This window comes from Paenibacillus tianjinensis, assembly GCF_017086365.1.
GTDB classification, from domain to species: domain Bacteria; phylum Bacillota; class Bacilli; order Paenibacillales; family Paenibacillaceae; genus Paenibacillus_AQ; species Paenibacillus_AQ tianjinensis.
Genome location: NZ_CP070969.1, coordinates 1,555,129 through 1,670,471, shown reverse-complemented (window position 1 = coordinate 1,670,471; position 115,343 = coordinate 1,555,129). Strand labels below are relative to the sequence as shown.

Annotated in this window: 98 protein-coding genes, 3 pseudogenes, 1 riboswitch and 1 other annotated feature (2 of these 103 only partly in view); of the genes and pseudogenes, 18 read left to right on the top strand and 83 right to left on the bottom strand. The window is 51.4% G+C overall.

Annotation, left to right across the window (positions count from 1 at the left end; translation table 11 throughout):
* The 3 genes from JRJ22_RS07285 to JRJ22_RS07275 form a co-directional block, all read right to left on the bottom strand.
* On the bottom strand, window positions 1–1,853 hold the 5' portion of the coding sequence (locus tag JRJ22_RS07285; protein WP_206103863.1) for a serine hydrolase domain-containing protein. The gene continues 31 nt to the left of window position 1, outside the view; the window shows 1,853 of its 1,884 coding nt (coding positions 1–1,853); its start codon is at window positions 1,851–1,853; its stop codon lies off the left edge, out of view.
* Between the two features lie 142 nt (window positions 1,854–1,995).
* On the bottom strand, window positions 1,996–4,383 hold the full coding sequence (locus JRJ22_RS07280; RefSeq protein WP_206103862.1) for a phosphoketolase family protein: 2,388 nt from the start codon (window positions 4,381–4,383) through the stop codon (window positions 1,996–1,998).
* Between the two features lie 290 nt (window positions 4,384–4,673).
* Entirely contained in the window at window positions 4,674–5,396 is a 723-nt protein-coding gene (locus tag JRJ22_RS07275) for a GntR family transcriptional regulator (RefSeq protein WP_054939593.1), read from the bottom strand.
* Between the two features lie 255 nt (window positions 5,397–5,651).
* Between JRJ22_RS07275 and JRJ22_RS07270 the strand changes: the two genes are divergently transcribed.
* Together JRJ22_RS07270 and JRJ22_RS07265 are read left to right on the top strand one after the other, a co-directional pair.
* Window positions 5,652–6,509 carry a CPBP family intramembrane glutamic endopeptidase gene (locus tag JRJ22_RS07270; RefSeq protein WP_206103861.1) on the top strand — a complete coding sequence of 286 codons (858 nt, stop codon included), beginning with the start codon at window positions 5,652–5,654 and terminating at the stop codon, window positions 6,507–6,509.
* A gap of 83 nt (window positions 6,510–6,592) precedes the next feature.
* The gene (locus JRJ22_RS07265) at window positions 6,593–6,880 is read left to right on the top strand and encodes a hypothetical protein (RefSeq protein ID WP_206103860.1); all 288 of its coding nucleotides are present in this window, start codon (window positions 6,593–6,595) and stop codon (window positions 6,878–6,880) included.
* A gap of 87 nt (window positions 6,881–6,967) precedes the next feature.
* Here the strand turns inward: JRJ22_RS07265 and JRJ22_RS07260 are convergent, their stop codons facing one another.
* From JRJ22_RS07260 to JRJ22_RS07190, 15 genes are all read right to left on the bottom strand, one after another.
* Window positions 6,968–7,882, bottom strand: a complete 915-nt coding sequence (locus tag JRJ22_RS07260; RefSeq protein WP_206103859.1) for a DUF5692 family protein — start codon at window positions 7,880–7,882, stop codon at window positions 6,968–6,970.
* Window positions 7,883–8,175: 293 nt separating this feature from the next.
* Window positions 8,176–9,435: an FAD-dependent oxidoreductase gene (locus JRJ22_RS07255; protein ID WP_206103858.1), complete on the bottom strand. Its 1,260-nt coding sequence runs from the start codon at window positions 9,433–9,435 to the stop codon at window positions 8,176–8,178.
* A gap of 6 nt (window positions 9,436–9,441) precedes the next feature.
* Window positions 9,442–10,311 (bottom strand): hypothetical protein, encoded by an 870-nt coding sequence (locus JRJ22_RS07250; RefSeq protein WP_206103857.1) that lies wholly within the window; start codon window positions 10,309–10,311, stop codon window positions 9,442–9,444.
* The gene (locus JRJ22_RS29680) at window positions 10,275–10,487 is read right to left on the bottom strand and encodes a helix-turn-helix domain-containing protein (protein ID WP_408637871.1); all 213 of its coding nucleotides are present in this window, start codon (window positions 10,485–10,487) and stop codon (window positions 10,275–10,277) included. Before JRJ22_RS29680 ends, JRJ22_RS07250 begins: the two co-directional genes overlap by 37 nt.
* A gap of 170 nt (window positions 10,488–10,657) precedes the next feature.
* Window positions 10,658–11,920: a tyrosine--tRNA ligase gene (tyrS, locus tag JRJ22_RS07240; protein ID WP_206105022.1), complete on the bottom strand. Its 1,263-nt coding sequence runs from the start codon at window positions 11,918–11,920 to the stop codon at window positions 10,658–10,660.
* A gap of 164 nt (window positions 11,921–12,084) precedes the next feature.
* Window positions 12,085–12,310 (bottom strand) — a binding site (T-box leader).
* 69 nt (window positions 12,311–12,379) lie between these two features.
* On the bottom strand, window positions 12,380–14,182 hold the full coding sequence (atzF, locus tag JRJ22_RS07235) for an allophanate hydrolase (protein WP_206103855.1): 1,803 nt from the start codon (window positions 14,180–14,182) through the stop codon (window positions 12,380–12,382).
* 4 nt (window positions 14,183–14,186) lie between these two features.
* Window positions 14,187–15,821 carry a PucR family transcriptional regulator gene (locus JRJ22_RS07230; protein WP_206103854.1) on the bottom strand — a complete coding sequence of 545 codons (1,635 nt, stop codon included), beginning with the start codon at window positions 15,819–15,821 and terminating at the stop codon, window positions 14,187–14,189.
* 15 nt (window positions 15,822–15,836) lie between these two features.
* A complete protein-coding gene (locus JRJ22_RS07225; RefSeq protein WP_090715016.1) occupies window positions 15,837–16,268 on the bottom strand; it encodes a cupin domain-containing protein in 432 nt (143 codons plus the stop codon).
* A 24-nt stretch (window positions 16,269–16,292) separates the two neighbouring features.
* Window positions 16,293–17,363: a cyanuric acid amidohydrolase gene (atzD, locus tag JRJ22_RS07220; protein WP_206105021.1), complete on the bottom strand. Its 1,071-nt coding sequence runs from the start codon at window positions 17,361–17,363 to the stop codon at window positions 16,293–16,295.
* The gene (locus JRJ22_RS07215; RefSeq protein WP_090715013.1) at window positions 17,363–18,115 is read right to left on the bottom strand and encodes an ABC transporter permease; all 753 of its coding nucleotides are present in this window, start codon (window positions 18,113–18,115) and stop codon (window positions 17,363–17,365) included. Before JRJ22_RS07215 ends, atzD begins: the two co-directional genes overlap by 1 nt.
* A complete protein-coding gene (locus JRJ22_RS07210; RefSeq protein WP_206103853.1) occupies window positions 18,112–18,933 on the bottom strand; it encodes an ABC transporter ATP-binding protein in 822 nt (273 codons plus the stop codon). Before JRJ22_RS07210 ends, JRJ22_RS07215 begins: the two co-directional genes overlap by 4 nt.
* 11 nt (window positions 18,934–18,944) lie before the next feature.
* Window positions 18,945–19,949, bottom strand: coding sequence for an ABC transporter substrate-binding protein (locus JRJ22_RS07205; protein ID WP_232381059.1), 1,005 nt, complete (start codon window positions 19,947–19,949; stop codon window positions 18,945–18,947).
* Window positions 19,950–19,989: 40 nt separating this feature from the next.
* Complete coding sequence (gene biuH / locus JRJ22_RS07200; RefSeq protein WP_206103851.1) at window positions 19,990–20,697, bottom strand: biuret amidohydrolase; 708 nt, start codon at window positions 20,695–20,697, stop codon at window positions 19,990–19,992.
* A gap of 281 nt (window positions 20,698–20,978) precedes the next feature.
* Window positions 20,979–21,500, bottom strand: a complete 522-nt coding sequence (locus JRJ22_RS07195) for a MarR family winged helix-turn-helix transcriptional regulator (protein ID WP_206103850.1) — start codon at window positions 21,498–21,500, stop codon at window positions 20,979–20,981.
* Between the two features lie 36 nt (window positions 21,501–21,536).
* Window positions 21,537–21,968, bottom strand: coding sequence for a MarR family winged helix-turn-helix transcriptional regulator (locus JRJ22_RS07190; RefSeq protein ID WP_206103849.1), 432 nt, complete (start codon window positions 21,966–21,968; stop codon window positions 21,537–21,539).
* A gap of 172 nt (window positions 21,969–22,140) precedes the next feature.
* Between JRJ22_RS07190 and JRJ22_RS07185 the strand changes: the two genes are divergently transcribed.
* A complete protein-coding gene (locus JRJ22_RS07185) occupies window positions 22,141–22,596 on the top strand; it encodes a CBS domain-containing protein (protein WP_206103848.1) in 456 nt (151 codons plus the stop codon).
* Between the two features lie 124 nt (window positions 22,597–22,720).
* Here the strand turns inward: JRJ22_RS07185 and JRJ22_RS07180 are convergent, their stop codons facing one another.
* Both JRJ22_RS07180 and JRJ22_RS07175 read right to left on the bottom strand, forming a co-directional pair.
* The gene (locus tag JRJ22_RS07180) at window positions 22,721–27,160 is read right to left on the bottom strand and encodes an S-layer homology domain-containing protein (protein WP_206103847.1); all 4,440 of its coding nucleotides are present in this window, start codon (window positions 27,158–27,160) and stop codon (window positions 22,721–22,723) included.
* Window positions 27,161–27,434: 274 nt separating this feature from the next.
* Entirely contained in the window at window positions 27,435–28,721 is a 1,287-nt protein-coding gene (locus tag JRJ22_RS07175; protein ID WP_206103846.1) for a Gfo/Idh/MocA family protein, read from the bottom strand.
* A gap of 142 nt (window positions 28,722–28,863) precedes the next feature.
* On the opposite strand from JRJ22_RS07175, the gene JRJ22_RS07170 reads away from it, so the two are divergent.
* Window positions 28,864–29,694, top strand: coding sequence for an AraC family transcriptional regulator (locus tag JRJ22_RS07170; RefSeq protein ID WP_206103845.1), 831 nt, complete (start codon window positions 28,864–28,866; stop codon window positions 29,692–29,694).
* Between the two features lie 34 nt (window positions 29,695–29,728).
* Here JRJ22_RS07170 and JRJ22_RS07165 read toward each other — a convergent pair whose 3' ends face one another.
* From JRJ22_RS07165 to JRJ22_RS29175, 3 genes and pseudogenes are all read right to left on the bottom strand, one after another.
* The gene (locus JRJ22_RS07165; RefSeq protein WP_232381166.1) at window positions 29,729–32,158 is read right to left on the bottom strand and encodes a glycosyl hydrolase; all 2,430 of its coding nucleotides are present in this window, start codon (window positions 32,156–32,158) and stop codon (window positions 29,729–29,731) included.
* A pseudogene (locus JRJ22_RS29180) lies at window positions 32,134–32,528 on the bottom strand (sensor histidine kinase); the annotation flags it as partial. The gene JRJ22_RS07165 and the pseudogene JRJ22_RS29180, both read right to left, overlap by 25 nt.
* Window positions 32,478–32,741 (bottom strand): sensor histidine kinase, encoded by a 264-nt coding sequence (locus JRJ22_RS29175; RefSeq protein ID WP_232381165.1) that lies wholly within the window; start codon window positions 32,739–32,741, stop codon window positions 32,478–32,480. The pseudogene JRJ22_RS29180 and the gene JRJ22_RS29175, both read right to left, overlap by 51 nt.
* A 245-nt stretch (window positions 32,742–32,986) precedes the next feature.
* Here JRJ22_RS29175 and JRJ22_RS07155 point away from each other — a divergent pair, with 245 nt between their 5' ends.
* Window positions 32,987–33,961 (top strand): aldo/keto reductase family protein, encoded by a 975-nt coding sequence (locus JRJ22_RS07155; protein WP_206103844.1) that lies wholly within the window; start codon window positions 32,987–32,989, stop codon window positions 33,959–33,961.
* Between the two features lie 216 nt (window positions 33,962–34,177).
* Here the strand turns inward: JRJ22_RS07155 and JRJ22_RS07150 are convergent, their stop codons facing one another.
* Window positions 34,178–36,847: a YhgE/Pip domain-containing protein gene (locus JRJ22_RS07150; protein WP_232381058.1), complete on the bottom strand. Its 2,670-nt coding sequence runs from the start codon at window positions 36,845–36,847 to the stop codon at window positions 34,178–34,180.
* Window positions 36,848–37,059: 212 nt separating this feature from the next.
* On the opposite strand from JRJ22_RS07150, the gene JRJ22_RS07145 reads away from it, so the two are divergent.
* Together JRJ22_RS07145 and JRJ22_RS07140 are read left to right on the top strand one after the other, a co-directional pair.
* Entirely contained in the window at window positions 37,060–37,590 is a 531-nt protein-coding gene (locus tag JRJ22_RS07145; protein ID WP_206103843.1) for a hypothetical protein, read from the top strand.
* A gap of 259 nt (window positions 37,591–37,849) precedes the next feature.
* A complete protein-coding gene (locus JRJ22_RS07140) occupies window positions 37,850–38,704 on the top strand; it encodes an AraC family transcriptional regulator (RefSeq protein ID WP_206103842.1) in 855 nt (284 codons plus the stop codon).
* 91 nt (window positions 38,705–38,795) lie between these two features.
* Here JRJ22_RS07140 and JRJ22_RS07135 read toward each other — a convergent pair whose 3' ends face one another.
* From JRJ22_RS07135 to arfA, 8 genes are all read right to left on the bottom strand, one after another.
* The gene (locus JRJ22_RS07135) at window positions 38,796–39,476 is read right to left on the bottom strand and encodes an SOS response-associated peptidase (protein WP_206103841.1); all 681 of its coding nucleotides are present in this window, start codon (window positions 39,474–39,476) and stop codon (window positions 38,796–38,798) included.
* A gap of 182 nt (window positions 39,477–39,658) precedes the next feature.
* Complete coding sequence (locus JRJ22_RS07130) at window positions 39,659–40,621, bottom strand: glycoside hydrolase family 43 protein (protein ID WP_206103840.1); 963 nt, start codon at window positions 40,619–40,621, stop codon at window positions 39,659–39,661.
* 22 nt (window positions 40,622–40,643) lie between these two features.
* Window positions 40,644–42,119, bottom strand: coding sequence for an alpha-N-arabinofuranosidase (locus JRJ22_RS07125; protein WP_206105018.1), 1,476 nt, complete (start codon window positions 42,117–42,119; stop codon window positions 40,644–40,646).
* Between the two features lie 43 nt (window positions 42,120–42,162).
* The gene (locus JRJ22_RS07120; protein ID WP_206103839.1) at window positions 42,163–43,539 is read right to left on the bottom strand and encodes an arabinan endo-1,5-alpha-L-arabinosidase; all 1,377 of its coding nucleotides are present in this window, start codon (window positions 43,537–43,539) and stop codon (window positions 42,163–42,165) included.
* A complete protein-coding gene (locus JRJ22_RS07115; RefSeq protein ID WP_408637870.1) occupies window positions 43,539–44,375 on the bottom strand; it encodes a carbohydrate ABC transporter permease in 837 nt (278 codons plus the stop codon). Before JRJ22_RS07115 ends, JRJ22_RS07120 begins: the two co-directional genes overlap by 1 nt.
* Before the next feature lie 24 nt (window positions 44,376–44,399).
* Window positions 44,400–45,290 (bottom strand): carbohydrate ABC transporter permease, encoded by an 891-nt coding sequence (locus JRJ22_RS07110; protein ID WP_206103838.1) that lies wholly within the window; start codon window positions 45,288–45,290, stop codon window positions 44,400–44,402.
* Window positions 45,291–45,393: 103 nt separating this feature from the next.
* Window positions 45,394–46,800, bottom strand: coding sequence for an ABC transporter substrate-binding protein (locus tag JRJ22_RS07105; RefSeq protein WP_206103837.1), 1,407 nt, complete (start codon window positions 46,798–46,800; stop codon window positions 45,394–45,396).
* A 96-nt stretch (window positions 46,801–46,896) separates the two neighbouring features.
* Window positions 46,897–48,426, bottom strand: coding sequence for an arabinosylfuranosidase ArfA (gene arfA, locus JRJ22_RS07100; protein ID WP_206105016.1), 1,530 nt, complete (start codon window positions 48,424–48,426; stop codon window positions 46,897–46,899).
* Between the two features lie 346 nt (window positions 48,427–48,772).
* On the opposite strand from arfA, the gene JRJ22_RS07095 reads away from it, so the two are divergent.
* A complete protein-coding gene (locus JRJ22_RS07095; protein ID WP_206103836.1) occupies window positions 48,773–49,729 on the top strand; it encodes an ArsR/SmtB family transcription factor in 957 nt (318 codons plus the stop codon).
* Window positions 49,730–49,733: 4 nt separating this feature from the next.
* Here the strand turns inward: JRJ22_RS07095 and JRJ22_RS29445 are convergent, their stop codons facing one another.
* Window positions 49,734–49,859, bottom strand: a complete 126-nt coding sequence (locus tag JRJ22_RS29445; RefSeq protein ID WP_269751874.1) for a hypothetical protein — start codon at window positions 49,857–49,859, stop codon at window positions 49,734–49,736.
* A gap of 99 nt (window positions 49,860–49,958) precedes the next feature.
* On the opposite strand from JRJ22_RS29445, the gene JRJ22_RS07090 reads away from it, so the two are divergent.
* On the top strand, window positions 49,959–50,117 hold the full coding sequence (locus JRJ22_RS07090) for a hypothetical protein (protein ID WP_054939566.1): 159 nt from the start codon (window positions 49,959–49,961) through the stop codon (window positions 50,115–50,117).
* Window positions 50,118–50,241: 124 nt separating this feature from the next.
* Here the strand turns inward: JRJ22_RS07090 and JRJ22_RS07085 are convergent, their stop codons facing one another.
* From JRJ22_RS07085 to JRJ22_RS07005, 17 genes are all read right to left on the bottom strand, one after another.
* The gene (locus JRJ22_RS07085) at window positions 50,242–51,012 is read right to left on the bottom strand and encodes a class I SAM-dependent DNA methyltransferase (RefSeq protein ID WP_206105015.1); all 771 of its coding nucleotides are present in this window, start codon (window positions 51,010–51,012) and stop codon (window positions 50,242–50,244) included.
* A 15-nt stretch (window positions 51,013–51,027) separates the two neighbouring features.
* On the bottom strand, window positions 51,028–51,942 hold the full coding sequence (locus JRJ22_RS07080; RefSeq protein WP_206103835.1) for a CvfB family protein: 915 nt from the start codon (window positions 51,940–51,942) through the stop codon (window positions 51,028–51,030).
* Window positions 51,939–52,286: a ribosome silencing factor gene (gene rsfS, locus JRJ22_RS07075; protein WP_206103834.1), complete on the bottom strand. Its 348-nt coding sequence runs from the start codon at window positions 52,284–52,286 to the stop codon at window positions 51,939–51,941. Before rsfS ends, JRJ22_RS07080 begins: the two co-directional genes overlap by 4 nt.
* Window positions 52,283–52,861 (bottom strand): bis(5'-nucleosyl)-tetraphosphatase (symmetrical) YqeK, encoded by a 579-nt coding sequence (gene yqeK, locus JRJ22_RS07070; protein WP_206103833.1) that lies wholly within the window; start codon window positions 52,859–52,861, stop codon window positions 52,283–52,285. Before yqeK ends, rsfS begins: the two co-directional genes overlap by 4 nt.
* On the bottom strand, window positions 52,833–53,435 hold the full coding sequence (locus tag JRJ22_RS07065) for a nicotinate-nucleotide adenylyltransferase (RefSeq protein WP_206103832.1): 603 nt from the start codon (window positions 53,433–53,435) through the stop codon (window positions 52,833–52,835). The genes yqeK and JRJ22_RS07065 overlap by 29 nt, the downstream gene beginning before the upstream one ends.
* A 34-nt stretch (window positions 53,436–53,469) precedes the next feature.
* Window positions 53,470–53,763: a ribosome assembly RNA-binding protein YhbY gene (gene yhbY / locus JRJ22_RS07060; RefSeq protein WP_036697934.1), complete on the bottom strand. Its 294-nt coding sequence runs from the start codon at window positions 53,761–53,763 to the stop codon at window positions 53,470–53,472.
* A gap of 46 nt (window positions 53,764–53,809) precedes the next feature.
* Window positions 53,810–54,676, bottom strand: coding sequence for a shikimate dehydrogenase (locus tag JRJ22_RS07055; protein ID WP_206103831.1), 867 nt, complete (start codon window positions 54,674–54,676; stop codon window positions 53,810–53,812).
* A 35-nt stretch (window positions 54,677–54,711) separates the two neighbouring features.
* On the bottom strand, window positions 54,712–55,839 hold the full coding sequence (gene yqeH, locus JRJ22_RS07050) for a ribosome biogenesis GTPase YqeH (RefSeq protein WP_206103830.1): 1,128 nt from the start codon (window positions 55,837–55,839) through the stop codon (window positions 54,712–54,714).
* A complete protein-coding gene (locus JRJ22_RS07045; protein WP_206103829.1) occupies window positions 55,836–56,363 on the bottom strand; it encodes a YqeG family HAD IIIA-type phosphatase in 528 nt (175 codons plus the stop codon). The genes yqeH and JRJ22_RS07045 overlap by 4 nt, the downstream gene beginning before the upstream one ends.
* An 80-nt stretch (window positions 56,364–56,443) precedes the next feature.
* Window positions 56,444–58,672, bottom strand: coding sequence for a DUF4129 domain-containing transglutaminase family protein (locus JRJ22_RS07040; RefSeq protein ID WP_206103828.1), 2,229 nt, complete (start codon window positions 58,670–58,672; stop codon window positions 56,444–56,446).
* On the bottom strand, window positions 58,669–59,919 hold the full coding sequence (locus JRJ22_RS07035; RefSeq protein ID WP_206103827.1) for a DUF58 domain-containing protein: 1,251 nt from the start codon (window positions 59,917–59,919) through the stop codon (window positions 58,669–58,671). Before JRJ22_RS07035 ends, JRJ22_RS07040 begins: the two co-directional genes overlap by 4 nt.
* Before the next feature lie 2 nt (window positions 59,920–59,921).
* Window positions 59,922–60,878 (bottom strand): AAA family ATPase, encoded by a 957-nt coding sequence (locus tag JRJ22_RS07030; RefSeq protein WP_206103826.1) that lies wholly within the window; start codon window positions 60,876–60,878, stop codon window positions 59,922–59,924.
* Between the two features lie 275 nt (window positions 60,879–61,153).
* Entirely contained in the window at window positions 61,154–62,596 is a 1,443-nt protein-coding gene (locus tag JRJ22_RS07025; RefSeq protein WP_206103825.1) for a methyl-accepting chemotaxis protein, read from the bottom strand.
* Window positions 62,597–62,781: 185 nt separating this feature from the next.
* Window positions 62,782–63,132 carry a stage V sporulation protein AE gene (gene spoVAE / locus JRJ22_RS07020; RefSeq protein WP_054939558.1) on the bottom strand — a complete coding sequence of 117 codons (351 nt, stop codon included), beginning with the start codon at window positions 63,130–63,132 and terminating at the stop codon, window positions 62,782–62,784.
* Entirely contained in the window at window positions 63,129–64,163 is a 1,035-nt protein-coding gene (gene spoVAD, locus JRJ22_RS07015; protein ID WP_206103824.1) for a stage V sporulation protein AD, read from the bottom strand. Before spoVAD ends, spoVAE begins: the two co-directional genes overlap by 4 nt.
* 1 nt (window position 64,164) lies before the next feature.
* The gene (gene spoVAC, locus JRJ22_RS07010; RefSeq protein ID WP_370656238.1) at window positions 64,165–64,662 is read right to left on the bottom strand and encodes a stage V sporulation protein AC; all 498 of its coding nucleotides are present in this window, start codon (window positions 64,660–64,662) and stop codon (window positions 64,165–64,167) included.
* Window positions 64,663–64,801: 139 nt separating this feature from the next.
* Window positions 64,802–64,972, bottom strand: coding sequence for a hypothetical protein (locus JRJ22_RS07005; RefSeq protein WP_159067692.1), 171 nt, complete (start codon window positions 64,970–64,972; stop codon window positions 64,802–64,804).
* A gap of 150 nt (window positions 64,973–65,122) precedes the next feature.
* On the opposite strand from JRJ22_RS07005, the gene JRJ22_RS07000 reads away from it, so the two are divergent.
* The gene (locus JRJ22_RS07000) at window positions 65,123–66,196 is read left to right on the top strand and encodes a M42 family metallopeptidase (RefSeq protein ID WP_206103823.1); all 1,074 of its coding nucleotides are present in this window, start codon (window positions 65,123–65,125) and stop codon (window positions 66,194–66,196) included.
* An 82-nt stretch (window positions 66,197–66,278) separates the two neighbouring features.
* Here JRJ22_RS07000 and JRJ22_RS06995 read toward each other — a convergent pair whose 3' ends face one another.
* The 13 genes and pseudogenes from JRJ22_RS06995 to JRJ22_RS06935 all read right to left on the bottom strand — a co-directional run bounded on the left by JRJ22_RS06995 (window position 66,279) and on the right by JRJ22_RS06935 (window position 80,059).
* On the bottom strand, window positions 66,279–67,145 hold the full coding sequence (locus JRJ22_RS06995; RefSeq protein ID WP_179088996.1) for an IS3 family transposase: 867 nt from the start codon (window positions 67,143–67,145) through the stop codon (window positions 66,279–66,281).
* Entirely contained in the window at window positions 67,142–67,444 is a 303-nt protein-coding gene (locus JRJ22_RS06990; protein WP_076139116.1) for a helix-turn-helix domain-containing protein, read from the bottom strand. Before JRJ22_RS06990 ends, JRJ22_RS06995 begins: the two co-directional genes overlap by 4 nt.
* A 53-nt stretch (window positions 67,445–67,497) precedes the next feature.
* Window positions 67,498–68,400 (bottom strand): spore germination protein, encoded by a 903-nt coding sequence (locus JRJ22_RS06985; RefSeq protein ID WP_232381057.1) that lies wholly within the window; start codon window positions 68,398–68,400, stop codon window positions 67,498–67,500.
* 156 nt (window positions 68,401–68,556) lie between these two features.
* Entirely contained in the window at window positions 68,557–69,420 is an 864-nt protein-coding gene (locus tag JRJ22_RS06980) for an aldo/keto reductase (protein WP_206103822.1), read from the bottom strand.
* A 110-nt stretch (window positions 69,421–69,530) separates the two neighbouring features.
* On the bottom strand, window positions 69,531–69,845 hold the full coding sequence (locus JRJ22_RS06975) for a DMT family transporter (RefSeq protein ID WP_206103821.1): 315 nt from the start codon (window positions 69,843–69,845) through the stop codon (window positions 69,531–69,533).
* Window positions 69,846–70,202, bottom strand: a complete 357-nt coding sequence (locus tag JRJ22_RS06970; RefSeq protein ID WP_206103820.1) for a DMT family transporter — start codon at window positions 70,200–70,202, stop codon at window positions 69,846–69,848. It abuts the gene before it with no gap.
* An 89-nt stretch (window positions 70,203–70,291) separates the two neighbouring features.
* Window positions 70,292–70,401: riboswitch (guanidine-I (ykkC/yxkD leader) on the bottom strand.
* An 86-nt stretch (window positions 70,402–70,487) separates the two neighbouring features.
* The gene (locus JRJ22_RS06965) at window positions 70,488–72,500 is read right to left on the bottom strand and encodes a beta-galactosidase (RefSeq protein ID WP_206105012.1); all 2,013 of its coding nucleotides are present in this window, start codon (window positions 72,498–72,500) and stop codon (window positions 70,488–70,490) included.
* 20 nt (window positions 72,501–72,520) lie between these two features.
* Entirely contained in the window at window positions 72,521–73,348 is an 828-nt protein-coding gene (locus JRJ22_RS06960) for a carbohydrate ABC transporter permease (protein WP_206103819.1), read from the bottom strand.
* Window positions 73,345–74,229 (bottom strand): carbohydrate ABC transporter permease, encoded by an 885-nt coding sequence (locus tag JRJ22_RS06955; RefSeq protein ID WP_206103818.1) that lies wholly within the window; start codon window positions 74,227–74,229, stop codon window positions 73,345–73,347. Before JRJ22_RS06955 ends, JRJ22_RS06960 begins: the two co-directional genes overlap by 4 nt.
* A 101-nt stretch (window positions 74,230–74,330) precedes the next feature.
* Window positions 74,331–75,632: pseudogene (locus tag JRJ22_RS06950) on the bottom strand (ABC transporter substrate-binding protein).
* A gap of 79 nt (window positions 75,633–75,711) precedes the next feature.
* Window positions 75,712–76,797, bottom strand: coding sequence for a response regulator transcription factor (locus JRJ22_RS06945; RefSeq protein WP_206103817.1), 1,086 nt, complete (start codon window positions 76,795–76,797; stop codon window positions 75,712–75,714).
* A complete protein-coding gene (locus tag JRJ22_RS06940; RefSeq protein ID WP_206103816.1) occupies window positions 76,790–78,571 on the bottom strand; it encodes a sensor histidine kinase in 1,782 nt (593 codons plus the stop codon). Before JRJ22_RS06940 ends, JRJ22_RS06945 begins: the two co-directional genes overlap by 8 nt.
* 117 nt (window positions 78,572–78,688) lie before the next feature.
* Window positions 78,689–80,059, bottom strand: coding sequence for a glycoside hydrolase family 30 protein (locus JRJ22_RS06935; protein ID WP_206103815.1), 1,371 nt, complete (start codon window positions 80,057–80,059; stop codon window positions 78,689–78,691).
* Between the two features lie 241 nt (window positions 80,060–80,300).
* On the opposite strand from JRJ22_RS06935, the gene JRJ22_RS06930 reads away from it, so the two are divergent.
* A complete protein-coding gene (locus JRJ22_RS06930; protein ID WP_206103814.1) occupies window positions 80,301–81,236 on the top strand; it encodes an MBL fold metallo-hydrolase in 936 nt (311 codons plus the stop codon).
* 403 nt (window positions 81,237–81,639) lie between these two features.
* Here the strand turns inward: JRJ22_RS06930 and JRJ22_RS06925 are convergent, their stop codons facing one another.
* Window positions 81,640–83,910: a glycoside hydrolase family 3 C-terminal domain-containing protein gene (locus JRJ22_RS06925; protein ID WP_206103813.1), complete on the bottom strand. Its 2,271-nt coding sequence runs from the start codon at window positions 83,908–83,910 to the stop codon at window positions 81,640–81,642.
* 117 nt (window positions 83,911–84,027) lie between these two features.
* Here JRJ22_RS06925 and JRJ22_RS06920 point away from each other — a divergent pair, with 117 nt between their 5' ends.
* Window positions 84,028–85,308: a helix-turn-helix domain-containing protein gene (locus JRJ22_RS06920; RefSeq protein WP_206103812.1), complete on the top strand. Its 1,281-nt coding sequence runs from the start codon at window positions 84,028–84,030 to the stop codon at window positions 85,306–85,308.
* A gap of 77 nt (window positions 85,309–85,385) precedes the next feature.
* Window positions 85,386–85,775: a hypothetical protein gene (locus JRJ22_RS06915; protein ID WP_206103811.1), complete on the top strand. Its 390-nt coding sequence runs from the start codon at window positions 85,386–85,388 to the stop codon at window positions 85,773–85,775.
* 118 nt (window positions 85,776–85,893) lie between these two features.
* Here JRJ22_RS06915 and JRJ22_RS06910 read toward each other — a convergent pair whose 3' ends face one another.
* From JRJ22_RS06910 to JRJ22_RS06885, 6 genes are all read right to left on the bottom strand, one after another.
* Complete coding sequence (locus JRJ22_RS06910) at window positions 85,894–86,334, bottom strand: DUF5680 domain-containing protein (RefSeq protein ID WP_232381056.1); 441 nt, start codon at window positions 86,332–86,334, stop codon at window positions 85,894–85,896.
* Between the two features lie 102 nt (window positions 86,335–86,436).
* Entirely contained in the window at window positions 86,437–86,907 is a 471-nt protein-coding gene (locus tag JRJ22_RS06905; protein WP_206103810.1) for a DinB family protein, read from the bottom strand.
* A gap of 130 nt (window positions 86,908–87,037) precedes the next feature.
* On the bottom strand, window positions 87,038–87,466 hold the full coding sequence (locus JRJ22_RS06900) for a hypothetical protein (protein ID WP_206103809.1): 429 nt from the start codon (window positions 87,464–87,466) through the stop codon (window positions 87,038–87,040).
* A gap of 52 nt (window positions 87,467–87,518) precedes the next feature.
* The gene (locus JRJ22_RS06895; RefSeq protein ID WP_206103808.1) at window positions 87,519–87,812 is read right to left on the bottom strand and encodes an immunity 53 family protein; all 294 of its coding nucleotides are present in this window, start codon (window positions 87,810–87,812) and stop codon (window positions 87,519–87,521) included.
* Between the two features lie 283 nt (window positions 87,813–88,095).
* On the bottom strand, window positions 88,096–90,918 hold the full coding sequence (locus tag JRJ22_RS06890) for a glycoside hydrolase family 3 protein (protein WP_206103807.1): 2,823 nt from the start codon (window positions 90,916–90,918) through the stop codon (window positions 88,096–88,098).
* Window positions 90,919–91,034: 116 nt separating this feature from the next.
* Entirely contained in the window at window positions 91,035–91,925 is an 891-nt protein-coding gene (locus JRJ22_RS06885; protein WP_232381055.1) for a helix-turn-helix domain-containing protein, read from the bottom strand.
* Between the two features lie 134 nt (window positions 91,926–92,059).
* Between JRJ22_RS06885 and JRJ22_RS06880 the strand changes: the two genes are divergently transcribed.
* Together JRJ22_RS06880 and JRJ22_RS06875 are read left to right on the top strand one after the other, a co-directional pair.
* Window positions 92,060–93,265, top strand: coding sequence for a sugar efflux transporter (locus tag JRJ22_RS06880; protein ID WP_206103805.1), 1,206 nt, complete (start codon window positions 92,060–92,062; stop codon window positions 93,263–93,265).
* Window positions 93,266–93,295: 30 nt separating this feature from the next.
* Window positions 93,296–93,646, top strand: a complete 351-nt coding sequence (locus tag JRJ22_RS06875; RefSeq protein WP_206103804.1) for a response regulator — start codon at window positions 93,296–93,298, stop codon at window positions 93,644–93,646.
* 29 nt (window positions 93,647–93,675) lie between these two features.
* Here JRJ22_RS06875 and JRJ22_RS06870 read toward each other — a convergent pair whose 3' ends face one another.
* The 11 genes from JRJ22_RS06870 to JRJ22_RS06820 all read right to left on the bottom strand — a co-directional run bounded on the left by JRJ22_RS06870 (window position 93,676) and on the right by JRJ22_RS06820 (window position 111,286).
* Window positions 93,676–95,130, bottom strand: coding sequence for a hypothetical protein (locus JRJ22_RS06870; RefSeq protein WP_206103803.1), 1,455 nt, complete (start codon window positions 95,128–95,130; stop codon window positions 93,676–93,678).
* 157 nt (window positions 95,131–95,287) lie between these two features.
* Entirely contained in the window at window positions 95,288–99,664 is a 4,377-nt protein-coding gene (locus JRJ22_RS06865) for an AAA family ATPase (RefSeq protein WP_206103802.1), read from the bottom strand.
* A gap of 259 nt (window positions 99,665–99,923) precedes the next feature.
* On the bottom strand, window positions 99,924–102,173 hold the full coding sequence (locus JRJ22_RS06860) for an AraC family transcriptional regulator (protein ID WP_206103801.1): 2,250 nt from the start codon (window positions 102,171–102,173) through the stop codon (window positions 99,924–99,926).
* Between the two features lie 62 nt (window positions 102,174–102,235).
* The gene (locus JRJ22_RS06855; protein ID WP_206103800.1) at window positions 102,236–103,414 is read right to left on the bottom strand and encodes an MFS transporter; all 1,179 of its coding nucleotides are present in this window, start codon (window positions 103,412–103,414) and stop codon (window positions 102,236–102,238) included.
* Between the two features lie 14 nt (window positions 103,415–103,428).
* Window positions 103,429–104,415, bottom strand: coding sequence for an ROK family protein (locus JRJ22_RS06850; protein ID WP_206103799.1), 987 nt, complete (start codon window positions 104,413–104,415; stop codon window positions 103,429–103,431).
* A gap of 29 nt (window positions 104,416–104,444) precedes the next feature.
* A complete protein-coding gene (locus JRJ22_RS06845) occupies window positions 104,445–106,133 on the bottom strand; it encodes a DUF8769 domain-containing protein (protein ID WP_232381054.1) in 1,689 nt (562 codons plus the stop codon).
* Window positions 106,134–106,164: 31 nt separating this feature from the next.
* Window positions 106,165–107,037 carry a carbohydrate ABC transporter permease gene (locus JRJ22_RS06840; RefSeq protein ID WP_206103797.1) on the bottom strand — a complete coding sequence of 291 codons (873 nt, stop codon included), beginning with the start codon at window positions 107,035–107,037 and terminating at the stop codon, window positions 106,165–106,167.
* Between the two features lie 39 nt (window positions 107,038–107,076).
* Window positions 107,077–107,985, bottom strand: a complete 909-nt coding sequence (locus tag JRJ22_RS06835; protein ID WP_408637869.1) for an ABC transporter permease — start codon at window positions 107,983–107,985, stop codon at window positions 107,077–107,079.
* Between the two features lie 86 nt (window positions 107,986–108,071).
* Window positions 108,072–109,679, bottom strand: a complete 1,608-nt coding sequence (locus tag JRJ22_RS06830; protein ID WP_206103795.1) for an extracellular solute-binding protein — start codon at window positions 109,677–109,679, stop codon at window positions 108,072–108,074.
* Window positions 109,680–110,097: 418 nt separating this feature from the next.
* Window positions 110,098–110,799 (bottom strand): SDR family oxidoreductase, encoded by a 702-nt coding sequence (locus JRJ22_RS06825; RefSeq protein WP_332461369.1) that lies wholly within the window; start codon window positions 110,797–110,799, stop codon window positions 110,098–110,100.
* A 31-nt stretch (window positions 110,800–110,830) separates the two neighbouring features.
* The gene (locus tag JRJ22_RS06820) at window positions 110,831–111,286 is read right to left on the bottom strand and encodes a VOC family protein (RefSeq protein WP_206103794.1); all 456 of its coding nucleotides are present in this window, start codon (window positions 111,284–111,286) and stop codon (window positions 110,831–110,833) included.
* Window positions 111,287–111,350: 64 nt separating this feature from the next.
* Between JRJ22_RS06820 and JRJ22_RS06815 the strand changes: the two genes are divergently transcribed.
* Window positions 111,351–111,626, top strand: coding sequence for a DUF1720 domain-containing protein (locus JRJ22_RS06815; RefSeq protein WP_206103793.1), 276 nt, complete (start codon window positions 111,351–111,353; stop codon window positions 111,624–111,626).
* 66 nt (window positions 111,627–111,692) lie between these two features.
* Window positions 111,693–112,883: an IS256 family transposase gene (locus JRJ22_RS06810; protein ID WP_206103410.1), complete on the top strand. Its 1,191-nt coding sequence runs from the start codon at window positions 111,693–111,695 to the stop codon at window positions 112,881–112,883.
* Window positions 112,884–113,115: 232 nt separating this feature from the next.
* Here the strand turns inward: JRJ22_RS06810 and JRJ22_RS06805 are convergent, their stop codons facing one another.
* Window positions 113,116–113,796: a hypothetical protein gene (locus tag JRJ22_RS06805; RefSeq protein ID WP_206103792.1), complete on the bottom strand. Its 681-nt coding sequence runs from the start codon at window positions 113,794–113,796 to the stop codon at window positions 113,116–113,118.
* 225 nt (window positions 113,797–114,021) lie between these two features.
* Between JRJ22_RS06805 and JRJ22_RS06800 the strand changes: the two are divergent.
* Window positions 114,022–114,360, top strand: a pseudogene (locus JRJ22_RS06800) (carbohydrate ABC transporter permease); the annotation flags it as partial.
* Window positions 114,361–114,529: 169 nt separating this feature from the next.
* Here the strand turns inward: JRJ22_RS06800 and JRJ22_RS06795 are convergent.
* Window positions 114,530–115,343, bottom strand: partial view of a metallophosphoesterase gene (locus JRJ22_RS06795; RefSeq protein WP_206103791.1) — the 3' portion only. Its footprint extends 17 nt past the window's final position; only the last 814 of its 831 coding nucleotides appear in the window; its start codon lies off the right edge, out of view — the gene reads right to left on this strand; the stop codon is at window positions 114,530–114,532.

The following is a 115,343-nucleotide window of genomic DNA, read 5'->3' as shown; positions in this document are numbered from 1 at the left end:
GCACTGAATAACAGTGCTGAGACACCGGACAGTATGTACATGATCTTGCTTGCTCTTCCCGCTTCTGTACTCCGCAGTTTCATCATAAGCAGCATTATATATCCAGCAGCAAGTACCACATAGACGATGTTCCCGATAAGATGAATGCGGATGGCAGAATAGGTAGTGTAGTTCAGAGTACGGTATCCAAGGATCATGTTATTCACGATAAAAGCAAGTCCGGCAATGTTCATCCATAGATAGTATTTGTTAAAAACGGATGACGGCTTAGCTGCTCTCCTGAATCTGGCGATGATCCATCGGACGAATCCGCTAATCATGGCAAGCATGATCAATAACACTCCGACACCCACAACTATCAGAGATATCCCGGTTCTTTGTGCAGCCAGGCCAGTAAGCGGAAAGGAATCAAAATACGGATTTGAAACCTTCAAGACTGCTCCATGAGCATCCATTACAAAATAGGCGAAGCCCGATTGCCGCACCGGAACATACACATAAGGTTCAATCTGTTTATAGGGCATGTCATTATAATCAATGATATTCCTGCTGATCGAAGCAACAATCTTCGTAGTACTGAGATATCCCAGCATTTTGGTGAACCCGTGAACCACTCTCCGGGCGGACTGATATTCCCCCTCTACCTGCACACTATCCGGAAGGTCCATGCCAGAAGCCTGGGGTTTGTAGGTGCCAAACACCCTATCGGTAAGGCCTGCGCAGTATTCCCATTCATTGTACTGGTTGGTCATCACGACCATTCCGAACCCGGAAGCCGGATCTATCGTAAACTTGCTGGAAAAGCCAAGGGTATTCCCCCCATGCTCCAAAGCAGGGACCGTATGATTCACCTCAAAGAAACCATGGGCAATTCTCGGAATATCCGTTCCGTCATAATTCAGGCTTGGGGACAGCATCTCCCTTAACACCGTATTGCTTTGGAATAACGGAGTATAATCACCTGCGGCCGGCATTAGTGCAGCCAGAAATTTTGCGGCATCACCAGCGGTTCCAGTCGCACTTCCTGCCGGATAAATACCAATATATCCCCTATTCTTCTTGATCAGCTTCAGCTTTGTGGTATAGCCTTGAATCTTGCTTCTCGCGGCATCGACTGCCTCATTATCCCGCTGCGCCGGATGAATAGAGGTATGCTCCATCCCCAGCACGTCGAAAATATGCTCATTCACATAGGTATAGAATGGCTGGCCGCTCTGCAGTTCCACCAGGTAGGCAGCCAGAGCCGCTCCATAATTGGAATAGGCTACTACCTTACCCGGTTCATAGACCTGCCGGGGTTCAAAGAGGGCCAGCGCCTCTCCTAACTCAGGGACATCCTCCTCTGCAAAATAGAACAAATCCGTAATCTGGTCCTCCCAGCCCGCATTATGATGCATCAGGTTCAGCAGCGTAATCGGCTTATCATATTTCAGTTTTTGGAGAAAACCTTCAGGCAGATATTCACGGATATCCTGCTGCAAATCCAGTTTCCCCTGCTCCACCAGTTGCATCACACTGGTCCAGACCAGCAGCTTGGAGCACGATCCCCACTCAAACACAGTGTCTGTATCAGCTGCTGTCTCATGTTCGATGTCCGCGAATCCATAGGCTTGATTGAAAACGGTCCTGCCATCATTAACAACGGCAATAGATACAGCGGCAGTTGTCTGCCGGCGGCCAGCTACATAGGTATCGATAACCGCAGCAAGTGAAGACAGCGGGGTACCGGAAGGAGCCGAATCGGTTCCCTCTTCAGCGGCGCGGGCCGGAACCGCCAGTAACAGCAGCAGAATAACAGCGAGTACACTGACTGATAGCTGTTTGAGCCCTTTATATCGGTTGTATTCTCTCACTTGCAGATTCCCTCCATGAATACGAGTGCTTTCAGATATTTACATATATTTTCCACAAAGTGAACCCAAACCCCTCCATTTGAGCCTGAGGAATTAAAAAAAGCCTGCCCCCATCATTCAGGAGCAGGCATTTGCTTTAGAATTATTTATTCAGGCCTTTCCAGACCCAGTTCTCAACTTCCGGAAGATCAATACCCTCTTCGCGGATAAATTCATAATGCTTCTTAACCATTGCATCCATCTCAGCTGCAATAGCAGTGTACTGATCTGCTTGCGGCAGGCTCAGAACAGCTTCCTTCGTCAGGTCGAAACGGTCCATCTGGTTCAGTACGCGCATATCGAACGGAGTCGTGATATCGCCGTTCTCACGATAGCCGTGTACATGCAGATTATGGTTGTGGCGGTCAAAGAACAGGTCTTTGATAAGCCCTTCATAGCCGTGGAATGCGAAGATTACCGGTTTGTCTTTTGTGAAAAATTGATCAAACTCTTCGTCGGATAAGCCGCGCGGATCCAGCTTCTGGCTTCTCAGCTTGAGCAGATCGACTACGTTGATATAACGGATCTTCAGCTCAGGCAATTTCTCATTCAGGATGGAAATGGCAGCCAAGGCTTCAATCGTCGGTTCTGTACCAGCGGAAGCAAAGACAACATCCGGTTCGCCGCCGTTATCGGTGCTGGCCCAGTCAATGATCTTCAGTCCCTTATCAACCAGCTCCTGCGCTTCTGCCGCACTAAACCACTGCGGACGCGGATGCTTGGAGGAGACGATCAGGTTGATCTTCTGACGGTCGTTCAGTACGGTATCGAATACAGCCAGCAAAGAGTTCGCATCGGCAGGCAGGTATTCACGGATGAATTCAGGCTTTTTGTCAGCCAGGTGGCCTAAGAGACCCGGATCCTGGTGAGTGTAGCCGTTGTGATCCTGCTGGAACACTGTCGAAGTTGCTACAACATTCAATGAAGGGATATCTGCACGCCAGCCCTGATCGGTTGCCTTGCGCAGCCATTTGAAGTGCTGGGTAATCATCGAATCAACAACGCGCAGGAATGCTTCATAGCTTGCGAAGAATCCGTGGCGGCCTGTCAGAACATAACCTTCGAGCAAGCCTTCTGCCTGGTGCTCAGACAGCTGGGAGTCAATAACACGGCCATAGGAAGCCAGGAATTCATCATTAGGCTCAATAACCTGATCCAGCCATTGGCGTTTGGTTACTTCGAAGACTGGTCCCAGACGGTTGGACATCGTTTCATCCGGTCCGAAAATCCGGAAGTTGCGGTTAGGCTCATTGCGCAGCACAACCTCTTTCAGATATTTCCCCAGAACCGCCATGTCCTGTGCTACGACTTTACCTGGAACAGAGTTATCCAGTGCATAGTCGGCAAAGTCCGGCAGGTTCAGGTCTTTAATCAGGTGGCCGGCGTTAGTCACAGGATTCATGCCCATACGTCTGTCGCCTTTTGGAAGGATTTCGGCAAGCTCAGCGTTCAAACGGCCGTTCTCATCGAATAATTCTTCCGGTCTGTAGCTGTGCATCCAGTCCAGCAGGGCCGGTGCGTGCTTCATATTCTTCTGGTCTACCGGAATCGGCACCTGATGGGCACGGAACGAACCTGTGTTAGGAACACCATCCCACTGCGCAGGTCCAGTCCAGCCCTTAGGGGAACGGAAGACGAGCATTGGCCATACCGGACGGGTAAGGTCGTTATTTTCGCGCGCATTTTTCTGGATCGCTGCGATTCTTTCAACGATGGCATCCAGAGCTTTCGCCATTTCTGGGTGCATATGTTCAGGATCTTCGCCTTCAACGAAGAACGGTTCCCAGCCCATGCCTGTGAAGTAGGCAGTAATTTCTTCTTTCGATTGACGGGACAGAATTGTCGGGTTGCTGATCTTGAAGCCGTTCAGGTGCAGAATCGGCAACACTGCGCCATCAGTAACCGGGTTGATGAAGCGGTTGGAGAACCATGAAGCTGCCAGCGGTCCGGTTTCGGCTTCGCCGTCTCCGACAACAACTGCCGAGATCAGGTCCGGATTATCCAGAATAGCGCCAACGCCGTGGGATAAGGAATATCCAAGCTCGCCGCCTTCATGAATGGATCCTGGAGTTTCAGGTGCAGCATGGGAAGCAACGCCGCCCGGGAACGAGAATTGTTTGAACAGTTTCTTCAGACCAGGGATGTCCTGGGTAATTTCCGGATAGATTTCAGTGTAGCTGCCATCCAGATAAGAGTTGGAAACCATAACCTGGCCGCCGTGGCCAGGGCCTTCAACATAGAACATATTCAAGTCATATTTAGTAATTACACGATTCAAATGGGCATAGATGAAGTTCTGGCCGGGAATAGTACCCCAGTGCCCGATCGGTTTAATTTTGACGTCAGCGTCTTTAAGAGGTTCTCTTAACAACGGATTGTCTTTCAAATACAGCTGGCCTACTGAAATATAGTTCGTTGCACGCCAGTAAGCATCCAGCTTCTCAAGATACGTTTTTGATGAGTAATCAACATTCAAGGTCGATAATCCCATTTTCTCCACTCCCTGTTTAATTATGAATACCATACCAATCTCTTTTCTCTACACGTACATCATACCTCTGCAAAAAATAAATACAACCTTTTTGACAAGTGATACGGTCCAATTTTGTGAAATTTTGAACATAGTATGAAAATCGGGCCCATAACACAGGAAAACAGCTTTATTTCTATAATTTTTACCAATATATTACACAAAATAATTTAGATAAACTTTTAAACACTGTATTCATTGCCTCATCAGGACAAAAAAAAATAAGACCGGGAAATTTCCCGGTCTTATTCTTAGTGTACAGATACAAAAGTATTAAACTTGAGATATTTGTAATGGAACCGCATGTGTGAGAATTCAAAGGGGGTGCCGTTATCCAAAAAGAATATCCCTTCCATGATCCCCACCGGTTCATTTACGCTTAAATGCAGCAGCTCCTGGTCATCCTGCTCGGAAGGTTCGGCAAAGATGGACAAAAACGACTTAGTCACGGCCAGATTGCGCGAGTCCTCCAGGTAATTGAAGATCGATCCTTCGATAATCGTCTGATTAAGATCCTGAACGATTTTGATCGGAATATACCCCGTCTCAATCATAAAGGGCTCATCGTCGAACAGGCGCAGACGGACGATTTTGTAGACAAAATCATGGGGCCCGAGGAACAAATCACGCTGCAGCTCCTTGGTGGGTGGAATCACCTCGAAATTCAGCACTTTGACTTTCGGCTTCTTGCCGTGCATCTGAAAATTGTCGGTAACCCCCAAATTCGAGCCTTCGTAATTGAAGATGGATTCGTTCTTTATGTACAGGGGATTGATGAACGTACCTGAACCGCGTTTTTTGAAAATAATACCGACGCTCTCCATTTTGGTCAGCGCACGCTTAATGGAGCTGCGGCTTACCTGATAGGTTTCGCTGAGGCTGCGTTCATCCGGCAATCTCATATCGGCGAATTCTCCCGCGAATATTTTCATTTTTAAATCATCGATAATCTGTTTGTAGACAAATTGTGTCATGAAGTACTCCCTTTCAGGTCTTCTATCACTTCATAAAGCCTAATGTTAACTATATCATAATCATCGCCCAGATTATACAGATTGGCCTTACGTTTCGTAGGGATACCTGATTTTATAATCGCTCAGATCTATGATCTTTGTAATGGAGATTTCTCCTGCCTAGGGATATAGTGATTCCGGGCCTATTGGTAATAAATGTATCATGAAAGAACAAAGAGTATTGGCTCAGTACATAATCAAGGAGGATTACGGCCAATGATGCCACATAAACCAAGGACTTCTACACCTATTTTTGAAGCAAGGCCCGTGCCTGTCCCTTTTATCGCCGGGATGATTATTATTGAAATTATCTATTCGCTATGCGTTAATCTTATTTACTTTGAACACGGCTACTACCGTCCGCTTTCCAATCTTACAAACGGCTGGATCGGCGGAACGTTAAGCGCTAATCTGATCGGCCTTTTCGTGGAGGTGATTATCTTCCTGATTGCCATCGCCAAAGTTACGCCAAGGGAATTGGGTCTCAGGAAAGAGAAACTGCTGCCGGGGTTAACAGGTTTCCTGCTGTTTTGGATCGCGATTCAGATTGTCAATTTGGGCGTCAACCTCTCAACAGGCTACAGCATAACCTTCAACGATCAGATAACGGAGTTTCCGAGTGTAGTACTAGGCGGGTTATTCGGACAGCTTTTTGGCAATGCGCTGCTGGAGGAAATCATATTCCGGGGCTTTTTATTTGTTCAGGTCTTCCTTTTATGCAGCAAAATAAAACGTCACTCGTCCCGCGTGGCTGCGGCTATGTTCATTTCACAGGCCATCTTTGCACTCATGCATATCCCTAACCGGATCTATTCCGGCTATGCCGGGATGGAGTTTGTGTACGACTTTATCCAGCTTGTCATTTTCGGAATCATTTTCTGTCTGCTCTATCTGCTAACCAAAAATTTGTTTTTTGTAGTCGGTATTCACTCCCTGATGAATGAGCAGCTTATGCTATGGTACAACGATTATTCGAATGTCATTATTTTGAGCAGTATCATAACCTTGGTTTGTCTAATGCTCCTGCTAAAAATAAAACAGCGGCGTACACACCGGGCTGCGATCGATATATAGCTCCCATAGTTATAGCTCCTTAGTTGAGCCTGTCCCCGAAAACCTGTATCATAAACCTACCAAGACTGAAGCGGAGGTGCAGGATGACCTATTCCCAGCGTTCAACCCATGCAGCGGCTGCATCTGATTTCACGTATCTGGAATATCAGATTGGCCTTGCCGCAGAGGAATTGAAGGAAGCACAAGAGGTTATGAAGGTTTATGAAGCGGATCTAAGAAGGCTGACAGCTTCTCCGGGATTTGACCCGGGTTCCGCTACTCCGGAAGATCTGCTGCTGCGGGAACAATCGGCGAAGCAGCAAGCTGTGATTGAAGGCATTCAGGCCGCATTAGCCGGACTTGAGGACGAACTCGCGAAGCTGGAAGATTAAGCTGAAGACTGATCTCCAAATAACCAGAAAGAGGTTCCGGCCAAAGGTGGCCCGGAACCTCTTTTTTAATGCAGGAATGTACTTCCCTTAATTCATGTCTGCGATGGCTTTGTAAGCCGCCAGATCTGTGTAGACTTCCACTTTAAGCGGATTCCGTTTATGTTTGAATATTTTATAGCAGTGATAAACAATCACGGCTATGTTGGCAGCCAAAGACAACGCACTTACAACCCATAACGCTGTTTCACTGTGTGAGGACTCTACGGAAAACTTCGACTCTCCGACAAAGGTCGGGAACGACATCGTAAACATCATCCAAATCGCGAGCGTCTGCGCCCGATGCTGTAACCAGGCACCTTTTTTGAAGAAGAACGCCGGGATGGTGCATGAGATCAGCAGTGCAGCGCCTGCATAGAAGGAATGGTCAGAGACCGCATTATAGACATAAGCAAAGTTCCAGAGGTCATACGCGATAATCCAGAACCAGAGCTGATCCGGCCACAGCATATCCCTGCTCTTGTCTTTACTGATCACAATGCCCATCCATCCGGAAATCGTAATAATGTTCAAAATACCTGCGATCCCGTTCATAATGTTCCAGGGACCACCCACCATCATCACTCCGTCCACCATACCGTCCAGACTATATACCTGGAAATCGCGGATAACCGCTTCCAGAATATTCACGGCCAGAATAATGGCCGGAAACATCAATATGTATTTATTACTGCTCCAGCCCTTCACAAACCGGATCGCCATGAAGCCTAAACAGCCTGCCAGCGCAGAGTATACTTTTACCCAATGAAACCACGTTCCCACACTAGAATCTGCATCTGCCGTATTCGGCCAGACCGCTATGGTCAGTACAATTGGAACAACTAAAAACAAAAGCAGTGAAACCCATTTGCTCTTGCGGGCAATTTCATTGACGAACATTAATCCTCCAAGTACTACTAACCACATCAGTGCAGAATACCAGGGAATAGATTCGAATAAAAACATGACTTACTCCTCCTTATATTATGTATTCAATGTGTGACTTAGCTCAAGAATAATCAAAGTGTCAGGTTCCATCAAACTTTACAAAACATTGATAAATCAACGTTTTACAAGTCTCCTTTTATGTTAGGTTTACACTGTCTTTTTGCCCGTGATTCCCCGGGACACTAACGCCGGCCAGCGATTTTAATAGATTCTATATCTTTAGAACTACATGCTGTAAACCTATCCCGAAAGTAAAAAAAACCTTGCCCACAAAGTACTTTGTGAGCAAGGCCTGTATTTAGCCGTATGGTTCAAAAAAATCGGTCGACCAGATATTTGGTATATACGATACAGTTCTCAAGTGTGGGAAAGTTCATAATTTCTCCGGCATAATATATCTGATGTCTCCCCTGCATCCGGTCTAGCTGCTCATAAAAGCCTGCACGGAGCGCAGCAGATTCCACGTGAGGAAAATGCTCCCACCGCTTCATCATATAGAAACGGATGTTGGTTCCGCCGAGATCCCTAAGCTTCGTTTCCACAGCCTCACGCATCTCCTGATCGGTCATCTCTTCATTCTCAACTACATAAATAGTGATCAAATCCGTAGTCCCCATATCTGCCCACCGGTAATACCAGGCCATCATCTGTCCCTTAGACTCCGGGCGCATATTGCCGGGAATATAACCTGAAAGCTCAGGGATACCTTCAACCCTATAAGCGTATACACGAAACCGCTCATAGGTAATCTGCTCCAATAGCCTTTTATCTGCCGCAGATAAAAGAGCGATCTCACTAATATGCTGCAAGGAAGCTGTATAAATAACTTTATCAAAATAAAGCGCAGACTGGCTGGTTTCCACCCGCACCTTGCCGTTGGGTTCACAGTCCATATGGAGCACTTCGCAGGTCAGACGCAGGTCCTCTACCTGGTCTGCCATGCGTCTAATGAGTTCAGTAACCCCTTTGGGCCAGGTGATCATGTGCGTAACTTCAATAAAGGAGAGCAGATTATCAAAGCTTAGAAACTTCAGAACATAGGCCGCAGGTACGTCATAAATACTGCCGAAGCCAAAGGTACTGAAGTAATGCATATAGACCTGCTTAATGACAAATAATTCGTTCTCATCGCACCATAAGGAGAAAGGCTGACACAAATCCTCCGGCAAATGGAGAAGGCCCGGCTCATTTAACCGCTCGTAGCGTTTAGAAATCTCCGGCAACCGTTTGAACTCCTGCGCAAAAGCCTGTACCTGATCCAGCGGAATCTGCGAGGTCTGCCTTCCGTTTGTATTGAAAAACCCCCGCTCCAGTAACGGCCCCTTGTCCATGAGGTCAAATTCCATCATCAGGTTCTTCGTATGGGCATAGGAGGGAAGTCCGAACAGCGCCCCCATTTCATACGTTTTCCCTTTGTACTCAATGGAAAAGCACTTTCCTCCTACACGGTCTGATTTCTCAAGGATGGTAATATGAGTGTAGCCCTTCTTAGCCAAATGATAAGCAGCAGATACCCCGGAAATCCCTGCTCCAATGATGCCTATTTTGTCTTCACGCTTCATGTTGTCCATCTTCCGTTATCTCCTTGTAAACAGCCATAGTGGCAAGGTCTCCTGCTGTCCCGAACATTCAAGCGCTGCATCCGATGGTATTTTACCTTTGTTAGGACCGTCTGTAATCTTTCGGTTGAAGTTATAGTAATTCAAGTACGCTTGTAAGCGGTTTTCCAATATTTCAAAGGAAACTATCGTAGGATCTCCCCAGGCCTGCTGGTAAAATTCCTCCGTCAACACCGCAACGAATTGCTGCAAAGGTTGAAATATCTCTGCATTTCGCGCAGTAACGGCCACATGATTAATATTGTTCTTATGTAAAAAGTCACTGTATTTATGTTTGCCTCTGTCCCAGTTCGTTGTGAATTCGCGGCTTTTGTGTGTCACCAGATTGTCGATCTCAACATGCAGCGTCTTCAATACAGGGATGACCTTTAGTTGCATAAAATCGATGAAGTGTATGGTAGCCTTCCGGTTATAGAGCTTGACCAGTCCTATCCTAGAGTAAACATCATAAATCACATATTGATAGACCTTCCCGATTCGCGGGAACTCCCCCATATAATAAATACTCTGCATGCAGATATAACCGGGGTGGGCATTGTCGGGATCCTTCAGCTTGTAGTCCAGAAATTGTTCCCTTCCCCTGCTCCTTGGAGCTTTAGCAGCTGTGTCGCCCGGCCATTTCTTTTCCTTGATTTCTTTGGCATAGGCTTCCCGCTGTGCCCTCTTGCTAAGTCCGTGCCGCCGCAGCACGTTGTATATCCCCGATTCCCCTACCTTCTCCCCCTCATCCTGCAATTCATAATAGATTCGCTTCGGACCATCCTCAGGAAATTTGGCAATATACTTTAAAATCAGCCTTTCCGTGCGCTTGTCCACTTTGTTTGGCATGACCGGTTTTTTTCTTTCTCCGCAAGCCCATCCATCCCATGCTTCTTGTAGGCATTTTGCCACTTATAATAGATTGTCCGGGAAATCCCGAACGCCTTGCAGGTTTCACTTACATTTTTGCTGGTGGTTCCTTGCATGAGGATATGATATTTTGTTTTAGCATTCAATTCATTCACCCCCCAGTCTTTATTTTATACGTACCCGGCCTTTTGAACAGCTTAATTTCATATAATTAATGATTATTTAGATTGTTTCCTATTCATACGCAAAAAAAAGAGGGAGTCCCGGTAGCCGGTTCACGGCCTTCGGAACTCCCTCCTTGCTGCAGGTATGGTGGATAACAACTTTATGTCAGTTTCACCAGACTGTAGTTTTTCTTGCCTTTGCGGACAATGATGAATTTCCCGCCGATGGCATGATCAGCAGTAATCTCCACCTCAAGCTCATTCACGCGCTCCCCGTTTATGGAGATTGCACCCTTCGTAATGTCCTCACGCGCCTGGCGCTTGGACGGCTCGATGCCCAGATCGACCAGCCATTCCACGATATTCTTCGTTTCGTTAGTGGCGGTAAAAGTAGGCATTTCCTTGAAGCCTTCCTCAATTTCATCGGCGGTCAGAGAGCGGATGTCGCCGCTGAACAGGGCGGCAGTAATACGCTTAGCCTGCTCCAGCAGCTCTTCGCCGTGCACGAACCGGGTCATCTCTTCCGCCAGCGCCTTCTGTGCTTCGCGCTTATGCGGCTCGGATTCAACCTTGGCTGCAAGTGCTTCGATCTCCTCTTTGCTAAGGAAGGTGAAGTACTTGAGGTATTTGATTACGTCCCGGTCATCCGTGTTCGCCCAGAACTGGTAGAACTCATAAGGGGTAGTTTTCTTCGGATCGAGCCACACGGCTCCGCCGGCGGTTTTGCCGAACTTGGTGCCGTCAGCCTTAAGCATCAGCGGGATGGTGAGGCCGAACGCTTTGGCTTCGTTGCCTTCTTTTTTACGGATCAGGTCCAGGCCGCTTGTGATGTTGCCCCATTGGTCGGAGCCGCCGATCTGCAGCTGCACATCCTCATGCTTGTAAAGGTGCAGGTAGTCGATCGACTGCAGAATCTGGTACGAGAACTCGGTGAACGAAATCCCGCTGTCCAGACGGCTGGAGACAACATCCTTGGCCAGCATCGTGTTGATGCTGAAGTTTTTGCCGAAGTCGCGCAGGAACTCAATGACATTAATGTCCTTAGTCCAGTCGTAGTTGTTGACCAGGCGGACCTGATTGGCGTCATCATCGGAGATAAACAGCTTCTTCATCTGCGCAGTCAGCGCATCCACATTCTCCTGCACCTGCTCCAGTGTCTGCAGGGAGCGCTCGCTCTGGCGTCCGCTCGGATCGCCGATCGTTCCCGTTGCCCCGCCGATCAGGATCACCGGACGGTGCCCGGCCAGCTGAAAGCGTCTGAGCACCATAAACGGAATCAGATGCCCGATATGCATACTGTCGCCGGTCGGATCGACGCCGCAGTACAGCGAGACTGCCTTGCTGTTCGTTAATTCGCGCAGCCCTTCCGCATCCGTCTGCTGATTAATGGCGTCGCGCCATTCCAGTTCATCAATAATATTCAACATGTACAGCCCCTTTGTTAGTGATCAGGTATGGTTAGTGAGATACGTTGGAGGATGAGCATCACCCGGGGTACGGCATGGGTTCGCGGACCGAAATATCTGCGTTTGCAGCATACAACCAGCCAGCCCGGTAAACGCAAAAAATCGCCCCTTGTCTATTCAGACACAGGGACGATTGAATTAACCGTGTTACCACCCAAATTGCACGGACAGCCATTATCAGCCGATCCATACCACTTATAAGCGAGTTATCGTTCGCTTGGTTCCGCTTGGCATTACCCAAGATACTCCAGAGTGTATTTCGCAGCCCTCGTGTGTACCGGGTTCCATCACCCCCCGGCTTTCTGTGACAGGGACTAAGCTGCTACTGCGCTCATTCAACGTATACAAACTATAAGATTACAGAAAGTATAGCCAATTCACAATTTATTGTCAATCCGGCCTATAACCGGATTAATATCATGCATAACGCCAGCCTCCGGAGGCCGTTATATTCTCCGCTCCTGTCTCGGCATAGCTTTCACAGATGAACCCCATAACCTCAGAGCCGTCCTCAAGCTCCACTCTCCCCAGCCCAAGCGGCGCTGGAATCAAGGCTGCAAATGCCCCGACCGATTGAACCGGCATCTTCCATAGCTCGAGCTGAATGGACGCTCCGCCGTGAGCTTTTCGAATCAGTCCCGGTTTGGCAGGAACAGTCTGCAGCCTGATCATGTCATAGCATGGCGCCGTTCTCGCCTCGCGCCAGAAATAAGCGCCATGGCCGGTCATCTGCTTCTCGAGCGGATAACCCTGCATGTGCAGGCCGCAGACGGCAATTATCGTATATTGCTGAGCGGCAACCGCTGTTGATGTGTCTGCCTTTGACGCCGCTTCCACCGCTTCTGCTTTCTCAACCGTATCCTTCGATCCTGAATCCCCAAGGTAAAGGCCTGCCGACCCCGCCAGCAAATGCTCGCTGTCCGCGAGTGCGAACAAAGTAATCCCGAAAGGCAAATCCTGCGCCGCTTCACCGGCAGGAACGGCCACCGCAGACAGATCAAGCAAATTGCAATGATTGGTGTAGCGGCCCATATCCGAATTGGCGCCGACCGGATTCAGCTCTACCTGCTCTCTGGTCCAGGTGCCTCCACAGGTAGGCATGACCAGCACCGCGTCCCGCAGCAGCTCCCGGGATTTAGCCTTGTATTCCTGCAGCCGGTGCATGGCCTGGAACAAACTGGAGGCTGTATGCCGTCCCCCTTTTCCCGACGATAAAATCTGTTCTGTTACAGGAAACACGGAGGCGCGGTTATTGTGCACAAATTCGCCCAGACCGGCCCAGCGTTCTGCTACCCAGGGACCATCATACAGAATGGACGCTGCTTCGAAGAACATCGTACAATCCACGTATTCTACCGGAATGCCCAGCTCCTTCAGCGAGTCGCACGCTGCTTGCCAGGCCAGCCGGTAATCCTCCTCATGAGGGCCATAGAAGTCAAGGGGCTCTGCCGGGAACAGCAGTCTGGCAGGAAGACGGTCGGCCTGCCGGGGGATGCTGCGGGACCACGGATCGGAGGCATCCAGGCCGCGCACCTGACGGTCAACCAGCAGTGTATCCTCGAGGCTGTTCGCGAACACCGTGACGCAGTCCAGGCTGGCGCAAGCCGGGACTACTCCCCGGGTGGGCCAGGCTCCCAGGCTTGGCTTGTACCCTACCAGACCGTTCAAGGCTGCAGGCACACGCCCCGAGCCGGCAGTATCCGTGCCAAGCGAGAAAACTGCCTGGCCGCGTGCCACAGCAACCGCCGAGCCGGAGCTGGAGCCGCCGCTGATATATTCCGGTCTGAGCGCGTTATGCACAGCCCCATGCGGACTTCTTGTGCCGACCAGTCCGGTGGCGAATTGATCCAGGTTGCTTTTGCCTACAGGAATCGCCCCGGCACCGATTAACCGCTCCAACACAGAGGAATGTCTGTCCGGCATATAGCTGAATTGCGGACAAGCGGCTGTTGTAGGGAAGCCCAGTACATCTATATTGTCCTTGACAGCAAACGGAATCCCCCAGAGCGGATACTCCTCCCTGTCCAAATGGCTTATAGCCTCCAGATAGGGCTGTATCCGCCCGTAGTCCGGCGGCTCAATCCAAATATTCAGCTCCTGATCCTGCTGTGAACGCCGGATAATTTCACGGATGACCGCCTCCGGCGTGAGCACTCCGCTTCTGTATTGGTCCCGCAGCCATCCGGCAGACAGCTTGAGCGGAAATTCGGCTATATCCATGTCGTCATCTCCTATTCTGCGGGGCCCGCTGCTTGTCATAAGGCCTCATCTCATGCAGTTTGAGAGCCAATTGAAGCTGAAGCATATCGTCCCCGTCATCTGAGTTTAAGTTCAGCAGCTCACAGGCACGTTCAATCCTGTAGGTCACGGTATTGTAATGAGTGAACAATGCAGCTGAGGCTTTTTTTATATTGCGGTTGTGCTTGAAATACAGGTTTAACGTTTGCAACAGGGACACATTATGCTTGCTGTCGTAATCTAGCAGGGGAATCACATATTGATCCCGGTAGTCCCTGATTTCTTCAAGCTCCGGCAAATGGTACAGCAGCCTGAAAACACCCAGCTTTCTATAATCAATATACAGTTCCCGGAAATCGCAAATCTCGCGGATATGATTAATCTTCTTGGCTGACTCATAGCTGTGATGAACCAGATCAGGGCGGTTTACCTTCTCTCCGATGCAGAAGACAAACATATCTTTGGCAAACACTTTATTCAGCTCCGTTAGCAGGCGCTGCAGAGTCTCGGCGAGCGGGCTGTCCCCGTTATCAGCTATCGTAACTGCCAGCTCGCCTTCCATGATCGTCATTTTTACATGCTGTAAATCCGGTCTGGTCCTGATTCTCTTCACCGCCTGCTGCAGCTGCTTCACCTCAGGCTTCATGTCCAGCCAGCCTACCACAGCCGCGGTCATTGCCTGATCAGGCAGCGGACAGCCGCATGCCTCTGCTCTCAGCTTCAGATCCTCGCCGGCAACAATCCTGCCGCTGATCCAATCCTGCAGGAACTGGTCCACGTACTTCAGCTCCACTTCTCTGCGGGCGTTCGCATTGATCATTTCCAGTCCGACCAGAACACCTACCCGGTCTATAGTCAGCTGATCGACCACCGTTAGTTCCTGGTTCCATTCAAGTAAGATCAGCAGGCACTGATTCATCTGCTTGTCATTGACTGCAGAAATATAAGCCCTGATCCGCCGCTCTCCAAGGGTGATGAAACAGATGCCCAGACTCGCCTCATCCCTGAGCTGAATCCAGACCGGTGACTGGCGGTCAAATCCGAGCTCCTCCGCCTGCGGTGAGCAGAACAGATGGTCCATATCATCCAGAAGCACAATCGGATTGTGCAGCATCCCGTCCAGCGAGCGCAGAAAGTCCTCGATGCCGTCACCGTGCAGCAGCTGCTTCGACAGCTTTTGAAACCGGCTCTGGAGCTGGGAGAGCTCTCTGGCTTCCTGAACCAGCACCCGCTCCATGATATCCCTGACTACATCAGAGAAGGATGTGGACGAGGGCAGCTCAAAAATCGGAAAATCAAGCTGGTCGGCAAGCTCAAGCGCCCTGGCCGGAACCTCATCAATAAAACGCTTGGTCTTGATGCCCAGGGCGGAAACGCCCTTCTGGTTCAGCTGCGGAATCATGTCTGAAATCAAATCCGGCTGGTCACGGAAGGGGAACCCGCTCGTAATCAGGAACTCCCCCGGCCGGACCCAATCAATTACATCCGGGACCTCCATCACATTTACGCGATTTATGTAACGGTGCAAACCGCCCGCTCCGGCAAGCACTACTGCCTCCTTGAGGTCGGGAATCAACAGAATGTCGCTGCAGGTCAGACCTGTGATTACATTGTTCGCCATGGAGCTCCGCCGCCTTTACTTTAGCTTTGAGGAATAGATATCTTCAATAATCGTTGTGCCGAAAAAGGAGTTCGGGGCCACCTGCGCTTCTGCCGGCAGAAAAATGCTGATCTGCTCAGAAGGTGAATCTCCCGCATTGGCTACCGAATGGACAACACCGGCCGGCACATGAAAGGTATCTCCGGCCCGGTAGCTGCTCCACTCACCGCCGCTCAGCAGCTTAACCTCGCCAACGGTAATATGAATAATCTCAACCACATCGTGATAATGGGGAACCACCTGCCCGCCGACACCGAGCTTTTCCCATAAAATAGAGCTCATCCGTATCCCCAGCTTATCCGCCTGCGCCGCCGAGACAATCTCCCGGTGATACAGCTCGATATGGTTAGGCATCAGCTCCCATGTCATTTCCTCTGCCGTCAGAACCTCGGTTTCCTGTGTAAGCATATGTCATTCCTCCATAAGATGAATTTATTGATTTCTGCGGAAAATGGCCGCTACCGGCCCTCCGCCTGCCGGTCCCTGATGCTCTCCGCCGCCGGATACATAGATCATCGGATCTCCGCATACATAAGCCAGAACACCGCCGACAACAGCACGCGCATGACGGGTATGGTTAATATCTGAATCATCCAGCATCGTATGACGCCGTTCCCGCACATAGCCCGAAGGGTCAGCCTCCGCCTTGGCCAGCACCTGAATCAGCTCATCTCCGGCATGCCGGTCGATCATCCGCTGCAGCGCTGCTCCGTCAATGGAGTCCTTCATAACATCATGGTCAATGAAATAAGGGCCCTCCGCTGCGGAAGAGTTGCCGAATACAATGATTTCACAGCAGGAAAGCTCACTCCCGGCAGACGTCGAAGCAACCGTGCTGTAAAGCTCCCAGTTCACGCAGATTTGCTCATCCCGCAGCCCCTCCCGGCCGACTTCACCGAGGGCCACAGCAACGCCAAGGGCAGAAGCGCCTCTGGAATACCCCATCGACTTATAGGTATCCTCTGTCACAAGCTCAGCCTTTCTGCCATGGGCCTCATGGATTTGTTCTGCAGTCAGAAGCGGGCATTTAATCTGTACAAAATGTACATCCTCCGCAGACGCAATACCGGCATCACGCACCGCACGGGATACGGCTTCAGCCACTGCATCCACCTGGCTCAGACGCCCGAGCTCCTCCGGCAGGAAATCCCTCGTCCTGGAGACGCCAATCGCGAGTGATTTCAGCCCAAGCCCGGCTTCTCCCGTTTCCGGTAAGCCGCTGCGGCTCATTACAGTGAAATGCGGACTCAGGATGCCTTCCGTGCCTCCTGACATGATATAGGACACAGCCGGCTGGCTGTCAGCGGAATAAGCAGCAAAAAACTGCTTCAAGGCCATCACCGCGTACCCCCGGGTAAAATCGTTGACACAGCCGTTGCCCTCGGTCTTGCCCAGGACGGCAACTACATGTGCCGGATCAATGATTCCTGCCTCGATAGAGGCTTTAAGGCCTGACGTATCATGCGGAGCAGCTGCAGGCACTTTTATCACTGAGCATTTCATCACAGATCATCGCTCCTTGTCCAAAAGATAACTTTCTTCTCCAGCAGTCCGATACACCAGAACAGCAGCAGCCCGCAGGCCGCCGAAGCGATAATCGCCGAGAACATCACCGGAGTATCCATATGATAGGAAGAGACCAGAACAACGTATCCAAGCCCTTTATTCGCACCGACGAATTCGCCGACAATAGCTCCGACAATCGCCAGGGAGGTTGAGATTTTAAGTGCAGAGAAAATATACGGCAGACTTGTCGGCAGGCGCAGCTTCCAGAAAATTTCCCATTTCGTCCCTTTATAAGTAGAAAACAGCTCCCAGGCCTCATATTCAATCGCCTTGAGTCCTTTGACACTGTTCACCAGGATCGGGAAAAAGCAGATTAGCGTGGACGCCACTACCTTGGAGGAATATCCGGTACCGAGCCACACCACCAGCAGAGGAGCCAGAGCCACAAGCGGTGTCGTCTTAAGGGCAATTGCCAGCGGAAAAGCGCCCTTCTCAATCGGTTTGGAATGTACGAAAATAACGGCTGTAACAAATCCCAGAATGTTGGCCAGCATAAATCCGGCCAGGGATTCCATCAGTGTAACAAGCATATGTGAGCCTAACGAAGCTTCAACCGCTGATAAGACCGCTGTGGGAGCCGGCAGCAAATATACAGGAATGGAGAAGAGGCGTACGGCCAGCTCCCAGAGCACCAGGAACCCCAGGCCGAATCCGAGCGGATACAGGCTGTCTTTAAGCTTGGCTGTCATAAATGCTTCACCCTCTTTCTCAGTTCCTTGACCGTATAGTGGAATTCCGGCAGCTCTTCCATCCCCGCCTCCCGCGGCGAGGGCAGCGGAACCGGGATAATATCCGTAACTCCGGCGGGCCGGGGCGACATCATCACCACCCGGTCAGACAGCAGCACCGACTCCTGAATCGAGTGTGTAACCATAACGATGCTGCTAAGGCTGGTTTCGGGGCTCTCCCATAGACGGAGCAGCTCGAAATTCAGCTTCTCGCGGGTTAGTTCATCCAGAGCACCAAAGGGCTCATCCATCAAAAGCACCGCCGGATCAGCTGCCAGCGCTCTGGCGATTGCCGCCCGCTGCTGCATGCCGCCGCTCAGCTGGTGCGGAAAATGATTCATGAAATCCTGAAGACCAACCAGGCGCAGCGCGCTTTCCGCCTTCTCCCGCGCTTCCTGCTTCGTGAACTTTTTCTTGTTGCCGAGCTCGAGCGGAAGTGTGACATTCTGGAGTGACGTAAGCCAAGGCATTAGCACCGGCTTCTGAAAAACCATGCCCAGCGACAAGTCGGAGGAAGCATACGTAACCTTCCCTCCCTTGTCGGGACCGAGCAGCTGAAGCATCAGCCTCAGCATGGTCGATTTTCCGCAGCCGCTTGGCCCCAAGATGGAAATGAATTCATTCCGGTATACATCCAGATTCACCCGGTTAAGCACCTGCACCTCTCCGAAGGACAGGGAGCAGTCTGATAACGAGAGCATCACTTCACGCGCTTTGGATTCCTGTAAGGGACGATGTTCTGCAATGAAGTTCTTCTGTTCCTTAATTACCGCCGGCATAAGACCGCCTCCTATTCCAGGTATTCGTTCGTAAACAGTGATTTCAGATCCTGCTCTTTCTTAACAAAACCAAGCTCAATCAGACTCTTCTGCAGGGTATCCCATGCTTCTTCCTCCGTCGATCCGAGCGGCAGCTGCTCCGGCTCCAGCAGCGGAATGCTGGCTTTCATCATCGCTACCTCATGATCCAGATCCAGCTTGTCTCCATATTTCAAACCAAATTCCGCCGCCTCTTCCGGATTCTCCAGTGCATAATCCCAGCCTTTCATGGAAGCCTGTACGAAGCTCTTGACCATCTCAGGATCTTTATTAATGATAGATTCCGTTGTAAACAGCGTATCCGCATAGAAATTGATGCCGTAGTCATTCGGATCAATAATGTTTACCTCTTTGCCCTGCTCCTGTACAGCCAGCACTTCATTGATCACGTACCCCGGCCATGCCTTCACCTGACCTGTCAGCAGCGGACTGAGATCATATTTGATAGGCATTTCCTCGATATCCGGAGTTTTTATGCCTGCACTTTTCTCCATAGCCCGGAACGTCAGCTCTTCATTGCCGCCCAGCTTAATGCCTACCTTCTGGCCGACAAGATCCTCCATCTTGGAAATACCCGACTCTTTCAGCGCGAACATCACAAAGGGAGTTTTGCGGTAAATGGTTGAAACGGCCTTGACGGGCACTCCCTTTTCCCGGGCAATGATAATCTGGTCTGCCCCAGTTACCCCGAACTCTTCACTGCCGGAGGCCACCATCTGCACCGACGGAAAATCCGATCCGCCCGGCCGTATTTCCACATCCAGTCCGGCATCCTTGTAGTAGCCTTTCTCCACCGCAGTGTAAAAGCCGGCAAACTGGGCCTGATGAATCCATTTCAGCCTCAGTACAACCTTCTTCAGCTCTCCGGATTCCCCTTGGCCGCCGTCCGCTTTGATGGTTTCATCGGAGCCGGAGCCGCAAGCGGTTATTAGCAGCATAAGTGACGATAACAGGACGAGCATTGCTTTTCTGGACATTTTCCACATATTATATTCCCCCGTTATGATGTAATTGTGATTAATAACGTTCAGCGGCAGCGGCCTGATATTGCTCCAGTGCTTTGAGAACCTCTGCGGAATGGCTGACGCTCCCGAATACGCCTCCCTGCATCTTGACCATTTCCAGCGCGGCCTGATGGTTGCGGGGATCTGTAGCTCCCGTGCAATCCTCCAGAATCAGACATTCATACCCCCGGTCGTTCGCTTCCCGCATCGTGGTATGGACGCATACATCTGTTGTGATGCCTGTAAGAATGAGATGAGTGATCCCCCTGTTCCGCAGGATCAGGTCAAGGTCCGTTGCGTAAAAGCTTCCCTTGCCGGGCTTATCGATGATAAATTCCCCGGGTGCGGGTGCAAGCTCCTCAATAATCTGCCAGCCGCGTTCGCCCCGGACAAGAATCCGTCCCGCAGGACCAACAGACCCGATCTCTGCCCCGATCTGTTTGCTGCGCCACCGTTTGTTGGCAGGCAGATCGGATAAATCCGGCTTATGCCCTTCCCTCGTATGAATGACGGTGAAGCCTTCAACACGGCGGATACGCTCAAGCAGCTGCTGAATGGGCTTAATTGCCTTAGCCGTCAGGGAAAGGTCGTAACCCATTTGCTCTACGTACCCTCCCTTGCCGCAGAAATCGGTTTGCATATCAATAATCATGAGCGCTGTCTTCCGGGGATCCATGGCCCCGTCGTAAGGCCACACATAAGGCGATGCTGTGATTTGCATAATATTGTTTCCTCCCTGCACTAGTTACTTTATTTGCGTTAATTTATATAACATCATTTTCTATAACTTTCTTATGAGTTAGATTATATTACAACAAATTTCATATGTCTCCGTTTTTATTACAAGAATCAGCTATATAAATTCGTTATTATTACAAAAGTATCATAATATGTTACTTATAATTACATAAATCTAGTCTTCCAACGCACTTTTGGGCAATCCGGGTATATTCCCACGAAAAAAGCCTTGCAGAGAAATTCTCTACAAGGCTTCATTCATCGTTATCCTATTTCTGCCGCCTGCAGCTCTCCGTCCGACTGCTCGGCCGTGAACCGCTGCCTTACTTCATCCATCACAGTCCGCAGCCGCTCGCAGGTAACAATCAGCTGGTCGACCTCTTCCCGGCCCACCTTGACAACAATCTCGTTCAGGATGCAGGAATACCGTTCCATTTTTTGTTCGAAAACCAGCCGCCCCTGCTCCGTCAGGCTGATATAGATCACCCGCCGGTCTGTTTCGGACATGGCGCGCTCGACATAACCCTTCTCTTCCAGAGAGCTGACAGCCTGTGAAGCGGTGGGTCTGCTGATTTGCAGCAGCTCGCTTAATTTGGACACCATCACCCCCGGGTATTCCGGCGTATCCGGTTCTAACCGTTCCTTCTTCATCATGACATGGATGACGAACATCATTAGAAATTCCCCGTGGGGAATAGAATCAGTCCATTTGGTGCGTGTGGCCAGGCGTTTGATGTTCTCAAATGCGATAAGCAGCTTTTCTTCTTGAAGATCCTGGGGATTCATAAGACACCTCCGGTTATATAAGTCAGACCATTACATTTACATCACCCGGACAATTGCTTCATTCAGTTTCTGCAGCAGCTGACCGAAATGTTCGCGTTCCTCTTCGCTCCAGTCTTCGAGCAGCTGTCCGATTTTGTCCTGGCGGATGTCCGTGTCCTTCCTCAGCATGTCCGAGCCTAAATCAGAGATTTGCAGCGTATAGGCTCTGCCGTCCAAAGGATCTGGAATACGGATCACATACCCTTTCTGCTCAAGTGCCGAAGCCTGCCTGCTGATCGTGGAAATATCCAGGTGAAACTCATCAGCCAGCGCCTTCACCCCGGCGGAGCCGTTCGAGGCAATCTGATGCAGCAGCAGATAGGCAGAGTGGTCCAGGATGCCGTATTTTTTGTAGGTGCTGATCGAAGTCAGCCGGCGGCTGAGAATGGCCATCTCCAGTTCAATCGTTTCTAACGGGCGTTTGTCCATGAGGTGCAGCAACCTTTCTATCCACACTTTTCTATATGAATAACAGCTTAAACTAGTTGTAAGATGCAGCGGTCATTGACTTCGCATATGCAACTTGTATAATACAAGTATATACTTTCATTATACAAGTTATTTTCACAAAAGCTAGTCCATTCTTACTTGGGGGAACCTTATGAAAGCGCATGAATTCATGATCAGACAGGTCTATAAGGTCAAAGAATATGACACCGTGCGGACCTTTATCGAAAAATGCATTGAGCACCGGATCAGCGGCATGCCGGTCATCAACGACCGAAATGAAATTGTTGCTTATTTAAGCGATGGAGACATTATGCGCTATATCGGCAAACATGATGACCTCATTGTCGACTCTTTTTTTCAAGTGAATGTGATCAAAGGCGATGAGGATGAATTCGAGGAACGGACCCGACGGCTGCTGAATCTTAATGTAATGGCCATCGCCAAAAAGAAAGTCATCACGGTGTCCTGGGACGAGGATATCGAACGGATTGCCGCCATACTGGGCAAGAAGCAGATCAAAAAAGTACCCGTTGAACGTAACCGGGTCCTCATGGGCATTATCAGCCGGGGTGACGTCATCCGTCATTCGTTTAAATCGCTGCTATAGTTATTAACAGGGTATAGAAGGGCGGCTCGATTTGCCGCTGTAATGTCATCTCTGCATAAAGAAGCCTGTTTGAAGCCGGGGGCTACCCGGAATTCAAACAGGCTTCTGTTGTTACTGCTCATGCTTAGTCGGCGATAACTTCCTTGCCGCTCTGCACAGTGTATTTATGGTTAAGGCTGGCTTCTTCGATATCGGCAAATGCCCAGTGGGTAACCGGAACATCAGAGAAGCTGGAGCGGGTCACGCCGCTAAGCGGACCTCTGCCGAACAGGCGGTTAATCACCGTAACCGCTTCTGCACGGGTCAGAGACTTGGCCGGAGCAAAGCTGCCGTCCGCGAAGCCTGTCATCAGTCCCGCTGCTTTCACGGCATCGATGGCCCCTGCGGCCCAGTGTTTGTTCACATCAGCAATTGCTGAAACCGCTGCGCTGCTCTCGTCAAAGGACAATTGCTTCAGGCGTGCGCTCAGTACCGCCATCTCCGCACGGGTTACCGCACGTTCCGGATTGAAGCTGCCGTCAGGATCGCCCTTCATCAGAGCGGCTGCGGAAACTTTGGCAATATCAGCTGCTGCCCAGTGCTTCGAAGATACATCTGTAAAGACTACTCCTGATGCTACTGCTTCAGTGCCTAAGTTGCGGGCAAGGAGTGCTGCAAGTTCGGCCCGTGTCAGCGCACGGTCTGGCTTGAAGGTGCCATCCTCATATCCCTTGATATAAGCAGCATGGGAATACACTGTATCTGTTGCTGTTGTTGTATCATTAGGTACTACTACAGGTGAAGCAGGTATAGTAGGTGTAGAAGGACCAGTGACGATGCTTCCAGGGACGTAAGCAATGGTTTCTACAATGCTAAAGCTGCTGAATTTAGAAATGTCAAAGGAGATGCCATAAGGTTCGTTCTTATCGTTGTTTACGACAGTGCCTTTGGACAGCTCGATGGTGCCGTCGCTGTGCACAATATATACAGCAAGACGGCTGGCATTCATTGTGCTGACATTTACACCGTTTTTGGCAAATGGAAGCATCAGTTGTGTATTATAGCCGGTATAATTAGTCTCGATATCCAGCGGCGGGCTGAGCGCCTTCAGGTTCTGGTTATTATAGGACGAAGGAACCTGGTTCTTCGATTCTTCTGCATTGCGGGCAGGCACGATCCGGAAATACAGATCCAGATTGTCTGCCATCATAGACTGCAGAGTAGCTGCATCCAGGGAAATTGTTGAATAATCACTTTGAATATTCAGATTGAAACTATTCACACCGAGTAGTGCAAGCGTTGTTGCCGGAATTTCAACTGCGATTTCATCAGCAGCATCGCCAGGCAACTCATCAATGTAGATCGTTGATGAATTGTTGTGGCCAGATTCAGAAGCAGTGACAATCTCCTGTGCCTTAGCCGAATCAAATACTACCTTATCAATCTTCGAGCTGGTACCATCTGCAGAAGTAACGTTGATTCGTTTGACCGGAACCAGTGCTGTGTTGTCCGACTGATCCTTCACTTTGACATTACGGATATTGCTCGTGTCCTCGACCTTGATTGCCCCGCTGGCTGTTACAACAACCAGGAAGGTACGGGTTTTCGCTTCACCGTCACGGCTGACCGTCGCGCTGAGAACTACAGCTTCATCCTCGGCACCGCGGTGTACAATGGCATTAATGCTGCCGTCCGTTGCGGCAGGAATCTCAACAACCTGCGGCTTACTGGAAGTCCAGCTAACCTGTGTACCGAAGCCTCCGGTAGTTGGCAGGGACAGGGAAGTCAGAACATTCTCCCAAGTTTCACCTGCGGCGTAGCCGATTTGAAGTGCCTTGGAAGCTTCATTCACGACGTCCGCAGACTTAATCGCTACGGTAACACTTAGCGGTGCACTTTCTGTTTTCAGCTTCTCTGTCAGAGTTACAGTCAGTGTATCTCCTTCAGTCAGCGCAAGTCCTGTAAAGGTCAGCGGTCCAGCAGCTTCCCCTGTATTGGTTACACTGGCAAGCAGCTTGCCTTCCTTGCTGTAGATGGAAACAACAGCTCCGGCCGGCACCTGATTTACAGTTAAAGTACCATCTATGGCGCTGATTACAACGTTGCCAGCCTGCGGCTGGGCAGACTGCTCATAGACAGCAGCAACTTCTACCTTCGCGCTTTGAGCTTTGTTCGTTTCCGTGAAGCTGATCTTCACGACCTGCCCCGGCTCCAGACCGTTCACGTCAAAATGGAATTCAGCCGGAGCTCCGGTATCATTGAAGCTTGTGCCCAGCAGCGTAGTGCCATCCTCCGCATAGACGGAAACTGTGACACTGGCTGGGACATTGCTTACTGTAACAACACCAGTTGTAGCATTAGCGGCCAGATTTCCGGCAGCAGGCGCCTGAGTAGGCTCGTAGGCTACAGGAATCTCGGTGAGCGGGCTTTGATCCTTGCCAAGCTCGCGTGTGCCGACCTTTAGAATCTGACCATCGGCTAGTCCGGAAGCTACCACAATTGTCAGTTCAGCCGGGCTTCCGCTCTCATTGACAGCTGTCGCCAGTTCGGTGACGCCATCTTTGGCATATACGGTTACTGTTCCACCTGCCGGTACATTCTTCACGGTGACCGTAGATGAAGTTGCACTGGCGGTCATATCCGCCGCTGCAGGTGCACTTGTTGCTTCATTGTGCGCAGTGGTGTCCGTCAGCGAACTCTCCGACTTTTCTGGCTCAGTCAGGCTGACTTTGATTACATCCCCGGATTTCAGTCCTGCCGGTACCGGCACGGTTACTTCCCCGGTTGTTTCCGCTTCGTTCTTAGCCGTTCCCTGCACGGTCACTCCATCTGCTGCATAGACAGTAACCTCAGCACCGGCTGGTACCTTCTTCACAGTTACAGTATCCGTTGTAGCATTAGCAGTAACATCTGCCGCTGCGGGTGCACTTGTTGCTTCATTGTGCGCAGTGATGTCCGTCAGCGGACTTTCCGACATATCCGGTTCGGTCAGGCTGACTTTGATTACATCCCCGGATTTTAATCCTGCCGGAATCGCAACCGTTACTTCCCCGGATGTTTCTGCTTCATTCTTTGCCGTTCCGAGCACGGTAACGCCATCGGCTGCATAGACAGTAACCTCAGCACCGGCTGGTACCTTCTTCACAGTTACAGTATCCGTTGTAGCATTGGCTGTAACATCTTCTGCCTGCGGCGCTGAGCTGCCTGCCGCTTCTTCGCTGATCCCGCTCAGCAGAACTACCCGGTCCGGTTCGCCATCTACTTTCAGCGTCAGCGCCCCGTTGGAGGTACCTCCTGCCTGCGGCAAGTATTGGACTTCAATAATTCCGCTTGTTCCTGGAGCAAGCTCGGGAGGAAGCGTATTGTCTGTGATTTTAAAATCGCCGTTAATCAATACATCATTGATTTTAAGCGGAGTATCCGAGGTATTGGTTACGGTAACGGATACTTTCTTCTGTGTTGGATAGTTGAAGTACAGATTCGTGTTGGACAGATACAGTTTGTATCCGCTAAGCAGTCCCTGATATACCTTCAAATAAATTTGTCCGCTCTTTTCATACAGGTACAAAATATCACCGTTTGTGGTGTTAATCGCCGCATTGGCAATGCTTGTGGTGGCGACTTCAACAGGTGAAGACAGGGTTGCACCCAGATCCTGGCTGACGCTGAAGAACACGGAGGAGCCGTCGCTGAATCCGGTCACGACATTGCCGTAGCTGTCTGCACTCAGTGAACGTCCCTGTGAGCTCATATTATCTCCGCCCATCAGATCAGTCGCGGTTCCGTCCCCAATATTCATGCGGACCATATTGGAACCAGAACCCGCTACAAACAGATACTGGCCCTGGCTGCCGGCGGATAATGCCCCAACAGAATAGAATACACTTTTGCCCGGAATTACAGGCGTTTCCATGGTTTGTCCATGGTTTTTGCTGACATAATATTTCAGGCTCGGATTATCCTTCTGGACAATCAGATTTCCAGTCTGCGGATCAACGTGCAGATCGGTAAACACATAGGATTCACTAAAATCATAATTATTGAATGTTGTCCCTTCATTGCTGCTGTAATAAAGAATGCTGCCTGAAGGATCCGTTACATAGATATAACTGCCATCTACAGCCATATGCGCAGAACCACCGAAAAGTGCGCCAACTGTGATCGGAGCACTGAAGGTTTTGCCGCCGTCAGTACTTTTAACCAGCACACCCGAGCCTGCATTTACACCTACAACATATACCGTCCCTGATGAGGATACGGCGATTTCCGGCTCATAGCTGCCTGCGGCAGCCAGAACACTGGGCTGGAATGTCTTGCCATTGTCTGAGCTCTTGGCAACACGGATTTCACCATCGCCGTTATATACGGCATAGATTGACCCGTCCGGCGACACAGCCAGATTTCTTGAGGTATTGCCTGGAGCTATCGTCCAGCTAGAATTACTGGTATCGCTGACCAGAACCTCACCGTATGCACTAGAGTCCGACTGTGCGCTGACTACTCCGGCACCAGCGAAAGAGCCCAGACTCAAGCTGACGGTTGTAACAATTGATAAGACCGCCGATAAAAAACGCTTCTTCCTCATGCTGTTATTCCTCCTGATCTATTCATACTAATTACCTATTTCCTGCCTGAAATTTATATTAGCAGGTCGCTCTGAACAATCTCTTAACAATTCTCGACAAATTACTATGTAATAGGTCACATTTCGACAAAAAAATAGATTCAGCTAAATAAAAAACAATAAGAGCCGCCCGATATAGTCATAAAATGACTGCACGGTACGGCTCTTTATATTTAGAGCAGGGATGACTTAGCTTCATTCGCAAATGGAAGCTTTTGTTATAACCGCATCTATTCTAAAGCTTAATCAGTTGCTCTACCTTCACCGGCAGGCCGGTTGCGATCGAACGGTTGGCGGCAATACCGGTCATAATCGACCAGGCACCGTCTATATGGGAAGCTGCCCGGTGGAACCGGTCATCGGCCGGGCGTTCAAAAATATCCCGCAGCATCACCGGATCACCGCCTCCGTGTCCGCCGGCGCCTTCTTCAATCTCCACGTCATACGGCGCAGCAAACTGCGGATATACTGTGATCTGCTTGTCTTTTACCGCACCCTCCTGTTCCTTGCCGCCCCCGGCATTAACATAGGACTGCTCAATGACCTTTACTTCCATACGTCCCTTGGTGCCGTTAAACACAACATTGAAGCCCTCCCAGGGCAGATAAGCATTGAGCGAATAGTTCATAATGGCTTTGTTCTTATATTTGACCATGACGCCCATCGTGTCCTCAATGCTGATATTGTCGCCGAATACACTCTGGTCGCGTAAGTATCCGTCCTCATGCTCGGTGTCCAGATACATCCGCTTCAGCTGTTCATTGTCCTTCAGATGCAGCGCAAAGGGATCATTCTCTGCTGCAGCACTTCCGTGTACACGCTGATAGAATTCAGTAACACCGCGTTTCTCGGCATTCTCCCGGCCGTAAAAGCGCAGATCCCCCATCGCAAACACTGTGTCCGGCTGCGAGCCCAGCCAGAAATTCATCAGGTCGAAGTGATGCGTTGATTTGTGAACCAGCAGCCCTCCGCTGTTGCGCTTGTCGCGGTGCCATCTGCGGAAATAGTCGGCCCCGTGCTGTGTATTCAGCAGCCATTCGAAGTTGACGGAGAGCACCTCGCCGATCGCCCCCTCCATCAGGAGTTCGCGGATTTTGGTGTTGTGCGGCGCGTAGCGGTAATTGAAGGTTACCCGCAGCTTCTTTCCGGTGCGCTCTACAGCATCAAGAATCTCCTTGCACTTCTCTTCGTCTGTAGTCATCGGCTTCTCAGAGATCACGTCGCACCCCAGCTCCATCGCCCGGATAATATAGCGGTGATGTGTACGGTCAATGCTGGTGACGATGACGGTATCCGGCTGCGTCTCAGAGATCATAGTATCAAACTCATGCGCCTTGTAGACCGGAACGGCATGGTAGCCGTATTTCTCTTCCAGCAGCGTATTGGCATAGGCCATTCTTGCCCCGTTGACATCGCAGAAGCCGACAATCTCCGAGGTTTCAAGATAATGGCGTGTAATCTCTCCATAAAAAAATTCAGCGCGGCCGCCTGTACCCACAAATGCATATTTCCGCTTGCCCATTCCAATCACTCCATCGCTTATGGTATTGAATCCGTTTACTAGGTATATTGTATAGTATAAGATACATTCATTTCTAAACGATTATTGTTGAAAATCAGCCATAATATGCATATATTATCCTAATTTGAAGGAGTGAACGAATATGCAGGAGGAGAAGCAGGAATTCCAGTTTTATGTGGAGCAAATCAAAAGAGCCGGCGCCTTCAGCATGGACACCGACCACTTTCACGAAACCTATGAAATTTATTATCTGCTGGCCGGAGAACGAAACTACTATATTAATAATCTGGTCTACTCCCTGCGTAAAGGCGATCTGATCTTCATTAACCGCAATGAGCTGCACCGTACGATGGCTAAAGGTGCTGTCAGGCATGAGCGGATCCTGATCAATTTCCGCCACGAATTTCTGCAGGGGATGCTCGGCGGTATGGAGCTGACCTTCCCCTTCTTCAGCGAACAATGCCTGCTGCTCAGGCCGGATGTCCATGAACAGGGCAGGATCGAGAATATCCTGTTTGCCATGCTGAAAGAGCAGCAGGAGCAGCGTACCCAGCAGCTTCCCTACTTGCAGAGCCTGCTGGTGCAAATGTTAATCGAAATGAACAGAATCCGCGAGAGTGCCCAGGCGGCCATCGCTCCGGCCAATGATGAGAAGCAGCGGAAGGTCTATGACATCATTGAATACCTGCAGTCTAATTATAGCGGGACAGTGACGCTTGAGGGACTGTCAGAGCGGTTTTATCTCAGCATTCCTTATCTCTGCCGTCTGTTTAAACAGACGACCGGCTTCACCATCGTGGAATATTTGAACACGATCCGTGTCCAGGAAGCGCAGCGGCGCCTGCGGGAGGGCAGTGATTCAGTCACGCGGATCGCCGAGGAGACCGGCTTTGACAGCATTGCCCATTTCGGCCGTGTCTTCAAAGGCATTGCCAAACGCTCTCCCCTGCAATACCGCAAGCAGAACCGGTGAGGCGGGGGCTCCGCCGGGAGAGCATTCGAACATTTTATCTTATAAATATCTGCGGGGCAGCCGCCAGCCCAAAACGGACAAAAGCATAACGGTCCTGATATACATGTGTGTCCGGCGCTAGATCCTTGTCGGTCCAGCCCGGTTTGTCCTTGTAGCTGTCCGGCCCCACCTTATACACTTCGCCTTTGATATGGTGATGGGGTCCAAGCAGATTTCGGGAGCTGCCCGTCAGGATCAGCTCTATGTCATTACAGCCAGAGTGAAGATACGGTGCAATATCCGCTTCATACGGCTCCCACAGGAAGGTCCGTACACAGATTCCGTTAATGAGCAGCTTGCTGACGATGGTATCCGGCGGAGCCTGAAATGACCATATCGCCTCAGTGATAGGCTCTGCCGCGATTTCAAGAGACTGGCGCAAACGAATGCTTCCGGCGAAAAACGGGAAACCTTGCCGCGTAAGATCGCCTGAGGTTACCTGCTCGGGGACTTCTGTCAGGGTAAAAGCCCCTGCAGTCCAGACAGCCCGGCGCTCAGCTTCTTCAAAGGCCTCAGCAGATTCAACTCCGAAGGAACCGAGCAGATAAATGCTTTCGAGCTCCTGTTCCAAAGTAAGCTTGTTGCCCTCCGCTTCAAACTGTCTGGCCCGCTCCAGCCTTGCATAAAGCTCAGGTGAAGGGCGAAATTCCGTTTTCAGAATAATTGTATTCCGGCCGGACCCAGCCCTTCCCTGAATGTCAATTTTGCGCATGGAGATATCCCTCCACCAGCCGCAGCTTTCAGGGGATACAGGAACACCGTTCAGGAAGATCTCGAATTCCTCCGGCTGCTCCAGTACCAGATACAGCTCCCGCTGACGCCGCGGATCAAAGGATACCTCGAACTCAAACTCCAGCTCCAGCACTACCGGCCGTCCATAAGCCAGCAGCTGCTCCTGAATAAAAATCACCGGCTGAGGCGCTGACCACTCCCCGCCCTCTATCCGCAGACGGGCGTGGTCCAGGGTTATGCTGTTAAGATCAACAGAGGAGACCTCCCACAGGGGACTAAGCTCCGCAAGGATATATGCCTCCTCCGGTCTAATATCTTCTCTTCTATCCGGCAGCGCCGCCTGATGTTCATTTATAGCTTCTGCCGTTGAAGCTGCCTGCGGATCAAGTTTGAGCATCAAGGAATGCCCGGGGTACAGCGGCAGGCGCAGGACAACGCCCTCCGGGTGTATTTCCTGCGGAACCGGGCCGATCTCTCCGGTTTCCAGATTGATCAGGGATACCACTCCCTGGCGGGACAGTTCAATCTGCAGCTGCGGATAGGCATCCGTCCCTGAGTTCACCACGTAATAGAGAAGTGATCCATCCAGCTCCATAGTCCGCACATTGAGTGTATCCGCAGTAACCCGCACCCTGTCCGTATCCGTGATTTGGATGAAAGGCGCAGAGGCTGCAGATACTGCCTGCACCACTGCCGCGCAGCTCCAATCCGCCAGAATGGCATCAGCCATTATATCCGCTAGCCTGTTGTCCTCCTTCCCGCTTATCAGCACGGGATAGTTCTCGAAAGCGATCAGCGTACCACCTTCGGCAGCGAACTGGCTCAGAAGCTGCACTGTAACTTGATCCAGTGTCAGACAGGGCGGAACAATAACCACACGGTACTTTGCTTCACCGACAATGAAGTTTCCGCCGCTAACCCGCCCATGTCCGGCAATAATACTCTCGCTGCCGTAGTCATGCTCGATCAGGCTCTGGCACAGCCATCTTGTCAGCTGGGTGAAGGATTCATGATAGGGAACAATCGCAGACATGTCCCCGCCGCATTGCAGGGTCCAGGCGGTCCGCACCGGATGGATCAGCAAAACCTCCGCCAGGCTTCCGCCTTCCGAGAGCAGCATAGATAGTCTGGCAAAGTAGTCATTGAAGCCCTTATAATCATCCCACCAAGGCTGCTGATAGAAGAGGGACGGCGGATAATCACGCTTGCGCAGCCCTTGCAGGGAATACCCCTGCAAATGCTGGCACATCAGATTAATGCCGTGTACAAACTGCCATTCACCGATTCTTTTCAGATCGGCCAGGCTGACGTTCCACCCGGAGCAACCAAAGCTCTCGGTGATCGTCCGCTTCTTGCCAAGCTGGCGGGCAACCGAGCTTACCTGCTTCGGCACCAGCGGATCGCTCCCGACGAACCGGCCGAGCCAGTCGCAGCCGGGAATCTGCAAATACTCATAGAAGGCCATCGGATCGCCGACCGAGGTCACCTGATGCATCAGCTCCTGTTCATCAACGACATGCCCGGTCGCAGACCAGCCTTTGCCGGCGCACCAGTCCCCGATCTGCTTGGCATAAGCCTGTGTAAACATGAAGGTCACCGTCTCCCAATAATCGTACCTGGCTTTGCGGCAGCCTTCCGTTTCAAAGAACAAAGCAGGGAGCACCTCTTTTACATCATAGCCTTTACGGGTGATAAACGACGCCTCCAGGTCAAATGACCAGGGAAGACCGCCGGATTGCTCCAGCGAAATCGCACGCGGATCACACCGCCTCTCCTACGGTCGGCAAACCCGTGTTGAATGCTGTTCTCGACAATCGGCTGCAGCAGTATTTTCGGTATGGGAACAGACAACAGCTCCTCCTCTTCAATCCGAACCTCATATTCGAACAGATCCTCGTAGCATTTTTGCTGGATTGCACAGTACTGCTGCACATGCGACAGCTCATCCTCAAGCGTTATCAGATCCTTCCCGCCGCTCAGCCCCAGCTGGAACATTTGCGACAAGGACAGAATCATCTCATTGACATCATCGTTTTCACCCATAACGGATTTGCAGTAAATCGTATTAGCGTGTTATAGAGAAAATGGGGCTCCATCTGCGCGGTCAGCGCCCGGATCTCCGCCTGGCGTTTTCCCTCTTCATTCTTGCGCACATCCTCGATCAGGGTTTTGATCTCCGCCATCATCCGGTTAAACTGAAATCCGACCTGGGCAATCTCATCCTGATATTTACTCTCAAATGAAACGCTGAGCTGGTTCTCCTCCACCCTGCGCATCAGCCTGCTCAGCTTAAACAAGGGTCTGAGGAGAGCAGGGCTGGTGTCAACAGCATAGCTAAACAGAATAACTTTGTTCGGTTTGGACCATGAAATAGACATCAATTGCTTAGCCTTTACTATAAATTAGTAAGTTTCACCATTTGCACACATTCACAGCTTCCCGAAAAACTATGGAGTTGTGATAGTATTAACTTGAATATTTCGAAACACCAATCCTACGAAAAAGAAGGGAATGAAGCTAAATGAAGTATAGAAGACTTGGCAATACGGGGCTGAAGGTCAGCGAGATCGGGCTTGGGAGCTGGCTGACTTACGGAACGGCGGCAGAGCAGCAGGCAGCCGATGCTTGTGTAGCCAAAGCCTTTGAATGCGGTATCAATTTCTTTGACACTGCCAACGCATACAACCGCGGAGAAGGAGAAAAAGCGATCGGAGCCGCACTTCGTCCGTATAAGCGCTCGGATTATGTGCTGAGCACCAAAGTGTTCTTCCCTATGGGGGACGGTGTGAATGACCGCGGCCTGTCACGCAAGCACATCATGGAGCAATGCGAAGCCAGCCTGCGGCGTCTCGGCACCGATTACATCGACATTTATTTCTGCCACCGTTTTGATCATGAGACTCCGCTGGAAGAAACACTGCGTGCACTGGATGACCTTACGGCCCAGGGGAAAATTCTCTACTCCGCTGTCAGCGAGTGGAGCGCAGCGCAGATCGTGAGCGCCAGCGGCATCAGCAGCAGGCTGAATCTGCGTCCGCTTGCAGCAAATCAGCCGATCTATAACATGTTCGAGCGCTACATCGAACATGAAGTGCTTGAAGTGTCCAAGCAGGCCGGACTTGGGCAAGTGGTCTTCTCGCCGCTGGCGCAAGGCATCCTGACCGGCAAATATAAGCCGGGCCAGCAGGCTCCGGCAGGCACCCGCGGTGCCGACGACTCGGTCAACGGCGTTATCCGCAGCTATCTGCGCGACGATGTGCTGGGCGTTGTCGCCCAGCTGGATGAACTCGCCGCCGGTCTCGGCGTGAAGCTGTCGCAGCTGGCCCTGGCCTGGGTTCTCCGCCAGCCCGGTGTCAGCTCGGCGCTGATTGGAGCGAGCAAGCCCGGCCAGGTGGAAGAAAATGCCCGGGCTGTTGAAATCGTGCTCCAGCCGGAAACGCTGGAGACCATCGACAGCATCCTCGCCCAGGTGGCTGACTTTGCCCCGGCGAGATAAACCGCATGGCCGGCGTAAGGAATTCCTCACTTGTGAGGCTGCTGGATAAGCAGGGTTTTCTGCCTGCACATATTGACAATAAAACAGGGAGTCCCGTGTCATTCGGGACTCCCTGTTCTATGTAAGTTCTTTTGCAGCCGGGTTCACACGCCGGCTGGCGTTTCGGCCAAATCAAAGGGATTTTTACCTTTGATTCTTGCGCCCGCTTATTTTCCCTCACGAGATCAGCTTCGACTTCTCGGCCTGCTCCGCGGATTTGCGGATAAACGGTGCCAGCGGCTTCTGCAGGGTAAGCGCCAGCAGCAGGGCCAGCAGACCGAAGAGGAGGAGCAGCAGCGCATCGCGGATTGCCACCTCCGGCACGATTCCGCCCACAGCCTCCCGCAGCAGACTGATGGCATAGGTGAACGGCATGAACGGATTCAGCGCCTGAAAGAAGTGCCCGGTCGTGCTGACCGGGAACGTTCCTCCGGAGCTGGAGAATTGCAGCACCATAAACACAATGGCTATCCCCTTGCCTATGTTGCCGAATACAGACACCAGCGTAAATACGATAGTCACGAACACGATGCTAATCAGCACCGCGAAGAGAACGAACCCTACTTTATCCGCCACATAACATTTCAGGATAAAGATATTCCCAAGCACAGCCACTAGCGCCTGGAGAATGCCTACGGTCAGAAAGGTCAGCAGACGGCCAAAATACAGCTCATACCCCAGGTATTTCTTTCCCCCGGTGTCCACTCCGGTACGCAGCAGCGAGATCAGCAGCGTTCCTCCTACCCAGAGAGAAAGCACAACATAAAAAGGTGTCATTGCCGAGCCGTAATTGGGAATCGGATACAGTTTATTTTCCGTGAGTACAACCGGATTGGCCAAAAAATCACTTTTGCTCTTAATGTCCCCGCCAAGCAGCTGCCCGATTTCCTCCAGATTCACTTCCTCCTTGATCTGACGCAGGGTATCCGCCGCTTTGCGGACCGCTGTCTCCAGCGTGGGGAGATCCTCCCGCACCAGCGTTGCGGCATGCTCGACCCCCTTGCCGGCACGCGGCAGGCCGGTGCTGATCAGATCCGCAGCCGTGCGGAACTTCTCCTCCGCTGCAGGCAGATCCTTGCGGGCAAATTCGGCTGCCTCATGCACCGCAGTGCCTGCGGCAGGAAGCCCGCTTTGGATCCGCGGCAGCACCTCGGTAACGAAGGTATCGAACGTCCCCATGTTGTCCGTGATCCCGGTTGCCGCCGCATGTACCTCTTGGCGGATGGCCGGCAGGTTCTGCTGGAGCCCAGCCAGGCCGTTTTGCCCCGACTGGATGACATTCCCGGCTTCAGCCAGCATCGTGTCCAGCGCGGCAAGGCGCTGCGGAGCCTGCTGCAGCGCAGTGGCGGCCGTGCTGGCAGCCGTGGTCAGCCGCTGCAGCTTGTCCGTCACGGCGGGCAATGTCTCCGCGCTGAAGCGCGTGATCAGCCCGCCCACCATGCTCATGCCCTGCCCGGCGGCAAAGCTGAACTGCGACAGCCCGGCGCTATCCGGCCGGGCGCCGCCTTGCAGCGCGACCGCCAGCCCGCCGGCCTGCGAAGCGGCGGCGGCATACTGCGCGCGGGCTTCACTCAGCGCGCGGAGCTCGCCGGCGCCCACGGTCCCGGGCGCCAGCGTATTCACGGCGCCGAGCAGCGCGGCGGTGTGCGCGAGCGCATCGCTGCCCGCAGCCAGCCGTGCTGAAGCCAGCTCCAGCTGGCTTGCGCGCTGCTGCCCGGCGCCGGCCTGCAGCTGCGCGGCAAGCTGCGCTGCCGCGTCCCCGGTCTGCTGCAGCAGATAGAGATTCTGCTGCACGGCCTCCGGGATGGCCGCAAAAGCCGTGCTGCTGCGCTCCAGGAACTGCTCCAGTTCCTGGCCGAAGTTGCTTGTGGCGGCAGCCAACCGGTCCACCTGCGGCAGTGCCTCCGCCGCCGTCTTTACCACCGAACCGGCTTCCGCCAGTCTTGCGGAAGCCCGGTCCAGCACATCCTCCACCTGGCCGAAATGACTGTCCAGCTCCGTGACAAGCTGGGCGGCGCGCTCCAGCTCCGGCAGCTTGCTCTCCAGGTTCTGCAGGCGGGTGGCGGCTTCACTGATCTGCCCCCAATGGGCGTCGAGCATCTCCGCCGCCGCACCTGCCTCTTCTACAGCCGGCAGCTTATCCTGAAGGGAGGCAATCCGTTCAGCAGATGAAGTGATTTCCGGCCAACGCTGCTCCAGCTTCAACACCAGCTTGCCCGCCTGATCTATCTCCGACAGGCTGGCCTCCAGCTTGAACAAGCCCTGCTCCACCCTGCGAATAACCGGCAGCTCGGACTGAAATTCCTGATCGATCGCGCTCAAGGCGGTTAGCACGGTACTGCTGATCGTCTCCGTGAACTTCTCACTGATCTGCGATGTGACCGCCGATGCCCCTTTATCCGTAATCTTTGGAGCGATTGCGTTTATTTTCTCATTGACGGTATACTCCACTTCCGGCTTGACCAGCTTCCCTTCCAGAATTCCCGCCATCCGCCTCGAAAAGTTAGCAGGGATGACAATGCTGGCATAATAATCCCCGCGCTGGACACCAGCCACGGCTGCTGCGGAATCCGTAAAAGTCCAGCCCAGCGAATGGTTGTTCCGCAGGCTGGCCAGCACCTCTTGCCCGATATTGAGGCTCTTGCCCTGAACCTTAGCCCCTTCATCCAGACTAGATACAGCAATCCGGATGCCGGAGGTATTGCTGTAAGGGTTCCATACCGCAGCGACATTCACCCAATCGTAGACAGAAGGCAGCAGGATAAGGGCAATAATCAGCAGCACTGCTACAGGAACCTTGAATAGATTCCGCCAATCATTCATATAAATCCGCCATAGGTTTGCCACCTGCCAGGCACCTCCGAGGTGTTATTTGGATATTTTAATATGCCCTGGAAGTTTTCTTTTTACAAACCGGCCTATACGCAAAATCTTTTGCAACATTTCCGGCGAAATTACGTTAATAAGGGTACATCCCCCGTTTGAGAAATATAGCGGAGGGTAAAGAAAGAGTATCGGCGAAATTCCGTGTCAAATCATGCCAAGGGGGAAAACGAAAGATGTTTACTAAAAAATCCATGTATTTACTGCCTGTGCTGGTTCTGCTGTTCCTTTCCCTCGTCACTACGGCAAGTACAGCAGGAACGCGTGCAGAAGCGCAGGGCGGAGCAAAGACCGAACACCTTACCGTGTACATTAACGCGCTTCACCCGGATGCTGACGGCAAGCTAACGCTAACAGCCGATCCTATTGAATGGTATGAAGGTGCTGATGCCGACCGTGTCTTTGCCGAGCGGGAGCCGGAAGCCGCTGCAGAAATCGGCGGGGCGCTGGATGATTACTATATCGTGAATGACAGCAATCAGCTGACCACATATCAGGTAGCGGACAACGCCGCAGTAACCATGCAAATCTACGACCATACCGGCAAGATTGAGGATCTCGACATCAGCTGGAACGAAAGCATTAGCTTACAGAAATTTGCTGCAGAGTTCGCCAAAACTGATGTGTTTGACCTTAGCCAGTCGCCTTACCACCTGACAATTGAGAACGGTGAAATCACTTCAATTGTGCAGCAGTACACTCCATAAACATAAATTTTATAAATCAGTGAACAGGGGCTATCCCGTAGTAGTATCATCTACTTACGGGGTAGCCCCTGATTAATTATTGAATGAATCGACGCCCATGGTTGGGACAGAAGCGTTTTTTATTAGTGTATGGGCATACCGCGTAACCCTTCTCTACAAATTCAAAATTAAAGGAGTAAGCGCTTTACTTCAAATACTCTTTCCTTAATAATAGGGGTAACAAGAAGTGTATTAAAGACAGAAAAAAGGGGTTATGCGTATGGTTGCGTTTGAGCTGATGGTAGATAGGCCGGTTGATTTTGATATCACAGGCAAATTCGCCGCCCCTTCATCCGATTGGATTCACTTGAGCCGGATTCTATCGGATTATGAGCTGATTGTTATGACTGAAGATGTACTTTACCTGGCGGGTGACCAAACGCATTTTACCGTCTCCAAGGGAGAGTATCTGCTGCTTCCCCCAAACACTAAGCAATATGGATATAAATCTTCCAACTGCAGTTTTTACTGGCTCCATTTCAAGTCCCCGGACGGAATCAAAATCACCGATGTCACCGGGCACACACAGAACAAGGAAGACAACAAGCTGCTGCTCCCCCAGTACGGAACCCTGAAGAGTCTCGAGAAGATCATAGTCATGATGAAGCAGCTGCAGGATTCGGTCCGCGGCTATAATCAGAAAACACTGAACAATTATATGGCGACAGTCATTCTGTGCGAACTGTACAACCAGGTCTTCCACAATGAACATAACCCGGTCAAAAAAACGAAGCAAGAGCAGCTGTATAACGACATCGTAGACTATATTAAATGGAGCCGGAGCGAGCATATCAAGGTGTCGCAGATCGCCGCTTATTTTGGCTACAACGAAAAATACCTTTCTCACCTCTTCACGACGATTTCGGGCATTTCGTTGAAGCAATATATTCTGCAGCAAAAAATGGAGCTGGCGAAATTCCTTCTCTCCGACACCAATCAGAATGTCAGCGAAGTCTCGCTGCAGCTCGGCTATAAGGACTGCCATAATTTCATGAAATCCTTCAAGAAAATCGTCGGCTTGACGCCAACCGATTTCCGGAATGCCTATGCCAAGCGGCTGCTGTTTTATGAGTAAGGAGCTGACTGCTGTAACAAAAAATGTCCCCGCCCCTATTCAAGGGTAGCAGGGACATTATTAATTTTTACCGCTTCATGATTTGGGCTGTTTAATATAAGCGTTTAACGAGCGGCCGCTTCAGATCCATCTCCCGGATGCATTCATCGGTGTCATGCTCATCATTATCAATCAATGGCGTCACCGCATACGCGTGCATCTCTTCTGTCACATGAGGACGCAGAATCGGATCAAGGGCATCCAGATCATTCGTATTCTCATCGAGCCACCGGGCCATGTTCTCCAGGGACAGAATCGCCGGCATCCGGCTCTCAAATTCCCCAATAAGCGGGTTGGCATCCGTCATGACCAGGGTACAAGTGCGGAGCGGTTCCCCGCGAGTATCCCGCCAAATTTCGTACAGACCGGCCACCCCGAACATACTGCCGTTCTTCATGACCACCCGCACCGGATATTCCTTCTTGCCTTCTTTTTTCCAATAGTAAAACCCGTTGCACGGGATCACACACCGCTGCTTGTCCACCATTTTGCGGTAGCTCGGATTCTGATGCACATTCCTGAGATCCGCATTGATTGCGTCTTTTCCCCAATAGGGAATAAATCCCCAGCGAAATTCATCAAGAATCCGTACCCCGTTCTGCTGTAGCACCACTGGCGTATACTGCGTGGGACTAATATTGTAGCGGTTTTTATAGTAGTACATCACACGATCGATCTGAAAATGCTCCTGAACCTCCGGCAGCTCCGCAGCCATAGAAAAACGTTGACACATGAAGCATCAGCCTCCCTTTTTTTGCCTAGTGTTTGTATGGGGAGGAAAATTATTCATGAATAATATCTCGACATAATTTCATCAACGAAATCAAACTAACTACAACAAAGCGGCAGCCAAGGACTTCCTAGTCCATGACTGCCGCTGTTCCTGTATATATTAGTCCTGTCTTACATTGAAACCTACATCCGGCTGTCCTTCACCGGTACACCGAAATCTGGTGTGCCGTCTTCGTTCCAGCCCAGTACCTGGGCACGGGTGTGGCGGTTTGGATCATACAGCGGATCTCCGGTAATTTCCTTATAATTGCGGGCATGATAGATGAGTACATCTTCGCCTAGCTCATTGACAGTGAAGCTGTTATGTCCGGGGCCGTATTGCCCGGTTGCCACATTCGTCTTGAATACCGGCTCCGGATGTTTGCTCCAGGAGGCGGCATCCAGCAGATCACTGGTCTCATCTGCGGTCAGCAGACCCATGCAGTAGTTGTAATCGGTGGCACTGGCCGAGAAGCTAATGAATATCCGGCCATTTCTTTTCAGGACGGCTGCTCCTTCGTTCACACTGAATCCGATCTTTTCCCATTCATACTCCGGCGTGGCAATCATAGTCTGCCGGCCGGTCAGGGTCCAGGGGTTACTCATTTCAGAAATGTACAGGTTGGAGTTCCCCGGAATCTCCGGATCCTTCTGCGCCCATACATAATAAAGGACACCGTTATGCTGGAAGGTGGTCGCATCCAGGGCAAAAGATTCCCAGGCTGTCTTTACCTGACCCTTCTCGGTCCAGCTGCCTTCCAGAGGGTTCGGCGATTCATTCTCGAGTACGAACATCCGGTGATCGAACAGTCCGTCATTAGTTTCTGTGGTCCGGGCGGCAGCGAAATAGATATACCATTTGCCGGCAATGTAATGGATTTCGGGAGCCCAGATATTCGCACTAAGCGGCCCTGTTTCATATTTACGCCATGCAACAACCGGTACTGCTTCTCTTAGTCCTTCAATCGTCTCCGCTCTGCGAACCTCAATCCGGTCGTATTCCGGTACAGAAGCAGTAAAGTAGTAATAACCATCTGTATGTTTGTATACCCAAGGATCCGCGCGCTGCTCCACAAGCGGATTGCTGTATTCTTTGTTCGTGCTCATATTAGTAGCTCCTTTGGTCTAACTATTCTAGTGTAAGTACAACAACAGACGCTGGTGGAAGGGCACAGCTCAGTACGCCATCTGCCAGCTCCGCATCCTCGTAGGCTGATGGAACTACAGTCTCAGGCGATTCGAACGTATTATGTGCACCTAAGTCTGTGTGGGTCAGGATCTGTCCGGATACCCTGCCGGCTTGAAGCCCATTGATAATAAAGCTAAGGCTGGCATCTGCTTCATGGCTAAGGTTACAGATCGAGACATAAACTTTGCCATGATAGTCTCGGGAGGCAGAAATGCTAAGCTGCGGTATTGTTACCCCGCCGTAAGTGTAGAGCGGGCTTTCGAACGCTACTTCCAGCAGTTCATTATCCTGATGTACCTTGTACATCTCAAATACATGATAGGTAGGTGTTAGTAGCAGTTTGTCGCCTTCCGTCAAAATCAGCGCCTGCAGTACATTGACCATCTGGGCAAGGTTCGCCATGTATACGCGGTCGCTGTGATTGTGGAAAATATTCAAATGAATGCCTGCAACCAGTGCATCTCTTAGTGTGTTCTGCTGGTAGAGGAAGCCCGGATTTGTTCCCGGCTCGCTCAGGAACCAGGTTCCCCACTCATCTATAATCAATCCTACCCGCTTCTCTGGGTCATATTTATCCATAATCTCCGAGTGGCGGGTAATAAGTTCGTCCATATGAAGTGATTTCTGCATCGTTTCGATCCATTCGGCTTCATCGAACCCGAGCGCCAGACGTTTCTCTTCCCAACTGCCTGGAATCGTATAGGAATGCAGACTGAGGCCGTCCAACATTTTGCCCGCTTCCCGCATCACGACTTCCGTCCAATTGTAGTCATCCACATTCGCTCCTCCGGCAATCTTGTAGAGCCGGTTGTCGCCATAGTTTCTGACATAGGTCTGATAACGCCGGTACAAGTCAGCATAATATTCCGGACGCATATTGCCGCCGCAGCCCCAGTTCTCATTACCGACTCCGAAATATTTCAGCGTCCATGGCTTCTCCTGCCCGTTCTCCTGCCGCCAGGCAGCCATCGGGGATTCGCCGTCAAAGGTCATATACTCGACCCACTCCGACATCTCCTGAACCGTGCCGCTGCCAACGTTGCCGCAAATATAAGGCTCGCATTCCAGCAGCTCGCACAGGCGGAAAAATTCATGCGTTCCGAAATGGTTGTTCTCGACTACACCGCCCCAGTGGGTGTTTACCATCCGCTTGCGGCTTTCCCTCCGGCCAATTCCGTCTTTCCAGTGATATTCATCGGCAAAACAGCCGCCCGGCCAGCGAAGCACCGGTATGTTCAGCTTTTTTAGCGCCTCGACAACATCATTACGAATGCCGTCAGTATTAGGGATTGGTGAATCTTCGCCTACCCATAAGCCTTCATAGATGCATCTGCCTAAATGCTCGGCGAAATGCCCGTATATATGCCGGCTGATCTTGCTTTTGCTCACTCCAGCATTCAACTGAGCCTCAGTCATCGTTCTCTTCTCCATCCTTTCTTCACTCCCGGTATATTTAGCTTTAGGAGTTTCTTTTTCCCCAGATTGCGAGGCCCTTGTCATTCAGACCGGTAAATACTAGGGTTGCTCTGTGCTTCTCCCAATCCCATGACGGAAGAAGCTGCACCTTCTCAGTGCGCCCTTCACCTTCAGGGATATCGTTCCAGAGCAGGGTCAAAGATCGTTGTCCGTCAAAATACCATTGCCCTGAACCCTGCTCGCTCCATAGTTCACCGCCTGCCATAAGGCTATGGGTTACCGACCCAATCTGCCCGTCAACGGCAGGGTCATGAATAATCCGTTCCCAAGACCCGGCAATATGATGTGCAGGGATATCCTGCTCCTTCTCGCCTGCATAACGCTCCGGTGAAACTACAGGCCACCCGTCCTCCGTCCATAGGATTTTACGTACATGTAGATAAGGCCAGTACTTATCAGCTCCGCCCCGTGCATGGTGTACCATAAAGTAGGTTCCGTCATCATTTAAGACAGAGTTGTGGCCAGGAGCAATCCATCCCGGATCTTCACCAAAATGGTAACCGCCAAGGATTTTGAGGCCGACCTCATTTTGAGGCATGTAGGAACTATCCTTCATATCACGGCCATGAATATCCACGTAGGGGCCGGTGATCGAGTCGGAACGGGCGACGCGGACATTGTAATCCTCGAAGAGGGAGTCATAGGAGACGAACAGATAATATTTCTTAAACTGTTCATTATAAACAATGTATGGTCCTTCAACTGCCCCGTCTTCAGTAACCTTATCCCGGACGGCCAGCAATTGGCCAAAGCCCCCGGAAATCGGTTTGCCCGATTCCTTATCCAGCTGAATAATATGTATTCCGCCGAAAAAAGAACCATAAACCATCCACATCCGGCCTTCCGCATCATTTACTACATTCGCATCAATCGCATTCAGAGGATCCTCTTCACGGGTCTGGATGACCACCCCTTCATCTGTCCAGGGGCCTTCAATAGAATCTGAGGTCTGCAGCCCAATCAGCGACTGGCGGCTGCCGAAGGAAGAAGCGGAATAATACATCCGGTATTTACCCTGGTACTCCACTACATCAGGTGCCCAAAGATTTTTAGCATTTGCCCAGTCCTGCGCAATCTGCGGGATTCCCGGAAGCGCATAATGCACCCAGTTCCAGTGAATCAGATCCTTAGATTTGCGGACCATCACTCCGGGTACCAGGTCTCCTCCGACTTTTACATCCGTAGAGAAAACATAATATCCTTCAGGGGTCTTCACTATTCCCGGATCATGAGAATTATGAACCCCCCACTCCGCCTCCACCTCAAGAATTGAGGTATCATACAACTTCAATTCCCCTGGAGCTTGCGGGAAAATCAATTGATTTTCTTGTCCTTCAGGATGAACCGGTGGCGTACTCATTAGCCTTTAACCCCCGAAATGGCTACAGATTCGATAATCTGCTTTTGGAAGACGAGGAAGATAATCAGCATTGGCAACAGGGCAATAATAGAGGCTGCCATGATTAGCGGATAATCCGTCTGGATCGCATAGGTTGCATTAAAGTTGGCAATGACCAGCTGCAGGGTCTGTTTCTCCGGTGAATTCAGATAGATTATCGGTGACAGATAGTCATTCCAGATGCCCATGAACCACAGAATCAGCTGTGCGGCTACTGCCGGTTTGATCAGCGGGAAGGTGATAGAGCTATACAGCCGGAAGTAGGAGCTTCCGTCGATTTTTGCGGCCTCGATAATAGCATTTGGTACACTGCTGAGATATTGCCGCAGGAAAAAGATCATAACGATGTTTCCGAACAATCCCGGTACAATCAGCGGAAGCAGGGTATCTACCCAGCCCAGCTTGGAGAACATGAAGAATTGCGGAATCATAACCGCCGGATAAGGAATCATCAAAGAAGACAGCATCAACAGGAAAATTTTATTTTTAGCCGGGAATTTAAGTTTGGCAAAAGCAAATGCTGCCAGAGATGAGGTAAACGTCCCCACTACCGTTACCGAAACGGCAATAATCACGCTGTTCTTGATACCACTAAGCAACGGTCCCGCTTCCCAGATTTCCTTGTATTTGCCGAATTGAAACGGATTCGGAATCCACACAGGCGGCAGGGCGAAGACGTCCTGCTTGTCTTTCAGCGATGTGGACAGCATCCATAACAGCGGTCCAATCATGAATACCGCACCGATTAATAACAAAATGAATATGATTGTATTGGTAATTCTTCTTCTGCTCTTCATATTTATTCGCTCCTCCCTCTCATATCAATCAACATCGAACGATTGCTTCTCGTTCATTCTGAATTGGATAAGAGTCACGACAAATATAAACACGCCTAGAACAACCGCCATTGCGGAAGCATAACCCATCTGGAAGTTGCCGAAAGCCTTTTGCCAGATATAGAACACGACAGAAGCCGAAGCATATTCCGGTCCGCCGGTTGGGGTCATAATGTTCATTTCGGTAAAGATTTGCGATCCTCCAATAATATTAGTAACGATGATAAAGAAGGTAACCGGACGCACCATCGGCCAGGTAATATGCCAGAAAGCCTGGAAGCCGTTTGCGCCGTCGAGTTCAGCAGCTTCATAATAGGATCTCGATACACTCTGCAATGCCGCCAAATACAGCAGCATCGTGTATCCGACACCCTTCCAGACTGCCATAATTATTAGTGCCGGCTTGACGGTGAATTTGTTCGCCATCCAGTTGGGCCCGGTTATGCCGAACAGGTCGAGAAATTGGTTGACGAGCCCGTAGTCACCGTTATAGGCCCAGTTCCACATGATGGATACAGCAGCCAGGGATGAAATAACAGGAACATAATAAATAACCCGGAATGCTGTCGTACCAGGTACACCACGGTTAAGTCCAAGCGCCAGCAAAAGGGCAAGAACGATCCCGATAGGAATTCCCAGCATCATGAAGAGTGTATTGAACAGGGCTTTATGAAACAGCTCGTCGGTCCACAGATCCTTAAAATTACTCAACCCGATAAAACTCATTTGTCCGAGACCATCCCAATCCGTAAATGAACCATAGATGGAATAAATCATCGGATACAAAGTAAAGATCAGCAGACCCAGTAGCGGAGGAAGAATGAACAAAAATCCGTAGATTTTTTCCTTCCGGTAGAGGTTCGACTTAGTTATCATTGTGATCACCTCAAATTCGGATATCAGATAAAAGTGATGCCGGCCAAGGAATGCCTGAAGGCCAACATCACTTTTTCTGGGATAATGCAGGGTTTAAAGAATCTTATTTCTTGGATTTTGCTTCTTGCTCAATCGCTTTATCCAGCAATTTTTGCATTTTAGGCTGTTCGGATTTCACATACTCAGCTGCTGTAACCTTACCATCGATAACAGGTTGAATATCGGTGAAGAACAGGTTGTACCATTCAGCATTATAAGTGTAGTGACCTGGAAGCACTCTGCCGTAATCTTCAACAATCTGCAGGAACTCTTCTTTATTGGCTGGTTTTGTAGTTGTATCAGCTGCCCATTCAGTTGCCATGTCTACAAGGTTAGGAATCTGTACTTTTGCTTTCACAAGAGCGTCCATACCTTCCTTGGAGGCTGTCAGGTAGTTGATCAGTTCAACTGCTTCTTCCGGATTTTTAGTTTTGGCCGATGCGCCGATACCAAGAGAGCCGGTCCATGTAGCCGATTTACCCGTAGATCCTGCTGGGTAAGGAATCAGGTCATAATCGAAAGGCAATTTCTCATAAGTACTCATATCCCAAGGACCTACAGGGAAGAAAGCCATTTCGCCTTTCATCCAGCGTTGGTAGGTATCCAGTGTCTGAGCCTGTTCCGTGGAAGGCGTAATCCCGTATTTGTTCTGCATATCCGCAAAGAATTGCAGTGCTTCAGCAAATTTCGGATCATCAATAGTTACTTTAGTTTTGGTGGAGTCGATCCAGTCAGCTCCATTGCTCCATACAAACGCTTGCAAAGCCCAGTTTACGTTGAAGCCGGCACCGAATTGATCCAATTTGCCGTCTCCATCCTTGTCAATGGTCAGCTGCTTAGCAACCTTAATGAATTCATCCCAAGTGTACGGTTTATCTTTGTCAGGAAGCGGAATGCCTGCTGCTTCAAACATTGTTTTGTTATAACCGAGTGCGAAAGGACCAACGTCTTTTGGCATACCATAAATGTTGCCTTGACCAGCCATATTACCGTCATAGCGGTACAAGTCTACGCCGTATTTCCAAATATTGTCGAGGTTAATGTTGGAGTTACCTTCAATGTAGCTGGTCAGATCCAACAACACACCGCTGTTTACATATGCTTTAAGGTCACCGGATTCAAAATAGAATACATCCGGTACACTGTTGCCTGTGATGGATGCCTTAAGTTTGGTGGCATATTGGTCAGCTGCGGTAACAATGATCTTTACCTTCACATTCGGATGATCAGCTTCGAATTGCTTAACTACGCCTTCATAAGCCTTTTGCTCATCTGTACCGCCTCTGAACATAAATGTAAGATTCTTGGTTTCTTTGGAATCACTGCTTGCTTCTTTTTTTGTAGTGTTTCCAGCATTAGTTGCTGCTGTGTCGTTAGATGATGCATTGTTGTTACCGCCGCATCCTGCAAGTACTACTGAAGCCGCCAGGACTAAAGACATTGATGTTAACCAGCCCTTTTTCTTTAACAATGTAACCCCTCCTAGAAATGTTGTGAACAATTGCCATGCTATATAGAAGAACTAGTAACCGTTTGGTTGCGGTTTTGTTAGTTCAAGCTACCTTGTTTAAGCTTTCTTGCCAAGCCTGATGACATTCCAAGAAGCTTTGGACAGCAAGGTCTCCACAAATCCGTCCTTGCATTCAGTTCCAGATGCCTGCCTTGGCTTCACATGCTGCTCATGGGCAGTATTAACCGCTTTCAGATCCTCGTGATGGAGTTCGATATGCTCAATCAGACGGTACCCTTCAAATCCGCGCACATCGCATTTCAGCTCCAGTGCTTCTTCTAGATGTCGATTAATAGCGAAGATTGTCAGTTCGTTACTTTCTTCATTGTATACGATTGCACTATCCAAGTAAGGGACATCCGTGTAATCCTGGGCATCATATTTAGGAGAATTGACAATCGGTTGAAGCGAAAGGCCTCTTCCATATTTGGAAGCGTGAAGATAAGGATAGAATATCGTCTGTTTCCAGGCCGCTCCGCCTGCTTCCGTCATAATCGGAGCGATGACATTCACCAGCTGGGCCAGACAAGCCATCTTCACCCGGTCTGCATGCCGGAGAAACGTAATCAGCATGCTGCCAATCAGGAGCGCATCCTCAAAATTGTATTGATCCTCAAGCTGCGCCGGACCAATGGTCCAAGGCTCGATCTTGGTATCGGATTCATTGGAGTGGTACCAGACATTCCACTCGTCAAAACTGAGATACATCGTCTTCTTGCTGCGTTTCTTTGCTTTGATATAATCGCAGGTGGCCGTTACGGTGCGGATGAAATGCTCCAGATCCATACTGCGTGCCAGGAAATTGGCGGAATCGCCGTCGCGGTTTCCATAATATTGGTGAAGGGAAACATAATCGGCAACGTCATAGGTATGTTCAAGGGTTACTGCTTCCCATTCCGGGAACGTTGGCATTGCTGAGCTGGAGCTTCCGCAAGAGACAAGCTCGATGTCCGGATCGACCAGACGCATCGCCTTACCCGTCTCGTAAGCCAGCCTTCCATATTCGGCCGCTGTCTTCTGACCGATCTGCCAGGGTCCGTCCATCTCATTACCGAGACACCAGGTTTTAATCTTATGCGGCTGTGCAACACCATGCTGCCGACGTAGATCACTCCAATATGTACCGCCGGGATGATTACAGTATTCCAGCAGATTACGGGCCGCATCAACACCCCGTGTTCCGAGATTCACTGCCATCATTACTTCGGAGCCAACCTCTTTGGCCCATTCCATGAACTCGTTCGTGCCTACCTCATTCGGTTCGACCGTTCTCCAGGCCAGCTCCAGCCTTCTCGGACGCCGTTCCACCGGTCCTACCCCGTCCTCCCAGTTATATCCGGATACAAAATTGCCGCCGGGATAACGTATAATTGGTACATCCAGTTCCTTAACCAATGCCTTCACATCGTCCCGGAAGCCAAGGGAATCCGCAGCAGCATGCCCCGGCTCGTAAATGCCGCCATAAACCGCCCGCCCCAAGTGTTCTATGAAGGAGCCGTAAATACGCTTGTCCACTTCGGCGATAACAAATGACTTATCAGCGATAAGTGTCGCTCTTAGGGTGTCTGACGCCAATAGGACCACCATCCATTTCACATATTTATTAATTAGTTAAAAAACATTTGAATGTATTCGCTTACAGATATAAAATAACATATATAAACCAGGTTGTAAACACAAAAGCATAAATCTATTTATAACTCTTCAAAACAAACCATAAATATAGGCTTTTTCTGAAACAATGTTCGAATTTTTGCAATGATTCATAAAACTATATTCACATAAGTTTAAAATAAAGCATACGATTCAATTAATATTAGCTTAAATTTAATTGTTTATCACAAATAAAGGAAGAAAGCTTTCCTTTTCACCTCAATTAGTTTATAATTTTATAAAATAGTTATTTTATGACGTCTGCGGAAGAAGGTTTGATATGATTTATATCAAAGATTTAATGAGTGGCATTGAAATCTTCAAAGCGCTTAGCTCTGAAATCCGGATTCAGATTCTGGAATTACTAGCCACTAATCAGGCACTTAACCTGAATGAAATTGCCAAAAAGCTGAATCTCAGCAACGGCGCCATCACCATGCACATTAAGAAGCTGGAAGAAAGCGGCCTCATCGAAATCAATACTTCAGTAGGTAAACACGGCATCCAGAAGGTATGTTACTTAAATAAGGATAAACTGATGGTCGATCTGCGCAGCAAGGATGTCGACAACCTTTATGAGGTTGAAATCCAGGTTGGGCATTACAGCAACTATCAGGCCGTTCCAACCTGCGGGCTGGCTACCAAGGACAGCATTATCGGTGACTTCGACGAGCCTCGTTACTTCGCCGATCCCCAGCGGATTGATTCAGAGATTATCTGGATGGCAGAAGGTTTCCTGGAATACCGTATTCCGAACTATCTGAAGGCAAACCAGACCTTCCGTGAGATTCAGTTCTCCATGGAAATCGGTTCCGAAGCACCAGGGTTCAACGACAACTATCCTTCCGACCTGTACTTTTATGTGAACGGGATTGAAATCGGATACTGGACCAGTCCCGGAGACTTCGGTGACCAGCGCGGCACGTTTAATCCTGACTGGTGGCCGCCTCACCTGAATCAGTACGGCATGCTTAAGCTGATCCGGATTAACAATGAAGGCAGCTTCATCGACGGCTGCCGCATTTCTGACATTACACTGGACGATATTAAGCTGGACTACAAAAGCGAGCTGACCTTCCGCATTGCCGTTACCGACAAACCGGTTAACAAACGCGGGTTGACCATTTACGGCAAGCATTTTGGCAACTACAGCCAGGATTTGCTCGCCCGTGTACTCTACAACGTCCACGAGATAGAAGAAGCAGGCAGCCTCCTCACCTCTTCATCTATGGAATAGTTTTCTATACGCCAAAAAGCAAACCTCCGGCAATGGAGGTTTGCTTTTTGGTGTGGTAACTTAACTCCTTCTGAAAGCCGAGGAATAAGGCCATAATCGCCAGGACGGTTTCCGTTTTATTTAAATCCATTTAAACCATATTAGCCCTTCTGCTTCCTGATACATATTTCGGGGCCGGCTAACGAACAATAACTCCTGTCTCCCATACCACCGAGAAGGAGTGTTTCATATGCGTGAAGGTCTGATCCCCACCGTTCTTGGTACCGTAGTTTCCGCTTCCGGCGCAGCTTTTCTTGGAAGCAAATATAAGCTGGCCGCAACCGGCGTGCTTGGCTTTGGTCTGGCGCATATTGTACTGGGCACCATCGACTTGTTTGAGCACCGGTAAAAAGGTTGGAAGATGCCGGCTCTGTACTGCAAGTACAGGCCGGTTCCCTTATAGTCCAATACTCCGTCAGCGGGACAGCAAAAAGGCCCTCACCCGGCAGGCAAGGACCCCTATATACATAAGATTATTTCACAGCTACATAAAAAAGACGCTGGGCACTGTCATCTGCCGGGATCCATTCGAAATCGGCATACGTCTTAACGAGACTGAATCCGGCCTTGTACAGCTCGTCTGTCAGCCACTGCGGATCATAAGCGCGCTGGATATGCGTCTCCTCGAAACGGCGGTAGAGGCCGCTGCCACTCTCTTCACGGGCGAATATAGACAGATGATGCTCAATTTCACGGCGCGGCACATCCAGCTCACAAGTCCAGATATAGGACACGGCAGGCTCATCCAGAACAAAAGGCTGCTCCTCCTCATAACGGAGCAGTGTATTCGGATGATGGACATCAAACAGAAAAGTCCCCCCGTCTTTGAGGCCTGCGTATGTCCGGGCCAGAACCGCTTGAATATCCTGCTCTTCGAGCACATAGTTCAGACAGTCACAGAAAGAGATCACGGCATCTACCGGCTCCGGCAGCTCCCACTCCTTCATGTCCTGTCGGATCCAGCGCACGCTGCCCTCGCGTAAAAACCGCCGTCCCTGCGGATGCTGTTCCATCTTCTGCTGTGCCACGGACAGCATGTCGGAAGATAAATCGATGCCGGTCATGTGATAGCCTGCCGCAGCAAGCGGAATGGTGATACTGCCCGTACCGCAGCCAAGCTCGGCCACGGTCCGGGGTTTGCCGTACTTGCCCCATGCGGTTTCCGCAAAGGTCAGCCAATCCGGATACGGCATGTCCGCCATCAGCTCGTCGTATACATAAGCAAATTTCCCATAGGATGACACAATGGACACCGCTTTCTATTCCTGATTCTGTTCCGGAGCCTTCTCTTTTTCAGCCCCTGCAAGATAGGTCCAGTTCTCCTTCTGTGTGATGAGACCTTCCTTCATCAGCTTACCCATCGCGCGTTTGAACGCGGACTTGCTGATGCCAAAGCGCTGCTTGATAATATCCGGCGGCGTAGCATCCGAATAAGGCATCGCTCCGCCCGGCCGGGACTGCAGAAACTCCAGTAAGGCAGCGGAATCCACATCCCGTCCAATTTCTTTACGCTGGGTCATGGCCAGATTGACACGGCCATCCTCGCGGATATGCGAGACGCGCGCTTCAAACTGTTCGCCAAGCCGCAGCAGACGGCTGCGCTCGGAGGAATGAACCATTCCGATGATCCCGAATCCCAGCACCCCGCCGTCCACGAGGACAAATGTACCCATTTGAAGCGGCTTGTAGACTCTGGCTGTAACGGTTTGCCCCATCCATGAGGACGGCGCCGGCATAGCCAGCGGAGCTAGCTCCTGCTCTCCGGCCAGCTTGGCGCGCAGACGTCCCTGCTTATCATGCTCCATCAGCACAAACACCTTATCGCCGATCTGCGGCCGAAGCTCTACAAGCTCAGGCAGCTCGGCGATCGGCAGCAGCAGCTGGCGGCCGAGTCCCATTTCCAGAAAGCAGCCCAGCCGCGGATGAATATCCGCCACTTCCAGGAGGGCCATCTCACCTAAAGTCAGATAAGGCTTCTTCATAGTGGCGGCAAGACGGTCCTCGGTATCAAAAAAGATAAATACCTCCACTTTGTCGCCTTGCTTAGGCTTGCTGCCTACCAGCTCTGTATAATGCAGCATGACATCCTGGTCACCTGCGCCCAGAAAGTAGCCGTAAGGAGAGACTTCCCGCAATACTTCCAGCGTAACCGTAGTACCCGCAATCAGGCTCATACTGTCTCCACGACCTTGGCGTCAGACCAGAGACGCTCGATGTTGTAATATTCACGCTCATCGCGGTGGAACACGTGCACGACAACATCCCCGAGATCCATCAGAACCCAGCGGGCTGCATCCATGCCTTCAATCCCGCGGATCATACCGCCGGCTTCATGAACCACTTTGCGCACTTCTGTAGCAATCGCCTGTACCTGGGTATCTGAATTACCATGACAGATAATGAAATAATCACTGATCGGTGAAACATTGCGCAAATCCAATGCCACAACATTCATCGCTTTTTTGTCTTCAACGGCTTTCAGGGCCAATTCCAGCAGCTTGCTTGATTGTACACTCATATTTTATCCTCCAGTATTCTTACTAAGTCGTTGCGAGCCAGCATCGTAAGCGGAAATACAATCCGGCGCTTCTGCAGCAGCAGGCTGATAGTGGAATCAAACCCGGCGACAAGCGCTTCTTCTAGGCTTACCTTAGACAGCCTGCGGATCTCGTCCACACCCGGAAAATCCCGTCCGGGCTCGATGTAGTCCGCCAGGCAGACGACCTTCTCCAGCAGGCTCATCCCTTCGCGCCCGGAAGTATGGTAACGGATGGCCCCCAAGATTTCCGGGTCCGTAATTCCGTACTCCTGCTGCGCAACAAATGCCCCTACTTCAGCATGCCATAGCTGCTTGTCATATTGAAGCAGATCGGCAGACAGCCCGTTCTGTTCAATGATCTCCTTCATTCTCTCCACCGGCCAATATTTGGCTACATCATGCAGTATAGCTGCTGTTTCCGCCTGAACGGGATCGGCTCCATATTGCTTGGCCAGCTTGACCGACGTTTCCATTACCCCCAGCGTATGCTGCCAGCGTTTGTCTGGCATCTGGGCAGAGACTGCCTCAATCAGCGCTTCGCGGCTGTAGGCCATACAATCCACTCCTCTGCACATATTCATATACCTGCTCAGGCACCATATAGCGGATTGAGCGGCCGCTTGCCGCACGTGACCTGAGCATCGTGGATGAAATATCCACCAGCGGCATATCAGCGAGCACAACCTTCTCGGCGATGAAGCCGGGCAGTGCCGCCAGATCGAGCGGTGTTCCAGGGCGTCCTACACCGATGAAGGTTAATACGCCCACCAGCTCTTCAATCCCGTGCCATTTCGGCAGGTATTCCACCATATCCGCGCCAACGATGAAATAGAACTCATGCTGGGGATAGACTTCCTTCAGGCTATGTACGGTATCAATGGTATAGGATACTCCGCCCCGGACAATTTCCCAGTCCAGAATGTGGAACGCCTCATGTCCTTCTACCGCGCTCTGTACCATCGCCAGCCGGTCCGCCCCCGAAGCTCCGGCCTCATGTTTATGCGGAGGGATATGCGAGGGCATGAACCAGACCTCGTCCAGTGAATACGTATCCCTTGCGGCTTCAGCCGCCATCATGTGACCTATGTGAAGAGGATCAAAGGTTCCTCCCATAATTCCAACCTTCAAGAGGTGTACCTCCTCTTATTCTCCAAGTAAAAGTCTAACGCGGAAGCTCAATGGTTTTGTTATCGCGTGATTCCTTATAAAGCACGATGGTTTTACCGATCACCTGTACCAGCTCGGAACCGGACTGCTCTGCCAGGGCAGCACCGATCTCCTTCGGATCGTCTGCATTGTTGTTAAGCACACTGATTTTCATCAGCTCGCGCTTTTCAATCGCTTCCTCAATATGGCGGATCAGATGGTCGTTTACGCCGCCTTTGCCGACTTGAAATACTGCATCAAGATGATGCGCCAAAGAGCGGAGATAACGTTTTTGTTTTCCAGTTAACATAAATGAACAAACCCCTTAATTAACAAATATTATTACCCTAAACTTGTCATTCCATTTCGTCTTCACTGCCGCCAAAACATTCTATAATCGTCCGCCGCATAATCTCCGTAGGTGCCGCCTGCCCTGTCCAATACTCAAACGCATAGGCGCCCTGGTATATGAACATTCCAAGACCGCCGTGAATGGTGCAGCCTGCACGCAGGCCCTCCTCCAGCAGCCGGGTACGCAGCGGGTTGTAGATCAGATCGCTGACCACGAGCCTCCCGTGCAGAAGCCCGGGGTCGATGGGCAGCTCGTCAGGGTATGGGAACATGCCGACAGATGTGGTATTGATGACTATGTCCGCTTCCGGAATTATACCGGCAGCCCCATCCATAGCCGTGCCTGTTACTTTGCCTGTAACCTGCCATGCTGCCGCCAGCTCCTGCGCTTTGTCCGCAGAGCGGTTAGCGATAACGATAGAGGCCGGGTTCTCCTTAAGCAAAGCGCTGACAATGCCTCTTGCCGCACCTCCGGCCCCGAGGACCAGGATACGGGTGCCGGACAGCTCCGGCACTGCTTCCGCCTTCAGTGAGCGCACATATCCGATACCGTCGGTATTATATCCGGTCAGCACACCATTATCATTGACAATGGTATTTACCGCGCCTCCGGTAAGTGCGCTCTCATCCAGCTTGTCCAGATACTCCATGACTGCAACTTTATGCGGAATCGTCACGTTGACTCCGCGGAAGCCGAGCGTACGGATCGCCTGCACCGCTTCACCAAGCTGACTGCTGCTAATATGAAGGGGTACATAGGCACCCGGTATACCCAGCGCTTTCAGTGCTGCTGTGTGCATCACAGGTGATTTCGACTGGGCGATCGGATCGCCCATGACGCCAAGCAGCATGTCCATGTTTCTGTCGTTCATAGGCCGATCCTCCAAGCAAATTTGTTAGCTTACAGCTAAATCAACGAAGGGCGGGTCAGCACCTTAACTCCCCGCGGAACATGAACAGCCACTACTGCGCCTTCTGTCCCATTTACCTTGATCCAGCCGAGGCCGGAGATGAACAGATCGGTCTGGCTGCCGCGGCCGATCCGGAATTCATGGCGCTGCCATTGCGGAAGCTTATCCATATCTGCCGCTACCGGTGGTGTTAGCAGCTCGCCGCGGTGGTCCTTATACAGGGAATCCGCGCGCTCGAGCTTCGTACGATGTATCTTAAGGGTCGTGCTGATGTAGCAGGTGAAGGATTGCCGCGGACCCTGAATGAAGTCAAAGCGTCCAAGCCCGCCGAAGAACAGCGTCTGACCTTCATTAAGCTGATAAACTGCAGGCTTAAGCGGATTCTCCGGCATCACTGCGCCAAGATCACGCCGCTCCACCAGCTCGCTGTAACGCCAAGGATATACAATTCCCGGTGTATCAATAATATAGTGGCCGTCATCCAGCGGGATTTTGACCGTATCCAGCGTTGTGCCGGGATAACGTGAAGTCGTCAGCTCCTGCTCCAGATCACTGTAATCGGAGATCAGGCGGTTGATCAGCGTTGACTTGCCCACATTCGTTGCACCAACGACGTAGATGTCCCGTTGTCCGCGCAGCTCGCTAACCGTCTCCAGCAGGCGTTCGAAGCCCTGATTGCGTTTGGCGCTGACAAGTACAATTTCGGCTGTCCGCAGGCCATGCTCCTTACAGCGCTGCTGCATCCAGTTACGCAGCTTGTTCCAGTTCGTCACCTTCGGCAGCAGGTCACATTTGTTCACTGCAAGGATAACCGGATTGTTGCCTACGAACCGCTGCAGGCCGGAAATCAGGCTGCCTTCAAAATCAAACAGATCCACGATATGGATCACAAGCGCATTCTTCTCGCCTATTCCGCTAAGCAGGTGAAGAAATTCATCCTGATCGACGGATACGGAAGAAGCTTCATTATAGTTCTTAATCCGGAAACAGCGCTGGCAGATGACCGGTTCCCGTTCAAAGGCAACCTCCGGGATATAGCCCGGAAGCTCCTTGTTCCCGGTCTGCAGCGTAATCCCGCAGCCGCTGCATTTAGCAGGGCGCTGAGTTTCATTCTGTTGATTCATTGGGGTTTATCCTCCTCGTGCCACAATCCTTGCTTGCGAAGCCGTGTCAGTGCAATTTGCTCAACCCGGCGGTTAATTCTTGTTCCAATCCCTTCGTCCTTAACGGAGATTGGCAATACCAATACAGTGTACAGACCCAGCCGGTTTCCGCCGTATACATCCGTAAGCATCTGATCGCCGACTACGATCGTCTGTTCCGGCGTAAGCCCCATCAGCTTCATCGCCTTAAGGAACGGTGTATTGCTCGGTTTGCGGGCCTGATGAACAAATTCAATATTCAGCGGCGTTGCAAAGCGTGACACCCGGTCCATGTTGTTGTTCGATACAATGATCAGCTTGAAGCCAAGCTCTTTCACCTTCGCGAACCACAGCAGCAGCTCCGGAGTAGCCAGTGGGGCTTTGGCGCCGACCAGCGTATTATCCAGATCCGTAATGATGCCCCGGTATCCCTTCTGGTACAGCTCTTCCAGCCCAATATCAAATACCGTGTTCACCCGGAGTTTCGGAACTAACCTTTCAAACAATACGTTCACCTCGATTTCATACAAAAAACTATAACATACTCTTTGCGCTTCGCAAATGAACCTGCTGAGCCGCTTAGGGTTTATCTGCGTGTTCTAAGGCTTCGCTGAAGCCGCAAAGCTTCAGTATACACGCTGCGCCAGTCTTTGTCTTCTATAACATCCGGGCTGTATTTCGCCTGCTCGAACAACCGGAGCAGTGAAGAGAGGCTGCCCGCGGCTTCCGGAGTCTCACGGCTCCAGCGGCCGACTGCCTCGCGCAGGGTTTCATGCTCTTCTTTCAGCATGCCCTTTCTGCGTAAATACCTTACCCAGCGCTCTGTTTCAACTACAACTTTTTGCACCGGTGACAACGGCTGGCCGTTACGCAGCCGCTGAATCAGGAAGCGCAGGCTCATACGGTGCTGCCAGAGCTGATAACCTGCCCAGAGCAGCAGTATAGCTGCAGCTGCTGAGAAACTCCATACTCCGAGGTGCAAGTTTCCTTCCGAGGAATCCTTGCCGGCTGCCGCTTGCTGCGGCTCGGCCTTTTCCTCTTCCGGCTGCTCGGGCTCCTCAGTGACCGTCTCCTCGCTCTGAGTCAGCAGCGGGACGGTAAAACCGGGTGTCGCTTCCACCGGAATCCAGCCATAGTCTCCGAAATACACCTCCGCCCACGAATGGGCATCGGCATTGGTGATGGTGTAATTATTGTTAACAATGCCCTGCTGCGCCAGATTATCGGGCAGCTCTGCCTGCTCACCCGGGGCATAACCTTTTACCCAGCGGGCCGGGATATCGAGCGAACGGGCCATCGTTACAAGCGCTGTCGAATAATAATCGCAATACCCCTCCATAATCTCAAACAGGAAGCTTTCCACCATATCCCTGCTCTTTTTACGGGAGAGATCCGGTTGATTCGTATACGGGAAATTCACCTGCAAATATTGCTGCAGCAGGGCTACTTTTTCGTAAGGAGTCTGTGCGCTTTGGGTAATGTTCTCAGCCAAATCACTGACCCGTTTAGGAAAATTATCCGGCAGCTGAAGGTATCTCGTAATATCCTGGTTTGTGTAAAGCTGATCATAGGTCTGCTTGCTCAGCTCCTGGACTGAAACAACGGGAATCTCCGAGGTCAGTACATAGGTTTGCGGATAGGCCAGATCTTCAGTGGAACCCCAGAGCATCTCGCTGTCCACACTCCGCCAGAACAGGCCGTTACCAGCCTCTTCACCGTCGACAGAATCCACTTTGGAGATGGAATAAGCGCCAAACAGTACCGGATAATCATTATTGCCGAGCAGCTTAACGGTCTGCTGCAATGTCCGGGTCTCTCCTTTGGAGGCCGTTGCCCGGTCCAATTCCGCTCCTACTGAGGCCTTTTCCAGCGGTCCCCGTTTAAGCCGGTCGTCATCGCTCCAGCCTTTGCCGGAATACACGCTGCGTGACTCTCCGCGCATATAGGTCCGCAAATCGGAGGTTACGGTCATAACCGGTGAATAATCGAAATTAAAGCCTCCGCCTAAATTATTATCATCAAGACTATAACCGGAAGAGGAACTGCCTGCTGCCGCTCCGCCCTCGCCTGCCTCCGAAGATCCTGAGGTTCCTGAACCGGAGGATTTCCCTACGCCATTCCAATCCTGCCAGGCTGTATAGGGATCGGTCAATGTAGGCCGCACATCAGGCATATTAACGCCAGTAACAATAACCAGAGAGAAGATAATGGCAATATTGACCGCTACTTTAAAAGGGTAACGCAGCAGGTAGGTCCAGCCCCGCGGATAATGCAATTGGAAGCTCCGCAAATGCTGGGTGACCAGCCAGCCCATTCCGGAAAACACCGTCCAGGCAACCTCCTGCCAAAGTATAGATGAAGTAAAAGAGTCCAGTGCGGCAAAAGCAACTATATTCGCGGTGAGAAACATCAGAATCCGTGCTTTCGAGGAGACCCACCAGGAGGACAGCAGCAGCAAGGCTCCGGCAGCCAGAGCAAACCATATATACGGGACCATATGAGCTGCGGTATCAGGCAGCCGGTCACGCAGTGCCGGAGCCCAGGGATCAGGGACATAGATTTTGTTGTACAGGATCAGCCGGTATACCACGTACAGCATGGCCAGTGCTTCAAGAACCAGCCGGTAGCCCCATTTAACCGGTAAAAGAATTTCAATAACGGCCACAGCTGCAAGGGTTAGCAGTACAGCCGATGTAGTCGTTTCCAGCCAGAAAGGTTCTGTGAAGGACACCCACTGCAGGGCAATGAGTACCAGCCAGAGGAGGCTGAAGGAATGATGCCAGGATGATTTGATTCCGTTCCACCAGCGGTTCATACTGCAGTATCACCTCCAAGGATTGCAGGAAGCTCCTGCAGGGAGCTGATGCTATACCCCGTCACCCCGCGTGATTTCAGAACATCCAGCCATTCCCCGCTGCCGGCCTTACCGGCTGGATTGCGTACCTGAATATGCGAAGGGGTCATTCCCCGGCTCTCCGCCCAGCGCATCACATCCAGCACCGGCTGGCCGCTTTGCGGGCTGATCAGAACGAAATATGCCCCTTTCGGAAACATGCGGTGGCCTTTTTCCAGCCTTGGCACGAGCGGCCCCCGGCCTTCGGCATTGATATCAATCAGATATTGAATCATTTTCTGCCGCTCCGCCGCGCTTTCGGCAGGACTGAATACCTTGGTCGTCCTGTCCAGGCAGCAGAGCCCGATGCCGATCCGGTCACGGATGCCAAATCCCAGCAGCGAAGCTGTAATGGAAACCGCCAGCTCAAATTGGCTGGAGCTGCCATAAGCCATGTAACTGCCGTCCAGCACCAGGATAGTCTTAGGCACCGATTCATGCTCAAATTCCTTGGACTTCCATTCGCCGGTCTTGGCAGTGGCATTCCAGTGGATGCGTGTTAACCGGTCGCCGTAGATATAATCGCGCACACCGTTAATCTGTGTTGTCTCACGCCGCGAATGGAGCAGTGAGGTTTGCAGCCCGGCCAGCCGTGATCTGCGCTCATACAGATGCCAGCGCGGCACAAATACTGCGCGGGGGAGCACACGGAACTGCCCTTCGGCCTTGAATGTGCCTTTATGCTCTACCAGTCCGAAAATATCCTCAGCAATAATATCCGTGTTCTCGAACGTGTAGCTGCCCCGCTCCAGTGCCGGTGTCTGAAACAGCAGCTCTCCCTGGCCTCTCAGGCTTGGAACCAGACTCTCTTCAAATACCCAGGACTCGCCGTTATGGCGCTTCAGAATTTCTCTTACCACTACATACGGCAACGGCAGAAAGCCCGGAATGGTGATGTTCAGCTTCACACGCAGATAGCCGCCTGCGTAGAGCAGCTCAGGCTTCTCCTGCTCCGAATACAGGCTGCGTGTACCCTTGGCCCTCCGGACTCCGCCAAGGGCGCCGATAACCAAATAAAGAATGAGCACGGAGACCATAATGAACAGCATGAATGAGGTCTTGCCGCCCTGAAACAGCACATAGAGCAGCGTAACAGCCCAAATTGCGAGTATACCGGCGAATTTTCGTGGCTGGATGACAGCGGCCGCCCCAGACAGATAATTCTTCATCTTTATTGCCTCATCGTAACTGGCACACGGATGCTCTGCAGCAGCTTCTGAAGCAGGGATTCCACACTCACATTGTCAAGCCGCGATTCCGGACGGAGAATGATGCGGTGTCCCAGGGCGTATGGGGCCAGGATCTTCACATCATCCGGCAGCACATAATCACGTTCCTGCAGGAAGGCGTAGGCTTTGCACGCCATCATGAATGACAGCGAGGCCCGCGGGCTCGCACCCAGCAGCACCAGCGGATGCTCCCGGGTCTGGCGCACGATGTCCAGCAGATAGTTCAGCACCGGATCACTGACATACACCTCACGAATCTCCTCTTGAATAACAGCGATCTGCTCCATGCCCGTGACCGGTGTGAGCTTGTCCACCGGCTGTCCGTCCTGGTGGCTCAGCAGCAGATTCTTCTCGGTTTCGCTATCCGGATAACCAAGGCTGATCCGCAGCATAAAGCGGTCGAGCTGGGCTTCCGGCAGTGTATATGTGCCTTCGAAATCAATCGGGTTCTGAGTTGCACAGAGCATGAAGGGATGGGGAAGCGGATAGGTCTCGCCGTCCACGGTTACATTCCGTTCCTCCATGACCTCAAGCAGCGCCGACTGCGTCTTGGTCGTAGCCCGGTTAATTTCGTCCGCCAGCAGAATGTTGGTCATGACCGGACCGGGCCGGAAATGGAACATTTCATCCCGGGGATGATAGACAGATACCCCGGTAATATCACTTGGCAGAATATCCGGATTGCATTGAATCCGCCGGTAATCGCCGGACATGGATCGTGACAACGCCCGTATCAGCTGGGTTTTGCCGGTTCCCGGCACATCCTCAATCAGGACATGTCCACCAGCCAAGAGTGCCGTGAGCAGGAGTTCAATTTCAAAAGTTTTGCCGAGTATGCAGGATTCCAGATTAGAGCGCACAGCCTTCATAATTTGCGTTGATTCTTGACGTACGGGCATATATGGTAGACCTCCAATGTCAGAATAAACAGTAATAATTATATTTTACATGATTATGGGACCCAAAGTACATTATTGAAGGAGGTGAAATTGCATATATCCTAACATATAGCCCGTTTTACAAATATGAGTAGCGAAACCGCCTATTTCTTGTAATATATTACAAAAATCAATCCAGCACACTTCCTATATCCGCAGCAAAAAGTCAGTAAACCAAAACACAGGGCAGCGCTCTCCCGGATCTGGAGAAGCACTGCCCTGTTTCAGCCATTCTCTTAATTCGTTTGATTGTGGTCGCTTACCAGTTCATTCAAACCTACAATTAGACCTTCAAGCTGTTTGAAGCTGCCCACCATGTTATCCGTCATCCGGCGCTGTTCTTCCACACCGGCCAGAATTTCTTCAGTAGCTGCGCTGGACTGCTCGGTAACACTGGAGAACTCTGTTATTTCGCTCACCACTTTTTCCGAGAAATGCTTCATGCCCGCTGAGCTTTGCTCCACCTCACCGGCTTGGGCCAGCACCTTTTGAGCGTTGAGCTGAATTGATTGAAATACCTCTTCCGTCCGTTGCACCGACTCCTGTCCGGTCTGCAGAATGCTGCGGCTCTGTTCAAACTGTGCGATCAATGTCTGTGTCTGCTGCTGCAGGCCCGCGATGACTTCACTGATAGAATCCGCTGTCTTGCCGGAACTTTCGGCCAGCTTCCGCACCTCTCCGGCAACTACCGCGAAACCGCGGCCATGTTCACCGGCACGGGCAGCTTCAATGGACGCATTAAGGGCAAGCAGATTGGTCTGTCTGGAGATTTGCATAATTCCTTCAAGCATTTCATTGATATCCAGGCTGCGCCGGCTGAACTCCTGCATCTGTGTGGAGGTAATATCCATCGTTTCAGTAAGCTCTGAGATTTGACCCGCCAGCATTGTGACGTTGCCGCTGCCTTGCTCACTGACCGCAGCAGTCGCTTCCGACAGCTCCTTCATTTCCTGGGAATAGCCGGCAACATCGCGGATATGCTGGTCCGAAACTGCAATCGCTTCCGTGATTTCTCCGATACTGGTTGCCTGATACTCAATACCCTTGGAAACCTCCTGGAATCCGATTGCCACTTCACTTGTTATGGCCCCAGTCATTTCTACCTCTTCTTTGAATCTGGCTGTGAATGCATATAGACCGTCCACCGCAGTTTTCACACGGCTAAGAAGGTACTCCACCTGAGTGCTGGCGGTTTCTACCTGCTCCCGCTGCTGGTCGCTCTTTGACTGCAGCTTCTCATTCAGGTAGGAGACTACCAACAGCACGACGCTGATGATAATGTACAGCCCGAGGCTGGTAAAATAGAGCATCAGTTTGCTGTCAGCCTCTGAGGCCTCAGCTCCGTTTAACAGCTGGACCAGAATATTGACAGCACTCACGGCGGCTGAAACCGCATAATATTTATAGTGAGGATAGAGCAGCAGCAAAGAACAGAGCAGCAGCACCACCAAACCATCCACAGAGCTTAAAGTTAAATAGAAAGCCATCAAAGTTAGGATCACTGTGATAATCCATGGAATTACAAGCACACCTTTTCGTTTCCAGTTGCATAAGCTGAGTGCCACCGCCAGCGGAACAGCGACCGCACTTGTCCCCCACAATTTTGGAACCTGAAAGGCAAGAATGACTCCAACCACAGTTACCACCCAAAAAATAGTAATAATAATTTTGTTTCTCATCCAGAATAATTCAGTTTTACGTTCATTTTGCAACCTCTGCACGTCCCCTGTCATTTTTATATACCCTGAGTTTATATCGTCAATATTCGACAATTTATTTATATCCCAGATAAGGCACAGAGCAAAAAAAAAGACCGCCTTCACGGCGATCTTTGTTCGCAGGCACTTCCTGCTGTTCAAAACCTCTAACCCTTCGGTCTTACGACCAGCGCTGCCAGGAATGAGAAGACAATTGCCGAGGAGATCCCGGCGCTGGTCACATCGAAAATGCCTGTTACCACACCGACCCAGCCATCCCGTTCCAATTCCGTCAATGCACCATGCACCAAGGAGTTCCCGAAGCTCGTAATCGGCACACTGGCTCCGGCTCCGGCAAATTTCACCAGCGGATCATACAGTCCGAACGCGTCGGCTACCGCCCCTGCCACTACGAGTGTACTCATCGTGTGGGCGGGGGTCAGCGCGAGCACATCGAACATCAATTGGCCGATTACACAAATTGCCCCGCCAATGAGAAACGCCCATAAGTAGATCACTGCTCTTCACCTCCGCTCTCAAGAGCTACGGCATGCGCCACGCAGGGAATGCTCTCCCCCTGCTGGTAAGACAGCGGTGAGAGCAGTGCTCCGGTTGCTACGATGAGCACACGCTTCAGCTCTCCTTTTTTCATCCGTTTAAGAATATGTCCATAAGTTACAACGGCTGAACAGCCGCAGCCGCTTCCTCCTGCAATCACATATTTTTGCTTATCCAGGTCGAAAATAAGCAGTCCGCAGTCATTAAACGTCGTTTGTTCCATCGGAATGCCCTCTTTGGCCAGCAACTCTTTGGCAATTGGCAGACCTACGGAAGCAAGGTCACCGGTCACAATTAAATCATAATACCCGGGTGACAGGGCCGTATCACGAAAATGGGCAGTAATCGTATCTGCTGCAGCCGGGGCCATGGCGGTCCCCATATTGAATGGGTCGGTTAGCCCCAAGTCCATAATTTTGCCGATCGTTGCAGATACCACATGAATCCCCTGTGCACTGCCGTCATTGCGGCCGACAACCGCACAGCCTGAACCTGTAACGGTATATTGGGCGGTCGGCGGCTTTTGTGACCCGTATTCGGTCGGATAACGGAATTGCTTCTCCACTGTGCAGTTATGGCTTGAGGTTCCGGCCAGGGCATATTTGCTGCCTCCGGAATCAACAATCATTGAGGCGATGGCTAGACTCTCCATGGAGGTGGAACAGGCCCCGAAGACCCCGAGATAGGGTACGCCCAGCTTTCTGGCCGCAAAGGAGCTGCTGATAATCTGATTCATCAAATCACCGCCGACAAAAAACTCCAGCTTGTCCTGCTCAAGATCGGCATTCATCAGCGCCAGCTTGGAGGCTTTTTCGAACAGGGCACGCTCTGCTTTTTCCCAAGTCTTCTCGCCCATTTCGAGCGAATCATAAATGAAATCAAAATCCGATGCTAGCGGTCCCTCCCCTTCCTCCGGCCCTACGACGGCAGAGGAACCAAGAATGACAGGACGGGTAGTGAACTTCCAGGTCTGGCTGCCTAGCTGCTCCATTTTAGTGCGAACCTCCCCAGCCCATAATGGCGTACACTACACCGACCACAAACGCAGCAACCACACCAAACACAATGACGGAGCCGGCCAGCTTGAACATATTTCCGCCTACCCCGAGCACCAGACCCTCTGCACGGTGTTCCAGCGCCGCGGAGCACATGCTGTTGGCGAAACCTGTAACAGGCACCGCAGTCCCGGCTCCGCACCACTGGGCTAATTTATCATATACGCCAAAGCTGGTCAGAATCACGGAAATAAGTATCAGCACCGCTACCGTGGGGCTTGAGGCTTCGCGGGAGGTCATATCAAAGATAGCCATGAACGCCTCCTGGATCCCTTGTCCCAGCACACAGATCAAACCTCCCGACAGAAAGGCCCGGATGCAGTTTTTGAATACCGGACGGGAAGGCACAAAAGGCTTGGACAATTTCTCATAGTCCTGTGGAGTCATGGTGTCAAGCCGCAGCTTGACACCGGTTTTTTTGGTTTTTGCCGGCAAATAGGGACACCTCCTGGAATGTAGGCGAAGGGAAGATATCAGAGCAACAATCGGGCTGCCGTTTCCCCTCGGATTTTTCTTCTCTTAGAAGTTTTTCCTTATTGTTCGCCATCTGCCGCCAGATTATGTCCTGGAATACTCAGGAAAAAAACAACAGCACCACTATCAGCAGCAGGAATAAAACCAAAATCAGTACCGTTTCGCTCTCCCGCCGGTACCGGCGGGGATACCTTCTCTGCATTCCGCGCGTATGCACTTTGCGGGGGACACCCTGCCCGTAAGGCCCGGAAATGCTTCCTGCAACCCTCATTGTTCTCGCTTCCTTTCCCGGCTCCTGGCTTCAGAGCCACTACCACATATTATTCGCACAGCAGCTGCCCGGTGTTTGCGGGAGGCACCCTAAGATAGACAAGAGAAGTCGGAATGTTCATACTATATGTAGTAAAGGAGCGATAAGCATATGAACCAAGAAACGATGGACTTATTTAAAACACTGACCGAATTCCCCGCAGCTCCGGGCTTCGAGCGTGAACTGCGCGCTTACGTCAAGGATGCTATGTTACCTTATACGGATGAGTTCGTGCAGGACCGGCTGGGAAGCCTTTTCGGCGTACTGCGCGGCGAAGAAAACGGCCCCAAAATTATGGTCGCCGGTCATTTTGACGAAGTAGGCTTCATGGTCACCGGTATTACAGGCAACGGAATGATCCGGTTTCAGCCGCTTGGCGGCTGGCTGGCGTCGGCAGTGGCGTCACAGCGGCTGCAGATCATTACCCCGAAGGGCACGCTGACTGGTGTGGTCGGCAGCACGCCGATCCATCTGCTAAGCCCGGAGGAACGTAACAAAACCGGCGATATCAGCAAAATGTATCTGGATATCGGTGCAGACAGCCGGGAAGAAGCTGAGAGCTTCGGCGTGAAGCCAGGCCAGCAGATCCTGCCGATCTGCCCGTTTACACCACTGGCCAATCCGAAGAAAATTATGGCCAAGGCTTGGGACAACCGCTATGGCGTGGGCCTCGCGATTGAACTGGTCAAGGCGCTGCAGGGTAAAAAGCTGCCGAACACGGTCTATGCCGGTGCTACGGTGCAGGAAGAGGCTGGCCTCCGCGGCGCGCGCACCGCAGCCAACCTGCTGGCACCGGACATTTTCTTCGGCCTGGATGCCAGTGCCGCCGCCGACATGACCGGCGACCGCCAGGCCTTCGGCCAGCTCGGCCAAGGCGCACTGCTGCGGATTTATGATCCGACCATGATTACCCACCGCGGACTGATTGAGTACGTCCAGGATACAGCAGATACCCACCGGATCAAGTACCAGTATTTCGTTTCCCAGGGCGGAACGGATGCCGGCCAGGTACATGTCAGCGGGATCGGCGTTCCGTCTGCGGTAATCGGAATTTGCTCCCGCTACATCCATACCGCTTCGTCTGTGATTCACAGCGATGATTACGAGGCGGCCAAGGAGCTGCTGATCAAGCTCGTTGAAGGACTGGACCGCACCACGCTCCAGACCATCCTAGAGAACAGCTAAGACCACGACCGTTAAAAAACGGGCGGGAATGAAGGCTATTGACCTTGGTCAAGACCCCATTTAGTAGACATTGAAAAAAGACCTAGGCTACAAGCTGATTCCTGTACTCAACAGGAGTCAGCTTGTTTAGTTTTCGTTGTGCTCTATCTTCATTGTAAAAACGTATATACTCCTCAATTCTTCTTTGTGCCTCAGCGATACTTCGTATATCATAAGGGTAGAGTGCTTCGACTTTAAGATGAGAGAAGAAGCTCTCGATGGAGGCATTGTCATAACAATTTCCTCGGCGTGACATGCTGATTTGGGCGCCAACCTGTGGCAGCATGTCGTGGTATGCATGGGACGTGTACTGGCATCCCTGGTCGCTGTGAACGATCAGTCCAGTCACGTCTTTATGTGTTTCAAAGGCCTTTCTAAACGTCTCTAATACAAGTGGATTGTCGTTACATCTGCTAATGTGGTATCCGACGATCTCGTTATTCCACAAATCCTTGATGGCTGATAAGTAAATTTTCTCATCGAATACCCGATATTGTGTAACATCCGTTACCCATTTCTGGTTGGGTTTATCCGCTTTGAAATTTCTTTTCAGTAGATTCTCTGCGACTCTTCCATCCGAAACTGCTGCCTCATAGGTTGTTCTATGGACGTACTTACGGCGTATAATCGCCTTAATACGAAGCTCCTGCATGAGTCGTAAAACCTTCTTGTGATTCACGACAAGGTGATATTGGCGGTATAACTCATCCTGTATCCGACGGTATCCTACCGTCTTGTCCCGTTGCTCGTATATGGCTTTGATCTTACGTTTCAACTCTTGGTCTGGATCCTTTTCCTTGCGCTTCAGATAAGCATAGTAACCGCTTCTGTGGACCCCTAAATATCCACAGAGTTCCTTTACGGTCTGCTTATGCTTCAGTTCGTCGATGACAACATATCTATCCTTCAACCCTCCCGATTCAAGATTTGTAACCACTTTTTTAGAACGTCTACCTCCAACTGTAAACGACGTAGTTCTCGCTCTTGCTCTGTTTCAGACCTGTGCGGATCTCCACGTCTATCCTGAAAAGAGTCTTTTCCCTTTGCCCGATACTTCCTCACCCAGACACTGACACGCTTCCTGTCATTAATATCCAGGTGTTCTGTAATCTTTCTGCAGCACCATCCTTCCTCCATAAACAGTCGAACAGCTTCTACTTTCACAGACTCAGGATAATGCTTAAACTTCTGACCTTTCTTAGCTGGCATAAAAATGCACCCCCTAGAATTACATCGGATTTACCCTGGGGTTTTTCCAATGTCTATTCTAAGGGGTGCACTTCAATTAATACGAAAGGAGTTCCTTCTACCAGTATCGCTACCCGTCCTTCCAGTAAATTCGCACAGGCTACGTCAGGGCGTTCTGTCGACATCAGCTGCGGAAATGGTGAAAAGGGCATATCCTCAATCAGCTCTTCAATATATCCGCTTTCCAAAATGCCGTCGATCCGGATACGTTTCAGCCGGGTGATGACTTCTTCAACCAGATTCTTCTCAGCCAGCCCTTCAATGTAAGCAATGACAACATTCGTTTGGGTATAACCGCCGATTTTCATCGTTTCCATTTTGAGCAGAGGACTCTTTACGATCCGGCGGATCAGGGAAGTATTGATCCGCAGCGTTTCCGTAAAGCCCTCGCGGGGCCCGCGGATGCCTGACTCCGCCGCAGGTTCTTCAATGGAGCGTTTTTCCCACTTGTTCAATCCGAAAGCGAGACCGGTGGCTTCCTGATCCAGGATAAGCACCGGCAGACCATTCGCTAAATAGCTGACACATTCCCCGAAGGTGGTAAAGGGTATTGCTTGAGCTGCTGAAATTTTCCGCTCCGCCAGCTGGCTAATGGCAGTGGCCTCACCGTTGATCTCATGCATGAGAGGGGTGATCACATTTTTTTCGATCCCGGCGGAGTCCGACAGGCCGTCAATATAGATCAGAATTGCTTTTGTCTGGCCTTCGATATAAAAGGAGCGGTAAATGATATCCGAACTTTTGGCATAAATCGCCCGGATCTGATGGATATTTTGCTGCAAATCCTTATCTAGCACCATAGACTGATGATTAGCGGCGTCTTGCGGTTGAGAAGCGTCTTGCACTTGTTGGGCAGCAGATGCTTTACTGTTATACCTAAACGGTCTGCGCAGCTTCATTAGCGATATTCCCTTCATTTATCTCGTCACTTGTAGTATGGTTTCCATTCTATCCTTTTATATGTAAATTCCGGTCCGCAAGAGTAGGCACCTTCCGCCTGCCCCTATTCCCTGGACACACACAAAAGCCGTCCGCAATCAACGGACGGCCTTCCTATGCCTAACAAGCTAAGATCAAATCATATCCAGCGGAACTCTCCAGGCTGGCTGCGGGAATGCCTCATCCAGCATCCACAGCTCATCATCGCTCAGCCTGATCTGAGCTGCCGCCGCATTCTCGGCGACATGCTGGCGGGAAGCCGCCTTGGGAATGGCAATGACATCGCCGTCACGGATGCTCCAGGCTAACATGATCTGCAGCGGGGTTACCCCGTGCTTCAAAGCGATATCTTGAACAGTCTCGTTCTCGGTAAGACCTTTACGCAGGCTGCCCGCCTGTGCTAATGGGGAATAGGCCATTACGGGAATCTTGTGGCTTCTTTCCCAGGCCAGCAGTTCATGCTCAATACCGCGTGAACCCAGATGATAGAGCACCTGATTCACTGCACAGTGCTCCCCGCCGGGAATCCTGAGCAGCTCTTTCATATCCTCCGTATCCAGGTTGGAGACGCCCCAGCGTTTAATTTTGCCGGCAGCTACCAGGGCCTCCATGCCTTCAACGGTTTCTTCCAGGGGGACATTGCCCCGCCAGTGCAGCAGATACAGATCCAGATGATCAGTGCCCAGACGTTTCAGGCTGTCTTCGCAGCTGCGGATAAGCGACCCTTGTCCGGCATTATACGGATACACCTTGGAGACCAGAAACACATCATCACGGATCCCGCGGATAGCTTCGCCGACCAGCTCTTCGGAACGTCCGTCCCCGTACATTTCAGCGGTATCGATCAGGTTCATGCCAAGTTCCACACCCAGGCGCAGGGCTGCGATTTCCTCGGCACGGTTCGCAGCATCCTCGCCCATAAACCAGGTGCCCTGTCCGATTCTCGGGACAGAAGCACCGTCCTGCAGCTTAATCCGGTTGTGAGTGCTATTGTTCATATGAGAAGTCTCCTTAACGAATGGATTGGATTGTATACTTAATATACTTACCATGTTGTCTCGTTCGAAACATCGTACAGGTGTCCAAATCTTTAACATCTTCTATGATCTCAGGCAATCAGTTTCAATCCTATTGCAGCACCGAGAATCATCACAATGCAGAGTATCCGCCGCATCTCCCGGGATTCGCCATAGAATAACATGCCAAGGACTGCTCCGCCGGAAGCGCCGATCCCGGTCCATATGGCATAAGCCGTGCCCATCGGCAGCGTCCGCATGGCCAGCGACAGCAGCACAAAGCTGGCGCCAAATCCGAATATCAGCAGGGAAACGGTCCGCCAGCTGCGGTGCGTTTGCAGCTTCGCCATCATCCCCACCCCGATCATTTCGCTGAGTCCCGCACCAATCAGCATCAGCCAGTCCATTTAGGACACCTCCTTGATCTGTTCTTTCGGCCCGTCACTGGTAGTCAGCTTTAACCCGATAACCCCGGCCAGCAAAAGGATTATCAATACCACCTTCAGCATACGAAATGGCTCCCCGAACCAGAGCATATCCGCCAGCACAGTTCCGGTAGTGCCGAGCCCGACAAATACCGCGTATACCGTACCCGCTGGCAGAGTCCTGCTGGCAGAGATCAGAACATAAAAACTTATGAGAATGGCGAGCACTGTAATCCCCCATTCCCACGGCGCGGATGCGTGCTTCAGCCCGATCACCCATGCGACCTCGAAGCAGGCGGCGCCTGCGATTTGTAGCCATGCCTTACTGCTCTTGCTCATCACTTTCTCCTCCCGCTCCCTTGAATTCTTAATCTCAGCCTCCCGCGCCAATAAAATAAGCCCGGAAGGCCATCGTCATCATTGACGATACCTCCCGGGCTTTTGTCCCTCCGTGTAGACACGGAGCATCTGGCATCCGTGCGTTTTCCCTCGGACCAGACCGGCCATATTCCGCCGCGGAACCCTAGAAAACCAAACCTGATTAAGTTACATCGTATGTTAGCAAATCACAGCGCAGAAAGCAACCCGTAGTTGCTTCCAGCTCCAGCATACAGCCTTGAACTTTCAGCTTCCAGCCTCCAGCACAATCCTTACACCCCAGGCTTCAAGCTCAAGCTGTTCTCCGGACCGAATAACCTTGCCCGACAGCAGTTCCGCGGCAACACCATGTGGGTATACGAAAGTCTGCGGAGTATCGCTGTAATTGAAATAATAGCGGACGGTCTCGTTGTGCGGATTCACACCTGTTTTGACGATCAGCGGAAATGCCAGCTCCTGTTCTGCTCCCCATAATCCGGATTCCTGGAGCACATTCTTTAGAATACTGCTGAGCAGCTCCCTGCTGGTCATGCAGCCGATATAAGTCGCCGTCCCGCTGCCGTAGCGGTTCCGGGTTACAGCGGCATATTGCCCCCAGTGCGGATGATCATAATGCAGCAGGACCTCTGCGTCCTCCGCAGTGATCAGTTCCATCCAGGCTTCGGCGCCACTGTCATCAGCGGCAACGATGATCTCCGGATGCTCACTGCGCAGCCGCACCTCATGCGGAGTGACAAACAGGCTGTAGCGGATCCCACAGGCTTCGCTGATTATGCCCGGCTGCGCTGACGTACGCACCTTAATGGTATCGTCAGCAAAGCCGCTTTTGAAGGAATAGACGGCATGTCCGCCCTGGCGCACATACTCATTCAGCCGCTCCAGCGCCTCATCTGGTGCCGCATACAGTGCCGGAACCACGATCAGACTATAGCGTGAGAGCTCTGTGCACGAAGGCTGAATAAAGTCGCATTCGATATTCATGCGGTACAGGGCGTCATACAGCCAGCGCACCACATCATTGTAGGTTTTTCCATCCGGCAGCTTGAACCATTCCAGCGCTGTCAGTGCTTCATTGCTGACCATAACTGCAACCTTGTTCTCCTTGCGCAGATTCACCAGCGACTCACTTAACCGGGCAAAATCATGGCCGACCGTCTTCGCTTCGTTATAGACCGGATTCGGCTGGAAATCATGGCTCAGCAGCCCTTTCCAATACGTCTCAATGGAGTTGTGAATGGAGTGCCAATGCCAGTAGGCGACCATGTTCGCCCCAGAGGCCAGATGGCTGAACGCCTGCTGCCACAGCTGTCCCGGATAAGGGGTCCAGTTCGGGAAAGCCTGCGCCTGCGTCTCCAGTACCAGATAATTGCTGCGCTTCAGGGACCTCGTCATATCCCCGCCAAAGGAAATCTCCGTTCCGGTCAGCTCATGCTGCGAAGGATGGTAGATATCTACACCGGCAATATCGAACGCTTCAGCGGCGGCAAAATGGTCCACCGACGGCTGCACGCCATACGAATGCCCGCACCATTCAAAATCAAAGTTCTGCGTTACAAATTGCCCCGGCTGCTTGTACTCATTCACCAGTGACACCTGCCAGGCGAGGAACTCCGTCACCAGGCCGCGCTGGAAGCGGGCGAATTCCGCACCCAGGCTGCCGTTGATCGTTCCGACCACCGAGGGGAAGTCCTCCCACGCATTGATCCGGTTGCTCCAGTAATCCAGTCCGAATCTCGCGTTGATTACGTCCAGCGTGCCGAATTTCTCGCGCATATATTTTACGAAGCGCAGCTGCACGTTGTCCCCGGCGGTCCCGTAATACTTCGTCTCGTTGTCCGTCTGGTAGCCAATGACTGCCGGATGCTTGCACACCCGGCTGATCAGCTTGCGGATAATCCGCTCCGAATGGAAGAGATAGGCCGGGCTCGTAATGTCCATGATCTGCCGGGCGCCGTATTTGCCGGGACCGTCTGCCGTTACGGCAAGCACCTCCGGATGCTCCTTCACCAGCCAGGTAGGCACGGCATAGGTCGGTGTTCCGACGATAACGCCGATTCCTGCAGCGTGCATGGCATCCAGTACACGGTCCACGGAGGTGAAGTCGAAGACTCCGTTTTGCGGTTCATGTGTACTCCAGGTGGATTCGGCGATCCGGACCGTGTTGATGCCGGCCGCCTTCATCATGGCAATATCTTCATCTAATCTCTCATAGGGCATATACTCGTCGTAATAAGCGACTCCGTAGCGTAACTGATTCATCACTTTCCAGTCCTCTCCCCTTAGCCTTTGATTGCCCCTTCGGCAATTCCCTGCATAATAAACTTCTGAAAGAATCCATAGATAATAATAACAGGAAGCGCTGTCAATACCAAAGCCGCCAGAATGAGCGACCATTCCTTATTGTACTCCCCGAACAGCGTATTGGTAGATAAGATCAGCGTGTATTTAGTAGAGTCGGTCAGCATCAGGAGCGGCAGCAGGAAGTCATTCCAGATCCACAGGAAGTCGAGAATCGCAATTGTTACCGTAATCGGCAGCAGCAGCGGGAAAATAATCCGGAAGAACGTCTGGAATTCACCGCAGCCGTCAATCCGCGCCGCTTCCTCAAGCTCACGGGGAATGGATTTCACAAAGCCATGATACAGGAAAATCGCCATGTTCACGCCAAGACCGATATAGATCAGAGCCAGACCGTAGGTGCTGCCGCTGACATGCAGGTTTTTGGCCATCCGGGTCAGCGGGATCATGATGGAGTGGAACGGCACCAGCATCGAGGCGATGAACAGCGAGAAGATCGCCGCACTCAGTCTGCCGCTGGTCCGGGACAGCTTGTAGCCGGCCAGAGCTGCACAGAAGATAATGCCTCCAATCCCGATAACCGAGACGATTACGGAGTTGATTGTGCTGCCCAGCAGATTGATCTGCTTAAACGCGTGAGCATAGTTCTCGAAATGCAGCTTCGTCGGCAGCGCCGTGAAGGACGCGAACATTTCCCCTTGTGTTTTGAGCGAATTGATAATTGCCAGATAGATCGGAAAGAAAGAAATGATTGCCCCGATGGTAAGGAACAAGGTAATGAACAGCGATGCACTTTTTCTGAGTCTCATGCCTCCACCTCTTTTCTCTTCATGACGCCGATCTGGATAAAGGTAAAGAGCAGAATAATAATGAACAGGATGACCGATTTGGCGCTGGCATACCCGTAGCGGAAGTTGTTGGAGAACGCCTCTTCATAAATGTTCATCGTGATAACCTGCGTACTGCGTCCCGGACCGCCGCCGGTAAGCCCGTATACCACCTCAAACACCTTGAACGCCCCGTTCAGTGTAAGGAAGAAGCAGATCGTAACCGCATGCGTAATCATCGGCAGCGTCACTTTGCGGAAGGTCTGGAACGGGCTGGCCCCGTCAATGACGGCAGCTTCCTTGAGACTTTGCGGCACCCCTTGCAGGGCGGCCAGATAGATAATCATCATATAGCCGACACCGTTCCACAGCGAAACGATAATAATCGAATAAAAGGAAACCTTGGGGTCCCCGATCCACAGCTGGTCGAGAAAGCTTATGGCGGTTTTTTCGGCGAGCTGCGGCAGTACCTGGGAGAACACGAACGTCCACATAAAAGCACTGATGATCGTACTGATCATATTCGGCATGAAAAAGATCGTCCGGAAGAAGCCTTTGGTTCTTATCTTGGTCTCAATGAATACGGCAAGCACAAGGGCGAAGACATTTTGCAGCACGATCATGAACAGCACATATTTCAACGTGAACAGCAGCGAGTTTACAAAATCGGGATCTTCACGCAGCGCTTCAACGAAATTGCCGAGGCCGATAAACGAATAATCGCGGTTTAGTCCGTTCCAGTCCGTAAAGCTGTAATACATGCCCCCAATGGTAGGAATCAGCAGAAACAATGAGTAAATGATAAATGCGGGTGCGACAAAAGCAAGCAGTGAAACAATGGATTTATATCGGTTAGCCGGCACAGGTTCCGCCCCTCTCCCTCTGTGATGTGCAAAGTAAATCAGGGATGGAGGAAGACAAAGCCCCCGCTCTGTTCTTCCATCCCTGCTCTGTAGATTTCAGCTTATTTATTTACTTTGTTGTAGGATTTCCACGCTTTGTCGAGCGCTTTGAGCACATCATCCTGCGTCATTTGTCCGGCCTAGTATGCCTGAAGCCCTTTGCCCACTTCATCCTTCACAGACTGCGGAATAGCCGGGTCCTGTACCGATTTTCCTTCTTTTACATAAGACGTTGCTTCAGCGATCCAAGGATACATTTCGTAAGTATGCACAGTAGCTACCGGATTGAATTTCATCGCCTGGAACAGGCCGTTCGAGTCCGTGTCATCCAGCACATAGTTCAGGAAATCAAGCGCTACTTCCTTGTTCTTGCTCGTAGGCGATACCGCCAGTGAAGTCGAAGCGCTCAGGTTGATCAGCGTCGCGTCAGCATTATCGTTAATCGGGAGCGGTGCTACGCCAAAGTCCAGATCAGGGTTTGACTTGAGGATCGTTTCGGCGTACCACGGACCCATCAGCCACATTGCGCCCTGTCCTGCTGCAAATGCAGCCGCACCGTCGTCTCCGCCGACCTCAGTGGCCTTCGCTGTACCATTCTCGTTGATCAGATCGAACACATCGAAGATTGCTGATTTCATCTCAGTGAATGAGCCCTCATCCTTGTTCATTTTATCCACAAAGTCCGCATCTTCGGTCTTGACCATTCCCCCGACGGCCAGCGGCAGCACCAGCTGCGGAATCCAGGATTCTTTATAGGAGAGCACAAAAGGTGTCTCATTATTGGCTTTAAGTGTTTCTGTAACTGCTTTAAGCTCTGTCAGCGTCGTCGGCGGTGTCAGCCCGTATTTGGCAAAGATGGTCTTGTTGTAGAGGTAGCCCCAGGACAAGGTCTCCAGCGGGAGTGCTACCACTTTGCCGTCAGTAGTCGTTACGGAAGGCTTCACGCTATCCAGCAGCTTGCTGACAAACGGCTGATCCGACAAATCTTCCAGATATCCTGCTTTATAATAAGACGGAATCTCATTTACGGCATGGATGGCAAAAATATCCGGCGCATCGTTCGAGGCAAGGCGCGTTTTCAGAATCTGCGAAGCGTTGTCTGCCGTCGGCATCTCAAGCTGTACGGTAACGTCGATATTTTTCTCGGCCTTCTCTTTTTTGACGAATTGGGCAATGTAATTATCGTATTGTTCTTTAAAACGCGGCTGCGCGATGAACATCTTCAGAGTGACGCTTTTGGCAACACTGCTGCCTGTGCCAGCATCGTTAGCTGCACCTGTATTATTGGTATTATTGCTGCCGCAGCCGGCAAGCATAGTAGCGGTGAGCATTGTGCAGAGTACACCTTTGGTCATTTTGTTCATGCTGTAAGACCTCCCAATGTCTTTGTTTTGTTTACGCTTTCATTGTATCTATTTTATGAAAGCGTTTAATTGGACGGAATTACCCTTTGGGATTGGACATTTTTAAACCGCCGCCCTGCTTCCTCATTTCACCCGGAGCGATGCCGTAATGCTTCTTGAATACCCGGTAAAAATAGCCCACATCCTCGTATCCGGACAGCTCTGCCACCGTCTTGATCGGAATGCTCTCCTCCGCCAGCCACGCCTTCGCCTTCTCCATGCGCAGATGCAGGATATAATCCGTGACATTGCAGCCATACTCCAGCTTAAAGACCTTGCTTAAATATTCCTTGCTGACAAAAAAGGCTCTCGCCAGTGCTTCCAGCGTCACCGCTTCAGCAAAATGGGCGTCGATGTACTGCCTGACCTCTTCCAGATTCAGCTTGTTCTTGAACTTCCGCTGGCCGATCAGCTGCTCAAGTCCCGCCGTATAAAGTCCCTTGAGAAAAGCAATCATGCTGCTGCCGGACTGCAGCACCTCCTGCGGAAGCTCCGTTACCAGTCCGTCGTCCTCCAGCCCGTTGCCGTGCATCAGCTCCTTCAGCAGCAGCAGCATTTCACCAGCCGCCTGCCGGAGAGCTCCCGGTTTGCCGGCCCCTGCCTGTTCCAATTCCTTGCCGACGGCATCAAGAACAGAGCTCACCCCTTCGCTGTTCAGCTCGTTGAAATGCACCTTTATAAGCTGCTTGTGCTGTGCCAGCGAGAAGGATACACCCAGGTCCAGAGCGTAGCCCCCCGGTATACTGAATGCTTCTTCCAGCTCCTTGACGCATTTGCGCAGCACAGCATTCAATTCCGCCGGGTCGATCGGCTTCAGCAGATAATCCATTGCCCCGTAACGGATTGCGCTTTGCGCATATTTGAAATCGTCATATCCGCTGATCACGATCACTTTGATCTCAGGAAACCGTGCATGCAGCTCATTCATCAGCATTACGCCGTCCGTACCGGGCATGCGCATATCGGTAATAATAATCTGCGGCGTCAGCTCGCTTACAAGCCGCAGCGCCTCCTGACCATCCTCTGCTTCGCCGGCTATTTCCAGCCCAAGGGCCTCCCAGGCTCCGAACGTCCGCACAATATCACGGTTCCAGCTCTCATCATCCACCAGCAGCACTTTATGCATGGTCCATCACCTTCCTCTCTAAGGGAATTGTTACCGTCACTGTTGTTCCTTCTCCGGGACTGCTCTCCACGCGGATTCCGTACAGCTCGCCGTAATGCATATGAATCCGCGAAGCCACGTTGCTGAGCCCGATCCGCTCACCGTGCGTCCACAGCCCGCCGCTTCGCAGCTGCAGCCTTCCCTGCAGATCCGATAGCTTGTCCGGCGGCATGCCTATCCCGTTATCACGGATCATAATAACCGTGTTCTGTCCCTCACGCTTTACCAGGACCTCCAGCTTCCAGGGTCCAGTCTTCTGTTCCAGGCCGTGGAAAAAAGCATTCTCCACAATCGGCTGCAGGCTCAGCTTCGGGATCAGGCTGCCGGCTGTGTCCTCATTCACGGTGATGCTGTAGTCAAGCCGGGCGGCAAAACGCTGCTGCTGAATCTGCATATAATTATTCAGATGGTTCAGCTCTGCCTGCAGCGGGGCCAGGTCTTCAGGCTCGCGAATGATGTAGCGGAACATATCGCTGAGCGATCTCAGCACACCATAGCTCTCCGCCGGGCTGTTCTTGAACAGCATGCTGCCGATCATCTGCAACGTATTCTGCAGAAAATGCGGGTTGATCTGCGCCTGAAGCGCTTTGAGCTCGGCACTCTTTTTCTCCAGACTGATCACATACTCCGTGCGGATATGCTCGCGGATGCGGTGCGACATCTGGTACAGCTTCGTCTCCAGGAAGCCTATCTCATCCATGCGGCTGCTGAATTTCATCTCCCGCTCCTTCATCATACCGAAGCCCTGGATCGACCGGGTCAGACTGACAATCGGCGTTGCTACCCGCCAGGCCAGCAGCACCGCAAGCAGAATAGCTAAGGCGACGGAGACCGCCCCGACAATTAGCCCGAAATTCATCGTCGCCAGCGCACTTTCATTGATCGAGCTGTTCGGAATCACGGTGACCAGCTTAAGGCCAACCGGATCTATCGTATTGTAGAACACATATCCATGGTCACTGCGGAAATATCCCTGAGTCTCCTGCGTGCCGGCTACCCGGCTCACCGTATCCTTGGACGGGCTGTCTCCCCAGGGCTGATACAGCACCTCACCGTCCGCACCGGCAATGAATACCGTATGGTCGCTGCCGCGACCCAGCAGATTCAGGGTCTGATCGAGTACCCCCCAGCGGATGCCTAGCGAGATGCCGCCAAGCTTTTCCTGATTCTCAAACCGGTTAATGCTCCGCACGAGCTGGAACTTGCTGTCATCGCGGCTGTCCGAAGTAATCATGAAATCCTTATCCTGGTCAAACAGAAGCTTGTATGGGGCCGGGATAGCGCCGGGTGATTCGATATCACTTTGCGAGGCATTGATTGTGAACAGCTTGTCATACTCTTTCAAGTACAGCTCCACCCCGATCACATGGTTGCCTGCGGAGTAGAACAGATTGGTCAGAGTGTCTATAATATTTTTCTGCGCGGCAAATTGGCTGGACAGGGATGGCTCCTCGGCGTTTGCAAGATAATCGCTCAGGTGCGGGCTGATCAGCACGGTATAAATCAGATTGTTAAGCTGGGCGAACTGGTCCCCGAGATAGATTCCGGTCCATTTCATATTGGAGAGATTCGTGCTGATGACCTCAGCCTCCATCGACCTGCGGCTGTTCTCTGCGGCCAGGCCGGTGATGGTAACGATCGGTACTACTGCAAGAATAATCATCGTCAGCATCAGCTTATTGCGGATACTTCGCCGGAAAGGCTCTATCAGTTTCATCATCCATTTCGTGAACATCGCTCTAGCTAACCTCCCGGTTTCAGTATTCATAGTCTGCCCATCGCAGAATGGATTCATATTAGCAAAAAACTAACGCCCCGGATAGCGGACGTTAGTTCAGAAATGTTGTGCCTTCTATGGGCCGAGCACGATCGTATGGAAGGATTCCGGCTCCAGCTCAAAAGCATACTCTACAGAGCCGCTGTCCAAGTGCAGCATACGTTTTTCCTTGTAGGGATTGGCCAGTACCAGCGTTACCCCGCCGTCCGGTGTGCGGAAGGCCACCGAATGTCCGCTCCAGGGTCCCTTAAGCCCCACCCGCACCGAACCCGGCGCAGCGAAGCGGAAGAAATGCTGCATCACATAATATTCCGGATTGATGATGGCAGTGTTTTGCCCGGGCTCAATGGTCAGCATCGAGTTTTGCTCCCAGCCCCAGGTGCTCCGTCCCTTCGGGGCAAGCGCCATGTTCCAGTAGATATAGGCATTCACGCCGTTCGTAAAATAATGCTGGTACAGACCAAATACATATTTTGCATAAAACCAAGTATTCTCCCCGTCCCCGCATTCATTTTCGGTCTGCATGTACCGCAGCTCGGGATAGCTCTGGGCGGTCCGCTGGATCGCATGCTTGCCTGCCCACTGATAACCGACCCCCTTAACATACTTGTAAGCCTCAGGATCACCGAGCACAACACCGGCAAAAGCGTCATGGTCGCTGGACTTATGCTTTAGCCATTCATCCCAGGGCTCCGGCACATTGATGGTGCCCAGCCAGATTTCTGTGTCCAATCCATGGTCTGCAAAGGCAGGGCCCAGATAGTCACGGATGAACTCGCGCAGCTGCTCTCCGGTCCAGACACAGGAAGGAAACTTCTGGTCGGCCACCACTTCATTCTGCACATGCACCTGATGAATGGTGATCCCTTCTTCCTTATAAGCCTGCACGAACTTGACGAAGTACAGCGCATAAGCCGCAAGATTCTCTGGTTCCCAGCGCAGCGTACCGTAGTTGTAGGCCTTAGGGGATTTCATCCAGGTTGGCGGACTCCAGGGCGAAGCGAACAGCTTCAGCTCCGGGTTCAGCGCCAGCGCTTCACGGATATAGGGGATCAGAAACTTCCGGTCACGCTCTATGGAGAAATGCTCCATCGCATAATCGCCGTCGGTCTCATTATGGCTGTACCATTCCAGCGCATAATCACTGGCGCCGATCGGCAGCCGGCAGATGCTGAAGCGCTGCTCTCCCTCCGGGTGGAACAGCGCGTGCATCACCCTGGCCCGTTCCTCCTCCGGCAAAGTCAGCAGCGCTTCGTACCCCAGCTCATTGAAACAGCCGCCGAAGCCTTCCAGTATCTGATGCTGGTCGGCGGTGATTGAAAGATTGGGCTTATTGGCCTTGGCAGGGCCATCGGACTTATCAGATCCGTTCGGCCCAGGAGCTTCCTGCTCCACCCATGCTGCCTGTTCTGTACTTGCGAACCATCGAAGCTGTGTATTTGTCATCTGTTTATTTTCACTCCTTACGGTAATAGGGTTCACAGTTCTTCTCATGCAGCAGATATAGCCTGCACCGGAATGTTTGCGCTTACATTATATCTCTAATGTGCTGGAGATGGATTGGACAATCCGGCAGCCGGGGATTGGATTATTTTAATCTTGCCGGATGAAACGAACGGCGTTATGCTCACGTACAAAGACAATTGGAAATATTATGAATTCATTACTTATGAAAAGAGGTCAAATTATGTTTCATTCCCGGCATTTCAGCATTCACCCGTTGGCTGAAGGTATTTATGCACTGATAGCCACGGAACAGGGCGGGGCCATGAGCAATGCAGGCATCATGGATATGGGCGGATTTACGCTGATCTTCGATACTTTTAACACTCCCCAGGCTGGCAAAGACCTGCGCGAAGCGGCGCTGCACCTCTTTGACCAGCCTATCGGTTATGTCATCAACAGCCACTGGCATGGGGACCATGTCCGCGGCAATCAGTTTTTCACCGGCGAAACGATTGTATCTTCCAGCAGAGCCCGGGAGCTGATGCAGGAAACACAGCCCCAGTGGCTGACCCGGATGACGCCGCTGCTGCCGAAACTGGAAGCGGACATTGCCGAAGCCGCCGCCAAGCTATCTTCTGAGCCTGAGCAGGAGAAGCGGCTGCGGCTGGCTAGTGAACATAACTACCTCCTGGAAATCCGGGAATCGATAGAGACACTCGCCGTCACCTATCCGGAGCTTACCTATGAACATCAGCTGACCCTCCATGGCTCCAAAAGAAGTGTCCGGCTGCTGTCCCTTGGGCGGGCACACACGGAATGCGATTCGATTCTCTACTCCCCTGCTGATTCCCTCGTCTTCGCCGGAGATGTTATCGCCATCCGGAATCATCCGCTGTTCACAGACGGAGATCCGCACAGCTGGCTGAACGCGCTGGACGCGCTGGAGAAGTTAGGAGCTAAGCAGATTGTACCAGGACATGGTCCCGTAGGCGATGCTGGCAGCATCAAATATATGCAGGAATACATAAGGGATTTGTTGGCTGTCAGTCAACAATATAGAGGGCTGGAGCCGAAGCCGGACGCCGCGGGCATTCCGGTGCCGGAAGCTTACCGGGACTGGAACGCCACTGGCGTATATTACCGCAATCTGGAGTTTCTGCTGAACAGGTCATTCTAAAGACAGCCAAGACAGCCCTCTGGGCACCATGGAGAGAAAAAACTACAGAGCAGCGTTTCTCCGGTTATCAGAGAAATGCTGCTCTGTGTGTTGTGGGCACTGCTGCTTGCGATCAGCAGTGCCTGCGGGTGAAGCATGATATATGTCCCGAGAAGCTTAGTATAGGATCGAGCTCAACTATATGCCGATATAGATTTTAGAATTGGTTGAAAACGATGATTTAGCCCGAAACGAGGAAATCTAATGTATGAAATACAATAGAAGGCTATTCACCTCAGGATATTGAACCTTTCTATTGCAGTAAATACAATGACTCCAACCGCCGCTGACTCATCAGACATGGAGTTGTCGTCAGCTGCAACATTCAGCCTATATCGAACCTCCTGTTACTGAAGGCCAAAACTCATTCCTGCCCGGCCAGTGCGTTCAATTCCCGCAGATCCTCTGCCAGGTTCTCCTCGGTATATCTGCCTTGGCCGAAGCCGATCAGTGCCCGCAGCGGCATATATTTCATCATAGCGAGGAACATTTCCGGATTATCCTCCATAGCGCTTTCGAGGCCGAAGATGCTGCTGTAGTGCTTCGCCTTGTCTGCGGTCAGCGGATTGGCCAGCAGGTCGCCTACCGTCGTATTCCGGTGGAAATTCGCGGCAAGGCGTACTGTCGATTTCACTTCCAGCGGAGCGGTAAGACGGATATCGCGCGAAGACGCACCCACTAGAATGTTAAACACTCCGCTCTCCACATGCCAATCGCCCAGCTGCACGTTGTAGTAGGCGAACGAGCGCTTGTTCAGCGTAAAGGAAACCTCGCGTGCCTCACCCGGCTGTAGTTCGATTTTTGCAAAACCCTTCAGCTCCCGGAGCGGACGGATGACGCTGCTCTCCACATCGCTGACATAGAGCTGCACCGTATCTTTGCCGGGTCTGCTGCCGGTGTTCTTAACGTTAACCGTAACCTGTACAGTATCTGTATCTTCGATGCTGCTCTTATCCAGCAGCAAATCACTGTACTCGAATTCAGTGTAGCTCAGCCCGAAGCCGAACGGGAACAGCGGCTCAATTTCTTTCTTATCGTAATAACGGTAGCCGACAAACAGCCCTTCCTTGTATTCCACCTTATCTCCTTCACCGGGGAAGTTCAGGAACGAGGGATTGTCGCTCAGTTTCTGCGGGAAGGTCTCCGCCAGCTTGCCGCTCGGGCTTACTGCACCGAAGAGCAGATCGGCAACCGCGCCGCCAAAAGCCTGTCCGCCCAGATAGCCTTCCAGCACCGCTTTGGTCTGCGGAAGCCACGGCATTTCCACTGGTGAACCATTGCTCAGCACAACGATAACATTACTCTGCACTTCCGCTACCGCCTCGATCAAGGCCTTATGGCTGGCCGGAAGCGACAGATGGGTGCGGTCATAGCCTTCGGATTCGTAACGGTCAGGTAAGCCAAGGAACAGCACGGCCGTATCCGCCTTTGCCGCTGTGTCCCGGGCTTCCTGCAGCATACGCTCATTGATCTCATCGCTGGCCAGCTCGTATCCCTGCGCATACAAGAAGCTAACAGCATCTCCGCCAACGGCTTGCATCTCCGCAAAAGCATCATCCAGCTTCGTCGGATTCACATGCGAGCTGCCGCCGCCCTGATAACGCGGCTTCTTGGCGAATTCACCGATAATGGCGATGGTACCGGACTTGGCAAGCGGCAGCATACCGTCCGCATTCTTCAGCAGCACCATGCTCTCCCGTGCCACCTCACGCGCCAGCGCATGATGTTCTTCAGCATCAAAGGCGGCATCCTTCCGGCGGCCTTCCACGCTTTTGAGAATAAAGCCCAGCAGCCGTTCCACAGCCTTATCCAAAGTCTCCATGGACAGCTCACCGCTGTTTACCGCATTTACAATCTTGGCATCGCCGATCCCGCCGCTTGACGGCATTTCCAGCTCCAGCCCGGCCTGCAGCGCCTTCACCCGCTCATTCACCGCACCCCAGTCAGATACGACAAACCCTTCAAAACCCCATTCATCGCGAAGCACCTTGGTCAGCAGAGTTTCACTCTCTGAGGCGTACTCACCGTTGACCTGATTGTAAGAACACATTACACTCCAAGGCTGACTCTGTTTCACAGTCCCTTCAAAGCTTGCCAGATAAATTTCACGCAGGGTCCGCTCATCGATGACTGCATCAACAGACATTCTGCGGTGCTCCTGGTTATTGGCGGCAAAATGTTTGAGCGAAGTGCCTACGCCCTGGCTCTGCACACCTGCCACATGGCTTGCCGCCATCTCCGAGGCCAAAAACGGGTCTTCCGAAAAATATTCAAAGTTCCGCCCGTTCAGCGGCGAACGCTTAATATTGTTACCCGGGCCCAGCAGCACAGCAACATTCTCCGCCTGACATTCCGCGCCCAGTGCTTGCCCTACCCGGCCGATCAGCTCACGGTCCCAGGAGGAAGCAAGTCCTGCCGCTGAAGGAAAACAGGTAGCCGGTACGCTGTCGTGCAGCCCCAGATGATCCGCGCTGCTCTGCTGCTTGCGCAGGCCATGCGGTCCGTCGGTTACCATGAGTGACGGAATGCCGAGCCGCTCAATTCCTTTCGTATGCCAAAAATCCAATCCGGAGCATAGTCCTGCTTTTTCTTCGAGTGTCATTTGTGAAATGAGGTGTTGAATGTTCGTTGTCATTAAGGGCCCTCCCTAAGATAGCGTTTTCTTTTTCTCATTCTAACTTACTTCCCTCTGCATTTATGGCATTCTGTTTTGATTTTTGGTATTTTAATTGGATAAGAAAGAGGGGTTGGTATGCTAAACGACTTGAAAGAAGCCGAGGGTATTCCTTATATCTGCGGGCTGTTGTATGAGGCTTACCGGATACAGGTAACCTGGCTGGACGCAGAAGACACTATCCGCCTGACACTGCCTGCACTTGTAGAAGGACGTCCGGCCAATCCGGGCAGCAGGGGCCTGCTGGAGGAAATCATGGATGTTGTCCGCAGCAGCAGTATTCCCCAAGGCGCTGAGGCCCACAGTCCGCTTCCGCTTGTACACACCACCGGTTTTTTGGAGAATTGCATCGTGCTCCGCCTCCCTGCAGAGGGAGCACAATCCGCCGGAACGATCATGCTCGGCCCTTCCTTGTCCGCTCCCATCACGGAGGAGATGGCCGCAAGCCTGCTCCGCGACTATAATCTTCCGCATAGCCAACAGGAGAGCTGGATTCGGTACTACCGTAGCTTGCCTGTACTGAACCGGATGAGATGGTATCATGCTGCGCTGCTGCTGTACACGCTTATCACCGGGCAGGCGCTGTCGGTTACGGACCTGCTGCTGGATTCGCCCAATCCGGAGCCGGCTGCGCATCCCGGTGACGGACCGGATCTGGACCTATCTTACCGGCGCGAGAACGTGTGGCTGCACCATGACCCGATGCTGGAGCGGGAGATGTTCCGCCATATTGCCACCGGGGATAAAGCCGGACTGCTGCGGGCCCAGGCTGCTTTTCCCGAAGAGAGCTTCGGTCTGTTGTCCAAGAAAAGCCAGCTGCGCAGCAAAAAAAATCTGGCCGTCTCCTCCATTACCCTGGCGACACGCGCAGCGATTGAGGGCGGCCTGTTCTGGGAAATCGCCTATACCCTAAGCGACTTCCATATCCAGCACATCGAGGAGCTGAATGATATTCCGGCTGTGGACCGGGCACTGAACGCCGCCCTGTGTGATTTCGCCGACCATGTGCGCGACAACCGCATATCTAAGCTGTCCCGCACCTCAGCCCTATGCCAGAACTATATTTTTAACCATTTGTATGAAGAGCTTCCCTTAAGCAAGCTAGCTGAGATTGCCGGATTGAATGCTAGTTATCTTTCTCAATTGTTCAAAAAAGAAACCGGACTAGCCATAAGCGACTATATCCAGCGGGAGCGGATTGAGGAAGCCAAACGCCTGATGGAGCTGCCAGGCCTCACCCTGTCAGAGATCGCTACACGGCTGCATTTTAACGATCAGAGTTATTTCACCAAGGTGTTTAAGAAATATACGGGGAAGACGCCAAGGCAGTACAGGCTGGAAAAGGGGAATCTTCTTTAGGGACACGCAACTTGAAAATTATGGTATGATTAATATGAGATTTCCTCACACTATTTCCTAAAAGGAGCGATACCTACTTGGGCATAGGCATTATTTTTATTGGCGTGGTTGCGTATATCATTGTGCATGCTATTGTACGTGATAATGGAAGAGGCCGCAGAAGAAATCGGTACGGAGGCAAAAGCGATTCTGCTGACAATTTTTTTTATACAGGTGCGAACCCCAATTTCTTCACCGGTGACAGCAATCGTAATGATGATACCGGCAAAAACAGCGGACATCACGGACATCACAGCCATAACCACGGCGGGAGCAGCTGGAGCGGCGGACATGATCACGGGCATGGCGGGCACGGAGGCTGGGACAGCGGCGGCGGAGATTCCGGCGGCGGTGGCGGAGATTCCGGCGGCGGTGGCGGAGATTCTGGTGGTGGCGGAGATTCCGGCGGAGGCGGCGGCGGGGATTAACACGGGCAGTAACCTCTCAAGGCTAAGTACTGGAAGCATCATTTAACTTCTGCACTATAACACACCCGCCAGGCCGCATTCTATGCAGCTTGGCGGGTTTACTATTTTGGACATGAATTTATTCCTTAATCCAGCCGCCATGAAACATACATTCATACACCTTCATGCCGCCCGCCCGGATTTCTTCAACACCGTTGAACCAGCCAAAATCCCCGTTCACAGTGCAGGTATAGGTGAAATGTCCATCACTATACTGCTCAGGCCCGCGAAAAGGCCGATCAGCCGGCACATGCAGCAAAGCCTCCTTCAGGAAGTCACCACTGAAACCTTCAGCGGTAACACGGCCTGCATAATTCATGGCCCACAGCGGCTTATCCTTCTCCCATATTGCTTCTGCTCCGGTAAACTTTTCTGACCCAAGATAAGTATCGATGTACTGAAGATTCCCGCGTGTAAACTCCAGATCATGGGATGACGGGCGGGACGGGGACAGCTCCGGACCCTCTCCTGCATAAGTTGCTTTCTTAGCCTCCAGCAAAAAATCAATCAATTCCATCATACCTACCATCTCCCCGGAATTATTAGTCACCCTTCCATTGTAGAACATACGTTCCTGGATAAATATGACTTTTGTCCCTAATGGTCTTCTTCAGGTTTCCCCTTAATCCCAAACCTTAGGCCGCTTTAATTCTGCAGATCTTAAATAATCTAAAAGTTGACCTGAATGTACAGCCTCATGGTATGCAATTCTCAAAAGCATATCACCTAATGTACGAATGTACCCGACATCGCTCCGATCAATCTGAATTCGTGATAAATCATCCTCTCCGTAAGATTTTATCTTATCTATAAAAGCATTCCTGTATGTTCTTGAAAAATCGAGTTCATCTTTGAGCGTTGTAAACGTTCGTTTCTCGTACGGTGAATCATATGTAATCAGACTTCCTTCATTTAACAGGCAAAGATGGTAATAATGTTCGCTATCCAATACATGTCGGATCATCTCTTTGATGCTCAAGGCATCTGGATCTGGTCTCCAGTTCATATAATGTTCAGGTATGCTTTCCCATACTATAATGCTTCTACGTCGGACCTCTTCTAGATTCAAGACTATGCAATCTATTGCGTTCATACAGTACTCCTTCTAGTAGTATTATTATATATATTTCAGTATATCAGAACATTAGTTCGTAATAAACCTTTCTCATCCTATCATTAAACTATTCTTCTTATATATCTTAAAAATTCATGATTACTGGAGGTTAATTCACCTTTAGAAGAAGTATTGCTTCATGCTTATAACTCTCGAGATCATTTTCTTCATTCACCCACGCAACTTCCTCCGGTCTTGGCTGATAAAAACGAGCAACCGCTTCCTTACCATCAAGTTCACAAGTAACTACAATATTGGATTTTTTTCCTAGGAAGTTACGTCGGAGTGTCTTTTCCCATACCTCAATTAATCCTAATGCTATAGAGAGGTTCTCCAAGTGTAAATGGTTTATCGATGTTTCGCACTCAGTACGGTCTGAGTAAGTTTTTTTATCGAAACGACTTGGTAAATCTCTTGCAAAACAGCTAATTAAAATACAGCCATCCCATTCCACAAAATGGGTGTATTCATGGTTATCACTAACCCCTGAAGGTTTGTTTTTAGGCAATAGCATAGACATCGCTTCATTAATTTTCATGGATACCTCCAAGGTAATTGAATAAACGAATGTATTAAACGAATGTTTTCTGTTAGCTTAACTCCTCCACCCAGTCTTTGAAGATGCATATGATTTCTTCTAAGTTTGTAGGACCCCCAAACCCTTCAAACAATCCATCTTTCACACTACAATGAATCCAATCGTCCTCGGTTCTTTCCAATATCAGAGATTCAAATTGTTTGTTTTCAAAATCCGTTTCAAACAAATTAATTAACACTGACCAACCGGGATTATCAAGTGTACTAATTATCAATCCATAACTGTGCTCCCAATTCCCATCACATTGTGATAAATACCAACTTTCTAACCACTTTAATAAATTCAAATAAATCATGCTCCTTCAGATTAACTTTACTTTTCTATAACCAGTAATTCTATCCTTGATTAAAACTATCCACCAGTTACTCTAATGAAGCAACGTCAGTCTAACACTCTATTTTCGTCAGTCTGCAACTTTATCTTCTTTTGACATTAGTTCTCCTTCGTCACTTTTCCTTATTTTCCTTAAAATTGTATATTCTTAAGTTTAACTTTAAACCATTAAAAAAGCCCCGTCATTTCTGATAACCAGAAATGACGGGGCTTAACATGTACCATTCAGCCAGAATTTACAGTGTAAACTGGAAGCGGCTGAGCAATACCTCGCCTGCAAAGAGCAGGAATATATCGGTGGTTCCGGCATCGACTCCGGCTATTGCCGACAGCTGCTGCCATTCCTGCAGCCCTCCGCCTGCCAGAACCTCCAGGGTTGCTGCAAGCTTACCCGCCGGACTGCCGGTTCTGACCTCAATACTGCCGCCGTTCACGGACGAGACAAGCGCCTCGAAGGCTGCCGCTCCTTCAGCAAACTGCACATTATTGAAAGCGATCCAGGCTGCATCCTGAACCGGATGAACAGAAGCACCGCCTGCCTTGCACTCATCCAGATAGACTCCTTCATAATCGTCGTAGTTCTCTGCTTTGGTTGTAGTATAAAGATTACGGGCCGGTACTGTATCGCCGTGCACTCTAATCTTGGCGGACAGCTGAATGTCAGCGGAGGAACGGCCGACCAGGATATTGTATTCTCCGTCTTCCACACAGTATTGTTCACGGGTTACATCCCAGAATACCAGTTCAGCTACCGGCAGGGAGAACGAAACGGTCTGCGATTCGCCGGCTCCCAGGCGGATCTTCTCAAAGCCTTTCAGCTGCTTCAGCGGGCGTCTGATCCGGGTGGACAAGGACTGAACGTAGAGCTGAACGACTTCATCACCGTCCACGCTTCCGCTGTTTTCTAGCTCCACACTCAAGCTGATTCTATCGTTCTGCTGCAGCTCTTCAGCCGCAAGCGTCAGCTGCTTATAAGCAACCTGCGCGTAGCTTAGGCCATGGCCGAACGGGTACAGCGGTTCTCCGTCAAAGTACATATATGTTCTTTTGCCCTTGATAATATCGTAGTCCATCAGTGGAGAAAGCTGGTCCACCGAACGGTACCAGGTCATATTCAGCTTGCCGGACGGGCTGTAGCCGCCGAACAGCACCTCGGCCACCGCGTTGCCCAGCTCTTGACCGCTATGGGAAGTATAGAGCACCGCCGGGATATGCTCATCGATCCAAGTCGAAGTAATCGGGTAGCTGCCGACAATGACGACAACCGTGTTCGGATTAGCCCCATAGACAGCCTTTACCAGATTCTCCTGCTCTTCCGGCAGCACGATATCCGGTCTGTCGATCTCTTCCTTTCCGTTCAGCAGCGGATGGTTTCCGACGAATACGACGGCGACCTCAGCAGCCTTCGCCGCTTCAACCGCAGCTTCTACACCATTCACAACGATGTTTTTGCGGAACGTGTGCGCCTTAGCATCGACCTCCGGCTCACTGGCACGGAGCGTACCGTCTTCGGACACCGAAATCGGCTTATCATTCCAGGTGCGTAAGCTTACTGTTCCGTCTTCTCCCGGCACAAGGTTCAGCGATTCCTTCACATACCAGCCATAAATTTCATCAGCAGAGGCAGTGAGCGTACCTTCATCATTCAGGGTTACATATTGCCCGCAGCTTGTCGCTTCAAGCGTATGGGCGGCCCAGCCCCAGGCCGTATGGCGGAACAATTCTCCGCGCTCCGGCACGTCATACAGCACGGCCAGTCTGCCGTCTTCTCCTGTCATTCCAATAGCCTGGCCGCTGGCTGCCGAGGTCAGAATAATCCGGTCATCACCGCTTTCAAATGTCACCTGCTTGCCGGCCAGCTTCTTGGTTACACCCTGCAGCGGTGTGACCCCGTAAGCCAATGTGCCGGAATACCAGTCTCTGAAGGCTTCATCGCCGAGCGGCCCGATTACAGCTACTTTGGACAGCTCCTGCGGGTTCAGCGGAAGTGCAGCCTTCTCATTCTTGAGCAGCACGATGGATTGCTTAGCCGCTTCAAGCGACAGCTCGCTATGTTCTTTGCTGAGAATAACAGAGTCATCGATGGATGCATAAGGATTGCCTTCCTCGGGATCAAACTCACCGAGACGGAAACGTACACGGAAAGTATTGAATAGCGCGCGGTCCAGATCCTCTTCCGCCAGCAGTCCTTCAGCCAGCGCCTCATGAATCACCTTGATCGTCTCAGCCGTCTCTTCGGTCACGCTGTCGATCCCGTTTTTGATAGACTCTGCCATGGACTGGGCAAAGGACTCGTAATACTTATGATCTTTGACAATCCCGAACAAATCGCCGGCATCACTTACAATAAATCCGTCCATCTCCCATTCGCCCTTCACCACATCCATAACCGCCGGATGCAGGATCACCGGCACACCGTTGACCGAATTGTAGGCGGTCATCATCGATTGGGCGCCGCCTTCCTTGAAAGCAGGCTTAAAGGCTTCCAGATAATATTCACGCATATTGCGCGGATCAATGCTGGAAGAGTCCACACCGCGGTTAATTTCGTTGTTGTTGCCAAGGAAATGCTTCAGCGTTGCTACCGCTTTCAAGTATACCGGATGATCACCTTGAATTCCCTGCACCAGCGAGGTGCTGAGCCGACCGGTCAGTTCCGGGTCTTCTCCGTAAGCTTCTTCTGTACGGCCCCAGCGCGGATCGCGTTCCATATCCACTGTCGGTGCCCAGAGGGTCAGTCCGTTAACCGTCGGATTCTTTTTATAGAAGGCTCTGGCTTCGTCGCCGATGGCGGAACCGATTTGCTTCATCAGCTCCGGGTTCCAGGTACAGGCGAGACCGCTCGGCTGCGGGAATGAGGTTGCTTTGCCCAGCCAGGAGATGCCGTGCGCTCCTTCCGTACCATGCTTATAGGCGCCTACGCCCAAACGCTCAATGGCCGCTTGATACTGCGGCATCAGGTTTACTTTCTCATCCAAAGTCAATCTCGACAGCAGATCCTGCACACGCTCATTTAGCGGCAAGTCTGTCTGCTGAAAAGGATATGTAGCGGTTTCCATTCATAGTCACTCCTTCGGTCTATATGATAACGGTTTCATCCTATTTCATCATAAAAGATAACCGCTTTCAGAAACACCAGAACAATTGACATAAAAATCAGTGCAAAATTAGAGATTTATTCTTCTGTTTTGAGGAACTTCAGGGCATCGAGGGACAGGCCGGTCAGCTTAATTTCTTTTCCGCTCGTAATGACATAGTCACCTTCCGGTTCGCTCTCCAGCAGACGGCTGCGGATTTCTTTGGGTGTTATTCCGTATCTCGCCTTGAATACCTTGTGAAAATACGAATACGTCCCAAATCCGCAATTGCCGGCAATACTCTCCAGGCTTAAATCCGTATAGCGGATGCGCTCCAGGGCGTTAGACAGACGGATTTCCTGAGTGTATTGGATAATGGTATATCCGGTCTTCTCTTTGAACAGATGAACCGCCCGCGAGACGCTCAGCCCGGCGAAATTCGCGACATCCTCAACCCGCAGCGGCTGCAGCGCATTCTCGTTAATATACCGCTTCATCCGCATGATCAGCTCATTGGAGCGCCCTGGGGTGTCCTGCCGTGAAACGGCTTCAACCGGCAGGCGGTCAAGCGATAAGCAGAGTGCGCAGAGCAGATGGCGGATCAGCTCGGGATTCTGCTGCACAATCCGGTGCTGCTCAAGGCCGAGCTGCTGCCACAGTGACAGCATCCCGGCATCCAGATGAATCCGCTGCTGTGTCTGCCGCGGCTGGGCAGCCCACCAGGACTCGATCCATGAGCCTTCACAGAGCAGGTAATAATCGCCGCTTTCAATCTTCCCGTCAATCTCCTCAACAGACAGATAATACGGATCTCCGGGACGGTAAATGAGCAAATCTCCCGGCTCAATCAGGCTCATTTTCCCGTCAACGAGCGCCCGGCAGCTCCCCACCACCTGTAGCCGAAATAGATAAAACGGCGGCGGTCTAAAGGTCGATTTGAACGGAAGTGTATGAAAGGAATACGCGCAGGCATGCAGTCTCAAGTCCACAATTGTCACCTTCCCAGCCAAATAGTAGAGGTTTGTAATCAGATAAAACATTCACTAATCTTAAGTAAATAACTATACTATAACCAAATCAAAGAGAATACCGCAAAGAATTCCGAAGGAGATTATTTACGTCAATGTCTATTCGCATCCGCCAGCTTTTCAGCATTCCAGGCTATACCACGTTTATGATTTGCATGATCCTGCAGGGAATGGGCATTTCCATCAGCTCTCCGTTTCTGGCTGTCTACTTCACCACTAAGTTAGGGGTATCTGCCGGTGTTTTTGGCATTTTCACCGCCGTCACACTGATCAGCGGCGTCTGGGTCAGCTCACTCATTGCCGGGCGTTCTGACACCGGTATGAACCGGAAGACTCTCATGGTTTCGGCCATGTTTTTTAACGCTCTGGCTTTTTCCGGGTATTTATTTATCCATGAATTTTATCTGCTGCTGATCTACATGACTATTTTCACAGCAGCTGGTGCATCCGCCATGCCGCAATTGTTCGCCAGTGCGCGTGAAGCGGTCAATGCCAGCCGCAGCACCGATCATGCTTTTGCCAATTCTACGCTCCGTTCCATGTTCTCCCTGGGCTTCATCACCGGCCCGCTGATCGGCGCGGTTCTGCTCAGCCGTTTCGGATTTCAGGGGATCTTCACCGGAACCACTCTGATTTTTGTCATCAACGCAGCACTGATGATTCTCTTCGTGAAACGGCCGGTACCGGCAGCTGCAGGCTCTGTACGTGCCAAGCCCAAGCTGCAGCTTAAGCTGCATCAGAATCCGCGGGTGCTTATTCCGTTTCTTGTGCTGACACTGCTCTATTCCGGGCATTGGCTGAACAACCTGAATATTTCGCTGTTTATTATTAACACTTTAGGCGGCAGTACAGAGAATGTAGCTTCGGTATCCAGTATATGCGCACTGCTGGAGATCCCCTTCATGCTTGTACTCGGCGTTCTGTCTGCCAAATATTCCAATCGTCTGCTAATGATCTGGGGAATTGTTCTCGGTGGAGCCTATTATGTACTGGTGCTGTCTTCAACTGAGCTGTGGCAGATTATCGCCGGGCAGGTGCTGCTGGCTTTCTTCGTAGCTGTAATTTCGGCGATCGGAATCAGCTATATTCAGGATCTGCTGCCGGATCTCCCCGGCTATGCCTCCACCCTCTATACCAACGCTACAACGCTCGGCAGACTCTTCGGAAGCCTCGCGGGCGGAGCAGCCGCGCAGTGGGTCGGCTACCGTCATGCGTACTGGGCTTGTCTGCTGCTGGTGGTCATCTCCATTGGCCTCTTGGCACTTCCCCAGCGTTTGCCGCAGCGGCAAGCCACGGATTGAAGGTCAATCCAGACTAGGAGGAATCTTATTATGAAAATCATACTTATCGACGATAAAGCGCATGTGCGCAATTCCCTGAAGCCGGTGCTGAAGAAGCTGTCTTTTAAGAATGAAGACATTCTGGAGGCCAATTGTGATCAGGGGGCGATCCAGCTGATCGCAGCGCATGAACCGGATATTATTGTGACCGACGCCAAGCTGCTGCTGCTCAGCGAGTCCCTGATCCCGGAGGAAACCTACCCTCACAGCAGGATCATTGTTACCAGCAGCCATGCCTTTGTGCTGGATGCGTTTTGCCGGGGCGGGATGGATTCTCTCCTGAAGCCCATTGATACAGCTGAACTTGAGAATGTCCTGCTGCGGGTGGCTGCCGTCGTTTAACTGAAGCTTGTCTTAGGGCAATAACCAGGTTATGCCCCTCTTCTTAACTGGTTAATTTTATCAACCAAATCACTCTTCAACAGATTAGGATCATTCAGCCAAAAATTAGCCACCTGAACAATTAACGGCTTTGCCGTCCCAAAAGAGTTGCTCTCTCTTAATATAGTAGGCGGGATAAAAGTGCTAAGCCATTTAACCAGTTCAGTGTATTCACGCACATCAAAGTCTCCTATAACAGAACGAAACTCATCCTGAAGATATCTTCTCGCCTGCACCTCGTCATCGAAAAGACTCATCGGAGGCACCGGTCCCGCCGGCTGGGGTTGCGGCGGCGTTTGCCGCTGTCGCTGCTGTCGGGATTGCTGGGATGGCGGTGGAGGCGTTTGCTGCTGTCTGTTCGCAGTCCGTGGACCCTGATTCACAACATTCTGGACGGTATCATGATCCGCTGCCCAGCGTTCCCTTTCCCTTAAAATGACATCCACCCGCCGCTGTGCACTTTCCGATATGCTTTGGATGCGCACCTTTACTGCCTCGGGAGCAACACTGACTGCATAGGCACCGCTTTTCTGTACTGCTTTCGTACCCGCATATGTAAAAATAAAAGAAATCGCTATATTGACGAGATTGATGGAGTCCAGAATTTCCAGGAGAGTGTTCTTCATGCTTGCTCTATAAATGCCGGTGAGATACATAACAGAACTGAAGATAAATAACAGGGGAATAAACACCCACAGCACTTTAGGATACTGGGAGATATTGTTGATTACAGTTTGTGTATCTGCCCAATCCCTGATGGCATTTTTCATTTGGATTAACAGGCTATGAAGGTTCTGCCCCTCTCCTGCACCAGCAGCCTCATTACTATCCTCTTCCTTTCTCCCAAACAACTTCTCTCCAAGAGGCACTTCTTTCAATTTCTCCTTCAGAAAACCGTAGATAATTGAAAAATAAAGTGTATTCAGCAGCAGTAACAGCAGCCACATCACGGCTACTACAAAAACACCTCTAATTAAATCTGTAACCGTGAAGTGGCCGCCCTGGTTCGCAATGACTTCAAAAACGATTCTGATAAAACTGATTTTCTCCTTTATATATCCAATGAAGCCCTCTGATCCGCCTATCAGTGTATTGACATCTGCATCATCGCTGATAACGAAGCTGTCACAAATCTTTTCATAGCCAAAAGTCAACAAGAAGATCGCACCGATATAAGTAATCAGATTGATCAACACCGTAAGTGTGGGGTAGCTTTTGTCTGCCCGGAGCTTCAGTTTGCTAAATACAAACTTCTGCAGCGATTTCGATATGGATTCACATAAGATATATAACAGATGGCCAATCTTCGATAAAAAAAGATAATACCATCTCCATAGCCCATTTTCCGAAGTCTTATACATCTCTTTTCCACACCAATAAGGCGCATTAAAATAAAATAGAATAAAGGTTAAGCCGAGTGCGATAAAGCTGGTAATATAGCCCAAAATCATTCTCCTTCTCTGATCATATTAATCAGACTATAAATCGACTTTATTATACAGACAATGACATATATTTCATGAAAGAATCAGCTTCTGCACACCAATAAGCCCTCTGGTCCGGCTGGACCAATAAGAGGGCTGTTACTCTTCCATTTTATTGCTAATCCAGCAGCTGAAGCTCCCGCGCGCGGGCAATAGCCTGAGCCCGGCGTTTGACGCCGAGCTTGCCGTACAGCCGGAACACATGACTCTTCACGGTTCCCTCCGTAATTCCGAACCGTTCGGCAATCTCCTTGTTGGACAATCCGTCTGATAAGGAATATAAGATTTCTTTTTCCCGGTAGGTTAGTGAATCAACCAGCGGATCCTCCGGATCCTCCAAAGGTCCAGCCGGTGCACTCTCAGGCTCCTGTCCATAGATATTTCCCTGCGGACCGGCACGCTGCACCGAATGCAGGTACACCATGCGGGCGATCATGAAATCAAGCACGTTCTGCCCATCCAGCGTGAACACTCCGGTAATCAGATCATTCTCCAGGTATAGCACAGAGGTCATTGCTTCTCCCGGAAAAAGAATCGGCATACACAGTACCGACAGCACCGGATGCTTCCGGATGTGGGGATCAGCGGCAAAAGAACTGCGCCCGGCATCGGCGAGCAGCACTGGCTCAGTGGTCTTTACGACATAACGCACAACGGACTCCGCGAATACCGTGCCATCTTCCCGCACCCGTGCCTCCAGGTTCCCGCTCTGTGCAGCTACAGTGAAATTCTTTCCGTCGCTATTCAGCACGTATCCCTGTACTGCTCCCGAATACCGGACGGCCGACTCCAGGAAGCTGCTGATTCTATCCAGGCGTTCTATGGGCTCAGGCCACCCGTCGAACCGGTTCGGCGCCTCTTTGCGCTGTTCCGGCACAGCTTCTCTATCCATGATTGCTGTAGCCGTTTCTGCTGCCGCCTGCTCTCCTGCCTTCAGCAAAGACGGCAAGGACAGGTCAGGATAACGCTCCTTCAACCGCTGTACCTTCCCTTCGGCCCCCCACAGGGAATAGGCCCGGCAGGCATCAGCCAAGAAGCCGTCTGCTCCAGCCACACTTCCTGCCGCTCTGTAAAAATGTGAAGAGCGTTCGCAGGCGATTCCCTCCATCATCCCGTTGCCTTCTCTCCGTGCTGTTGCAATGGCCAGTTCATAGTTTTTAGCTGCTGCCGTCCGTTTTCCGTCAATCCGTTCGATTTCAGCCTTAATCAGCAGGCAGGCGGATGAATCCCGTCCGAAATATCCGGTCCAGCGTTTAAGGGAGTCCAGCTGTTTGGTAAGCTGCCGGCGGAAGCTGCTGCGCTCCTCCGGCAAGGCGTCCGGATAAAGGGCGGCAAGCGTCAAGGCATGATAAATATGCTGTTTGTGCACCTGCATCCGGGTTTGCCGGAAGGTGTTGAAGCGGCCTTGAGCCACCCAGACAAGCGCGTCCCGGTATCTCCCTTCCAGATAAGCCAGCTCCGTTTCACAGGTACAGATATAATAGATTTCGTTATTCAGACTTTCCTCGGAACGGCTATTGTTCTGAACCGGAAGAGCCGCTTCCATACTAAAGCCGGTATCTCCCTGCATCCGTGCAACATATTCTTTAGCAATCCGGAAAATGCTGAGCGTAACCTCATCCACAAGCTTTCGCGAGAGAATCTCATACTCCATAATCATCCTGGATAAGGAATGCAGACTTCCCGTGTGGTTAACGGTTGAGGTCAGCATAGCAATACTGACAAAAGACAGATTGGCCGCCTCCATGCCATGCTGGACGGATTGCCGGAAATAATCTCCCGCCTCCTGTGGATTCTGCTGCAGCCGGGCCAGTCCACGGATATAATCGAGGCGGCACGACAAATCTGTACTTTCAAAAGGAGCGGACAGCTGGCTGGCCGTTTCAATGTACAGCTTCCCTTTTTGATAAAGGGACATTTTATTGCGCAGAATTACCAGCCCGTAGCCGGCAAGAATATAGGCAAAGGCTTCATTGTTACCAGCCTTCAGCCCATAGCGGACGAATCTGGAAAAGAGCACCGCCGACAGCTCCAGACTTACCGTAAATACGGAGCTGGCAATGGCCATTATAAGGTCAGACAAAGCCTTATAGTGGGGGTCGCGGTTCACCGGAAGCGCTGTAAGCTGATCCCGCTTGCGGTACAGGGCCGCTTGAGTCAGCGTCACTTCCTTTAAAATGGCGGCATGGGAAGGTCTGAGCGGCAGCTTCCAGCCGAATTCCGCGAGCGCCTTACGCCCGACTTTTACAGCCAGCTCATCTTTTTTCAAATAAGCATACATAGCAATCCGGATACGGTAGATATTAGAACGTTCGAGCAGGTCTCCGGTGAGCCCCATCAGCCGGTCGAGCAGCGCCGCCGCACGCTCTGTATACCCGCAGATATATTCACATTCCGGCAATTCCAGCATCAGCCTGTAGGGCAGCGAGCCGGGAACAGCCTCTTCGTCTCCCAGGAGATGCAGCCCTGTCTCCAGAAAATATAATGCGGCAGCAAACGCTGTAGTCGCTTTCGACTTCAGGCCGGCCTGAAGATTCAGCTCGGCAAGCGCTCTGCGCTCAGCACGGTCATCCATCTTGGGGGAGCCCAGATTGAGGTGATACACCCGGTCAAATACCGAATATGCCTGTTTATCCGTACTGCGGCTCATGCTGCGTCCGATAGCCAGATGCAGGCCGGCCTGCTCCTCCTCTGGCACAATACCATAAGCGGCTTGCTGAATCCGGTCATGCAGAAAGGAATAGACCAGTCCGCCCGCTTCTATGTCCGGGGAACTCTCCTCCCGGCTGATCAGGCTTTCCAGCTCGGCAGGCTGGAGCAGCACCAGCGTATCTTCCAAAGAATACCCGCTCATTGAAGCAATATCCGATACGCGGAAGCTGTATCCGAGCGCCGCTGCTATTCCCAGAAGGCCGACGGTATCTCCGGGAAGCAGCCGGATGCGCTGTTCGATTAATTGGAGAAGCCCGGGCGCTTCCGGCAAGGCGGTAATCGCCGTTATGTCCCACTCCCAGCTCCCCCGCGCTTCATCAAAATATAGACATTGCTCGCGGTGAAGATTGTCCAGCAGCCGGTGCATGTACAGCGGGTCCCCGCCGGTGCGGTGGTATAGCAGTTCAGCGAGCAGCCGAACACGCGCCGAGTTCTCTTCAAAGATATCAGAAAGGAATTGTCTGACATCCACGTAACTCAGCGGCTCAAGCGCTATATGCTGGACAAGCGGCGAAGATGGTTTGCGCTGCATAGCCAGCATCTGCTCAAGCCAAGCTGTGGAGGCTCCATTCTGATCCCCGCTGCCCATCCGCTCCTCCAGCGTTTCTGAACGAAACGATCCGATCACCGCTATACCGCTTGTCACCTCAACCTCAGCAAAAACCCTCAGAAAATCCAGTGTATCCGGGTCGGCCCATTGCAGATCGTCCAGGAATAACACAAGCGGCTGCCCTTCACCGGCAAACATCCCGATAAACGCCGGCAGCAGCCGGCGAAACCGGAGCGCGGCTTCCGCCGGAGGAAGAGGCTCAGCTAAAGGAATTGTACCGAGAAGCCGCACGGCTTCGGGCAATATTTCCGTGATGATCCCTGCGCCTTGGCCCAGAGCTTCCAGCAGCCGGGCTTTCAGCTGCTCCACTTTGTCCGGAGCCTCGCTCCAGGTTTGCCGGAGCAGCCGGCGGAGAGCCTGCAGTATAGGGGCGAACGGAATCTCATTATTCATATAGTCACATTTTCCCGTAATAAACCTGCCGCCTTCACGGGTGAACGAAAGCTGCAGCTCGCCAATAAGCGAGGTTTTGCCGCTGCCGGCACGGCCTGTAACCAGCACAAAGCCCGATTCGCCGGCCGAAGCCCGTTCAACAACAGCCCTTAGTTCCCTTGCCTGCTCTTCCCGGCCAAACAGACGCCTCGGCAGCCGAAACTGGCTGATCCTGTCCTTCAGCCCGGTCTCAAACCGCTCAATTTCACCTGTTGTGTTGAGTAATGAAATACACTGCCGCAGATCTGCCAGCAGCCCATAAGCACTCTGATAACGCTGCTCCGGGGACTTGGACAGCAGCTTCGCTGTGATTTCTTCCAGCGGCCCCTCAAGCTCAGGCCGCAGTCCGCTGAGCGGTGCGGGCACAACAGCCATATGTACATGAATCCATTCCTCTAAACGCCGGGCCTGCAGCGGCAGCCTGCCTGTAAGCATCTCATAAAACAGGATTCCCAGGGTGTACAGGTCGCTGCGCTTGTCCGGCAGAAGTGGATTACTCCGGCTCAGCTGTTCCGGTGACAGATAGGCATAATTCTCCCCGCCCTCTTCTGCCAGGTAAGCTTCCTTCATCTCTCTGTGAACCAGCAGTACGCCAGGCTGCAGGCAGCCGATGACTTTATCCTTCTGATGTGCAGACTGAACCAGCTTCGTCAACGCCACAGCACACTCTAAAAAGAAAGATACCTCCATACACGTTCCGTCCAGTAATTCCTGAAGCCTAATGCTGTCTGCTAATGACATTGTGTAATTGATTCCTCCCAATCCTTCGTTGCGATTCCTCAAGTGCTGCCTGCATCAGGTATAGTTGCATTTATCTTAACACGTTTAACTAGCCCAACATATCCGCTGTATAAGCTAAGGTATACAATATTTAGTTATTATAAATTTAATTGTCCTGTATGAAATCTAACTAAAGTTATAAGCCTGTCAATAAATACAGAAAAAGCCGGCAATCCGGCGAAAAAACGGCCTGACTGTCGGCTTATAATCCTGTTCTGGATTAATTCTCATGCTCATCTGCACCCGGCTTCATCCGGTGCTTGCGGTAGTCGCCGGGCGTTACACCGACTACCCGCTTGAACACCCGCCCAAAGGTAATGGAGCTTGTATACCCAAGCTTCAAGGCAATATCCTGGAGATTATCACTTGTAGTGGCCAGCAAATATTCCGCCCGCTGCATCCTCAGCTGGGTCAGGAAGTCTACGAATTTCATATCAAATTCCTCTTTGAACAGATGGCTGGCATATTTGCCGGAGATCTGAAACCGGTCGCTTAGATGCTTCAGAGATAGGTCGGGATTGTCAAAATTCTCTTCAATATAGACCTTCATCTCGCTGATCATGGCCCGGTAGCTCTTCGATTCATTCACAGATACATAAATCCGGTAAATTTCGGCCAGCCATTTCAGTAACACAGCGTGGACCTTCTCCAGTGTTATCTGTGACTCCATTTCGTTATAGTAACCCTGCAGGCTGGGTTCGGCGAACATTCTCCGCAGGCTGTCCGACAGCTGGCCCAGCTCGCGGTCAAGCATCTGGATCAGCATATGCAGCAGCATATGAATCTCTTCATCCCTGATCTGGTCACCGCTGAACCAGCGGAACAGCTCGTCCACCCGCTGCCGCCAGTTCTCATCGGCGATCCGGAATTCACGGACGATTTCACTCAGCATCTGCAAATACTTATAGGAGTGCAGGGTGGATCGGTCCGGCAGGCTGTCGCTCAGTACAACCATATCCCTGCCGAGCGACAGCTTATGCTGAAGCGCCGCTTCCGCTGCGGTGCAGGAATCCGAGATCGCTTCCAGTCCGTCAACAACCGGGCCCACACCTATGGCGAGCGACAGCCCGAAGTTATCACTGACCCATCTCAGATAACGCTCAGCCAGTATTCTCAGCTTATCCTTGCCTGTCCGCAAATCCCCGCCGCTGCCGATCATCAGCCCGATCCGGTTGCCGCTCACCCACTCTGCCCAGCCTTGCAGCCCCTCTTCACCCGCCAGCTCCTGGAACAGATTCATAAGTGTCAGCTTGAGCATGTTTTGCTCCTTGGCCGGATATTTTCTGCGGAATTCCTCATACTGGTTCATCTCTGCTGCAATAAAGGAAAACTGTACCGCCTCATCCGTAAATGGCTTAAAGTGCTGCAGCTTCTCCTCCTGTGAAGAAGCCCCTTGCTCCCCTTCCATTAAATCCAGAAAGAGCTGGCGGCGCTGGACAAGCAGATTCTCATCGTATTGCTTCTGGTAGCTAACCGTCTGGTTGATCAGCGTTTCGAGCGCCCGGTCAATCAGCACTAGCTCGCTTCTTGAGGTGTTGTCGAGGCTTTCTTCACGGAACTGCAATGCCTGGATCCGGTTCATCATCGCTTGAATCGGCCGGTAGTTTTTGCGGGTGATATACAGGATGTACAGGGTTCCCAGCACTACAGTCAGGATACCGATAATAATCCAGACATAAGAGACAACTGACATCCAGGCGAACAGCTCGCCTGCGCGGATGCCGCTCTCAAAGGTCCAGCCTGTGTTATCCAGTGTGATCCGGGTCAGCACATCCCCTTCCGGAATATCGTTCTCCTGGTGAGCGGCATAGACCAGGTCTCCCTGGTCACCCAGCACACGCATGAAGGAGACCTGGCTTTTCGTCATGTCATCAATCATCCGTTCGAGCCGGTACATGCTTAGATTCACTACAACCACACCCTCTGCCCCAAACGGCAGCGGCAGCATTTTGCCCATGCTGATCACCCGCACCGTCTGGTCAGAGCTGAATAACCGGAGCGTACGGACATCACTCCAGTTCCGTTCCTCATTCTTAGCCAGCACCCCGGCCAGATAATCCCGGTCAGCAAAAACATCCCGGTCGACCAGCCCGTTGAGCGTCAGCACCTTATCGTCCCACTTACGGTAAATATAGATGGAATCAATCAGCTGGTTGCGGTACAGCATCCCCCGCATATCATTCACCGTATTATAGAGCAGGGTCCGGTCACCTTGATCACTCAGCCCGCTCAGGAAATCCCCGTAATCGTGATTGGTCTCCATTTCCTGGAGCACGGAGAGCTCCACCTCACTTAATGCATTCTGCACGGAATCCACGACGTAGCCTGTAGAGATGCGGTTCGCCTTGTTGGTTTCGCTGCGGGACAGCTCGCCTACGATCAGAATCGACAGGAAAACCAGGATGGACACGGTCAGCAAAAAGATAGGGAAGTAGGAGAACATCATGCTTCTCGACCAATTCCGTCTCATCTGTACTCCCGCCCTTCTTCAATGGGTTCCGAAGCATGCCGCCCGATGAATGACAGGAAACGTCACACGGGCATTTTCGCTAATCGGTTTATCCAATATAGCATGCCCGCACCGATAAGTGCACTACCCGTACAAGCCAGATACATCATCTGTGCACCGCCCGAATAAAACAAATACCCGTTCAGCAGGTTACCCACGATCCCCCCAAGTCCGGAAAAAACCATATTGAACACGCTTTGGCCCGTCGCCTGCATGCGTTTGCCGGAAGCCTGGGCCACATATTCCACAGCAGCCACATAAAACAGCCCGAAGGACAGTCCATGCAGCACCTGAATGCCTACCATAACTGCCGGCACCGGAAACAGCCATTGAATCCCCCAGCGCAGCGCATAAAATAAAGCCGCCAGCAGCAGTGTCCGTTCATGGCCGATCCGCCGAAGGATCCGGGCTGCCAGCAGCATCGAAGGAATGTTCGTCAGGGAGGCGAGCAGCAGGGCTGTGCCCACAAGCGAATAGCTGCCCCCCGCCTCCTGGAAGGCCAGTACAAAAAATGAATTGTATGCCGTCAATGTCTGGTTTACGAAAAAGCAGGCAATCAGAAACAGCAGAAACAGGCGGTTCCCCAGCAGTTCCCTCATCCCTTGCGACAGGGAAATCGCCCCGGCCTTTCTCTCCGTACTTCGGGACAATGTCAACACCGTGGCTGTTCCCGCAAGACTGAGGGCGAGAAAAGGCATCCACAGCTGCGTAATCTCGAAGCTCGAGAGATAGAACCCGCCGGCATAGCCGCCAAGTGCTGTACCCAGGCTGCCCAGACTGCGGATCGTTCCGTAGGAAGTACGGCCCCTCGAGGCGGCAGTAACCGCGTAGGAATCTGCGACCGGACTTTGCGTTGCCTGGAATATGATAGACAGAATATAGACCATCACAATGATTGCCGTATATTGGAAGCTATAAAACAAAGACAGGCAGGCCGGTACAGAGATTGCAAGGATCAGTACCAGCTTAGTCTGGCGGTACCTGTCAACGAGCAGTCCCCACACCGGCTGAACCACAATAGACAGCAGCGTGCCGATCGACATCAGCACGCCAACAACATTGGCGCCGATGCCCTGATGCACAAATAAGGTCGTTAAATAGGGATTAAACAGTCCGCCTGCGAGCCCTGTCAATAAATACAATAGACGGAGCTTCAGCAGCTCCATTTTGGCTTCCTGCGGAATGATCGCCGTATATGCCATAGTGCATTCATCCTTTACCACAGAATCGCCGCAGCGGCAGCCGCTGCCCCCACCGCCCCTGCCCTATTGCCCAGCCTTGCCGGCAAGACGGCAACAGGAAACGGCAGATAGCGGTTCACCCGGGTGCCGATTTCATGCACATAATAATCGCCGGATGCCGCTACGCCTCCGCCCAGCACGACCAGCTGCGGGTTCAGCAGCACCGCTGCACTGGCGATGGCAGCCGCCAGATGCTCCAGCGGCTGCTCCATAATCTCACGCGCGGCGGGGTCCCCTTCAGCCGCTGCCTGCAGCACATGCCGGGCGTCTACCGCTTCGGCTATGCCTCCGGAAAGCTCCAGCAGCCGGGAATCCTGCCTAGCTGCCGGACCAGCCAGCCAGGCGCTCGCCAGCGCCGTAATCCCGCTGCCGGATGCCACCGCTTCCAGCGGGCCGAAGGCCGCGCCGGAAACCGGAAACCGGCTGCGGGCATAACCGGCATCCACAACCATGTACCCGGCTTCACCGGCGGCAAAGGACGCGCCTTTATAGAGCCGCCCGTTCAGCAGCATCGCTCCGCCGATGCCTGTTCCGACAGTGATCATCAGCACATGCTCTCTCTCTTGGGCAGCACCCTTCCAGCATTCGCCTAGCAGCGCCAGATTCACATCGTTATCTAAGTGCAGCCGCCCCGCATAATGACGGCGGATGACCGGCCGGATATCTTCTTCCGGCCAAGGCAGCGCCGGAGCCTGGGTTAGAATCCCCACTGTATCACCAATCACTCCCGGAAAGCCGATGCCGATACCTTTCAGCTGCCGGAGTGTAAGCTGAAGCCCTTCCAGAAGCTGTTCCAGCTCGCTGAACAGCCATGCTATAAAAGGCTCCGGGGCTTCATGTGCCGATGTGCTTCTCCGCTCCAGGAGGAGAATACTGCCGTCTCCGCCTGTAATGCAAAACATAGTCTTCGTACCGCCAACATCAATCCCTGCGTGATAGCCGGTCTGATCTTCTGTTGTCATTGTTTGCTGCCACCTTTCAGACTTGGGCTTTAAGAAACCGGGTCCATCCGAAGTGTAAAGGACATGTTCTGCACACCGTCCTCCGGGCGGTGGAGATAGATGATTTCCAGTTTATTCTCCTGCTCATCACATAGGATAGACGGCTCCGGTGCAGCCGCTGTCACCCGGCATACTAAACCCGGAAGCGCCCATAGTTCCGGACTCACCTTAGCCTGCGATAGCTCCGGACCGGTGATTTCAAACAGTACTTCAATTGGAACCTCTGTATCCAGCCGGACATCGACCGTCAACAGATCCTTGTCCACAGCAGCCTCAAAAGTCATCCCCCGCAGATGGCTGTTCCAGCTCTTGCCCTGCTCCCTGCGGATAAGGCGCAAATAATACCGGGCTCCATCTGCGTCTCGCCAATGAACGGTCGCCGGATGCATCTGCCCGTTCGTATTCCGGCTCCCCGACATCGCCCCGATCATCCGCCGCTCCTCAATCCAAGCGGACGCTGTGCACAAGTTGCGGTTCGCTCCAGGCTTGTCCCGCTCACACAGCTCGCGGAACTGTTTCTCCACTCTGCGGCTCTCCCCGAAGGACGTGAACTGCGGAAACAGCTCTGGCGGCAGCTCTCCGGCTGACAGTACAATAAGCGGATCATGACTGGTTTCACAGTTCGGTGCTGCCAGATGCTCATAGCCTGCTCCCAGCGCGAGGTAGAGGAATACGCCAATTGAACTGTGACCGGTCATCTCCATCTCATAAGCCCGCGAGAACGGCCCTGACAAATTCTCCAATACCGTATTGTAGAACAGGGCGATATTCTCCCACATTCCACGTTCGAGCGTACGCCCGGTCTCTTTAAAGGCTGCAGTATGCCCATACTTCCTCCACATGCCCAGCACCGTTAGATCCACACCATAATAAGTAGTTGTATTGAATTCAGCAATGCTACCAAATTCTTCAAAACCCTGCAGGAAGGCCGCTGCCTCCCGGTCTGCATGCCGGATCCATTCCGCATTCCCGAAACGGTGCCCGTAGTAATGAACGATAAAGATATGCATCAGTTCAATATTGGAATTCATCGGAATAGCATCGGATAAACGCCGGTCAATGGAAGCTGAAACACTCTTCCGCATCGACTCCTCCATTCGCTGGACAAGAACCTGCGGCAGAACTCCGGCAAACTGCTCAAGAATTACAGCAAAGGTGCTGGCAATGAATTCACGCCAATTGGGGTCATAGCTCTTCCAGACCGGCGGCAGCACCTCATCGATGGCGGACTGCAGATATTGTCTAATCTTCTGACCGTCCACTCCCGGCAGCCCCGAATTTATTTCCCGGGAAAGTATGCTGCTCAGCCGTTTGCCAACCTTCTCTGTAGTTTCACTAAGAAAAAAGGCGAACCCTGGCGCAAACTTTTTCCAGTCATAATTGCCGGCCGGCGGCAGAGCAGCCTGTGGAGAAACACGGAATGTGCCGTGATAGATCTCTTCCGGGCAATCAAACTGCAGGTCCATCACCCGGTTCAATAAGCTACAGGCCCGCTCTACATCGCCTGGACCGCTGCGGATCAGCAGCCCCAGTGCATAATGGGCACTGCTCCGCGTATTATGACGGTCACTCCGCTCCTCATCAATTAAAAGCCCCATCGCCCCGTCATAGAGCGAATCCATCAGCGTCATGGACTGCATTACCAGGTATTGCTGTCTGTCCGTTAGCTTATCTATCATTGCCTGAGTCACACCTCTCCCCCCTTTGTCATTAACCTTTAACCGCGCCAACCATCATTCCGCTGATGAAATAACGCTGCAGGAACGGATAGACGATCAGTATCGGAACGGTGGAGAATACTACGCTCGCCGCTTTGAGGCTTTCGGGCATCAGCTGGGCCATCCCCAGGCCTTCCTGCTGCATCAGCTCGCTGACCTGATTGTTCTGAATCATCTGATAGAGCTTCAGCTGGAGCGGATACAGATCCGGACGGTTGATATACATCAGCGCATCCTGGAATCCGTTCCAGCGTCCCACGGCATAGAACAGGCTGAGTGTAGCAAGTGACGGCAGCGACAACGGAAGAATGATGCGCAGCAGAGTGCCCAGATGGGTTGTACCATCGATCTCCGCCGCCTCCTCCAGACTTTTCGGGATGCTGTTGAAGAAGGAAATCAGGATGATCATATAGAACGGGCTGATCAGACCCGGCAGAACCAGCGCCCAGACCGTATCCAGCAGATGGAGGTTACGGACCAGAATGTAATCAGGGATAATCCCTCCGCTGAAGAACATCGTAATTACAATGATCAGCATGAACCACTTGCGTCCGCGCAGGTCTTTTTTGGATAAAGAGTAAGCCACGGCAATGGTCATAACCATTGACAGTACAGTCGCCAGAACCGTCAGCATAATGGTGAAACCTAAGGAACGGATCATCGCCATATCAGAGAAAACCTTGGTGTAGGCATTAATATTAAATTCCCTTGGAAAAAAGGTCACCAGTCCCGACATAATCGGACGGGTTGAGCTCAGAGAGATCGCAATAATATGAATAAATGGCATTAAGCACAGTAAGATAACAAAAGTAATAATTAAGACATTAAAGATATCAAATATCCGGTTTGATGCGCGTTCGCTCATTGGATTTCCCCCTTCAGTCTCTATCTCGTTTGGCCAGGACTAGAGAATGCTCTCATCCGCCAGTTTCTTGGATGCATAGTTTGCACCGAGCAGGAATATGAGTCCTACCAGTGCCTGGAACAGCCCCACAGCGGTAGCCAGCGAAATCTGTCCAGACTCAATACCGACCCGGTAGACAAAAGTACTCAACACCTCTGAGTAATCCCTTACAGCCACGTTGCCGATGATGAACGGACGGTCGAAACCGATGGAAATCATATTGCCCAGGTTGATAATCAGCAGGGTGGCGATAGTCGTTTTGATGCCCGGAAGAGAAATATGCAGTATTTTCTTAAACCGTCCGGCACCATCAACCTCAGCGGCCTCGAACAGTTCTTTGTTGATCCCCGTCAGTGCCGCCAGATACAGAATCGTTCCCCAGCCCGCGCTCTGCCATACGCCGACCAGCAGATAAGTAACCAGCCAGTAATGCTTGTCGGAGAGGAATGGAATGGCATCCAGCCCCATACCCGTCAGCATATTGTTGATAAATCCTGATTCGGTGCCGAACACCTGCAGCACAATGCCGCCGATAATAACCCATGAAATAAAGTGAGGAATATATAGAATCGTCTGGGCAAACTTCTTGAACCAGACAATCCGCAGCTCATAGAGCATAATTGCCAAAATTAGCGGAGCGGGAAACGAAACGATCAGGTCCAGCAGATTGAGCAGCAGCGTATTGCGCAGCGCCTTGAAGAAATCATTGTTATGAAAGACCTCGCGGAAAATATCAAGTCCAACCCATTCACTGCCACCGATGCCCTGGAAGAAGTTAAATTCTTTAAAAGCAATCTGTACACCGTACATCGGCCCATATTTAAACACCAGGAAGTAAATGACCGGCAGTACGAGCAAAAGATACAATTGCCAGTTTCTGCGGATATAAGTGCTGTTCTTCACTGCCATCACTCTCCTCTCTTGTCTGCGGCAATGTCCGGGGGCCTTGCCCGGCCCCCGGGGGACCTGCCGCTCTCTTTTAAATTTAAGGCCGCTTATTTAGATGACATCTCTTTGTAAGCTTCGGTACGCTCATCCAGAATGGCCTGGCCGCCGCTTGCCATATAATCCTTGATCATCGAGTCGTAGGTGCTGTCGAACTGCTCCGGTTTTACCATCGTCATCTTAACGATGATTTCCTGGAACTTGTCAGCCAGCGCCGTTCCATATTTCGCTTCCGCTTCGATCGGGTGATCGAATTTCACAGGCTGAATGTTGTCTGTATTCGAGATTTCTACCGACTTTTTCATATCTGCCTGGTATTTCTCAGGAGTCTGTGCAATGTACGCCGCTTCATTCTTGGCATCGTCTCCGGCATATTTACCATTAACGATGATAGCAAGGTCACCAAAGTTGTAGATCCGGTCCATCGCTTCCTGTGTCGCATCAGCTTTCACTACAGGCACTCCGTCTACGAGGGTATAGTTCTCATTCTCTACACCGAACTGCATATCGAAGAGATTCGTATCTGAAGCCATCCAATCCAGATATTTCAGTGCGGCTTCAGCATTTTTGCTGGATTTCGGGATCATGACGTACATGGCATTTGGCGCATAGGCCGGCTTGGCATGTTTACCCTCCGAGTTCGTGAAGACATCAACAGGTGTGATCACAGCGCCCGGCACGTTAGCCTGCAGATTTTCGTACCCGCCATTCGCTGAGAAGTACAGTTCCCCTGCATCCTCTGTATAAAAGCCGAGCAGACCATTCTGCAGATTCTGCCACAGCTGCTTCTTGTCTTTATCAAGGCCGAAGTCTTTGCTGATCAGACCTTCATTGTACAGCTTGTTCATGAATTTCAGACCATCTTTGAAGCCCGGGAGCAGCGTCGGATAATCATTGGAGCCCAACTGCTGGGTCAAGGTATACTTCTGCTCATCCGTGAGCGGTTCAATAAAGGACCAGAGAAGCGGCTCATATTGAGCGGACGCCAGGCTCATCCCAAATGGAATGACCTTGCCGCCGGTATTGCCGGGGTCTTTATCCTTGAATGCTTTGAGTGTAGTGTAGAGCTCATCTGTTGTCTGCGGCACCGGCAATCCAAGCTTGTCCAGCCAATCCTGGCGGATGTACCCGGCGTATTTGCCCAGCACAAGTCTTCTGCCCGGAAGTGCGAATTGCTGACCTTTATATTGTCCGTAGGCTAACGTATCCTCGCCCAGAAATTTCTTGAGGTTCGGCGCATTCTTATCCAGCAAGTCCGTAAGATCTGTCAAACCGCCCTGCTCCGCATAACGGTTGAAGGTTCCTGAATCGTAGGTGAACACAATGTCCGGCACTTCACTTTGGCTGGCCATCAGGACATTCAGCTTCTGAATTTCTTCCGAACGCGGCACCGGTACGAACTGGACATCAATATTATTCGGCTTGCCAAAACGCTCCTGCACCAGCCTTGTCAAATAACTGTCGGTGATGGTGTAGCCGGCGGGTGAGTTCCCCCGGTCGAACAACTCTACTTTTAATGTAGTAGGCTTGGATGATTCTGACGCCGCACTTCCGCTGGCAGCATCCTCCTTGGAAGAACATGCGGATAATAGCATAGAGGAGATTAATACGACCCCTATTGCGGGACCTGCCCATTTCTTAGACCAGTTTGTTGTCATTCTCTCATCACCTTTCCCCTTTTGATGTTATTTAACGTATCATCGAATGTATCACCATTTATGCATGGCGCCTTCGATGTCACCTAGTATTACATGTAAATATAAAAACGTACAATAAACCATTTTCCACTGTGAAACACGCGTTTTATATGTATGAAAACATAACATATAAACAATAGTCGTCTAAACAAACTGCTTTCAACTAGCATAGCGGCTTCAGAAAAGACGTCAATCCTGTATATTTTACCTTAAGGATAAGGAGATATGCTTAGCAAACTATTTTCCAGTTATACATGATGAATGAAAGATTCTATTCTTTCTGCGAAAATAGAAGATTGATTTCTCCCAACAGCAAAAAAGCTGATTACGGTTTTCTACCGAAATCAGCTCTTCCTTGCCAGGCGGCCTGCTAAGTCACTTATATCTTCATATCCTTACCCGTATAATCCACGAACCTAAAGGCGCCTTCCGGGGCCATGCGCTGCTCGATCAGGGTGATAATGCCCCCTGCACTCTGGCGCGGATCGGTTGGTGCTTCTTCTCCGCCCATGTCAGTATGCATCCAGCCGGGATGTACACTGAGCACATGAACTCCGCGATCCTGCAAAAAGACATGCAGCTGCTGTGAGAACATATTCAGTGCTGTTTTGGAGATGGAATATGGATAGTCTCCCGGATAGGCGTTAGAGATACTGCCCGCTTCTGAAGAAATATTAATAATCGAAGGCTGTGGTTCGGTGAGCAGCTTCAGGAAATGCTTGACCACCCGGATGGGGCCATACAGATTAATATCCATAGTAGTCAGCATGTCCTGCAGATCCAGCACTTCAACCGGTGTGTTACGGGCGGTCAGAACCGCCGCATTGTTAATAATTGCCCCGAGTGTCCGTCCTTGCGCCTTCAGCTCTGCAGCCAGTGCTGCAATTCCTTCTTCATCCGTCACATCCAGCTTCGCCACGGTTAGTTTATCTCCGTAGGCGGCCGCAAGCTTTGCCAGTTCCGGCTGTTCCTGCTCAGGATGCCGGACTCCGGCAATAACGCCGTGCCCGCGCTCCAGTGCTTCAGCCACCAGCTCCACACCCAGCCCGCGTCCGGCACCGGTAATCAGAATATTCATCATAACTCCCCCTCACTATGCAATTCTGGCTGCTTTATTGCTTATCGTTCTCCAGCAGCTCCACAAGCACCTTTAATTCCTTGAATGTGTCCATATAAGCGTAACGGCCGCCGGTATACTCACCCTTTTGCTGGAGCGGGAACCCCTTGCCCTCGAGCAGCATAATCTTTTCCTGCATGCCTTCGATTACAAAAGCAATATGATGCGGACCTTCACCATGCTCATTCAGATAATCGCGCCATGTGCTTGGCTGATGGTCCGGCTCAATCAGTTCCAGCTGCAGCGATCCCATATCAAAAAAAGCCAGCTTCGCCCGCGCCTCTGTCGGCCCCCCGTTATAGTGGGTCTGGGCAATGTCGGCTGTATCTGTAATAATAATCTCCGGCTGCTCCAGTCCAAAAAACTCCGCATACGCCGCGCTGACCTTCTCCACATCATTCACCAAAATCCCAATCTGTGTAACGAAATGATTACCAAGAACTCCTGACATTTCTCCAAGCCTCCTTATAATCTGACCAGTCTACCATACCGATACTTTGAAAGGGCTGTCAAGTTTGAAAAGACAGCACGTTCGCCCGCCGGCGGCGGAATCAACGGGATTTTTACCGTTGATTTCCAAGCTCGGCCCGCTGGCGGCGGAATCAACGGGATTTTTACCGTTGATTTCTCCGCTCAACCCGCTGGCGGCGGAATCAACGGGATTTTTACCGTTGATTTCCTCGCTCGGCCCGCTGGCGGCGGAATCAACGGGATTTTTACCGTTGATTTCCTCGCTCGGCCCGCTGGCGGGATGGCGTAAAGTAAGTTGTGTACCAAGATTTGGAGCCTAGTCAGGCAACAAAAAAGTAGGGTATTCTCGGGATTGTCGAAGTCCACCAAGAAAGGAACCCTACTCGATGACTATTCTACCCGAAAACATGTTAAATAATCTATTTGAAAATCTTGTCACCCAATTTGTAAAAGATAATCTAGAGTCCATTATGAAAGCGGAAATCCAGCAATTCATGACCAGTGAAGAAGCCGGGAACCACAACAGCCGCAACGGATACTACACCCGGGATCTACACACGAAATACGGAAATGTAGAGGATCTGGCCGTTCCTAGGGACCGTCAAGGAGCCTTCCAAACGCAGTTGTTCGAGCCCTACCAGCGGCGAGATGGATGGCTAGAGGAGGCTGTCATCCAGATGTACAAAAGTGGTATGGGAACGCGAGATGTGGCCCGGTTCATTGAAAGTATGTTCGGCAGCCACTATTCACCCACGACCGTTAGCAACATTACAGCTACGGTACTTGACGACATTCATCAGTGGCAGAAGCGCCCGTTAAACAAACGCTACTCCGTTATCTACCTGGATGGCCTATATGTGAAACTCAAGCGCAGCACCGTTAGCGGAGAAGTCGTTTATTTCGCCATGGGGATCGACGAAGACGGTCACCGCCAGATCCTTGGCTTTTACGTAGGCGGCCAGGAGAGCGCAAACGGCTGGCGCGAGGTGCTCAAAGACCTCTACGACCGTGGTGTCCAGGAAGTCTTGCTGGGCGTGTTTGATGGGCTTCCGGGACTCGATGCAGCGTTCCGTGAAACTTATCCGAAGGCGGATGTGCAGCATTGTATCGTCCACAAAGTGCGTTCGACCTTTCCGAAAATTCGAGTTCAGCACAAAACGGAAGTCATTGAAGATCTGAAGACCATCTACACGGCTGCAGACCATGATCTGGCCCGGGCTGCGTTTGACACGGTGAAGGCCAAATGGGGCAAGCTCTACCCGAAAGAAATGCGGTCCTGGGAAGAACAGTTACCGACGCTGCTGACCTTTTACAAGTATCCCGTGCTCATAAAAGAAGCCATCTACACATCCAATCCGATTGAACGAATGAACAAGGAAATTCGAAAACGCCTGAAGCCGATGAACAGCCTCACGAATATGGATGCGGCAGAGAAAATTGTCTACCTGGACGTCATCGATTACAACGAACGTTTTAGCGAACGGGTCATTCGCGGCTTCGGCGATCTGGAAGTAAAGAAGAAACTAAATGAGATGTTTGAAGAGCGATATCCAGCGCAGGCAGAGCCAGAGAAGTAACTCGAAATCCCTTGTTCTTTGGGGCGGGGTCTCCCCCGCCCCAAAGAACATCTGCACTTACCAACGAACACCCGAGAAGTTACATTCTGCTCTCTTACACAAACTTCTTGACGCTACCGCTGGCGGCGGAATCAACGGGATTTTTACCGTTGATTTCCCAGCTCGGCCCGCTGGCGGCGGAATCTACGGGATTTTTACCGTTGATTTCCTCGCTCGGCCCGCTGGCGGCAGGCTACCACAACTCGTTATCCAGCACGGAATGGATATATTCATACCGGCAGATCCTGCTGCTGCCCTGGGTCAGCACGGGTTTGAATTTGCCTTTTTCACATAAAAAGGCCATGTATTTCCGGATTGTTCTCAGATCAACACCAAGCCTATTCACCAGATCAACCGGCCGGATGTAACCCTTAGACCGTACCGCTAACTGCATAATTTGTTTCTCCATCCTTGTATACCGGCTCATCTCATCATCGGCATTCTGCACCAGGCATGGAATGAACAACGCTTTGATTAAGGAAACTGTCAGCTCCGGCGCCGATTCCAAATCATCGTAAGGTACCGATACTACTCGATAGCCTGCAATCTGCAGATAAGTTTCCCTGTTCAACTCCTGCCGGTACCTGGTGCGGTCGGTATTCTGCTCATGGGGACCATACCCTTTGATCTCAATCGCAAACTTCACCTGGCCCGGCTTCCATACCAGATCAACAAAATAAGGCCGGCCCCGCCAGTCTGAAACCTCATACTCCGGATGCAGATCATCCAAATGCCCAAATATCGGCCACCATACCCGCTCCGCAAACATTTTCTCGCCATGCCCATGCCCGCGCTCCAGCCGGTCCAGACGTTCTCCGCTTCTCTGTTTCTTGTGGTAATCCAGCCACTTCTGATGCTCTTCAGCAAATCCCATTCCTAAGACTCCTCCTCCGCACAAAAAAAGTCCCGCACCCCACTAAACCATGGAGTACGGGACGTTCTTCGTCCGTTTTTATAGATTATATGGTTTGCTGTTCTCCAGCGTCAATGACATCCTATGTCTGGTGGATTCTAGAATACCTGATTTGGATAATTGTCCTTCCGGTTATTACATCAAGGGGTTAGGAACGATGGACCATAAAAGAAGATCAGGCCTGGGCTGACCAACCTGCTCAGCTTCGCACTCGCTTATGTGCTGACCCGCAGGCTGTTTACGCGCAATGTGCTGCGGACGGTGTTTTTTGTTCCCCATGTCATTGGCGGCCTGTTGCTCGGGTTTATCTGGCAGTTTATTTTTGTCCGGGGATTCGAGTCAATCGGCCAGGCCACCGGCTGGTCCTTTTTCAATCTCCCTTGGCTGGGTACTGGAGGAACCGCCTTCTGGGCGATTGTGATCGTGTTTGTCTGGCAAAATGCCGGCTATCTGATGGTGATCTATATCTCGGCGCTCAACAACGTTCCGCGGAGCCTGATGGAAGCTTCCAGCAGCATTCAGGGTTACCTCGGCGGTAAGCTGACCAAAGAAGGTATGCTGAAGGAGTTTCAGGTCAACTGGGACAACCTCAGTGTGCAATAAACACAGCTTCTCTTTTGCTTCTATATACCTGAGCACAAGCCGCGCATTGCTGCGCGGCTTGTGTTTTTAGATTATAGCCGTTCTTTTTCCGCTACATCACCGTTACCCGGTAAGCCTCGACCGTGGCTGCAGTCCCATTAAGAGTTAGTGTCGCATTGTAATATCCGCGGTCACCAGGCTTGCATTTATAATCTCCGGAACATCCGGTCACGAAAAATTTCGTCTTCGAAAACCCCGGATAAACCTGGGTCAGCTTCCGGTAGAATTTATGCCCGTGATGGGTGAAAATCGCCAGCACCTGATCTCTCACCTTTGCCGGAATCGCTGCAAAAAACTTCCCTGTTTCTGTCCCGCTGAGCACATGGCTGGGATCCAACGTAATTCCGCTTACCTTTAAAGGCCAATGAAAATCAATAATGTAATAATATCGGTCATCTAAGTTTTTCAGCAGCTTAAGACTTTCCGGCGTGAATTTCCCGAGTGCACAATCAAGCCATACATACCTCACCTTGCCCTGTGTACCCGGAAAATTCATCTGCCCGGCCGCAGCTCCCAAATATTTAGTAAATAAGGACCGGGTACTCGCCTCCCAATTCCCGATTGACGCTTTGTAAGGAATACTCCCGAGCGTGCCCGTAACCGTATCCTTGAAATCCTTATAGAAGGCATCAGCATTACTTCCATGATTAGCGCTTGCCTGTGCATTATCCCCGCCAAAAATGATAAATCTCTTATTTCCGCTGCTCACCGCTTGGGGCAAAAGATTGCTAAAAATAACTGAGCTGTTCCCGTATCCTACATGGCTGTCTCCGACAACTGCAAAATTAATGCTCTGGGCCTTCACCTTACGCTTCAAGCTGCGTACCCGCTCAGCTCCCGGTGAAAGGCTCCGTTTCTTCATTGTT

Coding starts and splice junctions, on each gene's coding strand:
- JRJ22_RS07280 (WP_206103862.1), bottom strand. CDS start 4,383: ATGGGATTATCGACCTTGAATGTTGATTACTCATCAAAAACGTATCTT.
- JRJ22_RS07275 (WP_054939593.1), bottom strand. CDS start 5,396: ATGACACAATTTGTCTACAAACAGATTATCGATGATTTAAAAATGAAA.
- JRJ22_RS07270 (WP_206103861.1), top strand. CDS start 5,652: ATGATGCCACATAAACCAAGGACTTCTACACCTATTTTTGAAGCAAGG.
- JRJ22_RS07265 (WP_206103860.1), top strand. CDS start 6,593: ATGACCTATTCCCAGCGTTCAACCCATGCAGCGGCTGCATCTGATTTC.
- JRJ22_RS07260 (WP_206103859.1), bottom strand. CDS start 7,882: ATGTTTTTATTCGAATCTATTCCCTGGTATTCTGCACTGATGTGGTTA.
- JRJ22_RS07255 (WP_206103858.1), bottom strand. CDS start 9,435: ATGGACAACATGAAGCGTGAAGACAAAATAGGCATCATTGGAGCAGGG.
- JRJ22_RS07250 (WP_206103857.1), bottom strand. CDS start 10,311: ATGCCAAACAAAGTGGACAAGCGCACGGAAAGGCTGATTTTAAAGTAT.
- atzF (WP_206103855.1), bottom strand. CDS start 14,182: ATGGATATAGCCGAATTTCCGCTCAAGCTGTCTGCCGGATGGCTGCGG.
- JRJ22_RS07230 (WP_206103854.1), bottom strand. CDS start 15,821: ATGGCGAACAATGTAATCACAGGTCTGACCTGCAGCGACATTCTGTTG.
- JRJ22_RS07225 (WP_090715016.1), bottom strand. CDS start 16,268: ATGCTTACACAGGAAACCGAGGTTCTGACGGCAGAGGAAATGACATGG.
- atzD (WP_206105021.1), bottom strand. CDS start 17,363: ATGAAATGCTCAGTGATAAAAGTGCCTGCAGCTGCTCCGCATGATACG.
- JRJ22_RS07215 (WP_090715013.1), bottom strand. CDS start 18,115: ATGACAGCCAAGCTTAAAGACAGCCTGTATCCGCTCGGATTCGGCCTG.
- JRJ22_RS07210 (WP_206103853.1), bottom strand. CDS start 18,933: ATGCCGGCGGTAATTAAGGAACAGAAGAACTTCATTGCAGAACATCGT.
- JRJ22_RS07205 (WP_232381059.1), bottom strand. CDS start 19,949: ATGTCCAGAAAAGCAATGCTCGTCCTGTTATCGTCACTTATGCTGCTA.
- biuH (WP_206103851.1), bottom strand. CDS start 20,697: ATGCAAATCACAGCATCGCCTTATGTGTGGCCTTACGACGGGGCCATG.
- JRJ22_RS07195 (WP_206103850.1), bottom strand. CDS start 21,500: ATGAATCCCCAGGATCTTCAAGAAGAAAAGCTGCTTATCGCATTTGAG.
- JRJ22_RS07190 (WP_206103849.1), bottom strand. CDS start 21,968: ATGGACAAACGCCCGTTAGAAACGATTGAACTGGAGATGGCCATTCTC.
- JRJ22_RS07185 (WP_206103848.1), top strand. CDS start 22,141: ATGAAAGCGCATGAATTCATGATCAGACAGGTCTATAAGGTCAAAGAA.
- JRJ22_RS07180 (WP_206103847.1), bottom strand. CDS start 27,160: ATGAGGAAGAAGCGTTTTTTATCGGCGGTCTTATCAATTGTTACAACC.
- JRJ22_RS07175 (WP_206103846.1), bottom strand. CDS start 28,721: ATGGGCAAGCGGAAATATGCATTTGTGGGTACAGGCGGCCGCGCTGAA.
- JRJ22_RS07170 (WP_206103845.1), top strand. CDS start 28,864: ATGCAGGAGGAGAAGCAGGAATTCCAGTTTTATGTGGAGCAAATCAAA.
- JRJ22_RS29175 (WP_232381165.1), bottom strand. CDS start 32,741: ATGCGCAGGGTGGAGGAGAACCAGCTCAGCGTTTCATTTGAGAGTAAA.
- JRJ22_RS07155 (WP_206103844.1), top strand. CDS start 32,987: ATGAAGTATAGAAGACTTGGCAATACGGGGCTGAAGGTCAGCGAGATC.
- JRJ22_RS07145 (WP_206103843.1), top strand. CDS start 37,060: ATGTTTACTAAAAAATCCATGTATTTACTGCCTGTGCTGGTTCTGCTG.
- JRJ22_RS07140 (WP_206103842.1), top strand. CDS start 37,850: ATGGTTGCGTTTGAGCTGATGGTAGATAGGCCGGTTGATTTTGATATC.
- JRJ22_RS07135 (WP_206103841.1), bottom strand. CDS start 39,476: ATGTGTCAACGTTTTTCTATGGCTGCGGAGCTGCCGGAGGTTCAGGAG.
- JRJ22_RS07130 (WP_206103840.1), bottom strand. CDS start 40,621: ATGAGCACGAACAAAGAATACAGCAATCCGCTTGTGGAGCAGCGCGCG.
- JRJ22_RS07125 (WP_206105018.1), bottom strand. CDS start 42,119: ATGACTGAGGCTCAGTTGAATGCTGGAGTGAGCAAAAGCAAGATCAGC.
- JRJ22_RS07120 (WP_206103839.1), bottom strand. CDS start 43,539: ATGAGTACGCCACCGGTTCATCCTGAAGGACAAGAAAATCAATTGATT.
- JRJ22_RS07115 (WP_408637870.1), bottom strand. CDS start 44,375: ATGAAGAGCAGAAGAAGAATTACCAATACAATCATATTCATTTTGTTA.
- JRJ22_RS07110 (WP_206103838.1), bottom strand. CDS start 45,290: ATGATAACTAAGTCGAACCTCTACCGGAAGGAAAAAATCTACGGATTT.
- arfA (WP_206105016.1), bottom strand. CDS start 48,426: ATGGTGGTCCTATTGGCGTCAGACACCCTAAGAGCGACACTTATCGCT.
- JRJ22_RS07095 (WP_206103836.1), top strand. CDS start 48,773: ATGATTTATATCAAAGATTTAATGAGTGGCATTGAAATCTTCAAAGCG.
- JRJ22_RS29445 (WP_269751874.1), bottom strand. CDS start 49,859: ATGGATTTAAATAAAACGGAAACCGTCCTGGCGATTATGGCCTTATTC.
- JRJ22_RS07090 (WP_054939566.1), top strand. CDS start 49,959: ATGCGTGAAGGTCTGATCCCCACCGTTCTTGGTACCGTAGTTTCCGCT.
- JRJ22_RS07080 (WP_206103835.1), bottom strand. CDS start 51,942: ATGAGCCTGATTGCGGGTACTACGGTTACGCTGGAAGTATTGCGGGAA.
- rsfS (WP_206103834.1), bottom strand. CDS start 52,286: ATGAGTGTACAATCAAGCAAGCTGCTGGAATTGGCCCTGAAAGCCGTT.
- yqeK (WP_206103833.1), bottom strand. CDS start 52,861: ATGGCCTACAGCCGCGAAGCGCTGATTGAGGCAGTCTCTGCCCAGATG.
- yhbY (WP_036697934.1), bottom strand. CDS start 53,763: ATGTTAACTGGAAAACAAAAACGTTATCTCCGCTCTTTGGCGCATCAT.
- JRJ22_RS07055 (WP_206103831.1), bottom strand. CDS start 54,676: ATGAACGACAGAAACATGGACATGCTGCTTGGCGTCATGGGCGATCCG.
- yqeH (WP_206103830.1), bottom strand. CDS start 55,839: ATGAATCAACAGAATGAAACTCAGCGCCCTGCTAAATGCAGCGGCTGC.
- JRJ22_RS07040 (WP_206103828.1), bottom strand. CDS start 58,672: ATGAACCGCTGGTGGAACGGAATCAAATCATCCTGGCATCATTCCTTC.
- JRJ22_RS07035 (WP_206103827.1), bottom strand. CDS start 59,919: ATGAAGAATTATCTGTCTGGGGCGGCCGCTGTCATCCAGCCACGAAAA.
- JRJ22_RS07030 (WP_206103826.1), bottom strand. CDS start 60,878: ATGCCCGTACGTCAAGAATCAACGCAAATTATGAAGGCTGTGCGCTCT.
- JRJ22_RS07025 (WP_206103825.1), bottom strand. CDS start 62,596: ATGAGAAACAAAATTATTATTACTATTTTTTGGGTGGTAACTGTGGTT.
- spoVAD (WP_206103824.1), bottom strand. CDS start 64,163: ATGGAGCAGCTAGGCAGCCAGACCTGGAAGTTCACTACCCGTCCTGTC.
- JRJ22_RS07005 (WP_159067692.1), bottom strand. CDS start 64,972: ATGAGGGTTGCAGGAAGCATTTCCGGGCCTTACGGGCAGGGTGTCCCC.
- JRJ22_RS07000 (WP_206103823.1), top strand. CDS start 65,123: ATGAACCAAGAAACGATGGACTTATTTAAAACACTGACCGAATTCCCC.
- JRJ22_RS06990 (WP_076139116.1), bottom strand. CDS start 67,444: ATGCCAGCTAAGAAAGGTCAGAAGTTTAAGCATTATCCTGAGTCTGTG.
- JRJ22_RS06985 (WP_232381057.1), bottom strand. CDS start 68,400: ATGAAGGGAATATCGCTAATGAAGCTGCGCAGACCGTTTAGGTATAAC.
- JRJ22_RS06980 (WP_206103822.1), bottom strand. CDS start 69,420: ATGAACAATAGCACTCACAACCGGATTAAGCTGCAGGACGGTGCTTCT.
- JRJ22_RS06975 (WP_206103821.1), bottom strand. CDS start 69,845: ATGGACTGGCTGATGCTGATTGGTGCGGGACTCAGCGAAATGATCGGG.
- JRJ22_RS06970 (WP_206103820.1), bottom strand. CDS start 70,202: ATGAGCAAGAGCAGTAAGGCATGGCTACAAATCGCAGGCGCCGCCTGC.
- JRJ22_RS06965 (WP_206105012.1), bottom strand. CDS start 72,500: ATGAATCAGTTACGCTACGGAGTCGCTTATTACGACGAGTATATGCCC.
- JRJ22_RS06960 (WP_206103819.1), bottom strand. CDS start 73,348: ATGAGACTCAGAAAAAGTGCATCGCTGTTCATTACCTTGTTCCTTACC.
- JRJ22_RS06945 (WP_206103817.1), bottom strand. CDS start 76,797: ATGCATAAAGTGCTGCTGGTGGATGATGAGAGCTGGAACCGTGATATT.
- JRJ22_RS06940 (WP_206103816.1), bottom strand. CDS start 78,571: ATGTTCACGAAATGGATGATGAAACTGATAGAGCCTTTCCGGCGAAGT.
- JRJ22_RS06935 (WP_206103815.1), bottom strand. CDS start 80,059: ATGACAAATACACAGCTTCGATGGTTCGCAAGTACAGAACAGGCAGCA.
- JRJ22_RS06930 (WP_206103814.1), top strand. CDS start 80,301: ATGTTTCATTCCCGGCATTTCAGCATTCACCCGTTGGCTGAAGGTATT.
- JRJ22_RS06925 (WP_206103813.1), bottom strand. CDS start 83,910: ATGACAACGAACATTCAACACCTCATTTCACAAATGACACTCGAAGAA.
- JRJ22_RS06920 (WP_206103812.1), top strand. CDS start 84,028: ATGCTAAACGACTTGAAAGAAGCCGAGGGTATTCCTTATATCTGCGGG.
- JRJ22_RS06910 (WP_232381056.1), bottom strand. CDS start 86,334: ATGATGGAATTGATTGATTTTTTGCTGGAGGCTAAGAAAGCAACTTAT.
- JRJ22_RS06905 (WP_206103810.1), bottom strand. CDS start 86,907: ATGAACGCAATAGATTGCATAGTCTTGAATCTAGAAGAGGTCCGACGT.
- JRJ22_RS06900 (WP_206103809.1), bottom strand. CDS start 87,466: ATGAAAATTAATGAAGCGATGTCTATGCTATTGCCTAAAAACAAACCT.
- JRJ22_RS06890 (WP_206103807.1), bottom strand. CDS start 90,918: ATGGAAACCGCTACATATCCTTTTCAGCAGACAGACTTGCCGCTAAAT.
- JRJ22_RS06880 (WP_206103805.1), top strand. CDS start 92,060: ATGTCTATTCGCATCCGCCAGCTTTTCAGCATTCCAGGCTATACCACG.
- JRJ22_RS06875 (WP_206103804.1), top strand. CDS start 93,296: ATGAAAATCATACTTATCGACGATAAAGCGCATGTGCGCAATTCCCTG.
- JRJ22_RS06865 (WP_206103802.1), bottom strand. CDS start 99,664: ATGTCATTAGCAGACAGCATTAGGCTTCAGGAATTACTGGACGGAACG.
- JRJ22_RS06860 (WP_206103801.1), bottom strand. CDS start 102,173: ATGAGACGGAATTGGTCGAGAAGCATGATGTTCTCCTACTTCCCTATC.
- JRJ22_RS06855 (WP_206103800.1), bottom strand. CDS start 103,414: ATGGCATATACGGCGATCATTCCGCAGGAAGCCAAAATGGAGCTGCTG.
- JRJ22_RS06850 (WP_206103799.1), bottom strand. CDS start 104,415: ATGACAACAGAAGATCAGACCGGCTATCACGCAGGGATTGATGTTGGC.
- JRJ22_RS06845 (WP_232381054.1), bottom strand. CDS start 106,133: ATGATAGATAAGCTAACGGACAGACAGCAATACCTGGTAATGCAGTCC.
- JRJ22_RS06840 (WP_206103797.1), bottom strand. CDS start 107,037: ATGAGCGAACGCGCATCAAACCGGATATTTGATATCTTTAATGTCTTA.
- JRJ22_RS06835 (WP_408637869.1), bottom strand. CDS start 107,985: ATGGCAGTGAAGAACAGCACTTATATCCGCAGAAACTGGCAATTGTAT.
- JRJ22_RS06830 (WP_206103795.1), bottom strand. CDS start 109,679: ATGACAACAAACTGGTCTAAGAAATGGGCAGGTCCCGCAATAGGGGTC.
- JRJ22_RS06825 (WP_332461369.1), bottom strand. CDS start 110,799: ATGATGAATATTCTGATTACCGGTGCCGGACGCGGGCTGGGTGTGGAG.
- JRJ22_RS06820 (WP_206103794.1), bottom strand. CDS start 111,286: ATGTCAGGAGTTCTTGGTAATCATTTCGTTACACAGATTGGGATTTTG.
- JRJ22_RS06810 (WP_206103410.1), top strand. CDS start 111,693: ATGACTATTCTACCCGAAAACATGTTAAATAATCTATTTGAAAATCTT.
- JRJ22_RS06805 (WP_206103792.1), bottom strand. CDS start 113,796: ATGGGATTTGCTGAAGAGCATCAGAAGTGGCTGGATTACCACAAGAAA.